The organism is Ralstonia sp. AU12-08, from assembly GCF_000442475.1.
In the GTDB taxonomy this organism is placed as follows: Bacteria; Pseudomonadota; Gammaproteobacteria; order Burkholderiales; family Burkholderiaceae; genus Ralstonia; species Ralstonia insidiosa.
Genome location: NZ_ASZV01000008.1, coordinates 1 through 115343 on the forward strand (window position 1 = coordinate 1; position 115343 = coordinate 115343).

Annotated in this window: 91 protein-coding genes (1 of these 91 running past the window's edge); 54 read left to right on the plus strand and 37 right to left on the minus strand. The window is 63.6% G+C overall.

The genetic code is table 11. The features are described from left to right. Positions 1–268: hypothetical protein (locus C404_RS60570; protein ID WP_235180615.1), on the plus strand; the 268-nt coding region annotated here is incomplete at its 5' end. On the opposite strand, the gene C404_RS0129640 is transcribed toward C404_RS60570, so the two are convergent. The 6 genes from C404_RS0129640 to tssJ all read right to left on the minus strand — a co-directional run bounded on the left by C404_RS0129640 (position 247) and on the right by tssJ (position 8814). Then, positions 247–1338: a PoNe immunity protein domain-containing protein gene (locus C404_RS0129640; RefSeq protein ID WP_021193532.1), complete on the minus strand. Its 1092-nt coding sequence runs from the start codon at positions 1336–1338 to the stop codon at positions 247–249. The two genes, C404_RS60570 and C404_RS0129640, sit on opposite strands and share 22 nt — an antisense overlap. A 15-nt stretch (positions 1339–1353) precedes the next feature. After that, a complete protein-coding gene (locus C404_RS35720; RefSeq protein WP_021193533.1) occupies positions 1354–3087 on the minus strand; it encodes a hypothetical protein in 1734 nt (577 codons plus the stop codon). Further along, positions 3084–5894, minus strand: coding sequence for a type VI secretion system Vgr family protein (locus C404_RS35725; RefSeq protein WP_021193534.1), 2811 nt, complete (start codon positions 5892–5894; stop codon positions 3084–3086). Before C404_RS35725 ends, C404_RS35720 begins: the two co-directional genes overlap by 4 nt. An 86-nt stretch (positions 5895–5980) precedes the next feature. After that, a complete protein-coding gene (gene icmH / locus C404_RS35730) occupies positions 5981–6772 on the minus strand; it encodes a type IVB secretion system protein IcmH/DotU (protein ID WP_021193535.1) in 792 nt (263 codons plus the stop codon). After that, entirely contained in the window at positions 6769–8115 is a 1347-nt protein-coding gene (gene tssK / locus C404_RS35735; protein WP_021193536.1) for a type VI secretion system baseplate subunit TssK, read from the minus strand. Before tssK ends, icmH begins: the two co-directional genes overlap by 4 nt. A gap of 27 nt (positions 8116–8142) precedes the next feature. Beyond that, a complete protein-coding gene (tssJ, locus tag C404_RS35740) occupies positions 8143–8814 on the minus strand; it encodes a type VI secretion system lipoprotein TssJ (protein WP_374754701.1) in 672 nt (223 codons plus the stop codon). Positions 8815–9163: 349 nt separating this feature from the next. On the opposite strand from tssJ, the gene C404_RS35745 reads away from it, so the two are divergent. The 15 genes from C404_RS35745 (at position 9164) to tssA (ending at position 29555) form a co-directional block, all read left to right on the plus strand. Next, positions 9164–9793, plus strand: coding sequence for a hypothetical protein (locus C404_RS35745; RefSeq protein WP_169341975.1), 630 nt, complete (start codon positions 9164–9166; stop codon positions 9791–9793). A 44-nt stretch (positions 9794–9837) separates the two neighbouring features. Beyond that, a complete protein-coding gene (gene tssB, locus C404_RS35750) occupies positions 9838–10350 on the plus strand; it encodes a type VI secretion system contractile sheath small subunit (RefSeq protein WP_021193540.1) in 513 nt (170 codons plus the stop codon). Further along, positions 10343–11827, plus strand: a complete 1485-nt coding sequence (gene tssC, locus C404_RS35755) for a type VI secretion system contractile sheath large subunit (protein ID WP_021193541.1) — start codon at positions 10343–10345, stop codon at positions 11825–11827. The genes tssB and tssC overlap by 8 nt, the downstream gene beginning before the upstream one ends. Before the next feature lie 111 nt (positions 11828–11938). Next, a complete protein-coding gene (locus tag C404_RS35760) occupies positions 11939–12442 on the plus strand; it encodes an Hcp family type VI secretion system effector (RefSeq protein WP_021193542.1) in 504 nt (167 codons plus the stop codon). An 81-nt stretch (positions 12443–12523) separates the two neighbouring features. Then, a complete protein-coding gene (tssE, locus tag C404_RS35765; protein ID WP_021193543.1) occupies positions 12524–12997 on the plus strand; it encodes a type VI secretion system baseplate subunit TssE in 474 nt (157 codons plus the stop codon). A gap of 64 nt (positions 12998–13061) precedes the next feature. Further along, positions 13062–14912, plus strand: coding sequence for a type VI secretion system baseplate subunit TssF (gene tssF, locus C404_RS35770; RefSeq protein WP_021193544.1), 1851 nt, complete (start codon positions 13062–13064; stop codon positions 14910–14912). Next, entirely contained in the window at positions 14876–15979 is a 1104-nt protein-coding gene (gene tssG / locus C404_RS35775) for a type VI secretion system baseplate subunit TssG (protein ID WP_021193545.1), read from the plus strand. Before tssF ends, tssG begins: the two co-directional genes overlap by 37 nt. Before the next feature lie 45 nt (positions 15980–16024). Further along, positions 16025–18736, plus strand: coding sequence for a type VI secretion system ATPase TssH (tssH, locus tag C404_RS35780; protein WP_021193546.1), 2712 nt, complete (start codon positions 16025–16027; stop codon positions 18734–18736). A gap of 11 nt (positions 18737–18747) precedes the next feature. Next, entirely contained in the window at positions 18748–21507 is a 2760-nt protein-coding gene (locus C404_RS35785) for a type VI secretion system Vgr family protein (protein WP_021193547.1), read from the plus strand. 17 nt (positions 21508–21524) lie between these two features. After that, a complete protein-coding gene (locus C404_RS35790; protein WP_037011150.1) occupies positions 21525–22640 on the plus strand; it encodes a DUF4123 domain-containing protein in 1116 nt (371 codons plus the stop codon). 12 nt (positions 22641–22652) lie between these two features. Then, positions 22653–25289, plus strand: coding sequence for a T6SS effector BTH_I2691 family protein (locus C404_RS35795; RefSeq protein WP_031328906.1), 2637 nt, complete (start codon positions 22653–22655; stop codon positions 25287–25289). Positions 25290–25300: 11 nt separating this feature from the next. Further along, positions 25301–26428, plus strand: a complete 1128-nt coding sequence (locus tag C404_RS35800) for a DUF6708 domain-containing protein (RefSeq protein WP_031328907.1) — start codon at positions 25301–25303, stop codon at positions 26426–26428. Positions 26429–26740: 312 nt separating this feature from the next. Continuing rightward, positions 26741–27868 (plus strand): hypothetical protein, encoded by a 1128-nt coding sequence (locus C404_RS58765; RefSeq protein WP_021193551.1) that lies wholly within the window; start codon positions 26741–26743, stop codon positions 27866–27868. A 171-nt stretch (positions 27869–28039) separates the two neighbouring features. After that, positions 28040–28447 carry a hypothetical protein gene (locus C404_RS35805; protein WP_021193552.1) on the plus strand — a complete coding sequence of 136 codons (408 nt, stop codon included), beginning with the start codon at positions 28040–28042 and terminating at the stop codon, positions 28445–28447. Positions 28448–28481: 34 nt separating this feature from the next. Next, positions 28482–29555 carry a type VI secretion system protein TssA gene (tssA, locus tag C404_RS35810; RefSeq protein WP_031328910.1) on the plus strand — a complete coding sequence of 358 codons (1074 nt, stop codon included), beginning with the start codon at positions 28482–28484 and terminating at the stop codon, positions 29553–29555. Positions 29556–29627: 72 nt separating this feature from the next. Here the strand turns inward: tssA and C404_RS35815 are convergent, their stop codons facing one another. Genes C404_RS35815 through C404_RS35850 form a run of 8 tightly spaced genes read right to left on the minus strand, consistent with a single transcriptional unit; the run spans position 29628 to position 40738 of the window. After that, positions 29628–31208 carry a TIGR04222 domain-containing membrane protein gene (locus C404_RS35815; protein ID WP_021193554.1) on the minus strand — a complete coding sequence of 527 codons (1581 nt, stop codon included), beginning with the start codon at positions 31206–31208 and terminating at the stop codon, positions 29628–29630. A 53-nt stretch (positions 31209–31261) separates the two neighbouring features. Continuing rightward, positions 31262–32257, minus strand: a complete 996-nt coding sequence (locus C404_RS35820; protein ID WP_049285886.1) for a hypothetical protein — start codon at positions 32255–32257, stop codon at positions 31262–31264. Beyond that, positions 32254–33090 (minus strand): OmpA family protein, encoded by an 837-nt coding sequence (locus tag C404_RS35825; protein WP_021193556.1) that lies wholly within the window; start codon positions 33088–33090, stop codon positions 32254–32256. Before C404_RS35825 ends, C404_RS35820 begins: the two co-directional genes overlap by 4 nt. A gap of 2 nt (positions 33091–33092) precedes the next feature. Continuing rightward, complete coding sequence (gene tagF, locus C404_RS35830) at positions 33093–34079, minus strand: type VI secretion system-associated protein TagF (protein ID WP_021193557.1); 987 nt, start codon at positions 34077–34079, stop codon at positions 33093–33095. Further along, positions 34076–38023, minus strand: coding sequence for a type VI secretion system membrane subunit TssM (gene tssM / locus C404_RS35835; RefSeq protein WP_021193558.1), 3948 nt, complete (start codon positions 38021–38023; stop codon positions 34076–34078). Before tssM ends, tagF begins: the two co-directional genes overlap by 4 nt. Positions 38024–38076: 53 nt before the next feature. Further along, positions 38077–39564 carry a hypothetical protein gene (locus C404_RS35840; RefSeq protein WP_021193559.1) on the minus strand — a complete coding sequence of 496 codons (1488 nt, stop codon included), beginning with the start codon at positions 39562–39564 and terminating at the stop codon, positions 38077–38079. Positions 39565–39571: 7 nt separating this feature from the next. Next, positions 39572–39841 (minus strand): PAAR domain-containing protein, encoded by a 270-nt coding sequence (locus tag C404_RS35845; protein WP_021193560.1) that lies wholly within the window; start codon positions 39839–39841, stop codon positions 39572–39574. Positions 39842–39877: 36 nt separating this feature from the next. Next, positions 39878–40738 carry a M15 family metallopeptidase gene (locus C404_RS35850; protein ID WP_021193561.1) on the minus strand — a complete coding sequence of 287 codons (861 nt, stop codon included), beginning with the start codon at positions 40736–40738 and terminating at the stop codon, positions 39878–39880. 289 nt (positions 40739–41027) lie between these two features. On the opposite strand from C404_RS35850, the gene C404_RS35855 reads away from it, so the two are divergent. The 8 genes from C404_RS35855 to C404_RS35885 all read left to right on the plus strand — a co-directional run bounded on the left by C404_RS35855 (position 41028) and on the right by C404_RS35885 (position 52608). Beyond that, entirely contained in the window at positions 41028–41771 is a 744-nt protein-coding gene (locus tag C404_RS35855) for a hypothetical protein (RefSeq protein WP_031328913.1), read from the plus strand. 171 nt (positions 41772–41942) lie between these two features. Next, a complete protein-coding gene (locus C404_RS35860) occupies positions 41943–45233 on the plus strand; it encodes a type VI secretion system Vgr family protein (RefSeq protein ID WP_021193563.1) in 3291 nt (1096 codons plus the stop codon). Positions 45234–45238: 5 nt separating this feature from the next. Beyond that, positions 45239–48253: a phospholipase gene (locus C404_RS35865; RefSeq protein WP_021193564.1), complete on the plus strand. Its 3015-nt coding sequence runs from the start codon at positions 45239–45241 to the stop codon at positions 48251–48253. A gap of 23 nt (positions 48254–48276) precedes the next feature. After that, a complete protein-coding gene (locus C404_RS60420; RefSeq protein WP_031328914.1) occupies positions 48277–49692 on the plus strand; it encodes a T6SS immunity protein Tli4 family protein in 1416 nt (471 codons plus the stop codon). A 101-nt stretch (positions 49693–49793) separates the two neighbouring features. Next, positions 49794–50063, plus strand: coding sequence for a hypothetical protein (locus tag C404_RS35870; RefSeq protein WP_152905881.1), 270 nt, complete (start codon positions 49794–49796; stop codon positions 50061–50063). A 203-nt stretch (positions 50064–50266) separates the two neighbouring features. Further along, positions 50267–50500, plus strand: coding sequence for a hypothetical protein (locus tag C404_RS35875; RefSeq protein ID WP_235180616.1), 234 nt, complete (start codon positions 50267–50269; stop codon positions 50498–50500). A 127-nt stretch (positions 50501–50627) separates the two neighbouring features. After that, the gene (locus C404_RS59105) at positions 50628–51299 is read left to right on the plus strand and encodes a DUF3304 domain-containing protein (RefSeq protein WP_080981207.1); all 672 of its coding nucleotides are present in this window, start codon (positions 50628–50630) and stop codon (positions 51297–51299) included. A 187-nt stretch (positions 51300–51486) separates the two neighbouring features. Continuing rightward, positions 51487–52608 carry a beta-ketoacyl-ACP synthase III gene (locus C404_RS35885; protein ID WP_021193570.1) on the plus strand — a complete coding sequence of 374 codons (1122 nt, stop codon included), beginning with the start codon at positions 51487–51489 and terminating at the stop codon, positions 52606–52608. An 18-nt stretch (positions 52609–52626) separates the two neighbouring features. On the opposite strand, the gene C404_RS35890 is transcribed toward C404_RS35885, so the two are convergent. From C404_RS35890 to C404_RS35900, 3 genes are all read right to left on the minus strand, one after another. Further along, positions 52627–53733, minus strand: a complete 1107-nt coding sequence (locus C404_RS35890; protein ID WP_021193571.1) for an alpha/beta hydrolase family protein — start codon at positions 53731–53733, stop codon at positions 52627–52629. Next, the gene (locus C404_RS35895; protein ID WP_021193572.1) at positions 53733–54572 is read right to left on the minus strand and encodes an AraC family transcriptional regulator; all 840 of its coding nucleotides are present in this window, start codon (positions 54570–54572) and stop codon (positions 53733–53735) included. Before C404_RS35895 ends, C404_RS35890 begins: the two co-directional genes overlap by 1 nt. A gap of 68 nt (positions 54573–54640) precedes the next feature. Continuing rightward, on the minus strand, positions 54641–55495 hold the full coding sequence (locus tag C404_RS35900) for a LysR family transcriptional regulator (protein WP_031328916.1): 855 nt from the start codon (positions 55493–55495) through the stop codon (positions 54641–54643). A 110-nt stretch (positions 55496–55605) separates the two neighbouring features. Between C404_RS35900 and C404_RS35905 the strand changes: the two genes are divergently transcribed. From C404_RS35905 to C404_RS60850, 3 genes are read left to right on the plus strand one after another with little or no spacing between them, the layout of a single operon-like run. Continuing rightward, complete coding sequence (locus C404_RS35905; protein WP_021193574.1) at positions 55606–55998, plus strand: tautomerase family protein; 393 nt, start codon at positions 55606–55608, stop codon at positions 55996–55998. A gap of 8 nt (positions 55999–56006) precedes the next feature. Then, on the plus strand, positions 56007–56573 hold the full coding sequence (locus tag C404_RS35910) for a DUF4865 family protein (protein ID WP_021193575.1): 567 nt from the start codon (positions 56007–56009) through the stop codon (positions 56571–56573). Beyond that, entirely contained in the window at positions 56570–56695 is a 126-nt protein-coding gene (locus tag C404_RS60850) for a hypothetical protein (protein WP_021193576.1), read from the plus strand. Before C404_RS35910 ends, C404_RS60850 begins: the two co-directional genes overlap by 4 nt. Here C404_RS60850 and C404_RS35915 read toward each other — a convergent pair. Together C404_RS35915 and C404_RS35920 are read right to left on the minus strand one after the other, a co-directional pair. Continuing rightward, complete coding sequence (locus C404_RS35915) at positions 56685–57647, minus strand: SRPBCC family protein (protein ID WP_021193577.1); 963 nt, start codon at positions 57645–57647, stop codon at positions 56685–56687. The two genes, C404_RS60850 and C404_RS35915, sit on opposite strands and share 11 nt — an antisense overlap. Continuing rightward, positions 57631–57987, minus strand: a complete 357-nt coding sequence (locus tag C404_RS35920; protein ID WP_021193578.1) for an ArsR/SmtB family transcription factor — start codon at positions 57985–57987, stop codon at positions 57631–57633. Before C404_RS35920 ends, C404_RS35915 begins: the two co-directional genes overlap by 17 nt. Positions 57988–58104: 117 nt before the next feature. Here C404_RS35920 and C404_RS35925 point away from each other — a divergent pair, with 117 nt between their 5' ends. From C404_RS35925 to C404_RS35985, 14 genes are all read left to right on the plus strand, one after another. Then, on the plus strand, positions 58105–58998 hold the full coding sequence (locus C404_RS35925; protein WP_021193579.1) for an alpha/beta hydrolase family protein: 894 nt from the start codon (positions 58105–58107) through the stop codon (positions 58996–58998). Further along, positions 58995–59429 carry a MarR family winged helix-turn-helix transcriptional regulator gene (locus tag C404_RS35930; RefSeq protein ID WP_021193580.1) on the plus strand — a complete coding sequence of 145 codons (435 nt, stop codon included), beginning with the start codon at positions 58995–58997 and terminating at the stop codon, positions 59427–59429. Before C404_RS35925 ends, C404_RS35930 begins: the two co-directional genes overlap by 4 nt. Continuing rightward, complete coding sequence (locus C404_RS35935) at positions 59426–60217, plus strand: enoyl-CoA hydratase (RefSeq protein ID WP_021193581.1); 792 nt, start codon at positions 59426–59428, stop codon at positions 60215–60217. The genes C404_RS35930 and C404_RS35935 overlap by 4 nt, the downstream gene beginning before the upstream one ends. Before the next feature lie 368 nt (positions 60218–60585). Next, positions 60586–61266, plus strand: a complete 681-nt coding sequence (locus tag C404_RS0129655) for a TonB C-terminal domain-containing protein (protein WP_152524412.1) — start codon at positions 60586–60588, stop codon at positions 61264–61266. Then, a complete protein-coding gene (locus tag C404_RS35940) occupies positions 61259–61771 on the plus strand; it encodes an RNA polymerase sigma factor (RefSeq protein WP_021193583.1) in 513 nt (170 codons plus the stop codon). The genes C404_RS0129655 and C404_RS35940 overlap by 8 nt, the downstream gene beginning before the upstream one ends. Before the next feature lie 173 nt (positions 61772–61944). Beyond that, on the plus strand, positions 61945–62928 hold the full coding sequence (locus C404_RS35945) for a FecR family protein (protein ID WP_064496333.1): 984 nt from the start codon (positions 61945–61947) through the stop codon (positions 62926–62928). Between the two features lie 131 nt (positions 62929–63059). After that, entirely contained in the window at positions 63060–75413 is a 12354-nt protein-coding gene (locus C404_RS35950) for a filamentous haemagglutinin family protein (protein WP_021193585.1), read from the plus strand. A 317-nt stretch (positions 75414–75730) separates the two neighbouring features. Further along, positions 75731–77377 (plus strand): ShlB/FhaC/HecB family hemolysin secretion/activation protein, encoded by a 1647-nt coding sequence (locus C404_RS35955; protein WP_031328922.1) that lies wholly within the window; start codon positions 75731–75733, stop codon positions 77375–77377. A 58-nt stretch (positions 77378–77435) separates the two neighbouring features. Beyond that, positions 77436–79286: a DUF2341 domain-containing protein gene (locus tag C404_RS35960; RefSeq protein WP_021193587.1), complete on the plus strand. Its 1851-nt coding sequence runs from the start codon at positions 77436–77438 to the stop codon at positions 79284–79286. 9 nt (positions 79287–79295) lie between these two features. Further along, positions 79296–79709, plus strand: a complete 414-nt coding sequence (locus C404_RS35965; protein ID WP_021193588.1) for an ExbD/TolR family protein — start codon at positions 79296–79298, stop codon at positions 79707–79709. Between the two features lie 13 nt (positions 79710–79722). Further along, positions 79723–80439 carry a TonB family protein gene (locus tag C404_RS35970; protein ID WP_021193589.1) on the plus strand — a complete coding sequence of 239 codons (717 nt, stop codon included), beginning with the start codon at positions 79723–79725 and terminating at the stop codon, positions 80437–80439. A 41-nt stretch (positions 80440–80480) separates the two neighbouring features. Further along, positions 80481–82256 (plus strand): putative porin, encoded by a 1776-nt coding sequence (locus tag C404_RS35975; RefSeq protein WP_198158882.1) that lies wholly within the window; start codon positions 80481–80483, stop codon positions 82254–82256. An 11-nt stretch (positions 82257–82267) separates the two neighbouring features. After that, complete coding sequence (locus C404_RS35980) at positions 82268–82993, plus strand: hypothetical protein (protein WP_021193591.1); 726 nt, start codon at positions 82268–82270, stop codon at positions 82991–82993. A 29-nt stretch (positions 82994–83022) separates the two neighbouring features. After that, complete coding sequence (locus C404_RS35985) at positions 83023–83508, plus strand: YbjN domain-containing protein (RefSeq protein WP_021193592.1); 486 nt, start codon at positions 83023–83025, stop codon at positions 83506–83508. A gap of 115 nt (positions 83509–83623) precedes the next feature. Here C404_RS35985 and C404_RS35990 read toward each other — a convergent pair whose 3' ends face one another. Together C404_RS35990 and C404_RS35995 are read right to left on the minus strand one after the other, a co-directional pair. Then, a complete protein-coding gene (locus C404_RS35990) occupies positions 83624–84871 on the minus strand; it encodes a substrate-binding domain-containing protein (protein WP_081659338.1) in 1248 nt (415 codons plus the stop codon). A 143-nt stretch (positions 84872–85014) separates the two neighbouring features. Continuing rightward, positions 85015–86235: a substrate-binding domain-containing protein gene (locus tag C404_RS35995; RefSeq protein WP_021193594.1), complete on the minus strand. Its 1221-nt coding sequence runs from the start codon at positions 86233–86235 to the stop codon at positions 85015–85017. Between the two features lie 164 nt (positions 86236–86399). Between C404_RS35995 and C404_RS59885 the strand changes: the two genes are divergently transcribed. The 3 genes from C404_RS59885 (at position 86400) to gspK (ending at position 88451) form a co-directional block, all read left to right on the plus strand. Then, the gene (locus C404_RS59885; protein WP_152524413.1) at positions 86400–86639 is read left to right on the plus strand and encodes a hypothetical protein; all 240 of its coding nucleotides are present in this window, start codon (positions 86400–86402) and stop codon (positions 86637–86639) included. Positions 86640–86730: 91 nt separating this feature from the next. Beyond that, positions 86731–87474 (plus strand): hypothetical protein, encoded by a 744-nt coding sequence (locus C404_RS36000; RefSeq protein ID WP_021193595.1) that lies wholly within the window; start codon positions 86731–86733, stop codon positions 87472–87474. Beyond that, on the plus strand, positions 87471–88451 hold the full coding sequence (gspK, locus tag C404_RS36005) for a type II secretion system minor pseudopilin GspK (RefSeq protein WP_021193596.1): 981 nt from the start codon (positions 87471–87473) through the stop codon (positions 88449–88451). The genes C404_RS36000 and gspK overlap by 4 nt, the downstream gene beginning before the upstream one ends. A 15-nt stretch (positions 88452–88466) precedes the next feature. Here the strand turns inward: gspK and C404_RS36010 are convergent, their stop codons facing one another. From C404_RS36010 to C404_RS36030, 5 genes are all read right to left on the minus strand, one after another. Beyond that, positions 88467–89096: a PulJ/GspJ family protein gene (locus C404_RS36010; RefSeq protein ID WP_021193597.1), complete on the minus strand. Its 630-nt coding sequence runs from the start codon at positions 89094–89096 to the stop codon at positions 88467–88469. Next, complete coding sequence (gene gspI, locus C404_RS36015) at positions 89096–89506, minus strand: type II secretion system minor pseudopilin GspI (RefSeq protein ID WP_031328932.1); 411 nt, start codon at positions 89504–89506, stop codon at positions 89096–89098. The genes C404_RS36010 and gspI overlap by 1 nt, the downstream gene beginning before the upstream one ends. Continuing rightward, positions 89493–89963, minus strand: a complete 471-nt coding sequence (gspH, locus tag C404_RS36020; RefSeq protein ID WP_021193599.1) for a type II secretion system minor pseudopilin GspH — start codon at positions 89961–89963, stop codon at positions 89493–89495. Before gspH ends, gspI begins: the two co-directional genes overlap by 14 nt. A gap of 2 nt (positions 89964–89965) precedes the next feature. Further along, positions 89966–91180, minus strand: a complete 1215-nt coding sequence (gspF, locus tag C404_RS36025) for a type II secretion system inner membrane protein GspF (protein WP_021193600.1) — start codon at positions 91178–91180, stop codon at positions 89966–89968. A 122-nt stretch (positions 91181–91302) separates the two neighbouring features. After that, positions 91303–92721, minus strand: coding sequence for an aminotransferase-like domain-containing protein (locus C404_RS36030; RefSeq protein WP_021193601.1), 1419 nt, complete (start codon positions 92719–92721; stop codon positions 91303–91305). A gap of 217 nt (positions 92722–92938) precedes the next feature. Between C404_RS36030 and C404_RS36035 the strand changes: the two genes are divergently transcribed. From C404_RS36035 to C404_RS36050, 4 genes are all read left to right on the plus strand, one after another. Beyond that, positions 92939–93463 (plus strand): rhodanese-like domain-containing protein, encoded by a 525-nt coding sequence (locus C404_RS36035; RefSeq protein WP_021193602.1) that lies wholly within the window; start codon positions 92939–92941, stop codon positions 93461–93463. A gap of 67 nt (positions 93464–93530) precedes the next feature. Continuing rightward, positions 93531–94517: a serine O-acetyltransferase EpsC gene (epsC, locus tag C404_RS36040; RefSeq protein ID WP_021193603.1), complete on the plus strand. Its 987-nt coding sequence runs from the start codon at positions 93531–93533 to the stop codon at positions 94515–94517. An 89-nt stretch (positions 94518–94606) separates the two neighbouring features. Next, the gene (locus C404_RS36045) at positions 94607–95551 is read left to right on the plus strand and encodes a family 2A encapsulin nanocompartment shell protein (RefSeq protein WP_021193604.1); all 945 of its coding nucleotides are present in this window, start codon (positions 94607–94609) and stop codon (positions 95549–95551) included. After that, on the plus strand, positions 95526–97361 hold the full coding sequence (locus C404_RS36050; protein ID WP_031328936.1) for a family 2A encapsulin nanocompartment cargo protein cysteine desulfurase: 1836 nt from the start codon (positions 95526–95528) through the stop codon (positions 97359–97361). The genes C404_RS36045 and C404_RS36050 overlap by 26 nt, the downstream gene beginning before the upstream one ends. A 66-nt stretch (positions 97362–97427) precedes the next feature. Here C404_RS36050 and C404_RS36055 read toward each other — a convergent pair whose 3' ends face one another. The 6 genes from C404_RS36055 to C404_RS36080 form a co-directional block, all read right to left on the minus strand. After that, on the minus strand, positions 97428–98225 hold the full coding sequence (locus C404_RS36055; RefSeq protein ID WP_021193606.1) for an ABC transporter ATP-binding protein: 798 nt from the start codon (positions 98223–98225) through the stop codon (positions 97428–97430). After that, positions 98222–99061, minus strand: a complete 840-nt coding sequence (locus C404_RS36060) for an ABC transporter permease (RefSeq protein WP_021193607.1) — start codon at positions 99059–99061, stop codon at positions 98222–98224. The genes C404_RS36055 and C404_RS36060 overlap by 4 nt, the downstream gene beginning before the upstream one ends. Positions 99062–99063: 2 nt before the next feature. After that, positions 99064–100101 (minus strand): aliphatic sulfonate ABC transporter substrate-binding protein, encoded by a 1038-nt coding sequence (locus tag C404_RS36065; protein ID WP_021193608.1) that lies wholly within the window; start codon positions 100099–100101, stop codon positions 99064–99066. 124 nt (positions 100102–100225) lie between these two features. Continuing rightward, positions 100226–100879 carry a methionine ABC transporter permease gene (locus C404_RS36070; protein ID WP_021193609.1) on the minus strand — a complete coding sequence of 218 codons (654 nt, stop codon included), beginning with the start codon at positions 100877–100879 and terminating at the stop codon, positions 100226–100228. Beyond that, a complete protein-coding gene (locus tag C404_RS36075) occupies positions 100860–101996 on the minus strand; it encodes a methionine ABC transporter ATP-binding protein (protein ID WP_021193610.1) in 1137 nt (378 codons plus the stop codon). The genes C404_RS36070 and C404_RS36075 overlap by 20 nt, the downstream gene beginning before the upstream one ends. A 20-nt stretch (positions 101997–102016) precedes the next feature. Beyond that, positions 102017–102826, minus strand: a complete 810-nt coding sequence (locus tag C404_RS36080) for a MetQ/NlpA family ABC transporter substrate-binding protein (protein WP_021193611.1) — start codon at positions 102824–102826, stop codon at positions 102017–102019. 211 nt (positions 102827–103037) lie between these two features. Here C404_RS36080 and C404_RS36085 point away from each other — a divergent pair, with 211 nt between their 5' ends. Continuing rightward, positions 103038–104549: a M20 family peptidase gene (locus C404_RS36085; protein WP_021193612.1), complete on the plus strand. Its 1512-nt coding sequence runs from the start codon at positions 103038–103040 to the stop codon at positions 104547–104549. 21 nt (positions 104550–104570) lie between these two features. Here the strand turns inward: C404_RS36085 and yddG are convergent, their stop codons facing one another. Then, the gene (gene yddG, locus C404_RS36090) at positions 104571–105521 is read right to left on the minus strand and encodes an aromatic amino acid DMT transporter YddG (protein ID WP_021193613.1); all 951 of its coding nucleotides are present in this window, start codon (positions 105519–105521) and stop codon (positions 104571–104573) included. Between the two features lie 343 nt (positions 105522–105864). Between yddG and C404_RS36095 the strand changes: the two genes are divergently transcribed. After that, positions 105865–106227 (plus strand): DUF2917 domain-containing protein, encoded by a 363-nt coding sequence (locus C404_RS36095; protein ID WP_021193614.1) that lies wholly within the window; start codon positions 105865–105867, stop codon positions 106225–106227. Positions 106228–106278: 51 nt separating this feature from the next. Here the strand turns inward: C404_RS36095 and C404_RS36100 are convergent, their stop codons facing one another. Together C404_RS36100 and C404_RS36105 are read right to left on the minus strand one after the other, a co-directional pair. After that, positions 106279–107673: a heavy metal sensor histidine kinase gene (locus C404_RS36100; protein WP_031328939.1), complete on the minus strand. Its 1395-nt coding sequence runs from the start codon at positions 107671–107673 to the stop codon at positions 106279–106281. Between the two features lie 11 nt (positions 107674–107684). Then, a complete protein-coding gene (locus C404_RS36105; protein ID WP_021193616.1) occupies positions 107685–108359 on the minus strand; it encodes a heavy metal response regulator transcription factor in 675 nt (224 codons plus the stop codon). Positions 108360–108567: 208 nt separating this feature from the next. Between C404_RS36105 and C404_RS36110 the strand changes: the two genes are divergently transcribed. From C404_RS36110 to C404_RS36125, 4 genes are all read left to right on the plus strand, one after another. Further along, entirely contained in the window at positions 108568–108915 is a 348-nt protein-coding gene (locus C404_RS36110) for a hypothetical protein (protein ID WP_021193617.1), read from the plus strand. Positions 108916–108989: 74 nt separating this feature from the next. Beyond that, the gene (locus tag C404_RS36115) at positions 108990–110204 is read left to right on the plus strand and encodes a TolC family protein (RefSeq protein WP_232317377.1); all 1215 of its coding nucleotides are present in this window, start codon (positions 108990–108992) and stop codon (positions 110202–110204) included. 24 nt (positions 110205–110228) lie between these two features. Beyond that, positions 110229–111419, plus strand: coding sequence for an efflux RND transporter periplasmic adaptor subunit (locus tag C404_RS36120; protein WP_021193619.1), 1191 nt, complete (start codon positions 110229–110231; stop codon positions 111417–111419). Positions 111420–111429: 10 nt separating this feature from the next. Beyond that, entirely contained in the window at positions 111430–114615 is a 3186-nt protein-coding gene (locus C404_RS36125; protein ID WP_021193620.1) for an efflux RND transporter permease subunit, read from the plus strand. Positions 114616–114624: 9 nt separating this feature from the next. On the opposite strand, the gene C404_RS36130 is transcribed toward C404_RS36125, so the two are convergent. Together C404_RS36130 and C404_RS36135 are read right to left on the minus strand one after the other, a co-directional pair. Continuing rightward, a complete protein-coding gene (locus C404_RS36130; RefSeq protein ID WP_021193621.1) occupies positions 114625–115059 on the minus strand; it encodes an HIT family protein in 435 nt (144 codons plus the stop codon). 84 nt (positions 115060–115143) lie between these two features. Continuing rightward, positions 115144–115343 carry the end of a TetR/AcrR family transcriptional regulator gene (locus tag C404_RS36135; RefSeq protein WP_031328942.1) on the minus strand. It continues 448 nt past the right edge of the window, so the window shows 200 of its 648 coding nt (coding positions 449–648); the start codon falls outside the window, past its right edge; its stop codon occupies positions 115144–115146.

Sequence of the window (115343 nt, forward strand, 5' to 3'; positions counted from 1 at the left end):
CGGGTGGGTCAGGATTCCGTGCAAATCAACACAGGTAGGACTGAACGTGCGGAATCGCAGCCTCATGGCTTTCCTGGAAGTAGGCTTCGATCAACGCCGCATAGGGTTTCTCAAACAGGACTTCTTCCATGTCCTCCTGAGGGTCGTTGACGTAATCGAGGATGAGCTGTTCGTATACCCTGCACAAATTTGCTTGGCGATGCTTTCAGCGTATCCATCGAGCTTCAGATTTTGGTCACAAGACGATCAGGTGTTTGATGCAGACTGATCGATGTCCCACTGCCAAATCGTGGAGCCATAGCTGCTGCCGTCGAACGCAGGCATGATTTCGCCAGACTTGAAGTGCCGGCGGCTGTTGGCCTTGGCTGGCGTTAGCCACCAGCCAGCCTGAGGGCAGGGTTGGCCGGCTTCGCAACGCAGGCGGCTGAGGGGATAGCCGTCTAGGCCGAGTGGTGTGTCGAAATCACTGGTGACGCGATTCTCTTCACGAAGCTTGCGGCCATACGCAACGAGGTCCTTTGGATAGACCATGTGATCGATGGAGCTGTCGTCAATGTCGAGCAAGTAACAGGTAGCGCCTGCCTCGAAAGCCCAGTAGCCGTAGTAGAACGCTTCGTCGTCTTGGATCTTCTTATGGGCGTCGTACCAGCGAGCACCATCTTGATAGCGATACCACTGCTTAAGGTAGTCTTGGAGGCGCGGAATGGCGGCCTCTGCGCTCTCCAAGAAGTAGGCTTCAAGCAGGGCTGAGTAGGGCTTCTCGAACTGCGCCACGTCCATGTCTTCCTGCGGATTCGTGACGTATTCGTAGATCAGTTGCTCATATAGCCCGTCTCTATAGCGGTTGCTCTCCATGGCCGCGATGATGCGCTTAATCGAGTGGCCATCTCGAATCAGCACGGCAATACTGAACAGTTGCAGCGCATTTTCATACTCGACTCTGTCACTGAAGTCGACAGCGCAGATGGTCAAGTCGGTGTCACCTTGATCTTTGAATTTCTCTCGCAAGAAGAGACGGTAAGGGACATTCAGCTCATTCCAGCGAACAAACTCATCGACGACGAGAGCGAACTGGCGAGCTAGCTTGTCTAGATCCTTGCCTGCCGTGTATTCCAGCATCCACAGGAAGAATCTCTCTTGAAAGACGGCACCTTGTGCATCCGCCAGATAGTACGGGTCAAGGTCACCACGCCGTACACTTCTGACGCAAACCTCGATACCTTTCTGCAGGCGAGCAAATACATTTCTGTACAGAGCTTCGTACAAAAATTTCTGGCGGCGCTTTGTAGGAAGGTCGTCCTTCTCAGGGAGGAAAGAGGGGGTGTTCTGATCTGCCATTGAGATGAGCTTGCGTTACTTGTTGTGTCCTGTTCTGCGCTTTGATCCGTTACCTGTCTTTGGCCGGTTGCTTACAAGGCGCCTCTCCAATGCTTGGTCATAGAAATTGGTGAGATCGTCGAGTTCGCTATAGGAGAACTGGTCAGAAACACCGTGTGTAGGCCGGTGCTTGTCGTGCAGGCTTAGATTGTAGTAGTCACCTCCTGTGGTCGCGATGGCGGTAACTTCGGCGCTAACTTCCACGTGCTCAAAAATGCCAGCAGCCACGTCTTTCTTTAGCGCGCCACCCGGCTTGGGTGCGTAGTCCTTGGGAGGGCTGGTGCTTGGTATCGCGAAGAATACATAAACAAAGCGATTCTTCACATTTCCATCGACCATCGTGGACGCCGCGCTTCTGCGAAGCCATCGCATTGACATCTGCAACCCTTTCTGTCGCTGACCCAACATGCACCACAGCGCGTACTGCCGCTCTGTCATATTTGGCGGGGGCGGAAGCTTGGACGGCTGCTCTCCATCGGCTCGTTCCGCCCAACTTCTAGGCGATTGACCGAACAATGCCCCCGCAGACTCGGATGCCTTAGCCTCAACAAAATGGAAGATGTCGTTGTCCAGCGACCAGATACCGTCTACGCCATTTTGACTCATGCGAATTAGGTGTTCCGGCACCAACTCAGTGGGCGAAGTGTGCTTGTTCTGCCCCGTTACCAGTCGCTTGGTGCCTTTCCACTCGGCTCCCTCATGCTTCTGCTCCACCTTCCCGTGAGGCCAAGCGTTCGGCGCGTGCAAGCTCATATGGTGGTAGTGAGCCATGTGCTCGCCGATGAGCCCCTTATACGGCGTGCCGATTACTTTCAATGCCGCACGTGTCACACGGCTGGCAGTAGTCTGCGGCCCACCGCCCGGCTCAACCTGCTGACGCTTGGTGTCCTGCTCATCCTTGTGCTTCGCCTGCTGCTTTTCAGCCGGCGGCGTCGTCCGACTGGCTGGCGTCGGCTCCTTGGCAGACGGGTGGGACGATCCAGTCGACTTGCTTGGATGACGCGGTTCGTGGCCTGCATGCGCGCCTGCACTTCTGCTGCCGGAAGTGGCCGACGCAGCGGCGACTGCCATTTGGGCAACGCGATAGCCGTCTTCGCCGATCAGGTCGGTGACGAATTCCTGCAGCGCTTGAATGCCTTGCTGAATACCCGTATGCAACGGTCCGCGGATCGATTGCAGACCGGGGCGCAAGTCGTGAGCGAGTCCCTGCACAGAGTCCGGTAGCCACCAGTGGGACTGCTCCAACTCCGCCAGCAATTGGTCGCAGCCAGTCAAAGCATTGTCCATCTGCTGGATCGCAATTTGCGCATTGCTCGCCCAGTCCAGCGTCCGGATAAAGGTAATGGCTTTGCCCTTGGCCTTCCCGAGCATGCCGCTGACGAAGGCTTCGCCGCGCAGGGCACCCTTCAGCACCTTGCGCCCTTTCCATAGGGGTTTGACGATCGTCTTGAAGAGGCTGCCCAGTTCAGGAATGCACCCGAAGGCTGCCAAGGCCAAGTCAACCCAATCGTCTTTGGTGCAGTGTGGCGCTCCCTTACGTGAGATGCGGTAGATCATCCCGGAGATGTCGCGCACGTTCAGTACTTGCTGGGCAACCGGGATCAGCGAAATCACGCCACCGACGATCATCGCGGCGTTGCTGGGATCTTCCTCAAAATCACCCAGTATCAGATCCTCGCAAAACTTGGTGATGTCATCGATCAGGCTCATTGCTGGACATCCTCTGCTGCGCGCGTATCCCCTGCGGCGATGCGCGCTTGTCGTTCCATCTCAATCTGTCGCTTGGCTTCGGGCTGGGCTTTTTTGTACTCGTCAGAAGTCTCTAGAGGCGGGGCTTTCCAGGGACGTTCGTCTTCGCCAAATTCGACGTAGTACGGCAGGTTGGGCGTGCTCTCTTCACGGGCAAAACCTTGTTTGTCGAGCTTGCCTTCGCGGACGGTGTTGTCGCTGAACACGATTCTGTAGGGCGCACCTTGAACGGGCTCGAGATCGTCGTACTGATAGTTCAAGTCGATGGCATGGGAAATTGTGGTGGTTCCGATCGGCAAAGCAGGCAACGCTGCTGCCTGCCCCCCCGGCCCCTCCAACGGATGCCCCGCCCCCTTCACTGACAACAACCCCGACGTCTCAAACGTCACCGCATTCCCCTCCAGCCGAATCATCGAATCCCCGCCATGCAGCACGATGTTCTGCTGCGCGAGGATCTCAACCGAATCCGCAGAGGAAGTCACGGTGACAGCCTTGTCCGCCAACACCGCCAACGCATCGGTATGCGCCTGAATCGACACCGGCCCACCCTCAGCAATCGCGCGAATGCCGTTGCGCTGCGCAAACAGGCTCACGCCCTTGGCGGCAGCCGCTGCGACGACGTTGCCGACAGCCACGTGCCAATCGGCCTGCGCCGTGCCATGCAAATGGCGCCCCGCATAAACCGTAGTGGTGGCCTGTGATGCCAGCGCAATGCTCGAAGGCGATTCCGCCACCAGCAGCGGCTGCCCGAACTTGTCGACCGGCTGCTGCGTGTCCTGGCCGTTGACGCTGCTTGCATAGTGCCCGTCCTGCGTCGGGTCGAGCGCCTTGTCGATCGGCTCAAACGCCTCATTGGCCGCCAGCGGCAGCGCTTGCTGGCTGGATGCAGCATCGAACAGGCGCTGCGCGGTCTTCTGCGCAGCGGTGAGTTGCCCGCGCGCCTCATGTGCGTCAAGCAGCGTGCCTGCCGCTTGCGCCCGCGCGGTGGTCGAGAGCAGCAGGCCTGCGCCCGCACGCACCACGGCCCACGCATCGGTCCGCAACTCGGCGCCGGTGCCGCGCCAGCTGCCGCGGTCTCCACCCGTGGCGCCGTGCGAGGTCACGTAGCCGAGGTTGAGCTGGCTGTTGGCGGTGGAGCTGGCCAGGCGCGTGCGCAACTGGCCCGGATGATCATCGACCACCCACTGGTTGTAGCCGTCGCCGCCCAAGCCTTGCGAGTGCCAACCGGACAACGCCTGCCCGAGCGGCGCATCGGCGGCGGGCCAGGGCAGGGCGTCCTGCGTGTTGTGCAGTTGCATGGCGATCATCGGCCGGTCGATGTCGCCGTCGATGAAGGTGAGCAGCACTTGCGTGCCGGCGCGCGGCAGGTGATTGCCGCCCCAGTTGGGGCCGGCGCTGGCGGTGGCCACGCGCACCCAGGCGGTGACTTGCGAGCGATCGCTGCTGCTGGGGTCGGAAAAGGCGTTGACTTCCGGCGCGCGCAGCCACGGGAAGCGCACGCGCACGCGGTGGTCGCGATCGGTAGTGAGCGGTGCGCCGTCATCGGCAATGACCACGGCGGCCTGGCCTTCAGGCGCCGTCGGGCGGCGGCGGTACGCGGGCACGATGGGCGCCTCGGCCGGTACGGCAATGAAACGATTGCGGTAGCTGCCCGATTCGATTGATGTGGTACCCAGCAGGCGCGCGATGTCGGTACCGAGGTTGTTGGCGGCCTCATGCTCGACCTGCAGCGTAACGAATTCGCTGTGCTTGCTGTCGAAGTGCTGCGTGAGCTTGAAGCGCTGGCCGGCGCCCAGTTGGCGCACGCTGCCCTGGCCCTGGTAGCGCAGGAAGGCGCCCTCATGGGCTTGCATGCGTAGGCGCGCAGCCTGGCTGGCGCCTTGCGTGTCGGTAAATTGATACGGGCCGGAGGCTTCAAAGCTCTCCAGCGTGGGCAGTTCGCCACCGGTGTCGTTGGCCGTGGCCTGGCCGGTGGTGGCGGCCAATGCCTTGTAGTCCCACGATGCCAGGGTCACGGCATTGGTGCCGACGCTGTGTGTGTTCGAGAAGCGCTCGATGGCGTCTTCGCTCTCCGTCGCGTCGACACGGTGGAAGCGGATGTCGGACTGCGCGCAGGCGGGCCGCTCGGCGTCGTTGTCGAAGATGACGACGGTGTGGCGCGATTGCGCGTTGTCCTGCTGTTTGTCCTCGCTCTGCTGATGCTCAATGCGGAACGACAGCCCCTCTTCAGCCAGCAGGCGCATCACGAACGCGTAGTCGGTCTCGCGGTACTGGCAGCAGATCGAGCGCTTGGCGCACGGCTGGCTGGCGGCAATCTTGTAGTGCGCGACCGGGTACTCGGCAAAGACCTCTTCGATGATCTCCAGCGCGGTCTTGTTCTGGTAGACAAAGCAATCACTACGGGTGCGCAGGCGGTCGAGCCACGGCACGATGCGCAATCGATAGCGCGCCAGTCCGCCGTCACCGCCCAGCGATGCGCAGTCTGCCACGTAGCCGTGCCATGCACGCCAGCGGCCATCGGCCTGCATCAGGCGCAGCGTGGCTTCTTGCGAAGCCAGCTTGACCGTATCCAGGTGGGCAGACGGGCTCAGGCAATCGACCTGCAGCACGAACGAGGCCGAGACCGCCTCGGTGGCGGTAAAGCGCTCCACGACGAGGTTGTCGGAAGCGAGTGCCGTCTCGATGGTGATCTGGCGGGTTTGCTGCCCGAGCAGTGCGCCCAGGGCAGCTTGCGGCATGTTGGCCGACAGGGTGGACAAAGGCTTCATCGGAGCAGCGTCGCGATGGATACGGATACGGGGTCAGCAGGCTGGCACGGGTGTCGGCCGCGCCAGGGCGGCAAGCAAGGCGGCAATCAGGGCAACGAAATCGTCAGGTGCGAGAAACGCGGCCCGAGCTTGATGACCTGCGAATAGGCTTCCAGTGTTTCGTTGGTCTTGGTGCGCAGCGTGTGCGACAGCCCGAGAAACGCCAGCAACGCCATCAGCGCAAACACCGCGCCGAAGATCCACAGCGGCGTTTCACGCTTGAGCGTGTGCGCGACCTTGTCGGGCAGCGGCCAGTGCGGTGCGAAGGCGGCGCGCTTGCCTTTGATGGCGGAAATCTCATCGCCCAGGCGTGCGGTCAGGTAGGCGAGCTTCTCCGGCCCTTCCAGGATGTACTTGCCGCGGAAGCCCAGCAGCAGGCACATGTGAAAGACTTCGAGCGCCTGCAGGCGCGGTGCACCGTGGGCACGCAGTTCTTCCAGCTTGACGAAGAAGGTCTCACCGGCAAGCTGCTCACCAAACAGCACGAGCTGCAGCGGGCGGCGCTCCCACGCCGTGCGGATCGAGAAGTTGGACGACAGGATGGTCTCGTCCACGGCTGCGCAGAAGGCGTACTTGGCGTCGAACACATCTTCCGCCGACACGTTCAGGCGCTTGGCGCCGCGGTCGAACTCATCCAGAAAGGTGCGCACACGCGCGAGAAAGTCTTCCGCGCTGGCGGGTTGCTGGCCATTGCGCAACTGAAACAGCATGAAGAAGCCGTCATAGAGCAAGTCCAGCAGCGTGCGCGCGTGCGAGTTGGCTTCACGGGCATCGGCCCCGGCATTGCCGGGTGCGGGTGCCGAACCGCCAAACAGCGAAGGGGTGGTGGTAGCGCTCATGAAGTCACCGCAATCAGTTCAAGTTTGAGTTCCCGGATGCCAGCCGGGGCGTAGATGGTGATGGTCTGGGCCTGGAGCATGCGGTCGTACAGCATGCCGCGCGCTTCAATGGTGAAGTAGCACGCGCCCGGGCGCACCGGAATGGCCGGCGGCACCTGCGGGGTATAGGTGATCGGCACGCCGGGCATGGAGGAGAGCACGAGCTTCTCCACGTCGTCCGGCGCGCCCAGCTTGAAGCGGGCAGGAATGGCTTCCACCAACTCCGCCACAGGCATGTCGGCCGAGACCGACAGGTAGAAGCTGGTCTTGTCGTCGATCTTGCCGGAGTCGATGCGGCCGAGATGGAACGACGGGCGTGTCTCTTCCAGCGCAATTGCAAAGTAACGCGTGGAGATGACGGTATCGAGCAGCTCGCGCACGATGGTGTCCAGCTTGGCGAACACGGGGCCGGGTTGATCGTGGTCGTAGGCGGGCAGGTCGGTCAGCGTGTAGCTCTTGGTGAACGTCATCAGCGCGCCGGCCAGGCGCAGCATCTCCTGGAACAGCCGCTCGGGGTGCAGATCCGGGTGGTGATACAGGTGCGAGAGCGCCGCAAAGGCCGCGTTGGCCGTATGAAGCAGCCAGAACGAAGCGATGTCGCCTGAGCGGAATTCGATGATGTTCTTGGTCGGCTCGCGGTGGAAGCCGTACAGCGCGTTGACCTTGGCCTGCAGCGCGTCAAGCAGCCGGCGCAGCCGCTGGTACAGCACGGCAGATGCATTGATCGACAGGCTCGGTGCCACGAAGCTCTCATCCAGCTCGAACCCGCCGGTGCCGGTGCGGCGTACGCGCACCACGGGCAGCGAGATGAACTGGTCGCGCGGCTCGGTCTCTGCCACCAGCTTGACCGATTTCTTCAGGAAGGTGATGGCGGCGGGCTCGGCCTCGGTATAGAGATCGGCCGTTTCTTCCTCTGCGCCGACAAAGCGCGAGACGGATGCGCCCTCGACCGGCTCGCGATAGTTGCCGCCGTTTTCCTGCAGCGGGTAGAGCGCGATATGGAATGTCAGCTCCGACACACCGGCCGGAACGGCATCCAGCACAAGCGGGGGTGGCAGTGCATCTGCCTGCGGCGCGAAGTAAAGCTCGCCATCCGGAAAGAACAGCGAAAGCTCCGTCACGCGCAGCACGCCGCTGGCGAGTGCATCGGTATCAAAGCGCGCGTGGCGCACGCCCCAGCTGTAGGGCTGGATGACCTGCGCCATCGCATGCAGGCGTGACTCGTGGTACGCGTCTTGGCGCTGGAAATGCTGCGGACGCAGGAACAGCCCTTCGCCCCAGAGAATCTTTGCGGAATAGCTCACGTTGGCCCTTCTAGTAACGGGGTCTGCTCAACTGCCGCAGATTGCGGGCGAAAGCAGGTTCAGATCGGATTGCGGTGTGCTGCCGGCCGGCGTGGTCGGCGTGCCCGCGGTCAAGGTCATGGCGCAGGCGTGCATGCCGATCACGATGCCGTTCTTCTCGTTCTTCTCGGTGTTGAAGGCGAACTTCCAACGCTGGGCTGCCGGGCTGCGGAACAGCGCCACCACGCCGAGTGTCGTGGCCTCGCGCGAGACCTTCTCTGTGAAGTCGTAGCGCTGGCCCGGGATCAGCGTCATTTCACGAACCTGCACGAGATCGGCGCCGAGGGTTTGCTTCTCACGTGCCGGATCGATGAAGGTGTCATACGGCGCCTGCAGGAAGCTGGTCGGATCCTTGAGCGAGTACAGGCGCACCACCAATGCCACGGGCCGCTTGTCATTGGCGGCATTCAGGTTGCTACCGGCGGTGAGCTTGAGCGGCACCTCACGCGGCGGCTTCTGCGCGTCCGGCAGGTTCGACGATTTCAGCCCCATGGCTTCCAGTGCGCCATTGGCGGCGCCGGCCAGCACGCTGGCGCCCGTGGAGCAGGCAGCGAGGGCCACCATGCTCCCCCCGGCCAGTATCAGCTTGAGCACCGTCGCGACGCGGCGCCTGGGGGTGCTGCCGCAGCCCGACAGCCTCCTTGCTGCATCGAATTTCATAGTCTTCATGCCTGATTTTTGTACTGTTTAATTCTATTGATTTGACCGGTTTTGCGCGGGTTCGGGCAAAAGAAATCTTGAAATGTTTCGGTTTATTAATAAAAGAAAATGTGAAATGTTTCGGTTTCTTAATAATCGAATCTGGCCATCAAGATGCGATGCAAAGCATTGAATTCAAAGGAAATGTTTCGGTTCCTTAATGATTCATTTGTGGTTGTCAACTTCAACGAGCGGAGTGTACTATTTCGCGCCAGTCGAGACCAACATTTAACTCGCCAATTCCGGTGAATATGATTGGGTATCGACGCACCGCTTTGAACTTTTGAAGAGTCTCGCCGTGGCCAAATCCATGTCTATTTCCCGCGTTCTCCGTTCCCTTATCGTGCTGGCTGGTGCCGCTGCCTTGATCACCGGCTGTGCCACAAGCAACCCAGGCCCCCAGACGGACGAGGCTTTCAAGCAGAGCATGTCGGAGGCGGAAACCGCCGCTAAGGGTGGCCAGCAAGACAAGGCCATCGACCTGTATCAGCAGATCGCCAAGGTCAACCCGACCCGTGACGAACCGTGGGTGCGCATCGCCCAGCTCCAGTTCGGCGCGGAAAAGTATCCGCAAGCCATCCTGGCAGCTGAAGAAGCGCTGCAGCGTGATGGCAGCGACCGCCAGGCCAAGAGCATCCTGGCGGTGAGCGGCCTGCGCGTGGCGCGTCGCTCGCTGCAAGAGCTGCGTGCTGACAGCGCGCTGGCAGGCGACGTCAAGACCGATGCGCAAGTGCTGGCCAAGATGCTGCGTGACACGCTGGGCGAGCAGGTTCTGTTCCCGGGTGAGCAAACCGCCAAGCAGCCGGTGCGCCGCCCGACTCGCGTCGTCAAGCGTGCAGCGCCCGCCGCAACCGAGGCCGCCAACCATGGTGGCACAGCCGCTCCGGCAGCCACGGGTGGCGCCAGCGGCAGTGCTGATCCGTTTGGCGCGCTGCGCTAAGCGCCGCACCGGTTCCCGCTTCCGCATTCCCCAGGAGGAACGTGATGGCCAAGAAAGAAAGTGTGCAGAAGCGTCTGCAGAAGGTGCGCCCGCCGCGCGTGCAACTGACATATGACGTCGAGATCGGCGACGCGATCGAGCAGAAAGAACTGCCGTTCGTCGTGGGCGTGGTGGCTGACCTGTCGGGTCAGTCGGAAGTGCCGCAACCCAAGCTGCGCGACCGCAAGTTCGTCAACATCGACCGCGACAACTTTGACGACGTAATGTCCGGTGTCGCACCGCGTGCGGCCTTCCAGGTGCCCAACACGCTGACGGAAGAGGGTGGCCGCTTTGGCGTCGACCTGACATTCCGCTCGATTGAAGACTTCAGCCCCGAGGCGGTGGTGCAGCAGGTTGAGCCGCTGCGCCAGTTGCTGGAGGCGCGTTCCAAGCTGGCCGACCTGCGCAACAAGATGGCCGGCAACGACAAGCTGGAAGACCTGCTGGCTGACGTGCTGAAGAACACCGAAAACGCGAAGAAGCTCGGCGCCAAGACAAACGGGGGCGAGGATGCTTGAGAACCAATCCGCTGCGCAGGGCGCCTCGGTTGCGGAGGAGGTCAGCCTGCTTGACAGCATCGTCGAGCAAAGCCGCGTTGCCAAATCGGATTCCGAGCGCGAGCGCGCCAAGGACATCATCGGTGAGCTGGCCAGCCAGGTGCTCAACGGCACCGTGGTGGTATCCGACAACCTGTCTGCCACGATCGATGCGCGTGTGGCCGAGTTGGACCGTTTGATCTCGCAGCAGCTGAGCGCGGTCATGCATGCGCCGGAATTCCAGAAGCTGGAATCCACCTGGCGCGGGTTGAACTATCTGGTCAAGGAAACGCAGACCGGCACGACGATCAAGATCAAGGCGCTCAACGCCACCAAGCGCGATCTCGTGAAGGACTTCAAGACGGCCATCGAGTTCGACCAGAGCGCGCTGTTCAAGAAGGTGTACGAAGAAGAGTTCGGCACGTTCGGTGGCGCACCGTTTGGCGCGATGATCGGCGACTTTGAAGTGACGCGTCAGCCTGAGGACATGTACTTCATCGAGCAGATGGCGCACGTGGCCGCCGCCGCGCACGCACCGTTCATCGCTTCGTCGTCGCCTGAGCTGCTGGGTCTTGAATCGTTTGCCGACCTGGGCAAGCCGCGCGACCTGGCCAAGGTGTTCGACACGGTGGAGTACGCCAAGTGGAAGTCCTTCCGCGAGTCGGAGGATTCGCGCTACGTTGGCCTGACCTTGCCGCGCTTCCTGGGCCGTCTGCCATACAACCCAAAGGACGGCACCACCGTTGAAGGTTTCAACTTTGTTGAAGACGTGGACGGCACCGACCACAGCAAGTACCTGTGGTGCAACGCTGCCTGGGCCTTTGGCGCTCGCCTGACGGCGGCGTTTGAAGACTTCGGCTGGTGCGCGGCCATCCGCGGTGTGGAAGGCGGCGGCCTGGTCGAAGACCTGCCGACGCACACCTTCAAGACCGACGATGGTGAAGTCGCGCTCAAGTGCCCGACTGAAATTGCCATCACTGACCGCCGCGAGAAGGAGTTGAGCGACCTCGGCTTCATTCCGCTGGTCCACTGCAAAAACTCCGACTACGCCGCGTTCTTTGCAGCGCAGTCAGTGCAGCGTCCGAAGAAGTACGACACGGATAGCGCCAACGCCAACGCCGTGCTGTCGGCGCAGCTGCAGTACATCTTCTCGGTATCGCGCGTGGCGCACTACCTGAAGGCGATGATGCGCGACAAGATCGGCAGCTTCGCGTCGGCCAAGAACGTCGAGACGTTCCTCAACCGCTGGATCTCGCAGTACGTGCTGCTGGACGACAACGCCACGCAAGAACAGAAGGCGCAATTCCCGCTGCGTGAGGCGTCGATCCAGGTGTCGGAAGTGCCGGGCAAGCCGGGCACGTACCGCTCGGTGGCGTTCCTGCGTCCGCACTTCCAGCTGGATGAACTCTCGATCTCGCTGCGATTGGTGGCCGATCTGCCCAAGCCGACCAACTCGTAATCATCATTCCTGACCGGACTCTCCCCGGGGGGGAATGTTCGGGCCTAACCACGCGTTGCGCTCGTTACACATTGCAGTACCAACAACCTATCTATTGAAGAGGGTCTCTGTATGAAGGATATCTACGTCAAGTTCGACAGCCCGGCAATCAAGGGGGAGTCGCAAGACAAGGATCACAAGGATTGGATCGAGATCAACAGCTGGTCGCAAGCCGTCGTGCAGCCGCGTTCGGCCACGGCTTCGACCGCCGGCGGCCACACCGCCGAGCGCTGCGAGCACCGCGACATGGTGTTCTCGAAGGATCTGGACGTGGTCAGCCCGCTGCTGTACCAACACGCTTCGGGCGGCACCACCTTTGGTGAAGTCACGATCGAATTCTTCCGCGCCGATGGCGAAGGCAATCGCGTGAAGTACCTCGAAGTGAAGCTGAAGAACGCCATCCTGAGCGAAGTCGATTCGCAAGTCGTGGCCCAAGGCATCCCGAGCGACACGTTCAGCCTGCGCTACGCCGCTGTGCAGTGGAAGTACACGCAGCAGAAGGGTGCAGGCGGCCAAGGCGGTAACTCGCAAGGCGCCTGGAGCCTCACGAAGAACGACAAGACGTACTCGGTCTAAACGTTTTAACGTTTGGCGTTCTGATTGCAAGCGCCGCAGCCGTACGCTGCGGCGTCTTGCATTGGCACTGGCTAGAGCGGTATGAAAGGCTTCGAACCCAGCCTGCTCGACAAGCTCTTTGACGACGAGCCCCACGCGCCCATGCCCACGGCATTGCGCCAGCTCTCGCTGGAAGAACTCAAGAGCACGGTCGCACGCGACATTGAATCCCTGCTCAACACGCGCATCGTGTTTGAGGAGGATGACTTGCATGGCTTGCCTGAGTGCAAGCGGTCGCTGCTCACCTATGGGCTCAACGATTTTGCCGGCCTGAGCCTCGCCAGCTTCTACGACCGCAATTACATCTGCCAGTCGCTGACCAAGGCGATCGAGCGCCATGAACCGCGCCTGCAGCATGTGAATGTGTCGCTGGAGATCAACGAGCGGGCGACCAACGCGCTGTGCTTCGGCATCAGTGCGGTGCTGCTGGTCGGGCCTGCGCGTGAGCCGGTGAGTTTCGACGCCACGCTGCAACCGTCCACGCTGCGCTACTCCGTTTCACGCGGACGCGGCTGAGATTGCCTTCGGGCCTGAGAGCACCGATTGACGGCCTTAGGACCTGTACCGGACCGCAAGGAAGATGGAAGAGCTGCTGCCCTACTACGAACGAGAACTGGCCTTCCTGCGCCGGTACTCGCGCGACTTCGCCGAGCGGTATCCAAAGGTCGCTGGCCGGCTCGCCATGTCGGGCGAGGGTTGCGACGACCCGCACGTCGAGCGGATGATCGAGTCGTTCGCCTTCCTGACCGCACGCGTCAGCAAGAAGCTCGACGACGACTACCCCGAATTTACTGAGGCGCTGCTGGAGGTTCTGTACCCCCACTACCTGCGCCCGTTTCCCTCGTGCTCGGTGGCGCATTTCGATGTGCGTGGCGTGGCCGCGCAGCTGAGTGCCCCGGTCACGATCCCGCGCGGCACCTTCCTGACCACGCGCATCGTGCGCAAGGTCGAGTGCCGCTTTCGCACGGCATATGACGTGACCTTCGCGCCCGTGCGGGTGGCTGCGGCCGCCTTCGAGCGTGCCGTTTCTGCGCCGGCCGCCGTGCAATTGCCCAAGGGCGCAACCGGCTCCATTGCCATCACGCTGGAGCACGTTGGCGAGCGCGGCGGCTTCGAGTCGCTGGCGCTGGATAAGCTGCGCGTCTACATGGATGGCGAACCGTCGTTCGTGGCGGCGCTGGGCGACGCGCTCTTCCTGCATACGGCTGCTGCGTATGTGGAGGGCGAGCGCCCCGGCGTGTGGAAGCGCCTGATGGGCGTGCCGCTGCTGGAAGTCGGCTTTTCCGAAGACGAATCCCTGATCGATTGCCCGGCGCGCTCGCACCCGGCTTATCGGCTGCTGACCGAGCACTTCAGCTTCTCGGAGAAGTTCAACTTCTTCGACATTGACCTGGCAGCACTGCGGCGCGGCCTGACGCCAGGTGTGCCGGTGCGCAAGCTGGTGTTGCACCTCGTGCTGAAAGACGTACGCAGCGATTCCCACGCCGCGCGCCTGCTTGAGAATCTGCAGGCGGAACACCTGCGTCTGCACTGCACGCCGGTGGTCAACCTGTTCCAGCAGAAGGCGGACCCGATCCGCATCGAACACACCGCCAGTGCATATCCGGTGGTGGCTGACAGCCGTCGCGCGCACGGCTTCGATATCTACTCGATCGACAAGGTGCAGCTGGTGCGCGAGACGACCGCGAACGAGCAGGTGACGGAATTCCGCCCTTTCTACTCGCTGCACCACGGCGAAGAGCCGGGCCGCGCCGGCCACTACTGGCTGGCCCGCCGCAACGAGATGGTCGCGCAGCGCAGCCCCGGCTTTGAGACTGAGATCTCGATCGTCGATACGCAGTTCGACCCGGCAAGCCCGCAGACCGATACGCTGAGCCTGTCGGTCACCTGCACCAATCGTGATCTGCCAGCCACGCTGGCGTTTGGTCAGCCCGATGGTGATCTGTCGATGGAGGGCAGCTCGATTGCCCGCAACATCATTTTCTTGCGCAAGCCGACGCCTTCCATGCGGTTTGGCGGTGGGCGTGCGGCGCAGTGGCGGTTGATCTCGCTGCTGGCGCTCAACCATCTTTCGCTCGTGCAGAACGGGTTGCCGACTTTGAAGGAGATGCTGCGTCTGCATGACTTGCCGCGCAGTGCGATCTCCGCCCGGCAGATCGAAGGCATCGTCGGGCTGGACTATCAGCCGGCAACACAGTGGCTGGCCGGCAAGCCGTTCGCCACCTTTGTGCGTGGTCTGGAAATTCGTCTCACGCTGGATGAAGACGCCTTTGTCGGCACGGGCCTGCACCGCTTCATTCGCGTGCTGGACCACTTCTTCGGCCTGTACGTCCACATGAACAGCTTTGTACAGCTGATTGCGGTGTCGCGCCGCAGCGGCAAGGAACTGGTCAAATGCGCACCCCGCAGCGGCGAATCGATCCTGGTGTGATCCGCGGGCTGCTCAAGCAGCCGCACCGGTACCAGTTCTTCCAGGCCGTGCGCCTGCTGGAGCAGCTCTTCGCGCGCCGTGGCAGCACCACGCCCGAGCAGGCGCTTGCAACACGGGTGAGCTTTCGCAATACGCTGTCGCTGTCGTTTCCGCCCAGCGAGTTGCAGGGGATCGAGGCCGAAAGCCTGACGCCCGACATGCTGGAAACCGACGAGGCCTTCATCGCCGCGCTGGAAGAGGGCGCGCTCGACAACCTCGCCATTACGCCCTCGTTCTTCGGCATGCTGGGCGGGCAGGGCGCCTTGCCGTTGCGCTATACCGAGATCGTTGCCGAGCGCGAATCGGTCTGGCGCGACCGTGCAGCCCGCGCGTTCTTTGACATCTTCTCGAACCGCGCGACGGCGTTGTTCTACCTCGCGTGGAAGAAGTACCGGCTGCCGTTCCAGTACGAAGTCGACAACAGCAAACACTACCTGCCGCTGCTGCTGTCATTGGCGGGCGCGGCGGACAAGACGCTGCGCAGCGATCTGACCGGCACACCCGGCGCCATCCACGACGAAGCGCTGGCTGGCTATGCCACCGCTGTGCGCCACCGCCCCGTGTCTGCCGCGTATCTGCAGCGCGTGCTGGCGGACTACTTCCAGGCGCCGGTGCGTGTGGAGCAATTCGTGGGCGGCTGGTATCACGTGCCTGCATCGCAGTACACGCGGCTTGGCAGCACGAGCAATGTGCTGGGCGCAACTGCCCTGGCCGGTGCCCGCGTCTGGCAGCGTGATCTGCGGGTGCGCTTGTGGGTTGGCCCGCTCAAGCGGGCGCAGTACCGCAACTTCCTGCCCGGCGCGCCGGGCGCACTGGCGCTGCGCAAGATGCTGACCATCCTGTGCGGCACCACGCTCGAATTTGAAATCAAGCTGATCCTGCGCCAGCAGGACGTGACCGGCTGCACGTTGGGCTCAGAAGACAGCGGCCCGAATGATGGCCGTCTGGGCTGGGACACCTTCCTCTGCTCGCGCCCCGCGCAGCAAGACCGCAGCGATGCACGCTACACACTCGCGCCGCTGCACTGACACCAATCACCGACACCTTTTTCGATCCTTCGGAGCCCTGCCGCCATGGCCATCCCACTCAAGACCCTGATCGCCAAGCTGAACGCGACCAGCCGGCAGGCTGCAGAGCGTGCCGCCTCGCTGTGCATGGCGCAAGGCAACTACGAGGTCGACCTAGAACACCTGTTCCTGGCACTGCTGGAAAACCGCCGCAGCGATTTCGCCGTGGCCGCGCGTGCCAGTGGCATTGATCTGGCAGCGCTGCAGCGTGACCTGGAAGCAGAGATTGGCCGCTTCCAGAAGGGCAACACGCGCACGCCGGCGTTCTCCCCGTATCTGCCGAAGCTGTTCGAGCATGGCTGGCTGATCGCCTCGTTGGATTCGCAAATCACGCGCATCCGCTCAGGCCACCTGCTGCTGGCCTTGCTGACGGAGCCGAGCCTGTCTGCCCTGGCTGAGCGTGGCTCGCGCTTGTTTGCCAAGTTCGAGGTCGATCGCCTCAAGCACGATTTCGAGCGCATGACCGCCGGTTCGGATGAGCAGGAACAGGCCGTTGATATTGCCGACGATGCAACCGCTCAGGCCGAAGATGGCGGCAAGCCCGCTGCAGCACTGTCGTCCACGCCGGCACTCGATCAATTCACGGTGGACCTGACGCAATCCGCCCGCGATGGCCGCATCGACCCGGTCATCGGCCGCGACGCCGAGATCCGCCAGGTAATCGACATCCTGATGCGCCGCCGCCAGAACAACCCGATCCTGACCGGCGAGGCCGGCGTGGGCAAGACCGCCGTGGTGGAAGGCTTGGCCCTGCGCGTGGCGGCCAACGACGTGCCGCCGCCGCTGCAGGGTGTGACGCTGCGCACGCTCGACATGGGTTTGCTGCAAGCGGGCGCCAGTGTGAAGGGCGAGTTCGAGAACCGCCTGAAGAACGTGATCGACGAGGTCAAGAAGAGCCCGAAGCCGATCATCCTGTTCATCGATGAGGCACACACCATCATCGGCGCGGGTGGCCAAGCTGGCCAGAACGATGCGGCCAACCTGCTCAAGCCGGCGCTGGCGCGCGGCGAGCTGCGCACCATTGCCGCTACCACGTGGAGCGAATACAAAAAGTACTTCGAGAAAGACGCTGCGCTGGCCCGCCGCTTCCAGGTCGTCAAGGTGGAAGAGCCGAGCGAGCCGCTGGCGGCTTCCATGCTGCGTGGTATGGCGCCGCTGATGGAGCGCCACTTTGGCGTGCGGGTGCTGGATGAAGCGATTACCGAGGCGGTGCGCTTGTCGCATCGCTATATCAGCGGGCGCCAACTGCCGGACAAGGCGGTCAGCGTGTTAGACACGGCTTGCGCCAAGGTTGCACTCGGCCAAAGCGCCACTCCCGGCGCCATTGAAGACGACCAGAAAACGCTTGAGCGCCTGCAGGGTGAGATCAACGCGCTGGAGCGCGAGCAGAGCGCCGGTGCAGAACACGATGCGCGCCTGGAAGCCCTGAACGCGCAGCGTGTGGAGTTGGAGCAGCGCGTCGCCCAGAACACCGAACGCCTCGCCAAGGAACGCGAACTCGTCGCCCGCATTCAGGCCCTGCGTGAAGCCCGCGAAAACGGCACGGAGCAGGCCAGTGAAGAAGATGCATTGCCGGTGGCGGCCAACAGCAATGTCGTGTCGATGCCCAAGCGCGCCCGCACCGCAGATGAGCCGGACGAACTGGCCACGCTGCTGGCCGAACTGCGTGCGCTGCAAGGTGAAACCCCGATGGTGCCGCTGCAGGTGGATGGCCACGTGGTGTCGGAAATCGTCTCCGCCTGGACGGGCATCCCGCTCGGCCGCATGGTCAAGGACGAGCTGCGTACGGTGCTGAACCTCAAGCCGCTGCTGGCTGCCCGCGTGATCGGCCAGAACCATGCGCTCGATGCCATTGCACAGCGCGTGCGCACCGCCACCGCCAACCTGGAAGACCCGAACAAGCCGCGCGGGGTGTTCCTCTTTGCCGGCCCGTCGGGCGTGGGCAAGACCGAAACCGCGCTGGCACTGGCCGACATCCTCTACGGTGGCGAGCGCAAGCTCATCACCATCAACATGAGCGAGTACCAGGAGGCACATAGCGTGTCGGGCCTCAAGGGCTCGCCGCCGGGCTACGTCGGCTACGGCGAGGGCGGTGTGCTGACCGAAGCCGTGCGCCGCAACCCCTACAGCGTCGTGCTGCTGGATGAAGTGGAGAAGGCCCACCCCGACGTGCTGGAGATGTTCTTCCAGGTATTCGACAAGGGCGAGATGGATGACGCCGAAGGCCGCCCGATCGACTTCCGCAACACCATCATCATCCTGACGTCCAACGTCGGGTCGTCGAACATCATGCAAGCGTGCCTGAACAAGGCGGCTGAAGAACTGCCTGACGCCGATGCGCTGGCCGAACAACTGCGCCCGACGCTCTACAAGGCGTTCAAGCCGGCATTCCTCGGCCGCATGAAGGTGGTGCCGTACTACCCGATTTCCGACGACGTACTGGCCGAGATCATCACGCTCAAGCTGGGCCGCATTCGCGATCGCGTGGCCGTCAACCACAAGGCCACGCTCCAGTGGGACAACGCGCTGGTGGAATCCGTGCTCGCACGCTGCACCGAGGTGGATGCCGGCGCCCGCGCGGTCGACCACATCCTCAACGGCACGCTGTTGCCGGAGATTGCCGAATCGGTGCTCACGCGCATGGCCGAGGGCGGCAGCGTTGAGAAGATCAAGGTTGGCGTCGGCAAGAGCGGCGAGTTCAAGTACCGCATTCAATAAGCGAGCACACCATGGTCTCTCCGACCGAGCTGGCAAACCTGCTGCGCGCGGCCTTCACCCAGGCCAACCGCCTGCTGCGGCTGGAAACGCCGCTGGGGCCGAACGCGCTGCTGCCCGAACAACTGGACGCCGCCGAGCATATGGATGCCGGTGGCTTCCGGCTGGAACTGACGGCACTGTCCGACAACGCCGACATCGATTCCACCAAGCTGCTCGGCCAGCCTGTGCGGCTCGATCTGCTCACGCAGCAAAGCCGCAGCACACTGCGCCCGTTCCACGGCCACGTCACGCGTTTCGAGCAGCTTGGCGCGAACGGCGGCCTGGTGCGCTACCGGCTGGTGATCGAGCCGTGGCTCGCCTTCCTGCGCTATCGCCGCGACAGCTTCCTGTTCCAGGACATGTCGATCATCGAGGTGATCGACAGCCTGTTTGGTGACTACCAGGGACAAGGGCGACTGGTGCCCGCATGGCGCTGGGCACTGCGCGACAGCGCGGTCTATACGCGCCGCAGCGTCATCACGCAATACGAAGAAAGCGACTTCGATTTCGTCACGCGCCTGCTGGCGGAAGAGGGGTTGTTCTACTTCTTCGAGCACGAAGCCAAGGACGGCGACGCGCTGGGTGTGCACCGCATGGTCATCGCCGATGCCAATGACGTGTTCACCGACAACGCACAATCCAGCATCCGCTTTGGTCGTGCGGACACCACCGCCACCGAAGACGTGATCGACCGCTGGCAGGGCACGCGCCGCTGGCAGACCAACGCCGTGTCGATTGCAAGCTGGGACTACCGCGCCAATGCCAAGCGCACGGCGCAGCTTGGGGGCCAGCAGCAGGGCAGCGATGGCCCGCAACTGACGCTGCAGGACACCGACTACCCAGGCCAATACTGGTTTGAAGACAACAACCAGGCGCAGCGCGTCGCTCGGCTGATGATGGAAGCGCTGGAACTGCGCGACAAGCAGTTCGATGGCGAAGGCAGCGTACGTACGCTGGCGACCGGCACGCGCTTCAAGCTGACCGACCACTTTGACCACGATGAGGGCGACCAGCGCTTTGCCGTGCTGGCCGTGACGCACCAGGCACGCAATAACTTCAACGACCGCTTCGGGCAGGTGCTGACCGAAACGCTCGGGGCATTGAAGGATGGCGATGTGCTTGGCGCTGGCAGCAACAAGGGCGCTGGCGAAGACGCCACGTTCTACCGCAACCATTTCACCGTGGTGCGCGACAGTGTGCCCGTGCGCCCCCAGCAGAGCGACGAGCAAGGCCGCGCACTGCACCCGCGTCCGACTGTCAACGGCAGCCAGACCGCACTCGTGATTGGCGCCGATGGGCCGGTGCATACGGACCGCGACCACCGCATCAAGGTGCAATTCCACTGGCAGCGCGGTGCGCGCTCGGCCAGCCGTCAGTCCCACCCCGCTGGCGATGACAACGCGCGCGCCAGCGCGGGTCTTGGCGCCTGGGTGCGCGTGGCCGCGCCGGTGGCCGGCCCCAACTGGGGTGGCGTGGCCCTACCGCGTGTTGGCCAGGAAGTGCTGGTGGAATTCCTGCAAGGCGACATCGACCGCCCCGTGGTGGTGGGCGCTGCCTACAACGGTACCGGCCAGACCGACGCACAGTACAACCAGAACCAGGCCGGTGCGGCCGGTGCTACCGGCAACGCGCCCGCCTGGTTTGCCGGCGACAGCAAGAGCCAAGGCGCCTACGCTCACAACGCGGTGCTCTCCGGCATCAAGACGCAGGCGCTTGCGGGCAGCCAGGCAGGCACGTCGGGCTACAACCAGCTTGTGTTCGATGACACGGCAGGCCAAGGCCGCACGCAGCTCAGCACCACGCAGGCCGCCACGGGCCTCGTGCTAGGCCACCACAAGGAACAGATCGACAGCGCGCGTCAGGCGGATCTTGGCCACGGTGCCGCGCTGGCCACCGACGACAGCGGCAGCGTGCGCGCCGGTGCCGGCCTCCTGCTGACCGCGCACAGCGCTGGCACCGATGCGGCATTGCAGGACAGTGAAGCCGCCGCCAGCCAGATCGAAGCGATGAGCGACCTGGCCGAATCCCTGGCTGAAGCCGCGCAGAAGCAGAAGGCCGGCCTGGCCGATGAGCCGGCCGCCAAGGAACTGCCCGCGCTCAAGCAACTGCGTCACACCACCGAAGTCCTTCGCCACACCGAGAGCGCCGGCGAAGGTGCCGAGGCTGTTGCCTACAGCGAGCCGCATCTGCAGATCTCCGCACCCAAGGGCATCGTTACCACCACGCCCGCCGATACCGTGATCGTTGCCGGTACGCAGGTGATGCTCGCCGCCAAGCAGGATGCGAATGTGGCGGTGGGGGGCAACTTGTCTGTTGCTGTGGCCGATGGGCTGAGCCTGTACGCGCATGGCAAGTCGCTCGGGCAGGCGGAGGATGCCACACCGGGTATCGCCATGCATGCCGCCAGCGGCAAGGTGGGGTTGAGCAGCCTCAAGGGTGAAAGCCACCTCGTGGCCGAGAAGGCTGTGACTGTGGCTTCCACGCAGGGCAACGTGACGGCGGAGGCCAAGCAGTATGTGCTGGTCAATGCGGGCGGTGCGCAGATCAAAGTGACCAACGGCACGATTGAGCTGCATGCGCCGGGGATGGTGACGTTCAAGGGGGCGGGGCATCAGTTTGTGGGGCCGGGTGGGGCGGGGGTGCATAACAGCTTGGCGCAAGGCAAGCTGAAAGGGTGCAGTGTCCAAGAGGACGGTGCCGCCACCAGTGGTGCAGGGTCGGTGTCGCGTTGAATGACCAGAGCAATGACATGACGAATCGCATGTTGGCCGGCTTTGCAGATGTGACGTTGAGCGCTGTACCTGCCGAAGGGGCTGTACCGCCCCCCGATTATCTGGCGCGGTGCCGGGAACTGGCCGCTGGCTATCACATGCTTCAGCAACAGTCGCCGCAGGAACGTCCATTGCGCGCGTACTTGTTGTTTGATGCGTGGGAGGGCAATCCCCTTGCAGCTGAATTGTCCGAGCAGTGGCCCGAGGCCGTCAGTGGGCGTGAGGCCGTTCCCGATGATTTCTACGCGGGCCGAGAGGACGAGGCGCCTTGCCTTGTGCCGGTCCCGGATGACTTGTTGCTGGATGCCGATTCCGACAGTCTGGTGCAGGCACGTGCTCAGGAGGCTCTGGCACGCTGGCTGGAAGATACAAGCAAGCAAGCCAGTCAGCGACTGGCGCGTCAGTACCTCTGCGCGGTCTTGTTCAGCCCGGAGTCAGCTATACGGGTTGCCCAGCATCTTGCCCTGCTGGGGTTTCAGTACGTGCCGGGTAGTCACACTGCGCGACTGTTCCGCTATCAGGATCCACGTGTGATGCAACGCGTGTGGCCGACTCTGTCGGCGGAGCAGCAGAACACGTGGCTGGGGAAAACGCAGGCGTGGTGGTCGTTGACGCAGCCATGGGGGCCGATCGCAGATTTGTCCGCAACAGAAGATAGTGTTACTCCAGCACCAGTGTGGTTCAAAGCGCAGAGATGTGCCGCGTCGGCTGTGCCAGCCACGGCGCCTCCGCTCAACCGGTTGATGAACGCCACCCAATGGCAAGCGGCGCATTCATCGCCCGTTGGGAACCGCGTGTGGGCAAGGTTTGCACAGCGCGGGATCGCTGCTCAAACGCAGCCCGATGCAGCGAGCATGACCCGTTTGTTGGATAAAGGACAGGAACTGGGGTTGGTGGATTCCAACCTGCAGGATTTCATCTGGTGCAGTTGGCGACCGGTGCTGCAAAACGTACAGAACGGCGCCGTTGGTGGACCGATTGATTGGGACGCCCCACAGTGGCGCGATGTGCTGGCACGTGTCCTGCAAGCGTTGCGTGATGACCCCGATGTGGGGTTTGCCAGCCTGTTTGAAGACCGAGAGCAATTCGCATGAGGACGCATTTCCATGGCAGCTGAAAAAGTCTGTGCAACACCTTGCAGTGACTGCGATCGCAAGGGACTGCCCATCTTGTTCACGCGATATGCAGTTGCATACAGTGCTCAGAAAGCAAACATGGCGCTGCTGAAACAACTGAGCCCCACTGGACAACTACAAGCCAAACCTGGCGGTGTTGCGATAGGCGCAGCGCTCTATAACGTACGCATGTTGCGCGCAGGCTATTTGTACGTTCACGTTGATCGAGGTCCTCTCATCTGCACCGAGGACGAATGGAAGGGCTACGTTGTCCACCCGCAAGGGTATTTGAAAGAGTTCGATGTGTTTGTGCCCGGAAAGACGGCACCGAAAATCGCTTGCGCACGTGACTCTCGACAAGCGAACAACAGCATGGTCTGGATCAGAGATGCGAAACGCGTCAAGAAGCTCTGGTATCTGTTCAACCCAGATCCGATCGACTATGAGCATTTCAAGAACGTGATTTCTGCCGATCCCGCCAAGTACATGAAATCGTTCGATGTGGCGGGCTGGGCAAGTGGCAACACGAGTCAACCGAATACGATACAGCCAGGGCTGCTCAACGGGCAGGTTGCCGAGTTTGCAGCGTTGGCGAACGCCAAGTTGAGAGATGCGTTCGATCCTTTGCTTTACGGTCTGATGGGGAGTACCCCACAGGAACGTGGATGGGGAGATTACCAAGAGGAAGTTTCCACTCCGCTGATGACTCCGGATGGCTATGCCTCAGGTTTCGATGAAACCTCTACAGTCACGCGAATCGGTCCGACCTATGAGAAGGCCCATGGAATCCGTCTGAAGCAAATGGCCGCGTTTCTGCAGCAGAACCAAGGAGCGGTAGTCGCGTGTGAAGATGCTATGGGCATCACTCAAGAGTTGGGGCATCTTCAGGGGGAGGCGCAGACGGTCTATACAGCGTGGCAGGCGGAGAGCTCCCCGGGATTCGATAAAAGCGTCAGTAACGAATGGGTGTACCAAACTGCCATCGGTGCGCAAGGATTGCGCGACCTTGTAAAAAAAGGGGCAATAAAAAGGGCGAGCGAGCACATTGATACTTGGAACAAGATGCGACGCCCTGCCCCGATCGCTTATCGAGATGCCGCGACGCGCGCCAGAGAGGAAGCCCGTCGAGACGCCGCGATTGCCCGCAATCAGCAGGCTGAGCGAGACCGAGCAGCTGCAGCCGGCGATGCAGAGTTCAAAGAACTGTTTGATTCGGTATCTGCCGCAACGATTGTTGAAAAACAAGGTGAGAAGTACGAAGCCACGCAAAATCTGCAGGAGATGTTGGGGCGCGATCAGGTTGCGTGGCTTGATTCGGCTTCGCTTAAGCGCGCGATAGCGCTATACAGCGCAAAAGATGCCCAGGTCAACCAGTCAGGAGGCGGTGCAGATTTGAGTTTGGAGTTGGCGCACTGCATGAGCGGTACGGAGGCCAACAAGGCGGGCAAAGCATGGCTTGCGAAAGTAGATTTATGGGACGACAACGTGCTAGGTAAAACGCTGTCTTTCAACAATGCGCCTTATCGCCAGCAGATGAAGGCGCAGACGCAGGAATCACCTTCCGCGCAAGTTCTTCCAAATGCAGAGCCAACCACAAGTCTTGCTGACGCGATCACGGACAAGCTGAAGCCATTTGCTGCACGGGCTTCTTTGGGTGACAAGGCACTGGGCTTCATGGAAACGTTTCCACGTATCAGCGAGAGCGCTAAATTCCGCAAGCTCGCCTGGCCATTGCATATTGCGTCGCTCATGAGTGTGAAAATGATGGAGACCGTTAAAGGTCTTCCTGTCCCACAAGTGGAGGCTAAGCTGACGAGATTCATTGTGTCGTTTGGTGTAACCACCCTCGGCCGGACAGCGGCTCAGTACGCAGGAACCCTAGCGCAAGCGAACCGCGACCGTGTTCGTAACGTAGAACGAGGTCTTTCCCGGGGCGCAAGCAAGGCCGATGTGTTTAAAGCTGCGCCGAACGCACGCGCCGCCGCGCTTGCGGGTTTGTTGGATGTGAGTTTCGCGATCATCAAGGGTTCCCAGTTCCAGACGAAAATGGACGCCCGAACCGCGATAGAGTTGGTTGGTAATATATTGCAAGGTATCGGAAGCTTATCGGATTGGAAGGCTAAAGCGTATGAAGAGACTATCTTCAATGGAATAAAAGCCCACAACCTCTTCTCAGCTCCTGGAATGAAAGAAACATTCGAGGGATTGCAAGCTTTTCAGCTCAAAGCGTTGCGAATGACGGCGTTCAAATTTCTGGGGCCAGCAGCGTTAATCTCTGCAGGGCTGGACGTGTTTGATGCTTGGACTTCCGGGAAGAGAGGGAGTTACACTCTGATGGCAGCCCAGATTACAAGTGTGGCTGGCACCGTTTTTACAGTCATTGGTACTGGCGTTGCCGTTTTTTCAATTGGGAATAGCGCGCTGATAGCCATGGCTGCAGTTTTGGGGTTGATTGGGGCAGTTCTTACCGCCGCAGCCGTTATCGCAGTCCTAATCCTCAAGGAGGATGATTGGATTACTTGGCTGCGCGACAACCCATTGAGCTTGAGTCGGAAAGGAAAAAAACCAATACACGGTAATATGGGCGACACGCTTCAGAAATTGGCGAATGCGCAGTCTGGAATTTAGGTGGACAAAAAATGTTTGTACGTGAGAACGCTTACGCGCGAAAAAGAAATCGCTCTTCTGAGGAAGGTCGCAAGTACCTCAATGTTGAAGGGCAGCGCCAATGGCGTGTTGACGAGCCTAGCGATGCGGAGGGCGTAAGTCTCCCAGGGCGATGTGTTTTCGCACAAAATGATGCGTACTTGGAAATTTGCAACCCAGGGTGGGACCTGCAATGGCGGGCAGGCATTGGGAATTTCTTTGTCGTGATTCCCGCGTTGTTAATGATATGGTGGTGGTTTGGTTTCGCTATTTATCCACTAATATCAGATGGAGTCATTTTCTTTTTTGTGAAAACCTCTTTGGGGGAGGGGGATAAGGTCCTCTTGTGGATGGGGTGGCTTCTGTTCTTTCCATTGGCCATTGGTTGTGGATTCTTGCTGTACCTGTGGTTCTTTGTCGGTGGAATGCGCACAGCATTCTTCACGCTGGCGCGTGGCCGCATTCGGTTTAACCGATCGAAGAGAAAAATATACGTATTGCGACCGAAATATTGCGGTGGCAACGTTGTTATTGATTGGGAAAAAGTCGTCGCATTGCTGAAGCCTGAGGGTGTTCGGCGGGGGGATAAGGAAACGGTCCAGGCGATTGCGCTATATCACCCGTCGTCTGATCAGGCTGGGGGTGATTCCAATGAGGATGCGATCTTTGTTGGCCCAACGCTGTTGTTCAGGGATCTGCAAGCGGCCGGCATGTGGGAATACATTCGCCGCTACATGGAGGAAGGGCCCACAGTCGATCAGATTCCATCGAACGCCCCCTCAAATTACATGCACGTCCCTCGCTATCTGCCGCAGGAATACACGACTTATTGCGGCAAACCCAGTTGGCGTCTGTACGTTTTGGAGCAAAAGCCCGGCTTCATGGAGGCTACGTGTCACATGATGAGCCAAGTGACATGCGTCTGGCCGCGATTCCCTAAAGAGTGGGAGAGTGACTCCGGCCTTGGTGAGCCGGAAGACCGTCCTGTGCAAACTGGTGCTGTCATGACTGCAATGGTGTACCGCGCGCAGGGCCGATTGTCCCCTGAAGACAATATCGAGTTCTTGCGGCACTGGGGAACGAAGGACGCTCTGAGTGAGGCCTTGTCCGAGGCTGCGTAGATCTCGTCACGCGTGAGGGCACGGCGACATCCGCTAGCACTTTGGTCGGTATTGGTGGCAAACAAGTCGCAGTGAAGGACTCATCTTCGACTCTGATGGCAGAAGCACACTCCAAACTGCAGCCTCAGAGTCCGTATCGTATTGGTATGAGGATTTGCCTCCGCCTACTGCGACGCTCAACGCAGGTAATAGGCGCAATCAGCCAGATCTGGGTCCCGATGTTCGCTCCCAGGGACGCGGGATAACGCGCTTGCATTGTCACCCTCATCAAGAGTCGTGAACTGAGAGTGCACGGAACGTCAGGGCCCAACGATGTTCACATTTGAAGCTGCATTTCATCGTTACCGGCGCAAGCATGGTATCGCCAGGGCACTGGCGGACTATGCCGATTTGCAAGACGCTCCCATGCAACGCGCGCTTGACGCCACCTCGTCTGGGCCGGCCATCTTGTGGCCCCCCAAGCCCACGGTCTTCGACTTCAACGAGCACTTTCTGGAGCTGAGCAATCTGCGCGACGACGGGCCGCCGCGCTGGATAGCCTTGATGCTCTTGGTGGTGGTTATCCCGCTCTGCCTGCTGTTGAGCGTGGGGGCATTGTGGTTCTTGCGGGAGATCGTGTTCGTTGGCGATCCGCAGATACCGTTTCCACCGAACTCCTTCAAGGAGCTTGGGCTACTTTTGATGCTGTTGGCCCTCGCCGTGCTCGGTGTGCCTATGACATTCATGTTGTGGCGCGAATGCCAGGGCAAGGTACTCACAGCACGCTGCGCGCGTTACCGCTTCAACCGAACCACAGGCAAGGTCTACGTGTTGCGGCCCGCGCGATGGGGCGGCAACGCAGTGCTCGACTGGTCGCGTGCCCAAGCGCATGTGCATTGGGCACCGCCTCCTGAATCGGCGCAAAGCCAGGGCGATGCGGCCTGGGACAACGACACAGCCCAGCAATTACGCAGAGAGGTGGATTGGTCGCGACGCGCCGGAACGGAGGTGGATGGCGGCCTTGTTATCTCCGGGCTACTGGGGCTGATCAGCAGTTTTAGTCTGCCCACGTATGACCTGTCTGATGAAGCGCGCAAAAAGCGGCGCACCGCAAGTGACAACGGCTGTCTGCTGCTGTACTGGCCACCGCTGGACGCGGCGGATCCGCAGCGATGTGGAGAGGATCTGATCTGGGTTGGGCCGCGGAGCAGTGGCGAGCGTCTTTGGCGCTATATACAGACGTTCATGCAAAAAGGCATGGATGCCGTGCCAGCCCCAGAGATGCCGAATGATTGGATGCACAAAGGCCGCAACCCAGCGCAAGTGTTCAACTGGCTGGCGGAGTGCCTGTGCTATTGGCCCGTCTTTCCTGCGGCGTGGAAGAGCGACGTCGGCCAGGCCAGGCGAGAAAATGGCATCGGGCCAGAGCAACCCCTGAGCTGGCCCGCCAAGTTGCCCTAGGTCATAGAGAACATTGGTTCTCGCAGAGGTGTCGACGTGGGCGGAGTTGGGCGTGTCGCCACATGAAGATTTGGAAACAATCCCCCCAAATCCACCTGCCCTGAGTAGCATCACCACCGTCGAATCCCATCGCAGCCAAGCGAGGATTGCCCTATTTTCAAACGCACCAACATGGCCCCACTGCTTCGCGCTGCCGCTGCTCCGATCTTCGCCGCGCTGATCGCCAGCCCGGCATTGGCAGGTGACGACGCGCCGCTTCAGGTTTCATACCGGCAAGTCCTCACCGAGTACTTCAAGGACGCGCCCAGCGCTGCCAGGAAGTACGACGGCCATCGCCTTGAGTTCAAGGGGCAGGTGTACCCGCTGTCCGACGACAGTTTGAACACGCTGGCCGTCACTGAAGACCTCAAGGTCGGCGCGCCGTTTCAAGATGACCAGCGCGACGCGTTGAAAGCTGTGTTTCCGGACAACAAACTTTCGGCGTACAAGCCCAGCAAGGACATCACGCTGGATTGCCTGAACCGGCAGTTCGTCGGCCTGACGCTTGCCCTGACCGATTGCCGCGTCACCAAGCCCTGACCGTTCACCCGCATTTGCCTCTTCGCTTCTGACCATGGCTTCTCTTCCGTTTGAACAACTGCTCGCCCCGCTGCCAGGCGCTCAACCTTGCGGCGAAGACATGCTCTTCTCTGCCGAGTTCGACAGCATCCAGGAGGCGCGCCGCTTTGACGATCCGTCGCTCGACCAGGGCGAGTGGGTGACCGAGATCAAGGAGGCCGACTGGCGCGCCGTGATCACCGAGGGCACGTCGCTGCTGCAGAACCGCACGAAGGATTTGCGCCTGCTCGCGTGGCTGACCGAGGCCCTGTCGAAAGAGCGCGGCTTCTCTGGCCTGCGCGAGGGCTATGAGCTGATCTCGGGCCTGTGTGAACAGTATTGGGAACACATCTATCCGCTGCCCGAGGCGGACGACCCTGAAGCCCGCACGGGCAGCATGGCGTGGTTGGCCGCACGCTCAAGCCAACTGATCCGCGAAGTGCCGTTGGTGGATGCCTCCAAGGGTGGCTACAACCTTGTCGATTGGGAAGTGGCAACCGGCCTGGTTGAGGCGATCCGCCGCGATCCGGATCAGGCCGATGAGCTGTCTCGCGGCAAGGTCACGCAGGAGCAGTTTGAGGCCGCCAAGCGGGCTACGTCACCGGCGTTCTACAAGACGCTGCATGACGATGTGGTGGGTTGCGGGGCAGCGTTGCTGCGGCTGCAATCCGTGCTCGATGGGCGTGCTGGGGACCATGCCCCGAGCTTCCGCGCTGCGCGTGAGACGTTGCAGACGGTGCGTGCGCTGGTCGAGCGCTTCGGTGGCAAGCCCGAGCCCAAGCCGGCCCCGGTGGAAGCCAAGGCAACCCAGCAAGCTGCCGGGCAGGCAGCAACGGAAGCGGTGGTCGCAACGGTAGCGTGGCCGATCCGCTCGCGCGCACAAGCACTGGATCAATTGCGTGAAGTGGCGGAGTTCTTCCGCCAGACGGAGCCGCACAGCCCGGTGGCCTATCTGGCCGCACGTGCCGCCAAGTGGGGCGACATGCCGCTGCACGCCTGGCTTCGTACGGTGGTCAAGGATGATGCGACGTTGTCGCAGATTGAAGAGCTGCTGGGTTTGGGCGATCCGTCGCCGGACAACGTGAGCTGATCGTTGGTATCGCCCCAGCCTAGCGTGGAGCTTGGCGAGGGGTCTGAGGCGGTGGCGCGTCGATCGAGGGGCCTATGAGCTGCTCGAACAACCGCCGCACCCACTCGATCCGCAACTGCTAGAGCTGCAGCTACTCGAGCTACCACTGCTTGAGCTGCAATTGCTCGACGTGTCGCTCCCCGAGCCTCCGGAGCCGACCGGCAGTCCCGGCCCGCCCATCATCGATCGGTATCCGGCCCAGGCTGTGCCGGTCAGCACGCTGGTACCACCCAGCGCCGTCATCCAGAGCAGGTCGGCCTTTGACCAACTAGCATCGGACGCCTGCTGGCCGCGCCGGCGATAAATGTCGAGCGCAGCGTCCGCTGTCGCAGTCGGTCCGGCGCTACCGACGCCGACCAGTCGTGCGGTCAACCACCAGTACGCGAATCCGAACGACGCCATTTCGATCAGCAGCCACATCACCGGACGATCCCGGGTCAGGCCGACAAAGACTTTCGCCACACCGAGCCCGAGTACAAGCAGCAGAATCGCCCACGCTGCCAGCGTCGTTGCGCGCATGGAGCCGGACGTCCACATCCATCCCTGACCTTGCAGCCGCGCGGTCATGTCGGAGGCTTCACTGATGAGCTGGTCCCGAAAGCTCGGCCATGGCGAGCGGTGCTGTTTCTGCTGGGTCAGCCACCTCCACGCGCTCATGTGGCGCTCGGGCGCTTGCTCCGCGTTTGCGACCACGTAGGTCTTGCCGTCGCGACCTCTCTTCGATGGATAGGCAATGCGGATCGCACCCGCGTCGAGTAGCGCCAGCGTTGCGACCTGTGCCATTCGTGAAGCGTTGCCTGCAATGAGTGCGGCCTCGTCCGGCGCAAGTGCGTGCGGTACGCCGACAAGCGCTACTCCCCGCGGGCGACGCGAGTACGTGAACCGGTGCAGGCCCCGGATCGACAGACACGCGATCACGCACACGCCCAGATAGAACACGAGAAAAAGCGGCCCCGGATAGTTCAGCACGCCGATATCCGGCGCCGCATGCGTGGTGATGGCGATCAGGGCGACACCGATCGCGAGCCACACGAGCGGCGGGATCCGGCGAACGATCGACACGTTTGGCGGCGCGGCCATGTTGAATGGACGCCAGGCGCGGCCATCCTGCTCCAGCGCGTTGTCCTCCTGCACGTGCTCGGGCGGTGTTGGCCAAACATCGGGAGGCGGTTCAACGCCGAACGTACTCCGGTAGCTGTCGAGCGTTTGCTGATAGTGGCGCGCGTAGGTGTCCTCTTCGTCCGGCGCGCCGATGCCCGGCGCGTGGTGGAGCGGAGCGCGCAGTACGTTTGCGCAGAACACCGTCCAATAGTCTTTTGAATACTGCAGGTGCAGATGCCATGCGGCATCGATCGCCTCTGATGGCGTGACCGGGTGCCCGGCATGCACTGCCAGATAGGCGAAGCGCTTGTACTCTTCGATGACGGTCAGCGTGAACAGCGTCGACCACCCTTCGGCTTCTGCCAGGCGGCGGCTAAACGGCATCGGCGCATCAGGCGCATCGAGCGAATACTGGCTCAGCCGAAGCAGGCAGGCATCGCGCTCCGCATTGGTCAGGGTCGCCTGGGGCGCGGATGCGGGATCGGGGGAGGTGGAGAGAGGGGCCGATGTCATCGGTGGCTGATCAATCGCAGTGGGTGCGCCTTGGTCGGCTCTTGGGCGCCAGACTAATCCTGCTCCTGCCGCTCCAGTGCGAGGAAAACCTCGCGTTCGCAGCGGCCGAAGTCAAAGCTTCGCAAGCGCAGGTGGCGGTTGCCGTATTCCCCGGCAGCCATCATTTCCGGGATGGAGCGAAGGGGGCCCGCTATCAGGCGCATCAGCGTCTGGGAGATCACCAGGAGCACCATCGGCGCCAGACTGAAGAGCCCCATCATGATCCCCGTGATGGAGATGGCCTCTGCGAAACCGAACTCACCTCCTGCCAAAATCAGCATGATCACGACCATCAGGATGCCGAAATAGCCGAGAAAGCCGATCGCCTCGCTAAAGCCCGGCCTCCTGTTTGACAGTACCGCCTCCAGCGGCTCGGGCAAGTTGCGTGGGCGCTTCGCGACATAGACGGTCTGCGGCTCGCGACGACCTGATAAACGCAGGCCCCACGCCGAGAACACATCGTTGTCCCACCAGCCGGCAGCAAGCACGCGCATGCCATTAAGGCCCGCAAAATAGGGCGCATTGGACGAAACCGAACGGCCCGTGACTTGGTATTCACAGAAGTGGATGACCCGATCGTCCGTCAGCGTGATGACGACAGGCGTCACGCGGTAGTAGGTCTCTCGCGAGATATCGTCGTCGGTGTAGTCATGCGCATTCCGTGCATCGGAAGCGACGGTCCATCCCATCGCCTCATAGGCATTGAATGCCGCGTTATCCACCTGTACGGAGCGAATGATGCCGCTGACGATCGCGACAGGCGCACCCTGCCGTCGACTGGCAAGCCAGTGCTCAAGCTGCTGCCAAGCCCATACCAGATGACACCAAAGCCACCAGATGCGCTCCTTCAACGGAGAAAATTGCGTGATGCGCTCGGGTAGCCTCGCGGCGGGGTCGTAGTATTCAAGCCGGATCTGGGGGGCGGCACGCCTTTCGCCAGCCGGCTGTCGTGGGGCGGCAGGCGACGGTTCACGCAACCGTGCCCGCCGGCGCGCATCCTGCTGCGTCACTGACTCGCCCGAAACTCAATCCGCCGATTGCGCGACCGCCCTTCATCCGTGTTGTTCGCCGCCACGGGTTGATCCGGCCCCACACCAATCGCCGTCAACGTGCCTTGCTCGGCACCCTTGGCAATCAGGTAGTTCTTCACCGTCTCTGCACGCGTCTGGCTCAGGTTGAGGTTCATCGCGCGGCTGCCCGAGTTGTCGGTGTGGCCGACGATCTCGATCTTGCGGCCGTTCAGGCGTGGCAGCACGGTGTACATCTCATCCAGAATCGCACGGCCCTTGGGCGTGAGCGTGGCGCTGCCGGTTTCAAACTCGATGATGCGGTTGGCCAGGGTCTTATCCAGCAGGCCCTGTTCGGACACCGCTGCCACGCGCAGGCCGTTCTTGATGGTGTAGCTCTGGCCCAGCGTAGTGGCCATGTCGCTGGTGATCTGCTGGCGCTGCGCTTCGTTGCCGACATCACCATGCAGTGAGACCTGCGTGCCGTCGATGTTGAGTTGGCCGCGGTTGACCTGCTTGATGGCCGGCGACAGGATCTTCTGCACGTTGGCCGACCAGTTGGGTGGCGACACCACGTTGCCCACCTCGATCTGGTCCAGCACGTTGGCGCTGCCGTACAGCTCGCGCAGCTTGGCCAGCACGGTGGCCTTGGTGGCCTCGTCAGGCACCGTGCCACCGGCGACGACCTGACCCGGGGTCGGCGTGGCCGCCGTGACCGTTGCGGCAGCCGGCGGCTGGTCGCCCGGGGCAGCGAAGGTGAGGCCAGGCAGCGCGGCGAGGCACACCATCAGGATCGTTGCTGGCCGGAAGCCGCGCTTGATTGCATCCAGACCCATGTTCATTCTCCGATGAAGACTTCGCGGAAGGTGTCGACCGCCACGCGCAGCGAGAGCTGCGGTTGATCCAGGTAACTCACGAATTTGGCCAAGCCGTACTCTCCGCTCACGTGCTGGTCGACCCATTCCGGATCGTCGATGTTGATGTTCTGCTCGGCATACGCCAGCGGCGACATCACGCTGTGCAGCGTGCGCGACGATGCACCGTTGAAGCCGATGACCAGGCGCTCGGCGCCGTTGATCTCGCCCAGGAACAGCGAGAGTTCGAAGTCCGCACGCTGCAGGAAGCGCGACACCAGCTCCAGCCAGAAGCTGGCCACCAGACTGCGGTACAGCGGATCAGCCGGCAGGGGCAGGGTGAGGCCCTTTTCCAGGCGCGATGAGCCATTCGACATGACCGGCTGCAGCAGCGTGCCGAGTGCGAGCAGCGTGCGGCGCAGGCGGATGTTGTGGCCCTCGGCGCGCAGCATCTGCTCAAGCCCTGAGACGGTCTGGAAGTCGATGAAATCCGAAAAGCTGGCGTCGTAGGCCTGCGTGCCGTTGTCGGTTTCCACGCTGTGCTGCCCTTCGGCCAGCAGGCGCAGCCCCTCGGTGGCATCCGAGGCCTGGCCGAGCGAGATCATCTGCTGGCCGGCCCGCGTCCACAGGCGCGCCAGTGCGATCGGGCTGCGCGCGATGAAGCTGATGGGGCGGTCCACCTCCATCGCCGCCGCCGTTAGAAACGGAAAGCGGCGCGAAGACAGGTCGCTACTGGCCATCAGCGTGCCGGCAATCGCCAACCGGCTCTGCGAGCCCAGGAAGGCGAATTGCACGGGCTTCCACGTGTCGTAGGTGGTCTTCCAGTCCGGCGCTTCGGCCAGCAGCTCCATGCCTTGCGCCAGCCAGCGGTCGAGCGTGTCGAGCAACTGGACGTTGTTGGCGCTTTTGACAAAGTCGCCGCGCGATGGAAGCTTGCCGAAGTACGAAAGCTGCAACTGCGTCAGGCTCATTGTGCCGTCCCCCCTTGCTCTTCCGTCACGGCGGACCGGGTTGCGGCCTGCGTCTGAGCAGGGGCCGGTGTGCGGCCCGCCGGTGGCGAGCCAGCCGGGGCGGGTGGGGTGGAGGTGTTGAGCGGTGCGTTCATGTCGGCAATCGACGTCGGCAGGCGCAGGCCGCGCAGGCCCTGGCCTTGCGGCGAGTCGGAAGCCGTTGTGCCGCCGGTCTGCGGGCTGCTGATGATGCGCAGGCTGATGGCAACCGTCAGGCCGTCCTTCGTCCACGACAGATCGAACGCGCCATCCGGGCGACGCTTGCGCTGCGCGGTGGCAATCAGGCGCTCCAGGCCAAAGCGGCCCGGCTCGTTGAGCAGTTCCACCGTGCGGCCATCAAACGTGGTGGCCGTGACCTTCGCCCCAGGCGTGCCTTGCGGATTCGGCCACACGAAGTTGGCCCACTGCGGCGGCGTGTTGCGATAGCGCAGTTGCTGGCCGTCGATCTCGATCGTGTATTCGGTGGCGCCTTGCGATGGCACCGGCAGGATCTGGAACACCGTCTGCGGGGCGGCAGCGGCTGCACCACCGGCACCACCACCTGCTGCACCGCCCGTGAGCGGCGCGATCCAGCGTGTAAAGCCGGTCGTGAACTCGGGCACGAACGACAGGCCCAGATCCCCCCAGGTGCGGGCGGCAAGCATGTCGCCACGGCGCACCGACAGCGGGCCGATGGTCGTGCTGGCGAACTTGGCAATCGAGCCATCCGGGCCGAACACCTGGCCGATTTCGGCTGCGCTGGCTTCGATCTTGGCGTTGGCCGAGAACGGGTACTTATCCGCCAGCGTGGTGGCAAACGTCTGGTAAACCTGCGCGTTCCACACCTTGTTGATTTCTGCCGTGGCCGGGCGGATCACCACCGCATACGACTGCAGCAGCGGACGCACCAGCAGCGGGCGCAGCGTTGCGCGTTCGCTGTCGGTCATGCCGGTCAGCATCTGTTCGTCAACGTACTTGAGTGTGTCGGCCAGTTCGGAGCCGCTGCCGTCCAGCGTCTGCTGCATGAGCTGGCGTGCACCCGGGCCCGGATCACCCTGGTTCTTGATGAGGTTGAAGCGGGTGCGCACCTTGGACAGCGAATCCATGTAACCGCGCAGCAGCGACTTGTCGTCACGCACCATCACCACGCGGGCCAGGCCAGAGAATTCCTTGCCCACAGGCCCCATCGGGATCGCGCCGGCATCGGCGATGTTGCCCGTGTCGACATTGATGTTCACCTGCGATGGCGTCTGACGCGCAAAGAGCTGTTTGAACCAGCCCAGCACGCCGGTCTTGGCTTGCTTCAGCCCCGCATTGAGCATCGACGGGTTGTCCCACGAAGTCTGGTCGTAGGCGGTGTCGAGCACCTTGCGGATCGGCGAGTTGGTCGGGTCGCCCAGCAGGTTCATGCCGGTGACAGCCTGGTCGAAGCCGGTGAAGTCCTGGATGGCCACCCCCTGCATGAAGCGCTGCCACTCGCGGGCGTACTCGGTCTTGTACATCGTGACCAGCGCCTTCTGGATCTGCTCGGGGCTGCCTTCCAGCGTCAGGTCGTCGCGCGCGGCGACGTTGAGCACCCAGTCCTTGGTCTGCAGTTCCTTGTTGGCGGCTTCGCGGATGGCGGGCTGCACATAACCGAGCCAGGCTTCCTTGGTGAAGGTGCCGGGCACGGCGTAGCTGCCGGCCACCACACCCGCGCCGGTCTCACCGACGATGCGGGCGACCGTCATCGGGGCGTAGCGCGTGGAGGCGCGGGCCTTGATCTCGGCATAGGCGCGTTCGCGGGCCGGCATGCCGCGCACCACGCGGCGCAGGTTTTCACGCGTCTGGTCGACCAGCGAGAGGTTGCCCTCCAGCATCGGCCAGTTGTCGTCATTGACGTGCGCCAGGAAGAACGACAGGTTGCGCTCTGCCGAGCGGATCATCTGCTCGCGAGGCATGTTGCCCCGGTTGTCTTCCAGCCAGCCGCGCCAGAAGCGCGTGATCTGATCGGTCAGGTGCGCGACTTCCACATGGCGCTTGTCCGACAGCATCAGGTAGGTCTTGAGCGCGTTGTAGCCGTCTTCCACGTTGGTGGGCGAGGCATCGGTGTAGCGCTTGGCACCGGTCGAAGCGGTGGCTTGGTTTGGCGCGGCCGGCGCGTTGGCCGCAGCACCCGAGGCACCACCCACGGTGGCGGTTGCCGTGGTCACAGACGTGGTCATCACCGCACCGGTTTCAGGCGGACGCACCATCGGCGCGAGTTGATCCGGGTGCGCGTTGACTTCGGCCAGGAAGGTTTCGATGGCGCCGCCCACCGGCTTGAGCATGACCTGGCGCAGGCCGTTGTAGTACTCATCCAGCAGCTTGTGCTGCAGCGTGTCGCCTTGGTACAGGCCCAGCGACAGCGCGAGCGGGTGGTCGTTGCGATAGCGGTCGAGCTGCTCGATGCGGTCTTGCAGCATGTCGAGCGCTTCCAGGCGGGCCTGCAGGTCGACGCGGTTCTGCTGCATCTTCACGATCTTGTCGAGATCGGCCTGCACGTTGGCCGTGAGCGTGCGGTTGCCCATGTACGACCACGTCCAGCCGCCCAGCATCAGGCCCAGCGCCAGCACCAGCCCGAAGAAGGTGGCGATGCGCAGGCGCGTCTTGGCGGGGCTCGCAAACTGGCGCACCGTCTGGCGGTCCGCAAAGATCACCTTGGAGAACAGGTCGCGCAGGAAGAAGCCGTTCTTGGAGAACACCTCGCGGCTGCGCGCAGCGCCATCGGTCGACAGGCCAAACCGGCGCGCGATGCGTTCGGCCGACGCGCTGTTGGTCGCACCTTCCTGCAGTGCGCTGGTGAAGTAGAAGCCGCGGAACACCGGCTTGTACTGGAACGGGTTCTCATCAAACAGCGTGACAAGGAACGAGCGCAGCGTCGGCTTGATCGACGCGAACTCCAGCGGGAAGCTCAGCAGCCCCGGCGAGAGCTTGTTCTTCTGATGCAGCGCGATCTGCGCCACGCTGATCTCCTTCAGGCCGTCGCACAGCTCATCAAAGCGCTGGTCGAACATGGCCGCCACATCGGGCTTGGCATCCGGCTCGAAGGGCAGGGAAGAGCCCCACACGCGGTCGCGCTCCTGCTTCTCGCTGTCGCCAAAGAATTCGGTAAAGCCGGTAATCAGGTCGGCCTTGGTGAACATCACGTACACCGGGGCGAACACCTCCAGGCGCTCCGTCAGCTCCTGCACGCGCTGGCGCAGGTTCTTGGCCAGGTTGATGGCGAACTCGGGGCGGTTTTGCGTGAGTTCCGACACGCTCACCGTCACCACAATCCCGTTGATGGGGGCCTTCGGGCGATAGCGCTTGAGCAGGTCCAGAAAGCCGAGCCATTCGCGGCGGTCTTCTTCATGCACCGAGTAGCGGCCGGCGGTATCGAGCAGGATGCCTTCGGTGGTGAAGAACCAGTCGCAGTTACGCGTACCGCCGATGCCCTGAATGACTGCGCCGCCCTTGTCGGCAAACGGAAACTGCAAGCCCGAATTCAGCACCGCCGTGCTTTTGCCCGCCGCCGGGTTGCCGATCACGATGTACCACGGCAGCTCATACAGCGCGGCGTCTCCCGACAGTTGGCCGAGCTTGGAGCGCTTGATGGTTTTGACGGCTTCAGCCAGGCGCACGCGCAGGGCTTCAACTTCCTCGCGCTTGTCGGGGGTGGCGGCCTTGTCGGCCGTGGCCGCCTGCTCCAGCACGCCTTCCAGCTTCTTGCTGGCCTGACGCGCGCGCCAGCGCTTCCAGATGTAGGCCACCAGCCACAGCGCCAGCAGCACACCCAGCGCGATGCCGGCCCAGACCAGGCCAATCTCGAAGGTCTGCGCGATCAGCAGCAGAAAGATGGTGAGCACGATCACGCCGAGAACCGACAGCGTGCGTGAGTTGGTCAGGAAGTTTAGGAAGCGTTGCATGTTGCCTTCGGCTCGCGAGCGGACAAAGTCGGATTCGGGATCGGAATTCAGGGTCAGGTCAGGCGCGGCACCACCGCAATGGCGCCGCGCTGCTGGATGTCGTTGGCGGTGATGGCCAGCACGGGCTTGCCGCTTTGCTGGCTCAACTGGTGCGCCACCACGACAGGCAGCAGGGCACCCGCCGCGCCGACGTAACCGCACGGTGTGCCCAGGGGCAGCAGATCGGCGGCCACGTCCAGCGTGGGAAAGCGTTCAGAGACGATGCGTGCGACCTCCACGGTGCGCACGGGGTGCATGCCGGTGTCAGTGACGACGCTGGCGACGAGCGGTTCCGCATCGGCGTCGGCCGGCTTTGCATCGGCAGGCGGCGTCTTGCTGTTGGCTTCGACAGGCGCGGCTGCGGCAGCGAGGGTCTCCAGCACGTGACGTACCGCGCCGCCAAGGGCTTCCAGTTGTGGCTGGCCGCGATTGGGCGTCGGCGCCTCCAGGCGGGCCACGCTGGCGCGGGTGATCGTGATGGCGGCCGGTTGCGCGTCGTCACCCGTGCCGTCAACAGACGGGGCAGCCTGGACCGCAGCGAGTGCTGGTGCGCAGAGCAACACGCCAGCGGCGGCTTCGCCCGGTACGCGGCCATGCTGGCGGTTGGCCTCGAACAACTGCTCCTGTTGCGTCAGTTGTTCCACTGCGCTGGGGCCGACCAGCGAGTCGGCCACCACCAGCATGCGCAGCACGCGTTCGTCGCTTGTGCGGTTGACGGCCTGCGTGGCGCGATCAAGCAGTAGCAAGGCATCGGCATCGCCCTTGGCGGTGATCGGCTCAAGGGTGAGGTGATTCGTCGGCCAGATCACGCTGATGCGCTGGCGCAGCCAGGCATCTGCGATGGCCTGTTGTTGCGGTGTCCATTCGCGCGGCAGCAGGGCGGTGATGACGAGCCGCGTGGCATCTGGGCCGGCGGGTTCGGGGTGTTGCGCGACGGCATGGGCCGCAAGTTCTTCGGCAACCTGCCCGGCAAGCGTCAACGCGCGCAGCTGTTCGTCCAGCCAGTCCACGTCTGGGTGGCGCTCCGTCAGCTCGGTGCGCAGGTCTTCGGTGTTGAGGCCATCCACGGGTGCTGCAAAGATCGGTTGGCCAAAGCCTTGTACGTCCGTCAGGCCCGGCTGGATGCTGGCCTGCACCGCGTCCACCAGCGATGCCGCATCGCTGCCGCCCGGCGCGCGCAACGCGCTGGCCAGCAGTACGGCACGCCAGTGGCGCGTTGCATCTTGCGGGTCGGCCGGTGTGCCATCGCTCTTGGCGGCAGCAGCGGGTGCTGCGGCCGAGAGTTCACGCCCGGCCGCCACGTTGGTGCGGATGCCGTCCAGCGCGCGCTTGATGACCCAATAGCCAATCACCATGCCCAGCGGCAGCAGGAACAGGTAGGTGACGATGTCGGCGGTGCTCGGCATGCGGTTGGTGGACTGCCACCACACGATGACGGCAATCCACACCACCACGAACGCTGCCAGCAGCGTCAACCCGGACCGGAAGAGTCGTGCGGCCATGTCGTTCTCAGATGCTGCCCGTGTTGCCTTGGCTCGACAGGAGCGTGGCGCCGCAGGCGGTCTTGTCGCCGTGGCGCGCGGCCTGCTTGCCGTCGATGATGACGTTCGGGTCTCCGGTCACGATGACAGTGGTGCCGCCATGCCCCTGCTTGGGGCAGGTGACCTTGTCGCCCACGCAGGCGATGCCCTTGCCGCCCGTGGACGTGTTGCCCGACGCGCTGATCACCACACCGCCGTGGTCCGTCTTGTCACCCAGCAGGATGAAGGGACGTGTCATTGCATGCTCCCCTGATGTGTTCGATTCATCGATTCGTCACTGGCCTGGCGCGTCGGGACGCTTGCCGAGTACGCCCTTGCGCCGCAGCTCCACATGGCCCAGGTCCATCATCTTCCAGCGGCCGCCCCACACGAGGCCAACCGATTCCGCCGTTTGCCCATACAACTCATAGCCACGCATCGCCCACGGATCTTTCTCACTGATCACCAGCTTGCCGTCGCGGAAGAACGCGCTATCTGCCGCCAGACCGTACTGGTGGTAGCTCTGATACGCCCCAGCCTGTGTGACATTGCTGCCCATCGCCGCGAGCTTGGCTTGCCGATCGGGGCTGCGGAAGCCTTCGAGCAGCGCCATCTCGTAACCGTGTTCGTCGCGCATGATCTTGTAGACGAGCAGCAGACGCTGGCGGAAATCGGCGTCGAGCAGGTTCCAGTCACGGCTCGCATCGCGGATGGCCGGGCGGATCAGCTCGACCTCGCGCGTGGTGAACACCTCGGGCGGCAACGGCGGCGGCGGGATCAGCCGTTCACCATTGAGCAGCGCAGAGATGTGCGGGTCCGGCTCACGTACCTGGTCATCGTCAAACTCGAACGACTGCTGCTCGCGCAGCGCCAGCGCCACAATGGGCGGCACCGACAGCACACCCACAGCCCCCAGCAGCAACAGTTTCCGGCGCGCCACAAACCGCTTGAACGCAGACGCATTCGACGCCGCGCTGTCTACCGACCCGCGCAACGAGCCCGCCGAGCGCGCACCAACCACGGCCGCACCGGTGCTTAGGCGCTGCCACTGCGCGCGCACGACCGCAGCGCAGCGCTGCCGAACCGACGGCAACAACAGCACCGCAGCCACCACCACCATGGCGACGAAGTAGAGAGCGAGAACAACGAAAACCATACCGACCTGCGGAGCGTAGGCGTTTACATCAATTCAGCCTGATTTATATCTGTATTCAGGGATGGAAAATATTATGAAACGATAAAAATTCAGCCGATTTTAGGTTCTGCTTTATTAACAAACGATAAAGAAAGCGTGTGTCTTTCCTAAGCATTTGTCTTTCAGCTAGGCCAGACTTAGAATCAGCAGCCACAACCGGAATCGGCATGTTTTGTTGTACCTGATGCTCGGACGTTGTTTTTGAAGCGCATACGCTCGCCGCGCATTCTATTTCAATTCTGGACCCGTGATGAGTAATAACGGCGATTTGAAAAAAGAAGGGCCCCCAACGCTCTTCAATTCCCAGCCTGAAACTGATGAGGCTGGCCATACACGCATCCTCGCGAGCCTGGAAGGCAGGGTCGGGGCGGGTGGCAAGCCGCCCAAGCGTTCGGGGCGTCGCTATGGCATCGCTGCGGTCATCGCGGTGCTGGTGGCGGGCGTCGGCGCCTGGGTGGTGCTGAACCCGCCGGGCGATCAGAGTGCACCGCAAGTGGCCGAACACGCGACGCCTGCCACCCCTGCAGCCGCACAGCAGGCCGCAGCCGAGCCCACGCAGGCCACGGCGGCCGCGCCCGCAGCAGCGGCTGCCAGCGAGAGTGCCGCAGCCTCCGCGGCCACCATCGTCAACGTGACCCCCAATGACGAGCACACGCTCGACAAGCTGGGCAAGGATGAGCAAACCGCCAAGGCAACTGCCGATGCTCCTGCAAAGGATGCCCATACCTCGACCACGGCGCAGCAAGCCGTGACGGCCAAATCGGGTGATACGCCGCAAGCCAAGGCGGAAACCGCCAAGCTGGTTGCAAAATCCACCAATACACCGGTCAAGGTGGCACAAGTTACAAAGGCAAAACCGCAAGCCACGACAAAAGCCAAGAACCGTAAAGGCGGATTGGCGGCGGATGATCCGGATGCCGATTTGCTGGCGGCATTGCTTGCACCGCAAAACGCCAATCAACCGGCCAATCAACCCAATTACAAGGGGAAATAGCCGCTCGGTGGATGTCCGGAAGGGCAATCGTCAGGCGATGTTTGTGTTGCCGGGCGTTAATCAGGCGGCTGGCGCAATGCGAGACAATGCGCCGCCCACACAATGCATGCGCGCCGGCTTCACGTCATCGTTCTTACGTGATGCGCCCGTCGTTGCAGTATCGGACAGCGAATGGACGTAACGACCCTTCTCCAGAACCTCTTTGCGCCGGCGCATCGTCTGTATGCCCTGGAAGGCGAAGGCCCGCTGGCAGACCTGGCGGTGGAAGCGTGGCTCGGCCGCGAGGCGCTCTCCGATTTGTTCGAGTGGCGCGTGGTGGCGGTCAGCGCCAACGCGCGCATTGCGCTCAAATCGCTGCTCGGCCAACGCGTGACGTTGGTCACGACCTTGGCCAATGGCACGCAAGCCAAGCGCACCGGGCTCATTCGCCTGGCTGAGAAGCTCGGTGCGGATGGCAGCCTCACGCGCTATCGCCTGACCGTCGTGCCCTGGTTCTGGCTGGCGACGCAGCAGCGCCACAGCCAGGTGTTCCAGAACCGGCCGCTGGCGGACATCTTTGAGCAGGTGCTGAACCCGTACGCACCGTATGCATCGTGGCGCTATGCCGCCGGCGCCGAGGCGCGCATGAACGACTTCGGCACGCGCAGCCACATCGCGCAGTTTCGCGAGACCGACTACCACTTCGTCACACGTCTGCTGGCAGAGGCCGGGCTCGGCTTTACCACGGCGGAAGACGAGCATGCGCATGGCGGTCATACGCTTGTGATCTTTGCCGACAGCACCCAGTTGGCGGAAGACACGGAATCGGCTGCTGATGGCGGCATTCGTTACCACCGCGCGCACAGCCAGGAAGAAAGCGATGCTATCCAGCAACTCGCCTGCCACAGCCGCACGACCGTAGGCGGCGTGGCCGTGGCGGCGTGGGACCCGGAGGGCAAGAGTAGCGTGCGTGGTCATGCGCCGGCACGCGCTGGTGCCGTATCGGGCAGCCCCGACGCGTATCTGTCGATCAGCCCATCGCTGGCGCCCGATGCCGCCAACGCACAGCGCGTTGCCGAACAAGTCATGGAAAGCCTGGAGGCGCGCGCGCTGCTGTTCTCCGGCCGTGGCACGGTGCGCACGCTGCGCAGCGGCACGCGCTTGCAGTTGCGCGACTGCCCGCATCTGCCGCAAGACGGCAATGCCGATGCCAACGCACCGTATCCGCTGCTGATGGATCTGGTGGAGCACTGCGGCATCAACAACCTGACGGCCGACACGCACCTCGCGCTGGGCCAGCGGTTGGGTGGGTTGGACGCTTCACTGCTGTTTGATACGCCACCTGATGCGCCGGAATCCGGCCCGGGTGTCTTCGGTTTCCAAGAGGCGGACGCGCCCGTCGAACGTTTGACGCCCACCGGCGATCTGTTGGCCGCAGCGCGCAAGCATGGCTATGTCGGCCTGTTCCGCGCCAGCGATGCCCGCCGCCCCTGGCGCCCGGCCGTGACCGAACCCGACACCGGCCGTTTGTACTCGCCGCCCACGGCACAAGGCGTGCACAGCGCCATCGTGGTCGGCCCCGATGGCCAGACGCAAGCCGGTGGCGATGGCGAACATCACACCACCCCCGCCGGTGAAATCCGCGTCCGCTTCCCCTGGCAACAAGGCGAGCGCGCTGATGACCGCAGCACCCGCTGGGTGCGTGTGGCACAGCGCCAGGCAGGCGCGGGCATGGGCTGGCAGTGGCTGCCGCGCATCGGTCAGGAAGTGCTCGTCAAGTTCAGCGAAGACGACATCGACCAGCCGGTCGTGATTGGTGCGCTGTACAACGGGCAAGGCGAAGCCGGCATCGCGCCCACGCCGGGCGGGCAGGGTGCCTCTGGCCAGAGCGACGGCGCCGCGCTCTACAAGCAAGGCAGCGACAGCACCACCAGTGCGCAGGGCAACGTTGCCGGTGGTCACAGCCCCGCGTGGCATGGCATGGGCACGGAAGCCGAAGGCCATCGCAACGCCGCCGCACACACGGGTTTCAAGAGCGCCGAGCACGGCGGCAGCGGCTACAACCAGCTCGTGTTTGACGACAGCGACGGCCAGCTGCGCACACAGCTTGGCACCACGCAGCAGTACAGCCAGCTCAACCTCGGCCACCTCGTTCATCAACAAGACAACCGGCGCGGCAGCTTCCGCGGCCAGGGCTTTGAGTTGCGTACCGATGGGCACGCCGCCGTGCGCGGTCAGGCGGGCCTACTGCTTACCACGTACCGCGATGCCAGCAACGGCAAAGCCCTGCCCACGGGTGACAACGCAGCAGGCATCGCGTTGATCAAGCAAGCCAAGTCACTGACCGCATCATTGGGGCAGGGCGCTGTCACGCACCAGACCACCGCACTTGCCACCGCCAAGGACGACGACGCCCCACTCGGCAAGCAGGCAAAGGCTGCTGCCGGCATGGTCGACGGCAAGGCGCTGGATGCCGCCAAGCAAGACGCCAGCGCCGGCAACACCGCCACGCAAGGCAAGGTGCCGCACCAAGGTGAGGCCATCGCGCACCTTGCCGGCCGTGCTGGCGTGGTGATGGTGGCGGGCCAAGACTTGCAGTTCTCCAACGGCGAAAGCATCGCCCTTGGCAGCGGCCAGGACACAAACCTCGCCATCGGCAAACAGGCGCGCCTGCACGCGGGTCACGCCATCGGTGTAGCAGCGGGTTTGTCCAAGGCAGGGGACAACAACATCGGGCTGCAGATCACCGCGGGGCAGGACAACATCGACGTGCAGGCCCAGCACGACGTGCTCAAGCTGATGGCCAAGCAAGACCTGAAGCTGGTGTCGGCCAACATGAACGTGGATTTTGCGGCGGCCAAGCGGATTCGCATTGCCACGGCGGGCGGGGCGTCGATCACGATCGAGGGCGGGAACATTACGGTGGAGTGTGTCGGGCCGATTACGTATAAGGCGGCGCAGCGGCAGTTTCAGGGGCCGGTGAATGCGGACTATCCGTTGCCGACGTTTCCTGTGTCAGCGATCCCGTACAAGCCGATGGAATTCAGTATGAAGCTTGCCAATACTCCGGGGCTTGGTGGGCATGCCATTGCTCACGCGCCTTGGAAAATCGCAACAGGAGATGCTCCGGAAGGACTTGGATTGGTAGCCGAGGAGCATTTAGTCGCGCAAGGCATGACAGATCAGGATGGCCATCTGAATCTGACAGGTGAGCAACACGAGGCCCTCGCGCGTGCCTACAGCAGCAACCCGAGCAGCACGTGGCTCGTGTATCCGGGGCAAACCGTCCGCATCAATGTGGCGCAGCAGCAAGACGACTGGACAGATCAGGATTCTGCCCGCCACGCACTGAACGCCGCCGACTTCAGCGCAGATTTGCCCACAGCGATCACCAGTGACCAAACTCAGAGTCATCTGAGCTACGCACGGCAAGCGCTCGGTGCCAGCACCGCTAAGCAGATCTACGAAAAACTCACCAAATAAGTCAGATGGGCGCACCTGAAAAGCAGATCCACCAGATTGTTGGTAAGGACGGAAAACCCGCAAAGACGGCCGTCTCCGCGCCTGGGTGTTTCCTCCATGGCAAGGAATTTTTTTCAAAGGCCCGCAAAGGTAACGCTGTGCGGTACTACGCGACCGGCGCCGAGTACTTTGCGGAAGTCGCTAGTGCGATCGAGGGTGCGAAGTCCTGTGTCTTTATCGTTGGATGGCAGGTGAATTTCGACGTCACCCTGACTGGTAAGAAAACCCTCTGGACATGCCTGCGCAACGCTGTACGGGGTGGCGCCAGTGTCTATGTGATGCCCTGGATGTCGCCTAAAGTAGGCGTGGATACTGGTGATTTCGAAACCGCGTTAGCCGTTATCCAATTGAACGCGGGTCTGCCGGCACCTCGCGCATTTGTCCTACCTGCGGTTTCGCAATGCGATCAGGTAGGTGCACTCGGTATTGCTTTCTCTCACCACCAGAAGCAGGTGGTGATCGACAACAAGGTGGCATTCGTCGGCGGTATCGACTTGGCTTACGGCCGCCGCGACGATGGCCGGTTTCTGCTGAAGTCCGATGGCAGAAAAGGCAGCGAGTTGTACAACAGTTGCGTGCCGCCGATCCATTCGTTGTCGCACACCGAACAAGTGGATTACTTGACCCGTGCCGAACTTGTTGCGGCTTGCTTCGACAACAAGCTGGGCAACGTCGCACAGTTTCTGCTTTCCGCGCCAATCAAAGAAATTGCCATGGCGATGGACGCCTGGAGCACGGCCAAAGGCAAGGTCCAGGATACCAAGCAAGAGATATCAGACTGGTGGGACACGGTCGATCTGGTGCCGGAGTTCATACACCAGGCGCAGAAGAAGGTTGAGGATGTAAAGGAGGCGGTTCGGGAGGGGGCAATCGATGCCGGGCAGGATGCCGCGACGGGTTTGGCGCAATGGAGTTTCCACAAACTGGACCGTGCCACGCAAACCAAGCTTAAAGGCTTGTGGGATTTTGGTAGCGCGCAGGCGCAGGACGCGGCGACAGCTCTAGTTGCGTGGCTGAATGGTGCCTCCCTGGCAAACTTGCCCCCTAAGCTGCTTGAAACCACGGCACAGAGCATTCAAGCGTTTGTGATTCGCGTGGTGCTTGCGTTGCAGGCCCAGGGCGATCAGCGCAAGACGTGCTACGAAAATCTGGAGAAGCTCGGAAAATTGCTGCCGACCGGGGGCAAGAGCGTCGACCCCGACAAGCAGCCGCGCATGCCTTGGCACGACGTGCACAGCCGGGTGGAAGGTCCATCTGTCTACGATCTGAGCCGGAACTTCGTGCGTCGCTGGAATGGCGTGGCAAAGCAATACGAGCTAAGCGATGGAAAAACCGTCGAGGTGTTGCTTAAGAAAATGGGCACCAATGCTCCGCTGAAGGTGCGGCGGATTGCTGCCGAGCACCGCCCTGTCGAATCTACCGACATGCCCGGCAATTGTTGGGTGCAGTTGCTGCGCAGCGCTCCGTTGAAGATGCGTAAAGCGGAAGCGGCTGGTGAAGGAGAGCAAGAAACGCCCACGGTTCGAGAAAGCGGCTGCCTGAGCGCGATGCTCAAGGCGATCCGCGAGTCCGTGCACTTCCTCTACATCGAGGGGCAGTTTTTCCAGTCCGAGTATGGTGAGGATGTGGTCGGCGACGCTGATGTGCCGGGTGCGAAATCCGGCCCAATGCGGGCCATGATGGATCTGACCGGCTCGCCCGGATATCAAAAATATGCCAAGCAGCTCGGCATCGACGGCGTGCCCCCCGCCAAGTGGTTCAGCCGCGTGCGATGGAGTCAGGTGGATGTCGTCCAGCGTGATCTCAAAGGCGGCGGGAAGGACTTCATCAACGATTTGAAGAAGGTGTTGGCGAGCCAGGCTGCCATTGCGGGCACTGGGGCACTGGGGCCTGCACAGAAGACGCTGCTGAACCCGATCAGCAAGGCGTTGGGTGATCGTATTGCGAGAGCGATTCGGGATGATCTGCCGTTTCACGTGTACATGGTGTTGCCAGTTCACCCGGAAGGCACGCTGGATACGCTCAACATCATGTCCCAACTGCATTTGACGATGCAGTCGTTGGTGTTTGGCAGCAATAGCTTGGTCAACCGGGTTCGACGGGCGTTGCTGGCGAAGCAGTATATGAAGGAGAAGAAAATATCTTGGAATCAGGCCGAGGCGATTGCCGAAGAGGTCAAGCCTAGTGAACTCGGTCGCAATATTGCCAACGACCGGTGGGGCCAGTATCTGACGCTATTGAACCTTCGAAATTGGGACACGCTTGGCGGTCGCCCGGTGACAGAGCAAATCTATATACACAGCAAGTTACTGATTGCCGATGACCGTACCGTCGTGCTGGGCAGCGCGAATATCAACGACCGCAGCCAGATGGGCGATCGAGACTCGGAGTTGGCTGTCATCATGCATGACGACGCACCACTCTCTGCGCCGCTAGATGGTAAGCATGTGCAGAAGGTTGGCGCTTCAGCGCACAATTTGCGTAAAGCCTTGTGGCGCAAACACTTTGGACTGATGGGGGGCGCGGCACCTGCAAGCGAGATGTCCGCTATGTTAGATAAACCCGCCGACCCCAATACTTGGCAGGCTGTTCAAGAACTTGCGCAGAAGAATGCTCTCGCTTATCAGAAAGCATTTCCACATCTGCCAGCGCTTAATAAGCCGACGCCCATTTGGCCGACATGGGTCAATGATGAGCACAAACTCGGCGGCTACATGCCCTTCAACGAACGGTTCTGGCAGGATACTGGATCAAGAACTGAGTCGTTTACGTGGGATGCCAAGAAATTGCTACCAGAGCACGCTCCGGCTGGTGTACGTGGATTCGTCGTGGCATTGCCTATCATGTGGACCCAAGGTGAGGACAATACCTCTGGCATTAACCTCACCACATTGGCGGACATCGGCACCGAGGGTGGCCTAGAGCCCGTGCAGCAGACAGCGGCCCTAACACCCAATCAGTCCGACCAAATCAGCACGTGACAGGCGCATAGGGAAACGCATTCATGCAGTCTCGATTCTCTTTATTCAACGTACGGCGACTGGCCGCCTGTGCGGCAGCGATTTGCCTAGTTGCGTGCGGCCGAGGTGGCCATGCGCAAGAACCTGAACCGAAAGAAGTGGAGGTCACGGACCGCCTCGGCGAACGGGTGCGGATACCGAATCCGAGCAGAGAAGACCGGTTGGAAGCGACGGGCCCGGGATATGCCACACCGCCTGATGGCCGCTCTGAATGCCTTGGGCGGCTGATGTTCGATGTGCCACGCAGTCCCAATTTTGAATGGGCAATTGCATCGACCTCGTCAAAGCAGGGAGCCTACGAGCAGCTATATCAATCCTTTGATAACGGCACAGGAGGGGGGCGAATCGAAATTGAAACGCCGGAGTTACTTACGGTGTTTGCAGTATATGGACCTGTTACGCCGGCGCTACGAGAAGAATTTCTCAATGATCGCAAGCGCATGAACGAGGCAACTCTACGCGGTAAGCTGGACTCCTTGCGGATTCAAAAGGAAAGAATTGAGACGCGCAAAAAGACTCCGGAGCTTGCTGATCCTAGCATTCAAGAAATGCTTATCGATCGATTGAAGCAGACTGAGCAGGACGTTGCCGATCTCAAGGCGGATCGATACCAAAAAGCCATTGATCTCGGACGACCAAATAGCGCCGCTTTCCGCTCGGATAACCACAAGTCTGCTTCCACTTACATGCGTGGGGCAATCGTACTCGGCAAGCATCTCATCGCTTTTGAATCGATGCTGCGTGGGCTCCAGAACAATGAAGACCCAACGGAAGCCAAGTGGGCCGTCGCTGAAAACGCACTACGCAAGCTAATCGGCCAACTGCAGGCACGAGACCTGTACGAAATTCCCAACGAGCGTGGCTTTTGCCTGCCTTATGCCTTCCTGCGTGACGATGGCACGTACGGCAACGAAATCTCGTCGTCGTTCCGACTGTCCGATAGCCCTGCGGTGCTTTACAAGCTGAGTTTTTCGGCAGTGCCAGCAGGCAAAGGCTCGGCGACGACACTGATTAATGCGACAGGCCGTTCAATGGCGGGTTTGATTGGAGCATCGCCTGAAGGCATGAAGGTGACGCAGCGCTTGGGACCCCGCCCGGTCAAGATTGGCGCACTGACTTCAGAGCAAGGCGGCGTTGTCGTCGAAGCACAGCGACCAGGAAAGCCGCCCCGCGAGGGTTATCACGCCTATGCCGGTAATGCCGGTTGGTCGGGCTCGCAGATTCTGCCAACCATTGAGGTCGTCATGCAATCGGCCAGCCGAGAGGCCTATCCGAAGCTGAATGCGGACGCACCGCCATATGCTGAGTCACGCCCCCGGTTTGATGCGTTGCTCAAAAGCATCCGGCTGAGGCCGACGACGCCACCGATGCCTGAGTTGGAGCAGGTGGTCAAGCGGTAGACGTGTACGGTTTTCAGCTCATCAGGTTTGAATTGATACGGTTCAAGATGTCGATGTGGGAGCCTCAGGAGAGGGTTGTCAGTGGTGCCCGCGAAATGCGAATGCGCGACTTCATCCGAGGCATCGCAATCTTCCCCATTGCCGGTTTGGCCTGCTGGGGGATTTTCTGGCTTGGACGCGATAGCCGCGGTTGGGCTAGTCATGGCTGGGCTGTAGGGTTGCTGCTTCCTCTGCTTGCCGGAGCTGTCATCGCAATTGCCGGCACCATCTGGACGCTAGTCGCAGGGCTGATGCACAAGACATTCAAGATCAGTGCGATCGGACTGGTGCTTGGGCTCTTGCTCGTGAGGGTTGTGGTCGGGTTTGCATAGGCTGATAGCTGTGTTTCCGCGCAAGCGCCAGTCGCGGCCGGTTGGCAAAGCGAGTGCGGAGCTCTCACCTCGGCCCTCTATCGCAGTTCGTACGTTGCCCTGGGTTCGACGGTGCACGCTGGGCTATTCGGTCTTTATTTCAATCAACCTCTCTCAGAAAGATGCAATACAAAATCGCTGCAGCCCTTCTCGCCGCCGTCTGGGTGAACGCCAGCATCGGCGCTCAGCTCACCACGACGTCGCAGGCCTCTGCCAACCCCGTTCAAGTCAGCACAAAGACCAAAGCTCAGGCGAAGAAGCACGTAAAGAAGCGCTCTAAGATCGTGCGCTCCCGCAAGAACAACGCGGCACCGGCTCGCGATTCCGATGCGGACGTGCTCGCGCAGGTGCTGGCCTCGGACAACAAGAGTCCGCTGTGGGCAAAGCCGCAGCAGTAAGCGCGTGGCTTGAAATCATCGCTTTGCACGGTTCGGCGGTCTCTTGATGGTCGCTGGAAATCAGGAAGGCTCCGGAGCCTTGAGAAGTCTGCGTGGCGGCGTCCGACGTTCGGAGCGGCGTTTGCCAATGAAGATCTGGAAAGCCATCGGTTCGATAGCGGTAGCAACGGTTTTGCCGTACGCGTTGACAGCTTGCACCACGAAGCCAGACCCGATGGATGGCAAGGCGACGGCCAGCATCACTTCGTACAACCATACGCCCGACTATATCCACCAGTTCTACGTTGACGGGACGTGGGGAGGGAACTCGTTTGCCTATGGGGGAGGTGGGAGTTTCGTCTGTTGCTTGGCATACCCCAAGACTTGGCGCCTTGGCCTAACCGCTAAAGTGAAATGGACGACCTCCAGTTCTGATCCGAACGCAGAGGGTGATGCTGCGAAGGAGCATTGGCACGAGGCCATGGTGCCAATCGAGCAATATGCGGCAACCGGTACGTTGCACGTGCATTTCTTACCCGGCGGTCAGGTTCGACTCATTGTTTCGAACTGGGCTGCAGGGCATCCCAACTATCCGGGGCCGGCGTATCCCGTCAGGCCGGCCGATTTTCACTTTGCACCAAGCCGACGTGCAGCGCGCGAGGCTGAGGAACGCGCTCGAGCGCAGGCAGAAGGGCGGGCCCAGATCGAAGCAGAGATGCGCGCCATGCGAGGGGAGGCACCCGCTCAGAAAGAACCACCGCCGATTTTTCCTAGGGACGGGATTTTGCCGCCTCCACCCGCTCTTCCGAAGGGGGAGTGAGTACATTGCTCCCTGGCGAGCGCTTCCTTCCGGTAAATACCGCGCGGGGTTTGACGCACAGTCATCCCACGCGTGTTTCCGCAGTCACGCGAATGCGGACTAGATGTAAACGACAACGCGCCAGCAGGGCATTCCCCGGCGTCAATGTGCTATCGTCCCCGCCACACAAATTTCACAAACACCGGGTATGCACGACGTTGTTATCAGCGGCACGGGCCTGTGGGTCGCGCCGGAGGTCATCACCAACGAGGAGCTGGTCGCCTCCTATAACGCCTACGCGCAGCGCTTCAATGCGGAACACGCAGCAGCCATTGCTGCGGGCGAGTTGGCGCCGTTGTCGGAATCATCGGCAGAATTCATCGAAAAGGCTTCAGGCATTCGCCAGCGCTACGTGATCGACAAGGCTGGTGTGCTGGACCCGGCGCGCATGCGTCCGCATCTGACGCAGCGCCCGGATGATGTGCTGTCCTTGCAGGCCGAGATCGGTGTGGCGGCCGCGCGCGATGCCCTGGCTGCGGCCGGCCGCGACGCTGCGGACGTCGATATGCTGCTGTGCGCAACGTCCAACTTCCAGCGCCCGTATCCGGCACTGGGCGTTGAAATCCAGAACGGCATCGGCGCGGGCGGTTATGCGTTCGACATGAACGTTGCGTGCTCGTCGGCCACCTTTGGGCTGGAGCAGGCCATCAACGCGGTGCGCAGCGGCACCGCGCGTGCCGCGCTGGTGGTGAGCCCCGAGATCACCTCCGGCCACCTGGATTGGAAAGACCGCGACTGCCACTTCATCTTCGGTGACGTGTGTACGGCCGTGCTGGTCGAGCGCGCAGAAGACACGCGCTCGGCCGACGCCTGGCGCGTGCTCGGCACCAAGTGCGCAACCAGCTTCTCGAACAACATCCGCAACAACGCCGGCTACCTCTCGCGCAGCGAAGACCGCAACCCGGACGACCGCGACCAGCTCTTCCGCCAGGAAGGCCGCAAGGTGTTCAAGGAAGTCTGCCCGATGGCCGCCGAGCACATTGCCGGCCATCTGCAGCAACTGGGTCACACGCCGGCAGACGTGCGCCGCTTCTGGCTACACCAGGCCAATCTGGCGATGAACCAGTTGATCGGCAAGCGCTTGCTGGGCCATGAGGCCTCGGCCGATGAGGCGCCGGTCATTCTGGATGAATTCGCCAACACGGCCTCGGCGGGTTCGATCATTGCGTTCCACCGTCACCGCGCCGACATGAAGGCGGGTGACCTGGGGCTGATCTGCTCGTTTGGTGCGGGCTATTCGATCGGCAGCGTAGCGCTTCAGAAACGCTAAGCCGCCGGCGGGCGATGCTCAGGTTTTGGCCGGCAGCGTCGCCCGGAAGAACTCCAGCGCACGGCGCACAGCCTCGGCGTGGACGGCGTCACGATCGACGCCTGCCTTGTCCTGGCACAGCAGTGGCAGGTGCGGTACTGCCCCCGGGTGGCACGTATCGATGAAGGTGTAGTGCGACGCGCCTGGAACCAGCAGCACATCGGCGTTCGGCACCAGGCCGGCGATGCGGCGCACGTTGCTCTCCACGGGAACCGTCACATCGGCATCACCCGCCATCAGCGAGACGGGCAGTGCAATACTGCGCAGGGAATCTGTATCCAACGCCATGCCCAGGGCTGGTGCGATGGCAAAGACGGCCTGGATGCGCACGTCGCGGTAGGAGGCGCCTGAGCGGGCAAGGGAGGCTTCCGTTGCTGCCGTTTTCGGCGCATTGGGTCCGGGGCTCGGCTGCAAGCGATCCATTTCTGGCGGCCGGCAGATCGCATCGCCTTGTGGCCCACCGCAGAACGCTTCGAACGCCGCCACATTGGTACGTGCGCCTGCTAGCTCCAACACCGTATAACCCCCCAGCGAGAAACCCACTGCGCCAATGCGTGTGCGATCGACATGCGCGCCCAAGACCGGGTCGGCGAGGATGCTGTCGAGCGCCTCGCTCACATCCGTTGCGCGTTCCCACCACAGCATGAAGCCGTCGCGCGTGAGTGGCTCCAGCGCGTTGTTCCCCGGATGGTTCACACCCGCGACGATATAGCCGTTGGCGGCCAATGCGGCGGCCAACCAGTCGAGGCTGTCGGCTGTGCCCCCGGTGCCGTGCGACAGCATCAGCAGCGGGTAGGTGGAGTGGGCGGGCGCCAGCGCCGCTTCGCCGGCCGATGGATGGCCGCGAAATGTTGGCCGACCGGGCTCGCCGATGTTGCGCGGCGTTTCAGGCACCGACGCATCGACCGGATACCAGACGTTGGTGACAAGCGCTTCCGTGCGTGCGCCACGCCAATGCCGCTCGACTTGCGGATGGAACACGCGGGAGGTTTCGCCCACGTGGTAGGGCGCGGCGGGCTCGGCCGCGCAGGCGGCGCCCATGACAACGGCCGCCAGCGCGGCGGCAACGCAATGACGCAACATCATTACTCCTTGCGGATGGGGATCATCAGGTCGGTCACGCACGCACTCGGCACAGGGTGGCGGGCGGGACTGCGGTACAGCTCCAGCGTCGGCCGGTCATCCGGCTCGAAGCCGTAGCTGGGCAGGCAGCGGCCATACAACGCTTGCATCGTCGGGGCGATCAAGGCGTAGGGGCCGATGAGGCGGTGTGAGGCATACAGGCCGCCTTCGATGCGCATCGGCTGCAGGCCGCCCGTGATGGCGCGTGGCGTATCAAGAATGACGCCAGCAAAGTACGCAAACGAGCCGGGCGTTTCCGGATCGCCATAGCAGATGCCGATGCGATCGGGTGCGTCTAGCGACGTGCTCTCGATGCCCAGCGCCTCCCATAGCGCGATGAACGTCTGACGGATGGTCGCGATCGGGCCTTCGTGCCGCAGGCACAGCGCGTTCAGGGGCGGCTGCTCGACCAGTTCGAGCGGCGGCAGGCCAGCGGCTTCCGTAGTCGGCACGATCAGTTCCTGTTGCCGGGTTTGAAAGGCGCGCGGGCTGACCCCCGTGAACTCGCGAAACGCACGGGAAAATGCCTGCGGGCTGCCATAGCCGACGTTGATGGCGACGTCGGTGACGGAATCTTCCGCTCCGGTCAGGCGCTGGGCCGCCTGCGCCAGCCGCACGCGCTGCACGGTCTCGAACACCCCTTCACCGGTGAGCGCGCGGTAGATGCGGTGGAAATGAAACGGCGACAGGTGTGCGACCTCCGCCAGGCTCTGCACGGTGTGCGGGGCAGCGGGGTCGGCCAGGATCGCCTCGATCACGCGGGCGATGCGGCGGTGGTAGTCGCGAATGGTGCGGGGTTTCATGCGACAAAGCATAGTCGCCCGGTGGACTGCGCGCGGTGCAGCGATTGCGCAAATGTGCGCCTGCAGCGTTATCGCCCGGCCGTTGCGCGCAGGGTGGTGGAGAAGGTGCGCAGCGCCTTTTTCGCCACCGGATCGGCCACCCGAGAATGCAGCACCACGCTGCGCGGTGGCAGCGGCGGCAGGCCGAGCGATTCACCCACGTCGATGGTGCCGGGCGGTGCCACGCGCCGGCTGAGTGCGGCCACGGCCAGCCCGGCCGCGACGGCTGCGCCGATGGTGCCCACGCCGCCGCCGACAAACACTTCCTGCCACGCAATGCCCGCCGCATCCAGCACGTTGACGGCCATCTCGCGCACGCGGCAGGGCTCGGACTGGGTGGCAAGGTAGAGCGGTTCTCCGCTGCGGTGTTCGAAGTCGGGGGCGGCCATCCAGCCGAAGGGCTCTTCCATGAGGACTTCGCCATCGGTGCGGCGGCTGTCATGGCGCAGGATCACGGCCGCATCCAGTGCCCCGTCTTCAAACGCATCGAGGATCTCCCGCGAGCTGTCGATGCGGATTTCCAGCGTCAGGGCAGGTTCGGCCCGGCTCATCTGGCGCAGCAGGCGCGGCAGCTCCGCCCCGACGATGTGGTGGCTCATGCCGACCGACAGCCGGCGCCGCTCCACCCCGAACGAGCACATCGCACCCTCATGCGCGGCCACCAGATCGCGTGCCGGCCCGAGAAAGGCGCTGCCGTCCTGCGACAGCCGCACCAGGCGCGGCGTGCGCTCCAGCAGGCGGCGGCCCAGCGTGTCTTCCAGCCGCTTGATCTTCAGGCTCACGGCGGATTGAGTGGAATCCATTGCCTCGGCGGCACGCGTGAAGCTCTTCAGGTCGGCGGTCAGTACGAAGGCTTGTACGGCCTCCAGATCGAGCATCCTCATGGTTCAGTCATTTTGAAATCGAATGATTGAAATATCTTAGGATGTCTTTTTTAAATGGACAACCCGAGGCATGCTGTGAGCACGGTTCATCACCCAACACGGAGTCCACCATGCCCCTCGTTCAAGTGTCATTGCGGCGCGGCAAGCCCGTTGCCTATCACCAAGCCATTTTCGACAGCGTCTATCGCGCCATGCGCGAGACCTTCAACGTGCTGGAGGACGATCGCTTCATGGCGATCACCGAGCACGACGCCAGCACCTTCAGCGTCAGCCCCACGTACTTTGGTATTGCGCGCAGCGACGATGCGATCCTGCTCCAGCTCACCGTCAGCAACACACGCTCGCGCGAGCAAAAGCAGGCGCTCTATCGCCGCATCGTGGAGTTGCTGCAGGAGAGCCCCGGCCTGCGGCCCGAAGACGTGTTCATCAACCTGGTGGAAGTGCTGCCCGAGAACTGGTCGTTCGGCCACGGCATTGCGCAGTACGTGGCAGACAAAAGCTGAGGTGTCGCATGTTGCTCGCTCACTATGCTCACCATCTGCCCGCCGACTACGACATGGCGCGGCTGCACGTGCGCGCCAGTCAGCGTGGTCCGCTATGGGATGACGCACCGGCCCTGTTCTTCAAAGCGTTTCTGCTGCGGGAGAAGGGGCGGTTTGGCGCGACTGCCAATGAGTATTCGTCGCTCTATCTTTGGCAGCATGACGCCGCCTTCCGTGACTTTCTCGTCAACGGCCGTTACCACGTCGTGACCGAAAGCTTTGGCCGCGCGGCCATCCGCACACATGTGGCATTGGATGCGCGCAAAGGACCATCGAATACAGCGCGCTTCGCATATCTCGAAGAGAAGGACATCGCACCCGATGGAGATCTGACCGATGTCTTCCGGCACGCCATTGAACGCAACCGCGAAGCTGCCGCACTGGCAGGGACGGCGGCGGCCGTTATCGGCGTGGACACGGTGGCGTGGCGGTTGATAGGGGTACGCCTGTCGGAGGCGCCGCCTGCCGACAATGAAACCGCCACGTGCCACCAACTGCTGCATCTCGCGCAGCCGCTGCTGGAGACGTTGCCATGACCACGCGCCAGATTCTGTTTGCCTATGCGGGCGGCGTGTTGTGGGGCATGGGGCTCATCGTTGGCGCGGCGGTCACGTTGGCGACCGTCGCGCGCGACGTGCTGCGTATGCTCAGTCCTTGAGCGAATTGCCCAGCATGTCCAGCAGGAACTGCGAGCCGCGTTCGCGCGAACCGGCATCGTCGTAGCCGTCAAGGAAGGCACCTTGCTCGGTCATGACGAGGCGTGTGCCATTGCCTGCTTCACGCAGTTCCAGTGTGGCCAACGAGGCCGAGATCTTGCGGTCGTCCAGGTGCATCACGTACGAGTACACAACGCGTTCGTTGGCAATGACGTCGTGGTACAGGGCCTCGAAGCTCGACACCACACCGCTGTCCCATCGCCCTTTGACGACTTCACGGCCGCCGGGGGTGGCATCCATCTCGCGCACCAGCAGTGTGTAGCCGTTGCCGCCGGCAAACCACTTGGCCTTGGCGGCAGGGTCCGTCAGTGCCTTGAACACGCGTGAGCGCGGCGCATCGTACGTGCGCTCAATGGTGAATGTGGCATGCACGACCGAGCGCTTGATGCCGTCGGCCAGCGGCACGCTTGCGGCTTCGCGCTCCAGCTTGTCGAGCGTTTGCTTCCAGCCTTCGGGCGCGCCCTTGATCATCATCTCGGCAATCGGGGCGAGCGGCGTGTGGGTCTGCGTGACTTCCATGCGCGTGGTTTTCGCACCCTCGCCCCCTTCTTCGGCAAAGGTGACGACGGTGTGCACGTTCATCAGCGGGCGGTTATCGCCGTCCACCACGTTCATGTCGATCACCAGGCGCGCGTTGGGCACGATCTCGACAAAGTGGCCGCGCGACCAGTGGTCTTGCCCTTCGGGCGAGCGCATGCACACGTCAAACTTGCCGCCCACGCGAAACTCGACCGTCGCGTCCGGCACTGTGTAGTGCGTCGGGCAGAACCAGCGCTTGATGTGTTCAGCGGTGCTCCACGCCGTGAAGACCCAGTCGCGCGAGACGGGGAAGGTGCGTGAGATCACGAGCGGGCGCAGGGTCGTAGCGGTGGGGCTGTCAATGGTCGTCGTCATGCGGGTCTCCTTGGGTTTTGAGGGTATCCAGGTAAGCGCCGAGGCGGTCAAAGTGTTGCTCCCACTCCAGGCGCCGTTGGTTGATCCACTGCTCGGCCAGGCTCAGGGCCTCGGGTTCGATCCGGCAGGTGCGCACGCGGCCCACCTTTTCCGATCGCACGAGACCGGAGTTCTCCAGCACGGACAGGTGTTGCATCACCGCCGGCAGCGAGATGTCGAGCGGCTGTGCCAGTTCGCTCACAGAAGCCGGGCCACGCACGAGCTGGACCAGCATCGCGCGCCGGTTGCCGTCTGCCAGCGCCTGGAAGGCGAGATCGAGAGAAGTGTCATGGTTAAGCATGTTGTTAACTATAGCGACTCCGAATAGTTAAGCAAGTACTTTATCTTTCGGTGGTTGACACGTCGATTTACTTCGCATACAAAGTAAAACACTTCGCATGCGAACTAAATCGATACGATGGACAGCACACCTCAAACCATTCCCGCCACAGACGGCTATCCCCTGGGCGCCACGTTTTGGGCGGCCGCCGGCACGCCGCAGGGCGTGGTCGTCATGCACCCGGCCACGGGGGTGCCGCAACGCATCTATCAGGCCTTTGCGCAGTTCCTGGCCGAACGCGGCTTCCACGCCATTACGTACGACTACCGCGGTATCGGCGCATCCCGGCCGAAGACCTTGCGCAGTTTTGCTGCCCGCATGCGCGACTGGATGCTGCTCGATGCGGAAGGCGTGACGCGCTGGGCGCGGGCGCGCTATCCGGAGCTGCCGCAACTGGCTGTGGGGCATTCAGTGGGTGGCCACGGCATCGGCATGTGCGGTGCGGGCTGGGGGTTGGCCGGTGCGGTGCTGGTGGCCTGCCATACCGGCAACTCGCGCTTCATTCGCCAGCGGGGAGAGCGCTGGCGCGTTGAGTTGATCCTGCGCAGCGTCGGCCCGGCACTAGGGCGGCTGATCGGCTACGTGCCCGGCAAGCGCATGGGCCTGGGTGAAGATCTGCCGGGCGGCGTTGCCATCGAGTGGGGCGCGTGGGCCGGCATGCAGCGCTACTTCTTCGACGACCCGACGCTCGGCGCCGTCGAGCGCTTCAACCGCGTAACGAACCCCGTGCTCGTCTACGGCTTTGACGACGATCCCTGGGCCACACCGCCCGCCATCAACGCGTTGACGCAGCATTTCACCGGCACCTGGGTCGAGCGTCGCCAGATTGCGCCGGCAGAGGCAGGTGGTGCCGTCGGGCACATGGGTTTCTTCCGCCCCAAATTTGTCGACACGCTCTGGCCGGGTCTGGCCGATTGGCTTGCCGCGCAGGCAGCGGCTGCACGCGTGCCTGAAGCTGCGGAGGCTGCATGACCGCACCTGATCGCCGCCTCGTCTATTTGATCAACGTCGGGCAACGTCGCCTGCAGCGCTGGATTCAGACGCGCACCGGGGAGGGCGTGACCGCTGCGCAATCCGGCCTGCTGTTCTTCCTGGAGAAGAAAGACGGCGCGCTGATGCGCGAGGCCGGTGCCGCGCTTGACCTCGGGCCGTCCGCTATGAGCGGCCTGGTGGATCGCACAGCCGATGCCGGCCTGATCGAGCGCCGCGCCGATGCCAAGGACGGCCGCGCCTGGCAACTCTGGCTGACACCCGCCGGCCGCGCCGCGCTGGCTGAAACACGCACCGGCCTGACCGAACTGAACGCACGCCTGACCGAAGGTTTTACCGACGCCGAGATCGACGTCGTCGCACGCTGGCTGACCAGCCTGCAAACCAAGTTCCCCACAGGAGACGAGCAATGAGTGAACCTATCCAGAACCACATTCAGAACCACATTGCCGATGGCGTGCTGACGCTCACGCTGGCACGCGCCGACAAGAAGAACGCAATTACCGATGCCATGTACGGCGCGCTGGCCGATGCGCTGGACGCCGCCGAACACGACAACACCGTGCGCGTGGTGCTGCTGCGCGCCGAGGGCGACATGTTCTCGGCCGGTAACGACATCGGCGAGTTTGCCTCGGTGGCCATGACCGGCGGCAAGAGCGATGGCGAGCGCAACGTCATCCGCTTCCTGCATGCGTTGGCACGCGCTACGCGCCCGCTGGTGGCGGCGGTGCAGGGGCGTGCGGTTGGCATCGGCACGACCATGCTGCTGCATTGCGACTTCGTGCTGCTGGCCGACAACGCACAACTCTCCACGCCGTTCGTCAATCTGGCGCTGGTGCCGGAAGCCGCATCGAGCCTGCTGATGCCCGCGCGCCTGGGCCATGTGCGCGCGTTCGAGATGTTTGCGTTGGGTGATGCGGTGAGCGCGCAGTCTGCGCTCGCATGGGGGTTGGCGAACCGGGTGGTGCCGCTCGACAAGCTCGGCGACGAGGCACAGGCGATTGCCCAACGCCTCGCGCGTCAGCCGCTGGGTGCACTGACCGAAACCAAACGCCTGATGCGCGATGCTGAACTGCTCAAGCAGCAGATGGATGTGGAGAGCGCCTCGTTTGCCAGGCGTTTGCAGTCTCCCGAGGCGCATGAAGCCTTCCGGGCGTTCGTCGATCGACGGCCGCCCAATTTCAACGCCGTGGCGCACTGAGCGCGGCGGTGTCTCCTTCGGCGGCCCTGGTCTGGCCGCTTTTTTTCTTTCCGAATGGCTCGATCGACCACGCCACGGCAGTGGTCTCCCCACGCACCCTCAGCCCGCATGGGGGCGATTCAAACGCCTGAGCGTGCACTTGCTCTGCACCCCCTCCAACGGGTGCTGTAACAGAACAGTCACGTTGCATTACTACCCTACGCGCTTACTTCACACTTGCGCGTTGTGAAACACGTCCGCACACCGGGCGATGTAGCACGCGTCTCTCACACTGACCGGGTATGGCTGGAAACGTCGCATCGGGTGGTGCGCGGCGGATACTGCCTTGGTGCATCGCGATGATCGGCGTCTGCGTTTTCCATCCTGCCGTGTCTGCCGGCCCTGTCGAGCCGGAGCCGGCCGTCATTGCCGGCGCGCCGCCTCTGGATGTCGAGCGCTGGTTCGATATCGAGCCGCAGCCGCTGCAGCGTGCGCTGGAGCACTACGGTGCCGTCACCGGCATGTCCTTGCTGTATGACAGCGCGTTGACGGCGGGTCGTGCTGCGCCTGCCGTGCGTGGTGCCATGACGCCGCACATGGCGCTGTTGCGCTTGCTGGAGGGCAGTGGCCTGGCCCCGCGCTACACCGGTGCCGACACGCTGGTGCTGCTGCCCGTGCGTTCGCAAACCAGTGCAGAGGCAAACGATACCGATACCGCCAACCAGCCGGCACAACGCCGGTACTACGGCCTGATCCAGCACCGGATACGCGATGCGTTCTGTGCGAACCCGATCCTCGCGCAAGGCCGGCACCGCATTGCATTGCGCCTGTGGGTGGATGCGCGGGGCAGCATAGGCCCGGTGCATCTGCTCGATTCCACAGGCGATGCGGTGCTCGATCGGCTGGTGGTGAGCGCGCTGCAGGGCGTGTCGGTGGGCGAGGCGGTGCCGGCATCCGTGGCGCAGCCATTCACCTTTGTCGTGATGCCGCGCGCCTCGGGGCAGAGCTGGGGCTGTGTTGCACCGGCTGCGTCCGTCTCCGTCATCTCAGCCGGAGTGCGCCATGGCTGACGGCAGCCGCGCCGTGCTGCGCGATTTTCTGGTGGAGCGCTACAGCCACCTGAAATACCTGCTCGCTCGCCGGCTGGGCAACCCGGATCTGGCCGGCGACGCACTGCAGGACATCTGGCTGCGCCTGGAAGGCAACGGCAACACCGATGCCATCGAGCCGGTGCAGAACCCCGGTGCGTATCTCTACCGCATGGCCTTTAACGCGGCGATTGACCAGCAGCGTGCCGAAGACCGCCGCCTGAGCGTGGGCGAGGTTGAGACCATGCTCGAACTGGTCAGCCCCACACCCGGCCCGGCTGAAGTGGCCGAAGCCAACTCCGAGCTCGACGCGCTGATCCGCGCGATGGAGCAGATGCCCCAGCGCCGCCGCGACATCCTGCTGGCCGTGCGCCTGGAGGGCACGCCGCAGCGGGAGGTGGCCGAGCGCTTTGGCATCTCGCTGCGGCTGGTGGAGCTGGAGCTGCAACGCGCCCAGGAACACTGCGCCGCCAAGCTTGGCCGCTAACCATGCGCCTTGGTGCGGCAGACTCTGCCAAGGCAATGGACGTACAAAAGAAATCTTCCGAAAAGCTTGCGGGTTTGTGTGGCGGGATTCGTCATACCGATAAGACCGTCGGAGTGGCGGCAGAGGCAAGCCGTGGCGTAGAGAGAACGGCGGTATGACAGATGGTTGAACGCATGAAGGCAGCACCCGAACCCCATAAGACGACATTGAAGATTCCGCACACGCTGCGCCGCGATGCGCACGCGTGGGTGCGTCGTCTGACCTCGGGCGAGGCCACCGTGGCCGACGCGCAGGCACTCAAGCGCTGGTGCGATACGAGCGATGCGCACGCCGCCGCCTTTGCCGAGGCACGCCAGTTGTGGAAGGACTTTGGCCCGGCGGGTGAGGCTGTACGGCGTCGCCAGGCCGCCAAGGCGCGCTGCGCGCCCACGTTGGGCCGTCGCGCCTTTCTGGGTGGCGTTTTTGCGACGGCGGCCGGCGCTGCCGTGGCTGTGGTTGCGCCGGCTGGCCTGTGGGGTGCGTTCCCCTCATTGGCCGCAGACCTGCGCACCAAGACCGGCGAGCAGCGCCAAGTGGCACTCGGCGCTGATGTGACGATCGACATGAACACGCACACCAGTGTGGCGCTGCGTCGTGATGCGGGCGCGCTGCATGGTGTTGATCTGCTCGATGGCGAGATCGCCGTCAACAGCACGCGCGGCGCGGCACAGCCGTTTGTTGTGGCGGCGGGCCCCGGCCGCGCGATTGCCACGCAGGCCAGCTTTGAGGTGCGCAACCTCGATGCGCGCGTATGCGTGACCTGCCTGTCGGGCGACGTGCGTGTGGAAGTGGGCGGCCGCAGCCTGACGCTGGCAGCCAACCAGCAGGTCACCTACGACAAATACATGCTGGGCACCGTTGCGCAAACCGATGTGGCCACCGCATCGGCGTGGCGCAACGGTGTGCTGGTGTTCCGCCAGACGCCGCTATCGGATGTGGTGAGCGAGATCAACCGCTACCGCCCTGGTCATGTGCTGGTGGTGGACGACAAGCTCGCGCGCAGCCGCCTGAACGGGCGCTTCCGTATCGACCGGCTCGACACGGTATTCGCGCAGATACGTGAAGTGCTGGGTGCCAGCGTGACGGAGCTGCCGGGCGGCATCGTGTTGCTGGGGTGACGTGCGCGAGCATCGTGCATTGCCATATTTCTGTCATTGCGGGTTCGGGCTGTGACCTTCGTCATAGCAGGAGAGGCCGTGCGGATGTGCAGCGACGCGGCCGCCGTCCGATCGTCCGTTTGCCTCCTGACATGCAGCCGAGCCAGCCCGCCAAGTCCTCTTCCGTTCCGTTTCTGTCGCATCGCCGGCGCGCTCATGACAAGCGGCCGGTGCGCACGTGGCGTATCAAGCCGCTGGTGCAGGCGGCGGCACTCACGCTGTTGGCGGCGAGTGCGCACGCGCAAACGCGCGCCTTCAGCGGCGCCTGGTTTGCCGAGCGCGGCGCGGCGCAGAACACTGCAGCCGCCACCGGCCGGTTGCCCAACGGCACGCCGGTCGCGCTGATCAACGACCCGCAGCAGCAATCGCAGCAGGCACGTCAGCAACTGCAGCAGTCGCTGGCCAACCTCAACGGCGTGGCGGCAGCCATTGCGGCACAGCAGGCCGCGCAGAATGCAGCGCGGCAAGCCGCACTCAGCGGTTCATCAGATGTGCCCGATGGCCTGGCCGATGGCGGCCTGAAGGTCGACACGAATTCGCTCACGCGCGGTTGGGTCAACGCCAACGCGCCGGTGCAGTCCAACAAGGACGGCCGCGTGAATGTGGCCATCCAACAGACCGCCGACAAGGCCGTGCTGAACTGGGAGACCTACAACGTTGGCCGTAACACGACGGTGGAGTATCAGCAGCAGTCCAACTGGTCGGTGCTCAACCGCGTGAACGATCCGAACGGGCGGCCCAGCCAGATCCGCGGCCAGATCAAGGCGGACGGCACGGTGCTCATCGTCAACCGCAATGGCGTGATCTTTACGGGCAGCAGCCAGGTCGACACGCGCAACCTGGTGGCCGCCGCTGCCAACGTCACCGACGACCAGTTTCGCAAGGGACTGTACGGTGACAACGCCACGCCCACGTTCACCAACGCAGGCGGCAAGATCAAGGTGGAAGCGGGCGCTCAGATCAGCACGCGTGCGCCGCAGTCCGTCACGCAGGGCGGTGGCTACGTCTTGCTGGTCGGCACCGAGGTGGAGAACGCCGGCACCATCACCACGCCCAAGGGCCAGACGCAACTGGCCGCAGGGGACAACTTCATCATCCGCAAGGGCGTGGGCACGGATGGTAACTCCACATCCACCACGCGCGGCAACGAGATCGCGCCGCAGTTCGTGGCCAACAGTACGGCTGGCTATGTGGTCAACAATGGCTTGATCGCCGCCAACCAGGGCGATATCACGCTGGCCGGTCGCGATGTGGCGCAGAACGGTGTGGCTATTTCCACCACCACCGTCAACACGCGCGGCACGATCCACCTGCTGAACTCCGCTACCGACACCAAGGGGCGTGTGACAGTGGGCCCCGGTGCAACCACTGCCATCCTGATCGAACAGGACGCGGCCACGGCGCTCGATAGCCAGCGCAATGCGCTGCTGCAGGAGTCCGCCACGCAAGACAAGCTGCGTGCAGACACGGCGCAAGGTGTGTTCGACAATCTCTCGCGCCTGTCAGACCGGCGTGACCTGTCGCGCATCGAGATCGTCTCGGGCGGCGATGTGCTCTTCGCAGACAGCTCGCTGTCGCTGGCCACCGGTGGGCAGATTCAGGTGAGCGCCGCACGCCGTGCGCTGGTGACCGATCGCGCCAGGTTAGACGTGGGCGGTGCGGTGGGCGTGCAAGTGTCGATGGAATCGAACAACGTTCAGGTGAACGTGCAAGGTAACGAGCAGCGCGATGCACCGGGCAACCGCGACAGCGGCGTGCTGAACAACGCCAACGTATGGATTGACCGTCGTCGTCTCATCTACGTGCCAGCCAAGCCGGGCGTGTATGACAAAGACCGCTACTACACCGCCGGCGGTCTGCTGGAAGTGGGTGGCTATCTCGACAACACCGGCCACAGTATTGGCGAGTGGGCTGCGCAGGGCGGCACCATCATGCTGGGCGGCAAGGAGGTCGTCACGCAGCGCGGCTCGTCAATCAACCTGTCGGGCGGCTCGCTTGATGTGCAGACGGGCTTCTTGCGCCAGACGTTCTTCAAGGGGCGTGACGGGCAACTCTACGATGCTTCGTCAGCACCGATGGACGTGCTCTATACCGGCGTCTACCAAGGTTTTGAAGCTGCGCACCCGCGTTGGGGCAACAAGACCACCGAGTACTTCTACAGCCCGCTGATTGCGCCGCGCCAGAAGCTGGAGAACGGCTACACAGCCGGACGTGACGCGGGGCAACTGATTCTCTCCACGCCCACGGCGGTGGTCGATGGCGACATCGTGAGCGCGGTCTATAACGGCCCGCGCCAGACCCAGGCGCGATCGACGAGTGCCACCGATGGCTACATGCAGGCACAGACCGCGGTGGCCATTCCGGCTACGCTGCGCATTGGCCGCTACGATGGCTACGGGCTTGCTGGCGCGTACGACACGCAGGTGCGCATTGGCGACGTGGCCGCGATTGACCCGATCACGCTCAAGGATGCGCTGTCAGCCGATCGCATCAACACGATCCAACTCGATGCGCAACGCCTGAACGACATGGGGCTGGGGGGGCTTTCCATAGCGTCGCAGGGCAATGCGACCATCGATAAGCGTCTTGCACTGGCGGATGGTGGCACGGTGTCGGTGGCGGCATCGTCCATCGATGTGAATGCCGATGTGGTTGCGCACGGCGGCAACGTGAGCCTGAGCAACGTGCTGCGTGTGGGTAATCCGACCGCGCAACCAACACCGCTGGCCAAGGACGGCAAGTCGCGTATTGCGCTGGCACAGGGCGCAACGGTGGACGTGAGCGGTCTGTGGGTCAACGGCGCGCTTGATCCAGCAACCGTGGCCGGCATGGCATGGCTTAACGGTGGCAGCGTCAGCATGGAGGGTGTGCAGGGCATTGCGCTGACGAGCGGCAGCACCATTGACGTGTCGTCGGGCGCAGGCATTCTTGCCAATGGCAGCGTGCGCGGCGGCAAGGGGGGCAACGTGACGCTCACGGCCAACACGCCGCCCAACGCGCCAGATGTCGCCGACGGCAGTTCGCTGCAACTGGGCAGCACGATCAAGGGCTACAGCGTCAACGGTGGCGGCACGCTTACGGTGGCCGCCGACAAGGTACTGATCTCCAACGGCAGTGGTGCGCAGGCGGGGCAACTGTTGCTCACGCCGGACTTCTTCCGTCAGGGCTTCTCGGCGTATGACGTCAATGGGTATCGCGGCCTGACCGTTGCGCCAGGTACGGCGTTGAATGTGGAGATGCCGGTCTACTTCGTGCCCGATGCGGCGCGCAGGGTCGGCACCGGCGTCCGCCCAGCCGATGTGCTTACGCTCTGGACACCGCCGGTTTACCAACAGGATGCAGTCAACGCCAAGCTGATCCAGCGCGGTGGGGCGAGTCTGACACTGCAATCAAATCGCCTTCTGAACCAGTTGGTCGGTTCGCAATTGCAGGTGGGGCAGGGTGCACGCATCGTGGTGGACCCGGGGCAGACGGTGACGCTGCAGACGCCAGGGCAGATCACGATTGATGGGGCGATTACCGCGCCGGGCGGCACGATCAAGGTGCTGCAGATGAACCAGGCCGATACCGGCATGGCGGACTACTTTGACCCCACGCGCTCCATCTGGATTGGTGATCGAGCCGTCTTGGATGTGGCCGCGCGTGCTGTGACCGCCGTTGACCAGTTCGGTCGCCGCTACGGCGTAGCTGGCAATGGCGGCACGATCGCCATTGGCCCGAATGGCCCGCGCGCCAATGATGGCATTGAGCCTGCGGCCAACGCGTTCATCATCATCCGCCCTGGCGCCGTCCTGGACGCATCAGGGGCCGGCGCGGTCGTGGATGTTCTGCAAGGGGCCGGCCAGACGTTGCCGACTGGGTTGGTCACACGACAGGTGGCCTTAGCGGGAGATGGCGGAACCATCGCGCTGGCGTCCTACAACGGTATCCATGCCGACGGCACGATGCGCGCTGCTGCAGGTGGCGCGGGCGCGGCGGGTGGAACCCTGTCGGTCACGCTGGAGACACCCCGCTACAGCACTACGCCTGATAGCAGGCCATCGCCTGACATGGTCGTGCCACGCGAATTGCTGATCGGCGCTGTGTATCGGCCTGCGCTGCCGGTTGACTTCCAGCCCGGCAAGGCGGATCCGGCGCTGGCGTTCGGCAAGACGCGAATTGGCGTCGACCGTATCGGCGCGGGCGGGTTTGATGCGCTGTCGGTCTATGCCGATATGGTTACGTTTGACGGCCCGGTCAATCTGTCGCTGGGCCGCAGCCTGCAGATTCGCAGCAATGCCTTGTCCAGTGCTGATGCAGGTTCCGCTGTACACCTGAGCGCACCGTACGTTCGCTTTGATCAAACCACTGTCAATGCGCTTGGCGGTACGTTGTATCCGATCGTTGGCGGTGGTACCACCGCTGTGACAGAGCGGCTCAAGTTGCAGAATCTCTCGCCGCTTGCCACCAAGGCAGCGCTGACGGTGGATGCAAACCTGATCGATCTGGTCTTCGCCTATGGCGCAGGGGCTTACGGCAGCTTCGATCAACCCATTCCGAATCCGCCGGGGCAGATCGCACGTGCGGGCTTCGGCGCCATGACGTTGAACAGCACCGGTGACATCCGCGTGCAGTCCGGTGGTGGTGGCTCGCGCCAGCTCACGCTCAATGCTGCGCAGGTCTACCCGGTTAGTTCGAACAACGCCCGGTTGGCCGCAACCGAGCGCATCACGCTTGGACGCAGCAGCACAGAGATTCCCAACGTGCCCGACAGCGTCTTCGGGACGCTGTCCGTATTTGCGCCCTCCATTGATCAAGGGGGGATCTTGCGTGCACCGCTGGGCAACTTGTTGCTGGGTACCACGAGCGTGAGTGATCTACCCACGCCGACTAGCCGGGTTCGCCTGCTGCCTGGCAGCCTGACCTCGGTCAGCGGCGCGGGTCTGACCTTGCCGTACGGTGGCACTTCCGATGGGGTGACCTATACCGCCAATGGTGCTCCGGTCTCGGGCGCTGGTTCGATCGACACCTTCTATTCCGGTGTACTGCGTATCAACGGCAACTCGGTGGATGTCGCACCCGGTGCAGTGCTCGATCTTTCAGGTGGCGGTGTCATTGCCGGGGCGGGCTTTATCAGCGGGCGCGGTGGCTCGGTAGATGTGCTAAAGACGCCGTTCATCAACGCCAACCCAGCATTCACGTACAGCGCCCAGAACAACGCTGTCTATGCCATCGTGCCGGGGTATCGCAATGCCTATGCTCCGTTCGATGCCGGCGCGGACATCGCTTCTGCGGGGCGGCAGATCACGATTGGTACCGGCGTCCCGGAGCTGGCTCCGGGCGTCTACACGTTGCTGCCGGCAGCGTATGCCTTGTTGCCGGGCGCTTACCGTGTCGAGCTGGGTCGCACCGGAACCTTGCTACCAACCGTATCGCAGGTGGGCGCCGGAACCTACCTGACAAGCGGTACGCTGGGGACAGCCAACACTGGCGTGCAGGCTGCGCTGCCGACACAGATCATGCTCACCCCGGGCAACGTTGTGCGCAGGCATTCCCAGTACAACGAAACAGGCTATGCCGATTTTGTGCGTGCCGATGCCAACCGCTTCGGCAACCTGCGTCCGCTATTGCCTGCCGACGGCCGGACGTTGCAGCTTCTGTATGGTGCCCCGGCTGATGGTGCGCCAGCGCTGAAATTTGCCGGATCGGCGCGCTTTGACGGTGCCCCGGGCGGCTATGGCGGCTCGTTGATGATAGACGGCTCGCCAATCGGGGGTAGTCCAAACATTGAGGTCACGCCATCCGGCGCCACGCCCACCGCAGGGTTCGTCTCGCTGGATGCCAACGCGTTGAATGCAATTGGCGCACCCCGGATGTCGATCGGGGGAGGGACACAGTTGTTCGATGGCTCGCAGCGCATGCTAGGCGGTAAGGCTGCCTCGGTGACGCTGCGATCGGGGGCTGAACTCAAGGCCCGTGAAGTGCTGCTGATCGCGCAGGCCGGCGGTGTCATTGTTGAGGATGGCGCGCGTATCAGCACGCTAGGACAAGGTGCGGACACACCTTATCCGTCCACCGACGGCTATACGTTTACGACGAAATCAAATCTGTTGGCGGTCTCCAATGGCCAACTCAACGTGACCCAGACAGCGGTGGCGGGGGCATCGAAGGGTATCTCGATTGGTCAGGCCGAGTTGTATGGCGAAGGCTCGTTGCTGTTCTCCACGCAGGGCGCTGGTCAGCTGAAGCTGAGCGACAGCGCACGCTACGGCGCGAAGTCCCTCACGCTGTCGATGTCCAGCATCAACATCGGTGAGCAGACGACACTTGATTCGGCCGCAAGCGTATTGCCCAACGGCTTGCGCTTGAACCAGGCGTTGCTCAGTCGTCTGCTGGCGGGCAATGCGGGTATTGGTGTGCCCAAGCTGGAAAACCTGCTGCTGACGGCATCGCAGTCGGTCAATTTCTACGGCACAGTCGCGCTCAATACGATCGACCCGATGACGGGCAGGTCGTCGCTGGCGTCGTTTGTGCTGAACACGCCGGCAATCTATGGGCAGGGCAACTCCGGCGATGTAGCGACTATCACCACCGACAAGCTGATCTGGAACGGCCTGAGCGATGGCGTTTTACGCTCCGGCAACAATAAGGCCCCATCGAGCCTGCGGCCAGGTGGGGTCATCGCCGGCGGCGCCGGTACGGGTAGCGGCACTTTTAACATTGTTGCGCGCGATGTGGTGTTCGGCTACGGCCCGTTCACGCAACCCGACACGCAGTTGACGCTGGATCGCCTGGCACTCGGCTTCTCCAACTTCAACGTGCAGGCCAGCCAGCGCATCACGTCCAACAATCGCAACACGCTGTCGGTTTACCAAACGCAAGGTGCATATCAACCCACCACGGGGTATCAGTACAGCGGCGGCAACCTTAACCTCGTCACGCCGTTGCTGACGGGTGACTCCGGTTCCATCAACCGGTTCACTGCGGGTGGTGCCTTGACGGTGTCGGCACCGGCTGGTGCCAGCCCTGCCACGGTACCTGGGGATGCGCTAGGTGCAGAGATCGGCTTGAAGGGCGGCTCGGTCAACATTGCCAGTGCCATCGTGCTGCCGAGCGGCAGGCTGACCGTGTCGGGCGATACCGGTGTCGCACTGGGCGATGCGGCGCGTATCGACATGGCAGGCCGTGCTGTGCAGATGGTTGACGTGACCAAGTACAGCAGTGGCGGTGACGTGTTGATCGACAGTGCACACGGCAACGTGAGCCAGGCGGCAGCGTCGCTGATCGACGTGTCTGCGCAAAACAACCGGGCAGGCAGCGTATCCGTCACGGCACTGGATGCCGCGGCAGGCCGGGTCGATCTTGCCGGCACCATCCGCGGCGGCACCAGCGGGCGCTACGACGCTGGCGGCACCGACGTGCTGTGGCAGCCCGGCAGCGTGGATGTGCGCGCGCAGACGCTGAATGATTTCGCGGGCCTGAACCAACGCCTGACGAGTGGCGGTGTGACAGGGGCGCGCAGCTTCCAGATCAAACAGGGCGATCTGGTGGTCGGCAACGAACTGAAGGCCAATACGATCAATGTGTCGGTTGATGGCGGCAGCCTGATCGTCAACGGCCGCGTCGATGCCAGCGGCGAGCAACCGGGCACGATCCGCCTGGCGGCACGCAACGGCTTGACGCTGGGTGCCGGGGCTGTGCTGGATGCGCATGGCACACGTCTGCGCGTGGACAGCTACGGACTGCCGATCGACGCGCCCAACCGTGGCATCGTCGACCTGCGCGCGACCGACGGGCGTTTGACGCTGACCCCCGGTGCGGTGATTGACGTGCGTGCCGCAGATAACGTTGCGCGCGGCACGGTCAGCCTGAGCGCGCCACGTATCGGCGCGGATACGCAGGGCGATATCGCAATCGACGCAGCAGGCCCGCTGGATATTCGTGGTGCACGAAGCGTGGCGGTGTATGGTTTCCGCCGCTATGACAACGCGCCGCTGGATGCGTCGCCGTCCGTGGACGGCAAGCCCAGCCAAGTCATCACGCAAGACTGGCTGGACGGTATTCATGCCGACAGCCAGCGCTACATCAACGCCGCTTGGACGAATGGCGACCTGCAGGCGCGCCTTGCCGGGTTGCGTGCAGCGGGTAGTGCTTACCACCTGCGGCCGGGCGTCGAGATTGTCAGTGCTACGGCGGATGGCAACCTGACCGTGAAGGGTGACCTGGATTTCTCGGGCTATCGCTACGGGCCCAACGCTGATGCCAACCTGCGCGGTTCGGGTGAGCCGGGTGCGGTGGTGGTGCGCGCAGGTGGCAAGCTGCAGGTGTTCGGCAGCGTGACTGACGGGTTTGCACCGCCGCCTACGACGCCTGACGAGCGTGGTTGGGCACTGACAATGGGTTTGAACCCATATAGCAATGACATTGTCGTGCCACGCACTGGCATCTCCTTGGCCGACGGCACGACTTTCCCCGCCGGGGCAGTGTTGAACTACGACGTGCCGCTCAAACAACTGGTGTTGCCGGCTAACTATGTTTTGCCGGTGCGCGTGACCTTGCGCGCCAACGTGACCTTGCCGGCCGGTACCGTACTGCAGGCCGCAGTGCGCGATTCAACTGGCAAGGTGCTCTACGCGGCGGGAACTGCGCTGCGCCAGGATGCCGTGCTGCGCTCGGGCATGATGCTTGACCCGGGCAGCATCGTTGGTTCGACACTGTCCGTCATGCGATTGACTTGGCCCAAGGGTGTGCCGCTGGCGGTGGCGTCCGGCAAGCCAACGCTGGATGGGGCGTTGGCGTTGAAGGTTGGCGCCGTCATTCCTGGAGCAACAGACGTCAAGCTGCCGGGCGGGGTGCAATTCGTCAATCTGCGCGATGTCGTGGGTGGTTCGCAGGGCAAGAACTGGGCTGTTGCATCGATGCTGCCCGGCGGGAGCGATTCGTGGTCCATGCGCTTGGTGAGCGGAGCAGATACACAGGCAGCCGACAGCCGCGCCACGCGCCCGGATGCCAAGCAGAATGGCGACCTTGTGCTGGGCGATGCGCATGTTTCTGGTGACCTGCGCCAAACCAATGGTGGGTGGTACTGGCTAGCTGGCAATCCTCAGCAGAAAAGGCCCTTCGAACCGGTCGACCCGAGCGACGTGAGCTACTACTGCTCGATCCCTGGGAACTGTATCAACCTGCCAGCCGGCGATGTGCTGGTGCCGCGCTTTCCGCTTTTTAGCGTGCTGAGGACGGGTACCGGGGATCTGGACCTCGTCAGCGGCGGCAGCATCGACATGCGCTCGGCATATGGCATCTACACGGCAGGTACGCAGTCCGCTGCCATGCGAAGCAGTGATGGACGCAACCTCTACAACCAGCCGCGTGGTGTCGAGCTGTCTAACAGCGGTACCACTGTGCTGGGGCCGGCCGGCACGGCTTTCGAACCCTTTGTCAACGGGGATCCTGCTACGAGCCTGTATCAGGCCTGGTATCCGGAGCGCGGCGGCAACGTGCTGCTGTCCGCCCAAGGGGCGATCCTCGGTCGTACGCAGGGCGGCACCAACGATGGCTCGGTCCGCTCCAACAACAACCCAGGCGACTGGCTGTGGCGCCAGGGCGGTGCGGAATCGGGGCTGCCGACTGCCTGGTGGGTGAATTTCGGTACCTATGTTTACCCGATTAATGGCACTGGTGCACCGTCACCGACCAGTGCCAGCGCGTTGACCCCCTTCGTTACGGGTTTCACCGGCATTGGTACGCTCGGCGGGGGCAACCTTCAGGTGACGGCCGGAAGTGATGCCGGCATGCTGTCTAACCCGAACGCCGGTGCGATGCCAGCCAGCCAGGCATTGAACCTCGGCATCGCAAGTACTGGGCGCCTTGGCGCGGATGGCAAGCTGGTGCTGACCGGTGGCGGCGATCTGCTGCTCCGCGTTGGTGGGGCGATCAACCCGATCGAGCGGACATCTGCCGTGGGCAGCGTGAGCCAGGATAGCAACGGTGTGCTGACCAACCTGCGCGGCAATATTCGGGTCGATGCAGGATCGATTGGACGTCTTGATCTGACCTACGGAAAAACAACGACCAGCGACCCGCGCGGTGTCGATAGATTCGCTGCCAACGATGCAACGCCATTCGGTGGGGTGGTGGTGGTACCGGGCGATGCCAATGTCGATCTGTCCACGCGCCGCGATTTGGTGCTGAGCGGTGCGGCCGATGCGGGCCGCCTGGTGCAGCCGGTCGCCACGCCCTATCTGCCGACAGTGGGCGGCGTGCTTGCCCCTCAACCCGGCGGTGGTTACAGCTGGTTCTCGCTGTGGACCGACCGGACCGCGCTCAATCTGTTCTCGGCAGGCGGAAATCTTGCGCCGACCACACAAACCGCTGCACCGGCCACCACTGCGACGGATGTGGGTGGGGCAACGGACTGCCGCTTTGTCTATCCGGGTACGCTGCGTGCCGTTTCGGCGCGAGGCGGCATCTACTACGGTGCTGGCCAGGATCTGTCGACTTCGCTGGTGCTGGCGCCGTCGCCGAGCGGTCAACTGGAAATCCTCGCCAATGGGTCGTTGTATGCAAACGGCTACGCGATCAGTCAGTCTGGCGCTGCGCAATCCGCGCTGGCCACGCCATTCCACCCGGGCTTCCGAGGCTACGCGATTGGAACGCCGGGCCCGCTGGTGAACAACACCAGCCCGGAGAGCTCGTTGCCGCGAGGCGTTGACGGCACGCCTCTGTTCACGTTTGGCGCGGATACTGCATCAGGCGTGCTGCATGCTAAGGACACTCAGCCGGCGCGGTTCTATGCCGTCAATGGTGACATCGTTGGCCTGCGCACGGGCGAGATTCTGGACTTCACGCGCGGTGGGACAGATTCGTCTCCGAAATCGCAGTCGACGTGGTATGTCGCGGCAAAGCCGGTGTGGATCGTTGCGGGTCGAGATATTGTTGGCGCGGGCACGCCACCGGGAACTTCGACGAATAGCGGCTGGGGACCGACCTCCACCGGCAACCTCCTCCTCAACAACAACCCTAACGACATCTCCGTTGTCTCCGCTGGCCGCGACATCCTGTTCGGCAACTTCCGCGTGGCCGGCCCTGGCACGTTGGAGGTCACCGCAGGCCGCAACCTGTATCAGGCGGACAAGGGGTTGCTGGAGAGCATCGGCCGTATTGGCACCGCGATCTCTGTCAGTCCGGACGATCGCGGCAGCGGCGCAGGCATCAGCGTAATGGCAGGCGCGGGTGCAGCAGGCGCGGATTTCACGACGTTTGCACGTCGCTACCTCGATGCAGGAAATCTGGCCAACCCGAGCGCACCGCTGGCCGACCAGACGGGTAAGGTCGCCAAGACGTACGAGAAGGAGTTGCTCAACTGGCTGCAGGCCCGCTTTGACTACAAGGGCACGCAAGACGGTGCACTTGCGTTCTACCTGGGCTTGCCGGCAGAGCAGCAGCGTGTGTTTGCGCGCTCGGTGTACTTCAACGAGCTGCAGGCGGGCGGGCGTGAGTACAACGACCCCACCAGCCGCCGCGTTGGCAGCTATCTGCGCGGGCGCCAGGCGATCGCATCGCTGTTCCCAGACAAGGATGCGCAGGGCCGGCCGATCCAGCGCGACGGCACCATCACGATGTTCGGCCCGTCGGGCATTCGCACGGACTTCGGTGGCGGCATTCAAACGCTCACGCCAGGCGGCAAGCTGATCGTGGGTGTTGAGGGGCAGGTGCCACCGGCCACGTCGGGTCTGTTGACGCAAGGCTCGGGCGAAATCCAGATCTATTCGAAGGACAGCGTGTTGCTGGGCCTGTCGCGCATCATGACCACGTTTGGCGGTGGCATTCTGGTGTGGTCGGCTGAGGGCGATATCAACGCGGGTCGTGGTTCCAAGACCTCGTTGCTCTACACGCCGCCGCTGCGCGTGTATGACAACGCCGGCAACGTCACGCTGTCGCCGCAGGTGCCGAGTTCGGGCGCGGGCATTGCCACGCTCAACCCGATCCCAGAAGTGCCGCGCGGTAACGTTGACTTGATCGCGCCGCTGGGCACGGTAGACCCGGGCGAAGCAGGCATCCGCGTGTCTGGTGACATCAACGTGGCTGCGCTGCGCGTGGTGAACGCGGCCAATATCCAGACACAAGGCGAATCGCGCGGTATTCCAACGGTAGCGTTGGTCAACGTGAGCGCGCTCAGCTCCGCCAGCGCGGCGGCCAACTCGGCCACGCAGGCGGCGCAAGACGTGATGCGCCAACAACAGGCGGCGACGCGCAATGGGCTGCCCTCCATCATCACCGTGCAGGTGCTGGGTTACGGTGGAGCAGGTGGTGGTGAGGGTGGTGACGGCGCACAGAAGGCTCCGCCGGCGGAGCGGCAAAACCGCAGCAGTTACGACCCCGGTAGCGCCTTCCAGATGATCGGCAATGGTGATCTGACCGAGCGCCAGAAGATGCGGCTCACCGCTGCCGAGCGCAAGAACCTGTGATGCCGTAAGCGGGCAGCAAGCGTTCTTCACCACACCGTCATCGCGTAGTCATACAGCGGGCGACGTCTCTCTACTCTGCGGCGCATCCAAACACGTGGATGTGCCGCAGAGCCCCTTTCCATATGGCTTGATGGCGTGTGTTCGATCACGTCATGCCGTGTCGCGCCTCGCTTCATGAAGCTTGCGTGACATCACAAAATGTTTGCGGATTTGCATTTCAGCAAACGTCATTCCTGTGAAGACCGACGGCTGGCCAACGACACAGTCGCACAACGCACAACACACGAATGAATGCCGAATCGGCACCGAGCCAACGCATGTCCCAATTCAAACAACGCCGCAAACAACGCAGGTCTGCGGGGAGTGTCCGGCTGGCGATGCTCTCGCTGCTGATGCCGGGCGTGGTCCTGGCGCAAGAGCCAACGGCGCCCGTTGCCGCACCGGTTGCAGCGCCGTCTTCCGAGGCTGCATCGCAACGCAAGGTCAACATCAATGAGTACGTCGTGCGCGGCAACACCACGCTCGACATCCGCACCATTGAGAAGACCGTCACACCGTTTCTTGGTCCGGATCGCACGCTCAAGGACATTGAAGACGCGCGCGCCGCACTGCTGGCGGTGTATCAGGCCAAGGGCTATCAGTCTGTCTATGTGGATCTGCCAGAACAGCAGGTGACGGGCGGCGTGGTGATCCTGCAGGTGAACGAAACACGTGTGGGCCGCGTGCGCGTGACGGGCGCCGAGTACACCTCGCAGCGTTTGGTGCGTGAAGGCGTGCCTGCACTGCAGGAAGGCAAGGTGCCGGATTTCACGCAGGCGCAGACGGAGTTGTCGACGCTCAACCGGGCCGATCGCCAGGTGATTCCGGTGGTGCGTCCGGGGTCGGTGCCCGGCACGATGGATGTCGACCTGAAGGTGGACGACAAGTCGCCAGTGCACGCCAGCATCGGCCTGAACAATGACCGCAGTGCCGAGACGCGCCCGCTGCGTATGACGGCCTCGGTCAGTCACGACAACCTGTGGCAGCTCGGGCACCGTGCGTCGCTGTCGTTCTTTGGGGCGCCGCAGGATTTCAGCCAGGCGCGCGTGTGGTCGGGTGCTTACACCGCACCGATTCCCGATACGAACTGGAGCCTGGAGTTCTCGGGCTACAAGTCCGACAGCAACGTTGCCACGACGGGCGGCACCAGCGTGCTGGGCAAGGGCCACGCCGTGGGCGTGAAAGCCAACTACGTACTGCCGACGGCGGGTGCGTGGTGGCAACAGATCGGCGTGGGAATCGATTTCAAAGACAACGCCGAGAGCCTGCGCTTTGGCAACACAAGCGACCACGTGCCGCTCAAGTACGCGCCCATCTCGCTGTACTACACGGGCTATCGCCAGAGCGAGCATGACACGCTCAGCCTGAACCTGAGCGCCACTGCCGGTACGCGCAGCCTGTTCGGCTACGGCAGCGATGAGCGTGCATACGACTACAAGCGCGTGAACTCGCGTTCGAGCTTCCTCGCTTTCAAGGCTGACGCCACCGAAACGCACACCTTCCAGGGCGGTTCACAAGCCGTGGTGCGTGTGGCAGGGCAACTGTCGGATTCGCCATTGGTTTCCAGCGAGCAGTTTGCTGCCGGCGGCATGAGTAGCGTGCGTGGTTACCTGTCTGCGGAAGCGACGGGTGACTACGGTGCACTGGCTTCGTTCGAGTGGCGGACTGCGCCGTACACGAAGTTCGCGCCCGTACTGGACGAAGTGCGCTTCTACCTTTTTACGGATGCCGCCTACCTGCGCTTGCGGCAGGCGCAGGAGGAGCAGGCGAGCAGCTTCTCGCTCCTCTCGCTTGGCTTTGGCACCAGTTTCAAGTTGACCGACTACGTGCGTGGCCGCCTGGAGTTCGGCTATCCGCTGCGCGACGGCCCCAGCACGCGTGCGCACACGCCGCGTGTGAACTTCAGCGTGAATGCCAGCTATTGAACGCGCTATCGCGCCACGTCTAACCGCTTACCTGCTTTGTCTTCGGAGAGTTTCTGCCATGCGACGCATTCTGTTTCTGCTCACGTTGCTGAGCGCCTTCCTGCCCGGCACCGCGCTGGCGTGGTGGCAGCCTGATTGGGCCTATCGCAAACCGATCACCGTGGATGCGGGCCCGCAAGGCGGTGCACTCAAGAGCGATGCCGGCCGCACGCCCGTGCTGGTGCGCCTGCACACCGGCAACTTTAGCTTTGACGGCACGAGCGAGAACGGCGCCGACCTGCGCTTTGTTGCCGCCGACGACAAGACCGTGCTGAACCACCAGATCGAGCAGTTCGACCCGCTGCTGGGCATCGCGCTGGTGTGGGTGGACGTGCCGACAGTAACGACCGGCGCGCCGCAACGCATCTGGATGTACTACGGCAACCGCAAGGCGCCGGCATCGGGCAACGGCCAACTGACTTTCGACCCGGACTACACCGCGGTCTATCACTTTGGTGAGACGGGTGCGCCGCCGCGTGACACGACGGCCTACGGCAACCATGCACAAACGCCCGTCACCACGCTGGATGGTGCGGTGATCGGCAAGGGTGCGCAGTTCAACGGCACGCCGCTGATGTTGCCGGCGTCCCCATCGTTGACCACGCAGGCCAATGGCACGTTCACGGTATCGGCGTGGGTGCGGCCTGAGAAGCTGGCGGCAGGGCAAGTCATCTACGCACGCCGCGATGGTGCCAACGAATTTGTGCTCGGCGTGGACAACGGTGTGCCGTTTGTGCAGGTGAACGGCCAACGTAGTGCGCCTGGCCAACCGGTGCGTGACGGCCAGTGGTCGCATGTGGCGGCTACCGCGGATGAGCAAGGCGTGCATCTGTATGTCAACGGCACGGTTGCGGCCACCCTGGCGGCACATCTGCCCGCGCTCAACAATGCGGCTGCCGTGGGCGGCGATGCACCGGGTGGCGCGGGGTTGAATCCGTTCAACGGTGCCATTGATGAACTGCGCCTGTCCAAGACGGCTCGCCCGGCGGGCTTGGTTCAAGCCGATGCCATTGCACAAGGTGCCGAATCGCGCTTGGTGTCGATGGGCCCGGATGAGCAGCAAGCCGGCAAGAGCCACTTCGGCTTCATCCTCGCAGCCATGCCAGTCGACGCGTGGGTGGTGGTGTGCGTGCTGGGCCTGATGATGGCCGGATCGTGGGCCATCATGATCACCAAGAGCCGCTACTACAGCACGGTGTCGCGCGCCAACGCACGCTTTATGGTGGTGTTCCGCGAGACGGCGGGCACGTCGCTCGATTCGCTGGTGCGCGGTGGCAAGGTGGGCGCTGATGTCCGACAGGATTCGTCGCTGTGGCGCTTGTATGAGATCGCCATCCGCGAAATGCAGTTGCGGCACGAGCGCGGCTTCGACATCAACGCCGTTTCTGCTGCCACCATCGCCGCCATTCGCGCCGCCATGGAAGGCGTGATGGTGCGCGAGAACGAGCGCATGGCGCGCCGCATGAACTGGCTGTCCACCACCATTGAGGGTGCCCCGTACGTCGGCCTGTTTGGCACGGTGATCGGCATCATGCTGGTGTTCGTGGTGGCGGCCATGGCTGGCGCAGTGGACATCAACTCGGTGGCGCCGGGCATGGCAGCTGCTCTGCTGTGTACCGCGGCTGGCCTGGGCGTGGCCATTCCCGCGCTGTTTGGCTACAACTGGCTCGCCTCGCGTTCCGACGCCATTGCAGCGGACATGGCCGTGTTCGTGGATGAGTTCGCCACGCGCTTGGCGGAAGAGCACGGCGATGGTCGCGCCACCGTTGTACTGGGCGATACCGCGCCACGTGCTGCACACGCAGACCACCGCGCCGACACGTCGGGCGGCGGCTTCGTGGCCAGTCCGGCCGCGCCGCACCGCGAGTAAGGGGCCGCCATGGCAAACGTGTCCCGCTTTGGGCCCAAGAAGCGCGCCAGCGGTATCAACATCACGCCGTTCGTGGATGTGCTGCTGGTGGTGCTGGTGATCTTCATCCTGACCAGCAACGCGAGCATTCCCGGTATCAAGGTCAACCTGCCGAAGGCCAGCGCGTCGGTAGCCCTGGAAAAGCCAAAAACCAAAGCCATCACCATCGACAACAACGGGCAGGTGTTCCTGGATGCGTATCCGGTGACGCTGCCCGAGCTGGAAGACCGCCTGCGCACCGAGAAGGCCATCACGCCAGATTTTCCGGTGATCGTGCGTGGCGATTCGTCCGTGCAGTACGCCAAGGTGGTGGAGGTGCTCGACCTGCTGCGCAAGATCGAGCTCAACCAGATCGGTCTGGTAACCGGCAAGCCGGCGGCATAAGGGCGGCGCAACCATGCAGCTCGACCTGAACCCGTCCGCGCCTACTGCCGATCCGCAACCTGCTTTCTGGCGGCGTTGGGGCGGCCATGTGATCGGCGCCGTAGCGGTGCTGATCGTCGTGGCGGTGGTGTGGTATCTGCTCGCGGGCACGGCCAGCACCAAGCGTGAGGCTCCGTCCACGCCGATGCTCGTGCTGCAGCCGCCACCACCTCCGCCGCCTCCGCCACAGCCCGAAAAGCAACCTGAGCCTGACAAGGTGAAGCCCGAAGTGGTGGAGCCCAAGCCCGACCCCACCCCTGAAACACCCAAGCCTGCAGACGACACGCCCAACCCGGCGAAGGACCTGTCCGACCCCGTCACGATGAATGCCGACGGGCAGGCCGGTACCGACGCCTTTGGCATTGGCGCTGGCAAGGGCGGGGGCATGAGCGGTACGGGTGCCGGCGGCGGCAATGCCACGTACGGCCGCTATTTCGGCTACGTGCTGCAGCAGGCCCTGTCGCGCGATGACCGTGTACGCCGCCTGGCCTTCCTGATGCAGGTGAACGTGTGGCTGGACCCGAACGGCCGCGTCACCCGCGTTGAGTTGGTGCACGGCAGCGGCAATGCCGACACCGACCAGGCCGTGCTCGCCTCCTTGCGCGCGATTGAGCGTGTGGATGAGCTGCCACCGGCTTCCCTGCAGTTTCCGCAGCGGGTGACGCTGCAAGGCAAACGGCCCGCCGGCTGACAACGACACGCCGGCGCGCCAGGGCGGGCCGGCATTCCAGCATGCAACGCACTTCTTCCAACCACATGGCACTCAACCCCGTTACCCACCCATTCCGTGCCGCTGCACTGGCATCGGCTGCCGGCCTGTTGATCGCGTCGGGCAGCGTGCACGCGCAAGCTGCCACGGGCGACACCACGATGGTCAAGCTCATCCGAGGCCTGATCCAGAGCGGTGCACTCAAGAAAGACGTTGGCGAAGCACTGCTCGCGCAGGCCCGTGCCGAAGCGCAGGCTACGCAGCAACTGCAGCGCCAGGTGGCCGCGCAGGCGGCTCAACCTACGCAAACGGCAGGCGTGAAAGCCGAGCCCGGCGATGTGCGCGTGCCCTATGTACCGCAGACCGTGCGCGATCAGATTCGCGACGAGGTCAAGAGCGAGGTGCTGGCCCAGGCCAAGACCGAGCGCTGGGCGGCACCCGATGCCATCCCCGCCTGGACGCAGGGCATTCGCGTGGAAGGCGACGTGCGCGTGCGTAACGAATCGCGCTTCCTGTCCAACCAGAACAGCAACATCGAAATCGACTGGGCAGCCATCAACGCCGGCTCCGGTTTCGACGTCAACAGCAACACGAACACCAAGCTGCCGCCGCTGCTCAACACTTCACAGAACCGCCGTAACCAATGGCGTGTGCGGGCGCGGCTGGGCGTCTTTGCCGACATCTCGGAGAGCACGCAGGCAGGCATCCGCCTGGCTTCGGGCAGCGACAACAACCCCGTGTCGACCACGCAGCTGCTGGGCACCGCGCAGGGCAAGAAGAACGTGTGGCTGGATCAGGCATGGATCTCGCACAAGCCCGCTGACTGGGTGACGATCACGGGCGGCCGCTTTGCCAATCCGTTCTGGTCGACCGACCTGCTGTTCTCGCAAGACCTGAACTTTGACGGCATTGCTGCCAACTTCAGCAAGACGCTGCGCGGCGACACCATCACGCTATTCGGTACTGCCGGCGTGATTCCGCTGGAGTACTCGGCAGACGGTTTCCCGAGCCGCAGCCAGGACAAGAGCTCAAGCCAGAACAAGTGGCTGTTCGCTGTTCAGGCGGGTGCGGAGTGGAAGGTGGACTCGCGCAACACGGTGCGTGGTGCGGTGGGCTACTACAACTTCAACAACGTCACGGGGCAGGTGTCGCAACCGTGCGCGTTGTACTCGGGGTTGGACAACTGCAGTACGGACTGGTCACGCCCGGCCTTCATGCAGAAGGGCAACACGTTGATGCTGTTGCGCAATATCGCGCTCAACCCGCTGGACCCGGCCAACACGCCGCAGCCGCAGTACGTGGGCCTGGCATCCGAGTTCCGCCTGCTGGACCTGAACGCGCGTTGGGACACCAAGATCATGGGCAACTATGGCCTGCGCTTCGACGCCAACTACATCCGCAACCTGGCCTACGACGCCGACAAGATATGGCAGCACGCCGGGCCGGGCGGCATCGTCAACAATTTCGGCGGCACCGGCGGCACGAACCGCTCGGACTTCCGCAGCGGCGGCAATGCGTACATGCTGCAGGCCACCTTCGGCAAGCCGGCCCCAAGCGCGCGTGGCGATTGGAACGTCATCGCCGGCTACAAGCGCATCGAAGCGGATTCCATGCCCGATGGCTACAACGATCCGACCTTCCACGGCGGCGGCACCAATGGCCGCGGTTACTACTTTGGCGGCTCGTACGCGGTGGACAAGAACGCCTGGTTCACCGGCCGCTGGATCTCCACGCGTGAAGTCACCGGCCCGCGCCTGTCGATCGACACGCTGCAACTCGACTTCAACGCCAAGTTCTAAAGGGAGGCGACGTGGACGAGAACCGAATTGCCTCGCGGTGGCTGTTGATGCTGCTGGCAGCGGCATCGCTGGTGCCGTGCGCTGCGCTGGCGCAACAGCCCAGCATGGAAGAACGCTTGCGCACGCAGTTGCGTGCCACCACAACGCAGCTTCAGCAAGCGCAGGCGCAGCTCGCGCAACTGCAGGCCAGTGGGGGTGCCAACGCGCCCACGTCTGATACCGCCAAGAAAGAACTTGCCGACCTACGCGCCCAGCTTGATGCAGAACGGGCTCGCACTCGCCAACTGAGCGAGGGCAGCGCCGCCGCCCATCGCGAAGCGCAAACCGTGGCGGAAAAGGTCAACACGCAGATCACGCAACTGCGGGCCGCGTATGACGAACTGCTGCGCCGTGCCCGCGCCAGCGAAGCCGAACGTCAGAAGCTGACCACTGCATCCACCACGCAGCAGAACGCCTTGCAGCAATGCGAGGCCAAGAACGCCAAGCTCTACGCCGTCGGCCAGGAAGTGCTCACCGCCTACGAGTCGATGGATGTGAGCACCGTCATCGCCGCGCGCCAGCCATTCGCCACCAAGTCGCGCGTCAAGTACGAGCAAATCGCGCAGGAGTATGGCGACAAGCTGTACGAAGGTCGTTTTGACCCGCGTGCTGTTACCGCGCCAACGCCTGCCTCTGCGCCCGAAGCCTCTGCGCCCGAAGCCTCTGCGCCACACGCGGAAGCGCCCAAGGCGCCCTGAGTTTTCTCCTCACCGATTCACTCACGCACATGACGCCCATGTCCATGCTGACCACGCTTTCCCCCACCAATGTGTCTGACGCCATCAAGGCGGCCGGCGGCGCTGTAACTGCCATCGAGCAAGGTGGCATCTCCCATCTGACCAGCGCCAGCCATGGCATCAGCTTCCAGATTCTGTGGGGCAACGCCATCGAGCCAGATCACTATGCAGACTTCACGCTGAGCTGCCCGCTGCGTGTGCAGGGTGGCACGCTGCCCGACGGGCTGATTGCTGATTGGCACCGTTCGCGCCGTTTTGCGCGTCTCGCACAGCACGGTGATTTTGTTGTGCTGGAGATGGACGTGATCGCCGCTGCCGGCATCTCCAGCGAGCACTTGGCCATGCAGATCCGCTTGTGGATGCAGATGATGGGCGAGTTCTTCGTCTACCTGCGCAACTACCGCGATGAGCCGGAAGCACGGGCTGTTGCATCGGATGTAAACGCAGCTCAGTCCACGGAAGCCGTCGCGCAGTAATGCAATCCATCGTTCTGCTTTGATGCTGCAGCGTTTGCACGACCATGAAAAAAGCCCGGCAATGCCGGGCTTAAACCTCGCGACAGCGGCGAACCGCTGCCAATGTCGCACTCGATTAACGACCAGCCTTGCCTGCGCAAGCCGTGGTGTTGCCGATGTTGACGTTCTTGCCGTTGACGTTGTTGATCAGATTGTCGCGGATGGCGCTGACCAGCGTGGTCGGCAGCGGAGCGAAACCGTTGTTGCGGATCCGCGGACGGTTGTTGTTCGTGCCCGAGTACGTCGTATGGCGATCAAGAAATGCCAGGATTTTGCCTTGCACCGTGGCGTCTTTGTAGCACTGGACTTGATCCAGGTAGGTCAGGCCCGAAATTGGGTAGCCCGCAGGCGGAGTGGCAACCGTCAGTGCCCAGCTTTCGGGCCTGGACAGGTCGCCGCCAACTGCAGGCAGGTCGCTCAGTGCCTGCATGGTGTTGAGGTAGTCCGGTTGGTAGTCGAGGCCGTCGTTCGCATTGGTCAGAGACGCGGCAGTCAGATTCTGCGTGGCCACAGCCGAGCTCGGAGCGAACGTTGTGTTGATGTAGTTCGGGCTCAGATAACCGATTGTGTTGCCGGTAGCCACAGCGTCACGCATGCCAGTGCTCAGGATGCGTCCTACGAAGTTGGCAGGCATCACGCCCCCCGGGAAGCTATCGGAGAGCTTCGTGCTGATCACGAAGGTGACATTGGAGTTATAGCCTATCACGCACACAGCGTTGAGGTGGCGAGTGAGGATTTCTGATGTTCCGCTGCTGTCGGAATGGTAGACCACCTTGATCATGCCCGAGACCGAGCTGTCGAGAGCACTCCAGTCGGTGATCTGGCCGGAGAAGATGCCACACAGTTGGTCATCATTCAGCGTGAGCGTGCTCAGGCCAGCCTTCTTGAAGGGAATGCCAACAGCGGTACCGAACGAGGGAATCTGTACCAGGTTGCCCTCGGTAGGGCGGCGGTTCGCGTTGTAGGTGTTAATTTCCGAGGCGCTCAGAACCGAGTCACTACCCGCATAGTGCACAACCGTGTCGGTGCGGGGGGGCACATACGCGCTATTGAAGGAGTCGCTTTCACCTCGAATCCACCAGTTCGGATTGTTGGTCAGCAATGAAGTTTTACCTATTCCACTACCCGTTGTGCCGTAGATATGGTTGGGGCCGAACGCGCCAATTTCAGCGGCATATAGCGGCGCCCCTAGCGACGAGCCGCCGCCTACAACAACCGGGGATTGCGGTGTTGGGTAAGGCTGAGTTCCAGCAAGCGCCGTAGCGGCAATGCCAACTGTAGATAGAACGATCAGCGTGAAAACTGAGTGTAATGCGTGGCGCATTGGGTGTCTCCAGGTATGCGGACGAGGGTGATATGACTCACAAATCAGTCAGCGGGTGCAGGCAACGTTGTTTGCAAAAAAACCCGGCAATGCCGGGCTCAAACCTCGCGACAGCGGCGAACCGCTGCCAATGTCGCACTCGATTAACGACCAGCCTTGCCTGCGCAAGCCGTGGTGTTGCCGATGTTGACGTTCTTGCCGTTGACGTTGTTGATCAGGTTGTCGCGGATGGCGCTGACCAGCGTGGTCGGCAGCGGAGCGAAACCGTTGTTGCGGATCCGCGGACGGTTGTCGTTCGTACCCGAGTACGTCGTGTGACGATCCAGGAAACCCAGGATCTTGCTTTGCACCGTGGCGTCCTTGTAGCACTGGACTTGGTCCAGGTACGTCAAGCCCGAGATCGGGTAGCCAGCGGCCGGGGTAGCGACCGTCAGCGCCCAGCTTTCGGGCTTGGACAAGTCGGAGCCCACTGCCGGCAGCGAAAGCAGTGCCTGCGTGGTGTTGGAGGAGGTCGGTTGATAGTCCAGACCGTCGGTTGCGTTGGTCAGCGAAGCGGCGGCCAGGTTTTGCGTGGCAACACCCGAGCTCGGGGCGAGCGTGGTGTTGATGTAGTCGGGGCTCAGGTAACCGATTGCGTTACCGGTTGCCACGCCATCACGTACACCTGCGCTCAGGTTGCCACCCACGAAGTTGCTCGGGAAACCGCCCGGGAAGCTGTCGGAGAACTTCGTGCTCACCACGAAAGCGACGTTCGAGTTGCCGCCGCTCGTGCAAACGGCGTTCAGGTGGCGCGTGAAGATTTCCGACGTGCCGCTGCTGTCCGAACGGTAGACGACCTTGATCGTGCCGGAAACCGAGCTGTCGATGGCGCTCCAGTCAGTGATCTGGCCCGAGAAGATGCCGCACAGTTGGTCGTCGTTCAGCGTAACCGCGCTCAGACCATCCTTCTTGAACGGGATGCCGACCGGCGTGCCGACCGACGGGATCTGCACCAGGTTGCCTTCCGTGGGACGGCGGTTCGTGTTGTAGGTGTTGATTTCCGTGCTGCTCAGCACCGAGTCGCTACCGGCGAAGTGCACAGTCGTGTCGGAACGCGGCGTTTGGTAGGCGTTGTTGAAGGCGGCCGGAGCGTTGGTCAGCAATGCGGTCTTGCCGGCGCCGCTGCCCGTCACGGCATAGATGTGGTTCGGGCCAAATGCAGCGATTTCCGAGCCGTACAGGAACTCAGGCAGCGAAGCGCCACCGCCAACGACCACCGGCGATGCCGGGCTCGGGTTCGGTTGCGTACCGGCGAAGGCCACCGTGGCGGTGCCAAGGGCCAGCGCGGCGCAGGCGGCTTGAATCATGACTTGCTTCAGCTTCATGGAGTGCTCCAGAGGAATAGGGATCAGCAAATACAAGTTGTGTTGTTTTGCCGATGTGCACGCATGAATGCATTCACATCGGCATGCAGAGTATTGATGCCGGGTGTGAATCAGGCGGGATAAGCAGATGAAAAAGCGATGGCGCTAGCTCATGCACTTGCGTCATGAGTTTCTGCGATTTGAAAGCCGTGAAATATAAGTCGTATGCGGTTTTACGGGGCGCCGTTCGTCAATTAGAGGCAGGCTCTGCGTTTGGGTTTCACGGTGACAAGCGCAAGGCATTGCACCATGCACGAATGCGGAATGCAATCAAAACAATTGAGTTGTTTTATTGCATTCTGATTGAAATTCAATTGAACACAAACCATGGCGTATTCAGCCAGGGGCGTGTATTGCCTTTTTGATCTCGCTCCAAAGTAGAGCAAGGCACAACGCAAGACGTAAGGCATCACAAGGGGGGGGCGTTGCAGATCCATCCAACCATGAGGTCAATTCATGAACTTGGCTTTGCATCCGACCGAAGAACGCATGTTGACGGTAGCGATGTACCTGGAAGAATTTGGTCACTTGGCAAAGACCGAACATGTGCCGCGCGCACGCTGCCCGATCTGCCATGGGGCGTTGTACGTGATTGGGTCGAACAGCGACAGGCTCAAGCCGCGCTTCAGCCATATCAGCGGCGAGCGGTTGTGCTGCCCGCTCGTGCGCAATGGCGAGGCGCCGACCGACATCACGGTCGAACAGCAAGCGGATGCCGCACTCGCGCAACGCAACCGCGAGCGCTTTCTCGCGCAATGGCAGTGGCACTTTGCGTTCATGAGGCGGCCACACCATGCGCCTACGCTTTCCATGGCGCGTTTCATTGCCTTGCTCGACTACGCTTCGGCACGCAACCTGTGGGCGTACAAAGAACTCAAGCCGGCGAGCGTGCCGTACATCCTGCTGTCGTATGCGGGCTTCATCCTGGCGGGGCGGCAACGCGGCGGGCGCTGGCTGCATTTCTGGTTCGACTCGTCCGTGCGCGATGTGCACGACCTGCATACGCAGCGTGGGTCACCGCCGCGTTTCTTTCGCGCGCACTACACACATCCACGCGCGACGCTGCTGCCCTCGCAACAGCATCTGTTCCATATGGAGGAGGTGAGCTTGTCGCAGACGTATCTTGAAGAGGCACAGCCCAGCGTGAATGCAGAGGATGTGGGTGCGTTCTGGACCTATCTGCGCCGGGCGGAGGCATGAAGCGCAGCCGCATACGTTGTGAGCGGGGCGCGGCCGTCGTCACCGCCCTGCTGGTGGTGGCGATGGCGGTGACGCTGGTGGCGACGATGTTCGCCGGCCAGAAGGCCGCCGTCCGCACGGTAGAGGTGCAACGCTTGCGCGCCGACACGGTGTGGATGCAGCGGGCCTCTGTGGAGTGGGCGCGCATGCTGTTGCGTGAGAACGCGCGCACCGCACCTGCCGATCATCTCGGCCAGCGCTGGGCCGCACCCGTCAACGATCTGCCGGTAGCCAGCGTGCTGGGCAAGGCGGGCGCGCAGGCGTTCGGTGCCGCGGGGGACATGGGCGTCGACGGCTACATTGAAGATGCGCAGGCGCGCTTCAATCTCAACACGCTGGTGACGGCTGCCGAAGGCGGCAAGCCGCCGGGCATCCGGCCGGAAGGTGTGCGCGTGTATCAGCAGTTGCTGGCGAAAGCCGACCTCGATCCGTCGTTGGCGGCACTGACGGCCACGGCCATTCTGCGCAGTCTTGACCCGAAGGCATCTTCCGCATTCGCGCTCGCGCAGCCGGAAGACCTGGTGCGCATTCCCGGCTATACGGCCGACGGCGTGCGCAAGCTCGCGCCCTATGTGGTGGTGCTGCCCGAGCCTACGTCTGTCAACCTGAACACGGCGGGGCCGGAGGTGCTGGCGGCAACGATTCGTGGTCTGTCGCCGGGGCAGGCGGCTGCGCTGGTGTCGAGCCGTGACAGGGCATGGTTTCGCGATATGGGGGATCTGACCAACCGCCTGAAGGCCATTGCGCCAGGCTCGGCCGAGCAGGGCGACATCCTGCTGGAAACGCGCAGTCGCTACTTCATTGCGCACAGTCGGTTGCGCAATGGGCGGGCCACACGTTCACTCGATGCGCTGATCCTGCGAGAGGGCATCGGCGAGCGTTACCGCACCTCTGTGCTGTGGGTGCGCGAGCCGGTCATGCCGGGCATTGATGGTTGAAGCGGGAGCCGTACGCTACAGATCCGCCAGAACGACCTTGGTATAGGGCGCGTCATTGACCATCACGGTCACTTCCAGGCCTGTCACGGCGTTGGGGGTTATCCGCCACAGCATGCCGGGGACAGCCACGGCGGATGCGGGGCGCGAGGCATCTGCCGACAACGCCCGCCACCCCTGTGTTGTCCACCCACGTACTTGCAGCGCCGATGTATGTTCCAACAGCGTCAGTCGCTCCGGCAATGTGGCATTCAGCGCTTCACGTGCGGAGCCGCGCTCGTTGAGTGGCACCGAAGCCTCGCGGATGAGCGAGCCACCGTCCACGCGATAGCGCACCACCTGCCAGCGGATCGGCTGACGCGTGTCGCGCAGCATGCGCACGATGCGCAGGTCGCCATCGCCAAACACAACAGATGGTTGACCGAGATCGTCGTCGCGCACGGCCTCGCCAAAGTCGGTATCGAGCTGCTCGAACAGACGGTCGATGGCGCGTGTCTCTTCCAGGCTGTCCGTCAACCGATGCTGGCCACGGATGATGCCGTCCAGCGAGCGCCACGAGATCAGTGCAATGATCGCTAGGATGGTGATGGCGATCACCATTTCGATGAGAGTGAAGCCGGCGGACGAACGGGCGCGCTGCATCAGCATCAGAAGGCCTGGTTGGACATGTCGGCAAGCACGGTGGCCACCTGCGCCAGGCGCACGCGCGTCTCCAACCCTTCGCCTTCGCGATAGACGGAGACGACGACCAGATGGAATACCGGGTTCTCCAGCACGATGACCGTGTCTTCGCATGTGAGCGCAATGCGCCCCTGACTGCACGGTGTGCGATGCAGCCCCGGCGGCGGTACAGCATTGGCCAGGCGCATGCGCGCAAGGTGGTTGGCGGCGCTCCATTGCGCCAGCGTGCGCTCGCGCATGCCAGCGCTGGAATCGGCCAGCAAGCCGGTCGCTCGCAGGCAGGCACCGAGCGCCACGGCCACGATCACCAGCGCCACCAGCACTTCCAGCAACGTGAAGCCGGCAGCGCGCCGCCGCCCGGGTCTATTGCACAACATAGCGGCTCGGGCCCGTGGTGACGATAGCGACCTGAGCCGCGTCGACCGCCATGCGCAGGGTGATGGGCGGCTCGATGGCCTCGCGGCCGAACAGCACGCGCACGCTGCCGGATTGCGCGGGGCGGCCCACCTGCATGAGCGACAGTGCAGACAACGGCCGGCGCCATTGGCCCGCGCGCAGCAGGTCGTCCCGCAACGGTTGCCACGTATCGCGCTCGCGGATGAGGAAGCGATAGCCCTCGGGCGTCGCCTCCCACATGATGGGCTGGGAGCGCAGGCGCGCCTCGTCGTGCGCCGCCTGCAGCAGAAAGATCAGGCGCTGCGCCTGGTGTTCCAGCACCGTGCGTTGGCTCGGTTGTGCATTGACGACCACCGCCCCCATCACGATGCCGATAATGACCACCACCACCAGCATCTCCAGCAGCGTGAAGCCGCGTGCGTGCATGCCGGTGCGCATGCTCAGCGCACCATCTGGTTGATGTCGAGAATCGGCATCAGCACGGCCAGAACGATCAGCAGCACCATCACGCCCATGCTCAAGATGAGCGCCGGCTCCAGCAGACCGGTGATGAACAGCGTGCGGCGCTCCAGTTCGCGTGTTTCGCCCTCGGCTGCGCGGTCCAGCATGGGGGCGAGGTTGCCGGTGGACTCTCCCGAGCGGATCAGGTGGACCAGCACGGGCGGGAACCGGTTCGCATGTGCCAGCGCCCGCGAGAGCGATGTGCCTTCGCGCACGCGGCTGATGGCGTCTTCCACGTTCTGGCGCAGCACCACGTTGTTGAGCGTCTCACCGGCGGCTTGTAGCGCCCGCAGGATCGGCACGCCCGCGCTGATGAGAATTGCCAGCGTGCTGGCAAAGCGCGCCGTGTTGTAGCCGCGCACGAGCCGGCCGACCAGCGGTGCACCGAGCAGCCAGCCGTGCCACGCTTGTCGGGGGCCCGGGCGCCGCAGCAGGCGTTTGACACCCACGCCGATGCCCACCGCAACCATGGCAGCCAGCCAGCCCCAGTCGCGAGCGAAGTCACTGCAGGCCAGCATGACGATGGTCAGTGTCGGCAACTTCTGCTTGGTTGTCGTGAACACCCCCACCACCTGCGGTACCACGTAGGTCAGCAGGAACACGACGATGCCGAATGCCACCACGGTAACGACGGCCGGGTAGGTGAAGGCCAGCTTGATCTTCTGGGTGAGCGCGTTGCGGCCTTCGATGTAATCGGCCAGGCGCGAGAGCACCACGTGCAACTTGCCGGTGTGCTCCCCCGCGGAAACCAGGGCGCGATAGATGTCAGGAAAGTCACGCGGATGGCGGGCCAGTGCACCGGACAGCGATTGCCCGCCCACCACCTCCGAGCGCAGCGTGCTGATGAGGTCGCGTACGTAATCGCGTTCGGCTTCAGCCGCCAGGGCGGACAGTGCTTCGTCCAGCGGCAGCCCGGCCGTCAACAAGCTGGCCAGCTGGCGCGTGAACAGCGCCTGCTCCGTAGTGCCGAGGCGATGGCCGAGCAGCCCGTTGAGACTGGTATCGGCGGTGCGCTCGGCCACGGCCGATACGTCGATCGGCGTCATGCCACGCGAGCGCAGCAGGGTGCGCGCGCCGCGGCTGCCATCGGCGTCGATGACGCCACGGCGCAGTTGTCCGGCCGGCGTGACGGCCTCGTAGCGGAAGGTCGGCATGAGCGAGAACGGGCGAGAACTGCGGGTTCATCAGCAAAGCCGGACCGACTCTAGACAACAAAGATGGCGCTGCGGTGTGCGAAAGTTTGCACAAGCGTGTCAGTGCGACATGCGCGGCAGACTCAGGCCCGCTTGCGCGCCGGGCGCCGGCCCATCTCTTGCAGGAAGGCCCGCGCACGTGCCTCGTTGGTATAGGCCGTGTTGATCCGCACCCAGGGCGAGACCTCAAGGTTCGGCCGGAAGTAACTACCGGGCGCCAGCGTCACGCTATGCTGTTCCGCCGCAGTCACAAGGTCTCGCGAATCCTCCACGTGCGGCACGCGCGCCCACAGGAAGTTGCCGCCGGGCGGGTGGTGAAACACCTCCCAGCCCGCGTCGGTCAGCACATCGAGCGAGGCGATGATCGAATCGCCGATGCGCTGGCGCAGCCGCTCGACGTATTTGCGATAGGCGCCGCGTTCCAGCAATGTGGCGACAACGGCCTCTGCAAAGCGCGAGCCGCCCACGCTGGTGAGCATCTTCACGTCGGTCAAATCCTGCACAAGATCGCGCCGCGCAATCAGGTAACCCACGCGCAGCGATGCCGACACTGTTTTGGAGAACCCGCCAACGTAGATCACGTGTTCGAGCTGGTCCAGCGTAGCCAGCCGCGCGGTCGGGTCGCCCTGGATGTCGGCAAAGATGTCGTCTTCCACAAATACGAAGCCGTGGCGCCGCGCCAGCTCCAGCAGGCGGAACGCCACCGGCGGTGACAGCACCGAGCCCGTCGGGTTGTGCAGCACGCTGTTGATGAAGAACAGCTTGGGGCGGTGCTCGCGCAGCATCGCCTCGGTCACTTCCACGTCGGGGCCATCAGCGGTACGTGGAATGCCGACCAGCTTGACGCCATGCAGGCGCAGCAGGCCAAACACGTTGTAGTAGCCCGGGTCTTCTACAAACACGGTGTCACCGGGTTTGAGCAGATGGCGGATGACGAGGTCGATGGCCTGGCTGGCCCCCACCGTCATCATCACGTTGGGCAGCTCGGCCTGGATGCCCAGTTGGCGGGCGCGCATCATGATCTGCTGGCGCAGCGCGGTGTTGCCCAGCGGCGTGGCGTAGTCGATGACGGCTTCCACGTCGGTGCGCGAGACCTGGCGGATGGCCTGCGTGAGGCCGTCCAGGTCGCGCCAGTCCGCCGGTACAAAACCGCCGCCCAGCTTAAGTGACGCATCGGGGTAGTTGAACTGCTCGAGGATGTGATCGGATTCGATCTCCGCCCGGCGCGGGTCAGACCAGCCGCGTCCTGCCCGCCCGGTCAGGCCGCTTTCGGCCACGTAGAAGCCCGAGCCGTGGCGCGAATCCAGCAGCCCCAGTGACACCAGCCGGTCATACGCCTCGATCACCGGGAAGCGGCTGATGCTGTACTCGGCCGCCAACTGGCGGATCGACGGCAGCTTGGCGCCTGGCCGCACATCGTTGTCTCGAATCCAGGTCTGCACGCCGGCCACGATCTGGTCAGCAATGGGCACGCGGGTGGTGGCGTCGATCAGGAGCTTCATGGGCGATAGCCCTCCGTAGCGGATGATGCAGAACAGTCACATACAACTGTTCGTGAGTGTTTGCATTGTAGCGACCCGCTGTGCAAGGGGAAGGCGCGCTGACCTCTGCCTTATGCGATAAACGTTGATCGAAGGGCGGTTTTATTCGTTTTATCAAATATCACCCACGGCTAGAGTGGGCTTGTCCATCATTCATTGTTGCCAAGCCGGAGGTCCGATGTCTTCCAACCCTGCTCAAGCTGCCGCTGTTGCGCGTGATCCGGCCGTTCAGGCCGTGCTCGACAGTGTATTGGCGACGCCTTCTGACGCCCTGCTGGAGCGCGCACGCGCCCACGCTGCCGCACAAGGGTTGCGCTATGCGGGCGGTCTCTCACCGGCCGAGGCCTGGGCGCTGGCCAGCCGCGGCGAGGCTATCCTCGTAGACGTGCGCACCGCAGAGGAGCGCAAGTTCGTGGGCCGTGTGCCCAACACCGCGCATGTTGCCTGGCAGACGGGCCCCGCCATGCTCAAGAACCCGCGCTTCCTGCGCGAGTTGGAGAAGGCCGCGCCCAAGGGCGCCGTGTTGCTGTTGCTCTGCCGAAGCGGCAAGCGCTCTGCGGCGGCAGCCGAAGCCGCCGCAGCGGCAGGCTTCGCCAACGTGTTCAACGTGCTCGAAGGCTTCGAGGGCGATCTCGATGAACAGCAGCAGCGCGGCGAGGCCGGTGGCTGGCGCCGCTGGGGTCTGCCCTGGCAGCAGGACTGAAGTCCTGCACTGGCGCGCAGCACCCAACCACAAGACCAATCACTGAACACTGAACAGGGGAGCGACGATGAGCGACAGCATCATCGCGGGGCGGCCTGCGCCCGTGCAAAGCGCCGGCTGGCAACTGGACCGCATTGTTAGCGAACTGCACACGGCGCGTGCCGACTGGCGTGCGCGCAACGGCCGTACGGAAGCCACGGGTCGAGAGCTGCCCTCGCGCGAGGCCGTGCGGCTGATCCTGGACGCGCTGCGCGGGGCGTTGTTCCCCATGCGGCTCGGGCCGACGGACCTGCGCGAAGAGAGTGAAGACTTCTACGTCGGTCATACGCTTGATGCGGCGCTCAATGCGCTGGTCGCGCAGGTCCGGCTTGAGCTGCGCCACGCCGCACGCCAGGCTGGCGCACACGATGCTGACATCCATACCGATACCGACGCCGTACAGCTGGTGCGCGACTTCGCGGCGGCGCTGCCGGCGTTGCGCCGGTTGCTCGACACCGACGTGCTGGCCGCCTACCACGGCGATCCGGCCGCCCGCAGCGTCGACGAGGTGCTGCTGTGCTACCCGGGCATCCTCGCCGTCATTCACCACCGCATTGCGCATCACCTGTACCGCGCGGGACTGCCACTGCTCGCGCGCATGGTGGCCGAGACCGCGCATGCCGACACCGGCATCGACATCCACCCCGGCGCGCAAATCGGCAGCGGCTTTTTCATTGATCACGGCACCGGCGTGGTGATTGGTGAGACAGCCGTGATCGGCCAGCGCGTGCGCATCTACCAGGCGGTGACGCTGGGCGCCAAGCGCTTTTCTGCAGACGCCGAAGGCCATCTGGAGAAGGGCGCGCCGCGCCATCCGGTGGTGGAAGACGATGTCGTCATCTACGCCGGGGCGACCATCCTTGGGCGTATCACCATCGGGCGCGGCTCGTCCATTGGCGGCAACGTGTGGCTCACGCGCAGCGTGCCACCCGGCAGCAGCATCACGCAGGCAAACGTGCAGAACGACGCGCAAACCGATGCGCTCCAAGCGCGCGGCGAGGTTGCCACGCGCTGAATCGTCACGCGCCCATTCCCGTTTTTTCCACCGTGCTCCACCTGTAGGGCGGAGCGCATTTTTCCTCAAATGAAGTTGGGAGTCATTGCATGGCAGAAGCAGATACCCAGGACGTGCGCACCGCGCTAGGCGACAGCGCCGCACGCCAGTTGGCGAACGCGACCAAGACCGTTCCGCAGTTGTCCACCATCAGCCCGCGCTGGCTGGTGCACCTGCTGCAATGGCAGCCGGTGGAGGCGGGCATCTTCCGCCTGAATCGCGTGAAGAATCCGCGCGATGTGCGTGTCGCCTGCTCGCAGCGCGACGAGGCGGAGGCGGAGTTGCCGCAAACCTTCGTCGATTACGAAGACCAGCCGCGCGAGTACTTCCTCAACGCGGTGACGACGGTGCTGGACGTGCACACCCGCGTGTCCGACCTGTACAGCAGCCCGCACGACCAGATTCAGCAGCAGCTGCGCCTGACCATCGAGACCATCAAGGAGCGTCAGGAAAGCGAGCTGATCAACAATCCCGACTACGGCCTGCTGGCCAACGTGGATGAAACGCAGCGCATCTCCACGCTCACTGGCGCGCCCACGCCGGACGATCTGGACGAGCTGATCACCAAGGTGTGGAAAGAGCCGGCGTTCTTCCTCGCGCATCCGCTGGCGATTGCCGCGTTTGGCCGCGAGTGCACGCGCCGTGGCGTGCCGCCGCCCACCGTCAGCCTGTTCGGCTCGCAATTCATCACCTGGCGCGGCCTGCCGCTCATTCCGTCGGACAAGGTGCCCATTGATGAGAACGGCCGCACCAAGATCCTGCTGCTGCGCGTGGGCGACAAGCGCCAGGGCGTGGTCGGCCTGTATCAGCCGGGTGTGGCGGGCGAGCAGAGCCCGGGTCTGTCGGTGCGCTTCATGGGCATCAACCGGAACGCCATCGCGTCGTATCTGATTTCGCTGTATTGCTCGCTGGCCGTGCTGACCGAAGACGCGCTGGCGGTGCTCGAAGACGTGGAGATCGGCAAGTACCATGACTACCCCGACACCTACAAGTAACCCGCCCGGCGTAAGTGGCCTGGCGCTGCCGACCGGTTTGCCTGACCCGGCCACGCTGGCGCAGTTGGCCAACGCGTTCTTCACGGCGCTGCCGGGCAGCGAGCCGGAGCCTGCGATCGATCTGGCGCCGGCAGGTGCATCGCCGCAACTGAGTGCGTTGCCCGTTGCCGACGTGGCACCGATCGAGCCCCAGGTGCCTGTGCTTGGTGTGCCCACGCAGTACGCTGCAGCGCTGCCGCAGGCGGCATCCGGTCATGGCCAGCCTGCACCGGCGCATCCCGTCTCGGTCCCGAGTTCGCCGTACTACTTCCTGGGTGAGGCGAGCGGCTACCAGTCCGCCGTGCCGCATGCGGGGGTGGCGGCGTCAGAGGCGGGTGTGCCGGATGATCGTGTCTCGGCGCAGCCGTTCCACCTGCCGGGTACCGATGCGCTGGCACGGTTGATCGATGGTGCGGCGGGCACGCCACCCGCGGGGCCGGACGCGTTGCGGCAGCCGGGCGGCGCGGCGCAGGCGGGGCAGTTCTACTTCCTTGCGCCGCCCACTGTGCCTACGTTGGAAGCGTCACGTGACACCAGCCACCAGCCGCATCGCGCCAGCACGTTCGACGTGCAAGCGGTTCGGCGGGATTTTCCGATCCTGGCCGAGCGCGTGAATGGCCGGCCGCTGATCTGGCTGGACAACGCCGCCACCACGCACAAGCCGCAAGCGGTGATCGATCGGCTGGCGTATTTCTACGCGCACGAGAACTCCAACATCCACCGCGCGGCGCATGAGCTGGCTGCACGAGCGACCGATGCCTACGAGGGGGCACGCGACAAGGTCGCGCGTTTCCTGGGTGCGAAGTCGTCAAGCGAGATCATCTTCGTGCGCGGCGCCACCGAGGCGATCAACCTCGTTGCGCAGACGTTCGGCCGCCAGCACATCGGCGCAGGGGACGAGATCATCGTCTCGCACCTGGAGCACCACGCCAACATCGTGCCGTGGCAGCAGCTTGCTGCGCAGGTGGGCGCGCGCATCCGCGTGATTCCGGTGGACGACAGCGGCCAGATCCTGCTGGACGAATACCGCAAGCTGCTGAGCAACCGGACGAAGCTGGTGTCTGTCACGCAGGTATCGAATGCGCTGGGGACGGTGACGCCGGTGCAGGAGATCATCGCGCTGGCACATGCAGCAGGTGCGCGCGTGCTGGTGGATGGCGCGCAGGCGGTCTCGCACTTGCGCGTGAACGTGCAGGCGCTGGATGCGGACTTCTACGTGTTCTCCGGCCACAAGATCTTCGGGCCGACGGGCATTGGCGTGGTGTATGGCAAGCAGGATCTGCTCGACACGCTGCCGCCGTGGCAGGGCGGCGGCAACATGATTGCCGACGTCACGTTCGAGAAGACGCTGTACCAGCCAGCGCCCGCGCGCTTCGAGGCCGGCACCGGCAACATTGCGGATGCGGTGGGGCTGGGCGCTGCGCTCGATTACGTCGATCGCATTGGCCTGGAGAACATCGCCCGCTATGAGCACGACCTGCTGGTGTATGCCACGCATGGGCTGTCGCGCATTCCCGGTTTGCGGCTGATCGGCACGGCCGCCAACAAGGCGAGTGTGTTGTCGTTCACGCTGGCGGGGTATCGCACGGAAGAGGTGGGTGCGGCGCTCAACCGCGAGGGCATTGCCGTGCGCTCCGGCCACCATTGCGCGCAGCCGATCCTGCGGCGCTTTGGGGTGGAAGCCACGGTGCGGCCGTCGCTGGCGTTCTACAACACCTGCGAGGAGGTGGACGAACTGGTGCGTGTGGTGAGCGCGCTGGCGCGGCGCTGACATCAAGAACGGAAGGTCTGCCGCCGATCCGATGCTTCGTGTGTCGGATCGGCGGTTTTCTTTTAATCAGACGACGGTGCCAAGGTGGGTGAAGATTTCCGCACGCAATGCCGTCAGCCGTTCATGCTGGCGCGGGCGGATGACGGCTGGCCCCGCAACAATGCGGGGTATGTCGACTGGCAGATCCGCCACGATGCGCCCCGGCTCGGGTGCCAGGACGAGGATGCGGTCGGCAAGGTGCAGTGCCTCGTCCACGTCATGCGTGACGATCAACAGCGTGGTGCCGTGTCGTGCCGCAAGCTGCAGCAGCAGATCCTGCAGGCGCATGCGGGTGAAGGGGTCGAGCGCGCTGAAGGGCTCGTCGAGCAGCAACAGGGGTGGCTCGGTAAACAGCCCACGGGCAATCGCGGCGCGTTGCGCCATACCGCCGGACAGCGCCTTGGGTAGTAGCGCTGCCGCATCGGTCAGGCCGACTTCAGCCAGCAGGGCGCGAACGCGCGGGTCAGCCAGCGCGGCATCCCGGCGCAAGCCGGCCGAAAAGCCGACGTTCTCGGCTACCGTCAGCCACGGCAGCAGGCGCGGTTCCTGGAACACGAAGCCGGTACGACCGGCGTGGTCGACAGGGGCGTGCTGGTGCGCCGTGACCTGGCCGACGTGGCCACACTCCAGACCTGCCACGATCCGCAACAGCGTGCTCTTGCCACAGCCGCTGGGGCCCAGCACCACAACCACCTCACCGGCAGACACGTCAAAGCGGATCGGCCCCAGCACGGTTTGCGTGCCGAACCGGAGTGCATCTACGCGAACATCGACCAGCGGTTGATCGGTGTGGCGCAGGAGGGAGGGATGCGTCGGAGCATTCATGGCAGTGCACTGTCGCGCCAGGCCAGGCTGCGAGACTCCAGCGCGCGCAGCACGCTGTCACTCAGCTTGCCCAGCACGGCCAGGATCAGGATGGCGACGATGACGATGTCCGCACGGCCGGTTTCGCGGCCATCGCTGAGCAGGTAGCCGAGGCCGCGCGTGGCGGCAATCAATTCCGCCGCCACCAGAAACATCCACGCCACGCTCAGCCCGGTACGCAGCCCGGTGAACAGATGCGGCAGCATGGCCGGCACCAGAATGCGCCGAATGATTGCCCCGTGCCGCAGTCCCGCCATCACGCCCACTTCCACCAGCTTGCGATCGACATTGCGGATGCCTGCCTGCGCGGCCACATACACCGGAAAGAACGCGCCGATGGCGATCAGCACCACCTTGGGCGCCTCGTCGATACCGAGCCACAACAGCAGCAGCGGCACCCAGGCCAGCGAAGGAATGGCGCGCAGCGCCTGGAACGTCGGGTCGAGCAGGGCGGCGGTCCACCGGTTGAGCGCAACGGCTGTGCCCAAGACGATGCCAAGCACCGCCCCCATGGCGAACCCCGCGAGAACGCGCACTATGCTCACGACAATGTGGGCGGGCAGTGCATCGCCGGTGACCAACTCACGCAGGGTGGCTGCCAGCTCCGATGGCGGCGGCAGCAGGTTGGCGGCAATCCAGCCCGCCCGCACGGCCCCTTCCCAGCACAGCAGCGCGACGATCGGTAGCACCAGCCCAACGAATCGGTTACCCGGATGCAACGCCAGACGGATGCGTGCGGGCGCATCGTCGGTGACAGGCGGAGCGGGGGTGCTCAGCGTGGCGGGCTCGGCAGACATGATCAGCGGACGACGGCGCGCGCATAGCGCGGCTCGATGAGCGTGCGGACGACCTGGGCAACGTCCGTTCCCGGCTTGACGAGGCTTTCCTCGGTCAGGATGGGGGCCGCGGCCGTCAGCGCCTGAATGTGCTGCTGCCCAGGCACCGGCTGGCTGAAGTCGTTGCGCAGCAATTGCACCTTGATCACGGCCAGCGGCAGTTTGGCTTCTTCCGATACGATGCGCGCGGTCTCATCCGGGTGGGCCAGGATCCACAGGCGCGCCCGCTCGTAGGCGGCCAGCACGCGCTCCACTGCCTGTGGATACTTGGCGGCAAATGCCTCGTTGACGTTCAGCAGGCCGTACGTGTTGTAGTTCACGTTGCGATAGAGCAGCCGCGCACTGGATTCCAGTTCGCTGGCGGCCATGAGCGGGTCCAGCCCGGCCCATGCATCAACACGGCCTTGCTCCAGCGCGGCGCGGCCGTCGGCATGTTGCAGGCTGACGTGTTCGATGTCGGTCTTGCGCAGGCCGGCGTCGTGCAGGCTGCGCAACAGGAACAGGTAAGGGTCGGTGCCTTTGGTGGCGGCGATCTTCTTGCCTCTCAGATCCCGCACCGAGCGGATGGGTGAATCCTTGGGCACCACCAGCGCGGTCCATTCCGGGCGGCTGTAGATGTAGACGCCCTTGATCGGGTTGCCGTTGGCGCGGCTGAGCACGGCGGCCAGGCCGGCCGTGGAGCCGAAATCAATACTGCCGCTGTTGAGAAACTCCAGCGCGCGGTTGCTGCCCTGGCTCAGTACCCAGCGCACGTTCACCTTGTCGGCCTTGAGCGCCTCCTCCAGCCAGCCAAAGCGTTTGAGCACCAGGCTGGGCGGTGAGTAGTAGGCGTAGTCCAGCCGGATCTCTTGCGGCAGCGCGTTCTGCGCCTGGGCATGGGGTGCGAGCACAAGTGTGCCCAGGGTGACAATCGTGGCGATGGCGGCGCTCGCCAGTCGGCGCAACAGCGTAAGGAACGTTGCAGGAGAAAGCAGGCGCAGGCGCGCGTGGGTCGGCGTCATGGTGGTGCGGTGTGATGGATGAAAGGGCCCTCCGACCCCTTCGCCCATCTTAAGGACGCCACTGCAACTGCAACAACGAAGGATTGCGCAGATGCATAGTCGCGCGATGGTGCGCGCAGGCGGCTCAACGTGCCTTCAACCGCTGCACCGATCGATCTCCCACCCACTGCACCACGCTCACCAGCCCGATCAGCAGCACGATCACGACCGCCATCACCGTGGTGTCGAAACGCTGGTAGCCATAGCGGATGGCGATGTCGCCCAGGCCGCCTGCACCCACCGCGCCCGCCATGGCCGATGCGCCAATCAGCGAGACGATGGTGAGCGTAAAGCCGCCGATGATGCCGGGCAGGGCTTCGGGCAGCAGCACGTGCCAGACGATGTGGCGGCGCTCGCAGCCCATGGCCTGCGCGGCTTCCACCAGGCCGCGGTCGACTTCACGCAGGCTGATCTCGGCAATGCGCGCAAAGAACGGCGTGGCGCTGATCGACAGCGGCACCACCGCCGCCCACACGCCAATGGTGGCCCCCACCACCAGCCGCGTGAAGGGCAACAGCGCCACCAGCAGGATGATGAAGGGCGTGGCACGAAAGCCATTGATGAGCGCGCCCAGCACGCGGTGCACGCGGGGCGATTCCAGCGTGCTGCCGGGTGCCGTCAGCACCAGGATCAGCGCCAGCGGAATGCCGGCCAGCGCGGCGATCAGCGCAGATGCGGACACCATCGTCAGCGTGTCGAGCAGGCCCTGCCAGATGCGGTCAATCGTGAGCGGGGACATAGCCGAGGCTCCGGGTGGACTGAGACAGTTGCAAGGCCGCCAGCGCGTCTTGCGAGAGGACACCGCCCGCTGCGGCAATCAGCAAGCGCCCTTGCGTGCGGCCCTGGATACGGTCGAGATCGGCGCGCAGCAGGCGTGTCGGGTAGCGCAGCGCCTGGGCGATCTGCGCCAGCTCGGGCACGGCGGCCGTGCCGGTGTAGCCCAGCTCAATCAGTTGCTCAAAGGCGCCGCGCGTGGGCGGGGCGGGCTGCAGGCGTGCTGCCACGTCGTCGGGCAGGCCGCCGCGCAGCGGTTGCAGCAGGGCGCGCGTGGCGTCGTGCTGCGGGTCCCCAAAGACGCGCCACACAGAGCCCTGCTCTGCAACGCGACCGGCTTCGAGCACCAACACGTTGTCGCAGATGTCGCGGATCACCCCCATCTCGTGCGTGATGAGCACGATGGTCAGGCCCAGGCGGCGGTTGATGTCGCGCAGCAGCGCGAGGATGGCGTCAGTCGTTTCCGGGTCGAGCGCGGAGGTGGCTTCGTCGCACAGCAGGATCTCGGGCCGGTGCACCAGTGCGCGGGCAATGCCCACGCGCTGCTTCTGCCCGCCGGACAGGCGCCCCGGATACACGTGCTGCTTGCCCTCCAGCCCAACCAGGGCCAGCAGCGCATCCACGCGTTGCGCAATCTCCGCCGCTGGCACGCCGGCCACCTTCAACGGCAGCGCGACGTTTTCCCACACCGTCTTGGCGGAGAGCAGATTGAAGTGCTGAAAGATCATGCCGATGCGCCGGCGCAACCCCACCAGCGCTTGCGTGCTAAGCGTGCCGACGTCAACGCCGTCCACCAACACCTGCCCGCTGGTCGGCTTCTCCAACCCGTTGATGGTGCGCAGCAGGCTGGACTTGCCCGCGCCGCTGCGCCCGATGATGCCGAAGATGCCACCGGCCGGAATGTCGAGGTCGATGCCTTGCAGCGCGTGCACATCGCCCGCCGCCGCGCGGTACGTCTTGCCGACGTTGCGGAAGGTGATGGTGCCGGCGGTGGGCGTGGCAACAACGGCGTCGGCTGGCCTGGCATGGGGCGCGGGCGCGTCGGACCAGGCGTGGACGGGGTTCGAGACAAGTGTGGTCATGGCGTTACCGGGTCATCGTTTCAGCGCTTGAGCCAGGGCAGGGTGTAGAGCTTGTTGTCGTTGGCATACGACGTGTGGATCTGCTGCTGCACGGCCGGCGACTCCTGATACAGCTTGATGAAGCGCGCGATGCGCGGATCGCCCGCGTTGTCGCGCCGCGACACGAAGCGGATGGCGAAGTACTCGTCGTCGATGCCCGAGTACAGCAGGCCAGCGCCGGCAATGTCCCCCTTGCCCGCATTGACGAAGTGCGCCGGATAGCCCTGCGCGAGGTCCACGTCGTCCAGTGCGCGCACGAGTTGCGGGCCTTCGATTTCGACAAACTTGAGCTTCTTCGGGTTGGCCACCACGTCATTGAGGGTGCCGCGTGCACCCACGCCATCGCGCAGCTTGATCAGCCCCGCCTTTTGCAGCAGCAACAGGCCGCGGCCCTGGTTGACGGGGTCATTGGCCACCGCCACGCGCGCGCCGTCCTTCAGATCGGACAGGCGCTTGATCTTGCTGGAATACAAACCAATGTTGCCCAGCACGCCAATGCCGACGCTCTTGAACGCATAGCCGCGCTCTTTGATGGCGTTGTCCAGGAAGGCCTGGTGCTGGAAGTAGTTGAGATCCAGATCACCCGAGGCGAGCGCAACATTGGGTGTGGTCCAGTCGGTCAGTTCGACCACCTTGACGTCCAGCCCCTGCTTGCGGGCTTCGGCGGCGGCCACCTCTACGGAATCGGCCAGCGCGCCGGGCGTGACGCCAATGCGCAACGGTGCCGCATGCGCGGCAGCAGTCAATGTGAGGGTGGCGAGGGCGAGGAAGAGTCGATGTGTGAGCTTCATGGGTGTGCATACCGCAAAGGGAACATGGGGTGATTCCAGCATGGCGGGTGGCCCTATTCCCACGAATATTTGCGTAGATGGTTACTCGGTCAGGGCATGGTGACGTGTTGAGGTGTGCTGGCGGCGGCACGCGAGTACAGCGATACTGACGCCTTACGCCCGGTGCACGCATGCTGGGCGAAGGCAGTTCACCCTCAAGGAGCGGAGACCAATGAGAGCGTCGTACAAGCGTCGTGGTGCAGTGATCGGGCGGCTGTTGCGGCTCGTGATCGCAGTGGTGGTTGTGGTGGCGGCCTATGTGGCCTTCAACACCTGGCGGCATGGCTCGCGCCAGCTCGATGTGCCGGCCGTTACGCCGGTGGCCGTGGACGGCCCGGCCGCAGCGGCGCACCTGGCGGAGGCCGTGCGCGCACGCACCGTCTCCAGCGCCACCGACGCGCAGTTGAACGCCGACCAGTTCCGCCAGCTGCACGCCATGCTGGAGGCGCGCTACCCCAAGGCGCACGCCGTGCTGCAACGCGAGCAGGTGGGGGACTTTGCGCTGCTCTACACCTGGAAGGGCACCGACCCGTCATTGCAACCCATCATGCTGATGGCGCACCAGGACGTCGTGCCCATCGCCTCCGGCACGGAAGGCGACTGGAAAGAACCGCCCTTCGACGGCGTGGTGAAGGACGGCATGGTCTGGGGCCGGGGCGCGTGGGACGACAAGGGCAACCTGATCTCGCAGATGGAGGCCATCGAACTGCTGGCCGCCAGCGGCTTCAAGCCGCGCCGCACCATCCACCTGGCCTTTGGTGCCGACGAAGAAGTGGGCGGCGATCGAGGTGCCAAGCAGATCGCTGCCTTGCTCAAGTCGCGCGGCGAACGCCTTGATTTCGTGATCGACGAAGGGTTGCTGATTACTGAGGGCGTGCTGCCGGGGCTGACCAAGCCGGCCGCGCTGATCGGCGTGGCTGAGAAGGGCTTCCTGTCGATGCAACTCAAGGTATCGGCCACCCCGGGGCATTCGTCGATGCCACCGCCGCATGGCCAGAGCGCCATCGCCATGATGAGCGCCGCGCTCAAGCGCCTGGACGACGATCAACTGCCCGCCGGCATCCGTGGTGTGGCGCAGGAGATGTTCCAGACGCTGGCGCCCGAGATGCAGGGTTTCAGCCGTGTCGCGCTGTCGAACCTGTGGCTGTTCGGCCCGCTGGTGCAGAAGCAGCTCGAGGCATCTGCCAGTTCCAATGCCATGCTGCGCACCACCACGGCGCTGACCGTCATTCAGGCCGGCAACAAGGACAACGTGCTGCCCGGCCGTGCCGAGGCCATCGTCAACTTCCGCCTGCTGCCGGGCGATACCGTGGCGTCAATCACTGAGCACGTGGAGAACGCCGCCAAGGCCGCGGCACCCAACGGCAAGTTCGAGCTGAGCAACCTGCCGGGCGTGAGCGAAGCCTCGCCGGTGTCGCCCACGCAATCGGCGTCGTACCAGTTGATCAACAAGACGGTGCGAGAGTTGTTTCCCGGCACGGTGGTAGCGCCGGGGTTGATGATTGGCGCGACGGATTCGCGCCACATGATTGGCATTGCGGACCACGTGTACCGCTTCTCGCCGGTGCGCGCCAAGCCGGAAGACCTGCCGCGCTTTCACGGCACCAACGAGCGGATTACCGAGGCCAACCTGGTTGAGCTGATCCGCTTCTACCACCGGCTGGTGCAACAGGCAGCGAGCTGAGGCGCGGGCACCGCCTGGCGCTCACTGTCCGTGGGCGCTCGGCTGCTCGTGTGAAGTCGTTGGCTTGGGCGCGGACGATGCCTTTGCGCGTTGTCCGCGCGTTGCGAGCCAGCACAGGATCGACCCTGCCACCACCATCGACGCGCCTTTCCAGAACGCGAACGACAGCGGGGCATGCAGCAGCGCAGCCGCCAGCGCGGCGGAAAACACTGGGATGAAGTACGACGCGCCGGCCAGAACCGTGACGTTGCCGTGCAGGATGCCGACGTTCCAGGCCGCATAGCCGAACCCCATCGCGCAGGCCGCCAGCGCCAGGTAGATGGCCGCCGGTGCGCTGAAGTGCATCGTGCCGCCACCCGTTGTGAAGAACTTGATCCACAGGGCGAGCGCCGTCAGCATGAAGAACAGCGTGACGCCGTTCTTGCCCCCAGCAATGCGGCTGGTGACCGTGCAATACGCTGCCCAGATCACCGCCCCTGCGAAGGCCAGTCCGTAGCTGAGCGGGTTGTCCTTCACGTTTGCGGCCATGCCGGCGAGATCCAGCCCCTGGTCCCCACCCAGCACGAAACAGATCCCCAGGATGGAGACCAGTGCGCCCGGCACGATCAGGGCATTCGCGCGCTGCTTGTTAAATGCGATGGCCGACAGCATCGTGAAGGTCGGCCAGAGGTAGTTGACCATCCCCACCTCGATGGCCTGCCGGCCGCTGTTGGCATAGCCGATCGACAAAGACAGGCACAGCTCGTAGGAAACGAACAGCAGGCTGCCCCACACCAGATAACGCCGGGGAAACGTCTTCAGATTCCCAAGGCCCACGGTGAACAACAGCAGCACCGAGGCAACGGAATAGATCATGGCGGCGCCGCCCACCGCCCCCAGGTTCTGGCTGACGCCGCGGATCAAGCCGACGATCGAGCTCCACAGCAACACCGCAATGAGTCCGATGAGTGTTGCTCTACTTTTGCTTTTCATAACGCTTGCCTGCACGGATTCGTCGATCTGAAGTCAATACTGTCCATACCTACCACACCCGGTTCCAACCTGACCAGCAGGACGCGATCCTGGCCGGAGAGGTAGGGCATGAAAGGGGGGCTGACGGGCAAAGGGACGGAGGGGCGCCAGTTTAGCAATCGAATGTTTCCCGCTGGATTGGGCGCGGCAAACTGTTCGCGAAAGATGCTGAACAGTTCAGCCAAACTGTTCGCAACTGTTCATGTCAATGCCTTGACACGCCGCGCAAGATGGAATTGTGCCGACCAGCAGTGCCCAATACCAAATACATCCACCACGAACCCCGGCACAAGGAGTCTCCATCATGCGCGAAATCAGGATTTTCGAACTGGACCGGCCGGGCGTGCCGGTGAGCTGGCGGTCGGCACGGACCCAAACCATCGCCGCACAAGCCGGGCTGTTGTGGGTCACGCAAGAACATCAGATGCAGGACATCTGGCTCAAGCCCGGTCAATCGATCGACGTGCCGGCAGGCGTGCGCTTCTGGCTCTCGGGCGACCCGGCAGACGGCATGGCAGCGCGCTTTGCCGTCACGGAAGACATCAACGCACCGCGCCGTCTGCTGCGCTTCATCGGCCAACTGGTGGCCGCGGCGTATCGGCAGGTGCTGCGTGACGACGGACGTGATGCAACACGTACGCCGTCGGCGCTGCGCATTGGGACTTGAACGGCGGGGACTTGAACTGCGGGGACTTGACCGACGGGCACCAAAGCGTCGTTAAGCCGGAAACACCAGCCGGAACTCGGTCCGTCCACCCGGCGGGCTGCTGGCCTGCACCGTACCCCCGTGCAGGTCCATGATGGTCTTCACGATGGCCAGTCCCAACCCCGTGGACTGGCTGGATTGCGTGCGCGATGGGTCTTCCCTGTAGAAGCGCTCGAATAGGAGTGGCAGGCTCGCGGCCGGGATGGTTGGCCCCGGGTTGCGCACAGCGATGCTGATCGCTTGGGGCAGGCGTCCCACCACCACATCGATACGTTCACCCGTCGGCGTGTAGCGCAGCGCATTGTCCAGCAGGTTGTTGATCGCGCGGCGCAGCAGCGTCGCGTCTGCGTGCACCTGCGCATCGCCCGTGACGTGGATGGCGATCTCGCGATCGGCGGCCACGGCTTCAAAGTAGTCCACCAGCACCTGAATTTCATGTCGTGCGTCCAACGGCGCTACGGACAACGCCACGCGTGCATGATCGGCACGCGCCAGGAAGAGCATGTCTTCAATCATGTGCGACAGGCGTGCGTATTCCTCCAGGTTGGATTCGAGCACGCTGCGGTATTCCTCCACCGTGCGCGGGTGGGCGAGCGTGACTTCAGTCTGGCCGACGAGGTTGGCCAGCGGCGTGCGGAAGTCATGCGCCAGGTCTGCCGAGAATTGCGAGAGCCGCGCAAAGCCGTCCTGCAGGCGCGTGAGCATGGCGTTGAGCGAGGCCAGCAGTTCAGCCAACTCGCGCGGCGCCCCCTCAAGCGCAAGACGTGTGTCGAGCTGGCTGGGGACCACCGCCGCAGCCTGTCGCCCAATGCGCTTCAGCCCCCGCAACGTGCTGCGCACCAGCAGCAGGCTCAGCAGCGCCACGGCAGCCACACCGCCCACCACCGCAAAGACGATGTGCCGCTGATAGTTGGCCAGTAGCGCAGCGCGGCTGTCGCCGTCCTGTGCGACCAGCACGATGACCTTGGTGCCGGTCTGCCCAAGCCAAGCCTCCGCGGCCACTGCTCGCGACGCAATGCCAGACATCGACGTCCAGGTGTGCACGGCCGATTCAGCGGGTGGCGTTTCGGCCGGAATGGCAGGTGGCATCGTCACCGATTCGCCTTCCGGATTGACCTCGATCAGCGTGCGCCCCTCGGGCGTGGCCATGCGCAGGATCAGCCCGTCATGGCCGGAGACCACGTCGGTATAGCGGTGTGCATTGCGCGCCAGGTCGTCTGCGCTGGTCGCCTCGCTGGTCAGGTGGCGCAGCTGCGTGATCTTGCCGAGCAGCATGGTGTCGTCGGTGGCGCGCAACTGGGCGTTCAGCGCGTAGTACAGATACGCACCGGCCGCGGTGAGCGTGACGGCCGCCACCACAACGAAGGCCAGCACCAGCCGGCCGGCGAGCGATGCAGGCCAGCGCATGAGCGAACCCATCAACGACCCACCGCGTCCAGCACGTAGCCCATGCCGCGCAACGTGTGGATCAGCTTGTGCTCGAAAGGGTCGTCCACCTTGGCGCGCAGGCGCCGGATCGACACGTCGACTACGTTGGTGTTGCTGTCGAAGTTCACGTCCCACACCTGCGAGGCGATCAGCGAGCGCGACAGCACCTCGCCCGAGCGGCGCGCCAGCAGATGCAGCAGCGCGTATTCCTTGGCGGTCAGGTCGATGCGCTGTCCAGCACGCGTGACGCGGCGCTTGATGGTGTCGATGCTCAGGTCGGCAATTTCCAGGACTTCGTTCTCGCGCAGCGGGCCGCGCCGCAGGATGGTGCGCACGCGCGCCACCAGTTCGGCAAAGGCGAAGGGTTTGACGAGGTAATCGTCGGCGCCCAGTTCCAGGCCCTTGAGGCGGTCATTCAGATCATCACGCGCGGTCAGGAACAGCACCGGCGTGCTCTTTTGGCGGCGCAGTTGCTGGATGACCTGCCAGCCGTCCATGCCGGGCAGCATGACATCGAGCACGATCAGGTCGTAGTCGTGTTCCATGGCCTGGAAGAGGCCATCCGGACCGGTGCGGGCGAGGTCGGCCACAAAGCCGGATTCCGTCAGGCCCTTCAGGAGGTAGTCGCCCGCTTTGGGCTCGTCTTCAACGATGAGCAGTCGCATGATGAAAGTTGCGGGTGCGCGCGGTAGGGCGCTCCCGTCTTGGCTGCCGATGCCGCCACGATATGCCAAAACCCCAGCCGCGGGGCCGAAGATGACAAGTTTGTCATGTTCAGGTCATGCCCGCGTGGCGACCCCCTCCCTAGACTGGCCCCACTGACACCGCCCCCCTTCCTGTCTTGCTGGTGTCGGACTATCCAAGGAGATCATCATGGCGATTCGATTCCAACGTGTACTGCCCCTGGCTGCTTCTGCCGCGCTGGCAGCGTTGCTGGCGTCCGGCCCTGCCGTGGCCGCGCAAGACCACCACGACGCCTGCTGTCTGCCGCAGATGGGACAGGTCAAGTCGATGGCCTTGCCGCTGGCCAAGGCTGGCCCGCGTGACCCCTACACCGACGGCGCCAAAACCGGCGCACGCGATCCGTACACCGACGGTGCTGCCGCACAAGCCGTGCTCGAAGCCCGCGTCGGCCCGCGCGACCCTTACACCGATGGCGGCCTGACCGACACGCGTGGCCCGCGCGAGCGCAATCCGTACACCGACGGCGCCCTCGTGTGATGCGTTGCAAGCCCTGGCTCTATCGGCCCGTTGGAGCGGCCCTTGCGTGTCTTCTGGCCGCTCCTTTGGCTGCCGTGGCGGCAACTGACCCTGTCACCCCGGCAGCCCTTTCTGCAACGGCCTCCGGCGATGTGGTTGCAGGCCAGACCGAACGCGTGACGCTGCAGCAGGCGGTGGAGCGCGCCATGCAGACGCATCCCGCGCTGGCGGCGGCGGGCTACGAGATCGCCGCCAGTGAAGGTGCGTTGGATCAGGCGAGCCGCCTGCGCAACCCCGAGGCCGCGTTCATCACCGAAGACGTGCGCCGCAACCGCGCCACCATGACGGCGCAACTCAATATCCCGCTGGAGCTTGGCGGCAAGCGCGCAGCCCGCACGCGTGCAGCCGAGCTGGGGCGTGACGCCGTCTCGCAAGATGCGGCAGTCCTGCGCGCCGAGTTGCGCGCCGACGTGACACGTGCGTTTTTTGACTTGCTGATTGCGCAGGAGCGTCTGACGCTGGCGCAGGCCTCCGATACGCTGGCTGCGCAGGCGGAGTCGGCTGCCGCGCGGCGCGTGCAAGCGGGCAAGGTGTCACCCGTAGAGCAGACCAAGGCGGGCGTGGCGCGTGCCAGCGCTGCCATTGAGTTGCGCGATGCGGGTGCAGAACTGCTGGTTGCGCAGCGCGCGTTGTCTGCATTCTGGGGCGGGGCTGCTGCTGCGCCGCAAGCCGATGGCAGCGCCGAAACCTTACCCGTCGTGCCGCCGGATGCGCGTCAGCCCACGAGCGCATTGGACAACGCGCCCCGCGTCATCCGCGCCCGGCTGGAGATCAATCGCCGCCAAGCGCTTGCCAACGTCGAGCGCAGCAAGCGCGTGCCGGATGTGACGGTCAACGTGGGGGTCAAGCGCGACAGCAGTGCGAACAACAACATGGCGGTGCTGGGCATTGCGGTGCCGCTGCCGTTGTTTGACCGCAACCAGGGCAACCTGCTTGAGGCACAGCGCCTGGCTGACAAGGCCTTTGAAGACTACCGCGCGCTGCAGCTCGAACAGAACGCCACTCTGGCCCAGGACGTTGCCCGGCTCGATGCGGCGCGCGCCGCGGTGCAGTCGCTGCGTCAGGACGTGCTGCCTGGCGCGCGGCGTGCCTATGACGCCGCGCGCATTGGCTTTGATGCCGGCAAGTTCAACTTTCTCGATGTGCTGGATGCCCAGCGCACGCTGTTTCAGGCGCGTGCGCAGTACTTGGCCGCGTTGTCGCGCGCACACCAGGCGGCAGCCGGCATCGATCGCATTCTCGGCCGGTGATCCGGCACCTCTCACTTTGCTGACATGACACTTCCACCGCAACAACGGCGCGCCATCGCGCTCATCGTCGTGCTGGGCACGTTGGCCGCCGCCGGGCTGTGGTTCGGCATGGGCGCACGCCAGGCCGCCACCACCGAAGCAGAAGCTGCACCCGCGCCCGCCGCTGCAGAGCGGGCCGAGGCGCCGCACGCCGAGACGCTCGTTATGACAGCCGAAGCCATTTCCAACGCCAAGATTGGCGTGGAGACGGCGGGTGCGACGGAGCTGCGCACGGAAGTCGTCCTGCCCGGCGAGATCAAGCTCAACGAAGATCGCACCGCACACGTGGTGCCGCGCGTGGCGGGCGTGGCAGAGAAGGTGGCGGTGGAACTGGGCCAGCCTGTCAAGCAGGGCCAACTGCTTGCCGTGCTGTCGAGCCCCACGCTGTCAGACCAGCGCAGCGAACTGCAGGCCGCGCAACAGCGCCTGGCACTGGCGCAGGAAACCCACGCGCGCGAGAAGCGCCTGTGGGAGCAGGGCATTGCCGCCGAACAGGATTATCAGCAGGCCCGCACGTCGTTGCAGGAAGCCCGCATTGCGGCGAACAACGCACGCCAGAAGTTGACGGCCATCGGCGCGGCACCATCAGGGTCGACGCTCAACCGCTTCGAGCTGCGCGCACCGTTTGACGGTGTGGTGGTTGCCAAGCATTTGTCGCAAGGCGAGGCTGTGCAGGCCGAGACGGCAGTCTTTACCGTGGCTGACCTGCGCACGGTGTGGGCAGATTTCTCGATCACCGCCAAGGATCTGGAAGCCGTGACCACCAACGCCGCCGCCACCGTCCATGCCACTGCCACCGGCACCGCCGTGCAGGGCAAGGTGTCGTACGTGGGCGCATTGCTGGGCGAACAGACGCGCACGGCACCTGCGCGTGTGACGTTGGACAACCCCAAGCTGGCCTGGCGCCCAGGCATGTTCGTCAACGTGTCGGTGGAGTCGGGCCGCACGCAGGTGCCCGTGGCCGTGCGCGCCGACGCCGTGCAAACGGTGGATGACAAACCTTCGGTGTTTGTCCCCGTTCCTGCGGGGTTCGAAGTGCGCCCGGTCAAGATCGGCCGTACCGACGGCACATGGACGGAGATCGTCGAAGGCCTGCCCGCAGGCACGCGCTATGCCGCGGCCAACAGCTACGTGCTGAAGGCGGAAGCCGGCAAGTCCGCCGATCACGGCCACTGAGGGGCGCACCATGTTCGAACGCCTTCTGCGTACCGTCATTGCCCAGCGCTGGCTGGTGCTGCTGGCTGTGCTGGCCGCTGCCGCATTCGGCGCGTATAGCTACACGCGCCTGTCCATCGATGCGGTGCCCGACATCACCAATGTGCAGGTGCAGATCAACACACCGGCACCGGGCTATTCTCCGTTGGAGACCGAGCAGCGCGTCACCTATCCGCTGGAGACGGCCATGGCCGGGCTGCCAAAGCTGGAGCAGATGCGCTCGCTGTCGCGCTACGGCCTATCGCAAGTCACCGTCATCTTCAAGGAAGGCACCGACATCTACTTCGCGCGCCAGCTGGTGAGCGAACGCCTGCAGGCTGCCAAGGAACAACTGCCAGCCGGCATGGCGCCGAGCATGGGCCCGGTCTCTACCGGCTTGGGCGAAATCTATCTCTGGACCGTCGAGGCCGATGCCAATGCGCGCAAGCCTGACGGCACCGCCTACACGCCGGCCGACCTGCGCGAGCTGCAGGACTGGGTGATCCGCCCGCAGATCCGCAACGTGCCCAGCGTGACGGAGGTGAACACCATCGGCGGGTTTGCCAAGGAGTTTCTGGTGGCAACCAGCCCCGAGCGCCTGGCCTCGTACAAGCTCACGCTGGCCGACGTGGTGGCTGCGCTGGATCGCAACAACGCCAACGTCGGCGCGGGCTATATCGAGCGCAAGGGGGAGCAGTACCTCGTGCGTGCGCCGGGCCAACTCCGCGACGCGGCCGACATCGGCAACGTCGTGCTGGCGAGTCCCAACGGCACACCCGTGCGCCTGCGTGACGTGGCCACCATCGAGAGCGGCAGCGAATTGCGCACCGGCGCAGCCACCAGCAACGGGCGCGAAGTCGTGCTCGGCACCGCATTCTTGCTGATGGGCGAAAACAGCCGCACGGTGTCGCAGGCGGTGGACAAGCGCATGCAGGAGATCCGCAAGACGCTGCCGGCGGGTATCCGTGTCGAATCGGTTTACGACCGCACGGTGCTCGTCGACAAGGCCATCGCCACCGTCAAGAAGAACCTGCTGGAAGGCGCCATCCTGGTCATGGCCGTCCTGTTCCTGTTCCTTGGCAACTTGCGTGCGGCGGTGCTCTCTGCGTTGGTGATTCCGCTGTCGATGCTGATGACCTTCAGCGGCATGGTGTCGGCGAAGGTCAGCGCCAACCTGATGAGTCTGGGCGCGCTGGACTTCGGCATCATCGTCGACGGTGCGGTGGTGATCGTCGAAAACTGCGTGCGGCGCCTGGCACATGCACAGGAGCAACGCGGCCGACCACTCACACCTGCCGAACGCTTTGAAGAGGTATTCGAGGCGGCCCGCGAGGCGCGTCGCCCGCTTCTGTATGGTCAGCTCATCATCATGGTGGTGTACCTGCCGATCTTTGCGCTGTCGGGTGTGGAAGGAAAGATGTTCCACCCGATGGCGATGACGGTGGTGCTGGCACTGGCGGCAGCCATGATTCTTTCCATCACGTTTGTGCCGGCAGCGGTGGCGCTGTTCATTGGCGAGCGCGTGGCAGAGAAGGAGAACCGCCTGATGGGCTGGGCGCGCCGCGTGTACGCCCCGCTGCTTGAGCGCGTGCTGGCTGCACCTGCTGTGGTGCTGACCTTTGCGGCCGTCGCAGTGACGGTCTCGTTGGTCGCTGCCACGCGCCTAGGCGCAGAGTTCGTGCCCAACCTGAACGAAGGCGATTTCTCCATCCAGGCGATGCGTGTACCGGGTACGGGTCTGGCGCAATCGCTGGAGATGCAGATGCAGATCGAGCGCACGCTCAAGGCGAAATTCCCAGAGATCGAACGCGTCTTTGCCCGCACCGGCACGGCCGAGGTGGCAACGGATGTGATGCCGCCCAGCATCTCCGATGGCTACATCATGCTCAAGCCGGAGAAGGACTGGCCCGCTGGTCCCGACGGCAAACGCCAGGATCGGCGTACGCGCGACCAACTGCTCGCCGACATCCGCACCACGGTGGAGGCACTGCCCGGCAACGCGTACGAGTTCTCGCAGCCGATCCAGTTGCGCTTCAATGAATTGATCTCGGGCGTGCGCAGCGACGTAGCCGTCAAGCTGTTCGGCGACGACATGAACGTGCTCGAAGCGCAGGCCAAGATCGTGGCGGCGCAACTCGGCAAGCTGGCTGGCGCCACCGAAGTGAAGATCGAACAGACGGGTGGCTTGCCCTTCCTCAACGTCGACATCGACCGCGACAAGGCCGCACGCTACGGGCTGTCCATCGGCGTGATTCAGGACACGGTGTCGGCGGCCATTGGTGGCAAGGATGCGGGCACGGTGTTTCAGGGCGATCGCCGTTTCGGCATCGTGGTGCGTCTACCGGAAACCTTGCGCAGTGACCCCGCCGCGCTCGGCCGTCTGCCGCTCGCGCTGCCGAACGGCCAGGGTTACGTGCCGCTTTCCGATGTGGCGACGCTCAAGGAGGTCACCGGCCCCAACCAGGTCAGCCGCGAAGATGGCAAGCGCCGCATCGTCATCAGCGCCAATGTGCGTGGGCGTGATATCGCCTCGTTCGTGGAGGAAGCGCAGACCGTGCTTGATGCGCAGGTGCGCTTGCCGACCGGCTACTGGATGGCATGGGGTGGCCAGTTCGAGCAGTTGCAGTCGGCTACCGAGCGCCTGCAGATCGTGGTGCCGTTGGCACTGGCGATGGTGCTCACGCTGCTGTTCATGATGTTCGGCAACCTGAAGGATGGCTTGCTGGTGTTCTCCGGCATTCCGTTTGCGCTGTCAGGCGGCATCCTGGCGCTGGCGTTGCGCGGCATCCCGCTATCGATCTCCGCGGCGGTGGGCTTTATCGCGCTGTCGGGCGTGGCGGTGTTGAACGGGCTGGTGATGCTGAGTTTCATCCGCAGCTTGCGCGAAGGCGGGCAGTCCGTCGATGAGGCCGTGCGGGAAGGGGCGCTGACGCGTTTGCGCCCGGTGCTGATGACGGCACTGGTGGCATCGCTCGGCTTCGTGCCGATGGCGCTGGCGACCGGCACCGGTGCGGAGGTGCAGCGTCCGCTGGCAACCGTGGTGATCGGTGGGATCTTGTCGTCGACGGCGCTGACCCTGCTGGTGCTGCCAGTGTTATACCGGCTGGCGTATCGACGTGATGACGGGCGGGAGGGTGCGGCGCAGGCGGATGCGGCACTGCCATCCGCCGCGCCGTAGCAGGAGAACTTACTCGGCTTGCAGTGCTGCGATGATCTTTTCGGCGTGGGCCTTCAGCTTGTCGCTGTCGGCCTGCACGCGTGCGTGCGGCTGCAGCGGCGTATCGCTGTAGCGCGGCAGCACGTGGAAGTGCACATGCGGCACGGTCTGGCCTGCAGCGCTGCCGTTGAGCTGAAAGATGGCAATGCCCGGCGGCGTGAAGGCCGCGCGCACGGCACGGGCCAGCTTGCGCGTGGTGCGGATGGCGGCCGAGGCGGCCTCATCCGACAGGTCGAACAACTCCGCTGCGCTTTCCTTGGGCAGCACCAGAACGTGGCCGTCGGCCTGCGGCATGATGTCCATGAAGGCGATGGTGTGGTCGTCCTCATACACCTTGATGCAGGGCAGTTCGCCGCGCAGGATCTTGGCGAAGATGTTCTGGTCGTTGTACGTCGCGTCAGGCATGGATGTCTCCGGCAAAACAAGAAAGGGCAGCGCGCAGTATATCTGCCACAGGCGGGGGCTCGTATGGCGTGAACTTGGCGTAGATCAAGCGACACCGTCGTCCGCCGGCAGCGGCGCGCCGGCCAGCAGCGTGTCTTCAAAGAAGCGGCGGCGCGCGTCCTTGTCGGGCTTGCTGCCCTGGTGCCACAGCGTGGCTTCGGAGAGCTGGTAGGCGTACAGCATGAAGGCGCGTGCCTTGGCGTCCTTGCGCGCAAAGCCGATCGCCTGGAAGTGCTGGACGTAGT

What these genes read in the sequence shown, in the direction of transcription:
- epsC (WP_021193603.1), top strand. Translation starts at nt 93,531, where the DNA reads ATGAGCGACAGCATCATCGCGGGGCGGCCTGCGCCCGTGCAAAGCGCC.
- C404_RS36130 (WP_021193621.1), bottom strand. Translation starts at nt 115,059, where the DNA reads ATGCCTGACGCGACGTACAACGACCAGAACATCTTCGCCAAGATCCTG.
- C404_RS35840 (WP_021193559.1), bottom strand. Translation starts at nt 39,564, where the DNA reads ATGGCCGCACGACTCTTCCGGTCCGGGTTGACGCTGCTGGCAGCGTTC.
- C404_RS35895 (WP_021193572.1), bottom strand. Translation starts at nt 54,572, where the DNA reads ATGAAACCCCGCACCATTCGCGACTACCACCGCCGCATCGCCCGCGTG.
- C404_RS35865 (WP_021193564.1), top strand. Translation starts at nt 45,239, where the DNA reads ATGGGCGCACCTGAAAAGCAGATCCACCAGATTGTTGGTAAGGACGGA.
- tssC (WP_021193541.1), top strand. Translation starts at nt 10,343, where the DNA reads ATGCTTGAGAACCAATCCGCTGCGCAGGGCGCCTCGGTTGCGGAGGAG.
- tssF (WP_021193544.1), top strand. Translation starts at nt 13,062, where the DNA reads ATGGAAGAGCTGCTGCCCTACTACGAACGAGAACTGGCCTTCCTGCGC.
- C404_RS60420 (WP_031328914.1), top strand. Translation starts at nt 48,277, where the DNA reads ATGCAGTCTCGATTCTCTTTATTCAACGTACGGCGACTGGCCGCCTGT.
- tssG (WP_021193545.1), top strand. Translation starts at nt 14,876, where the DNA reads ATGCGCACCCCGCAGCGGCGAATCGATCCTGGTGTGATCCGCGGGCTG.
- C404_RS35925 (WP_021193579.1), top strand. Translation starts at nt 58,105, where the DNA reads ATGGACAGCACACCTCAAACCATTCCCGCCACAGACGGCTATCCCCTG.
- C404_RS35855 (WP_031328913.1), top strand. Translation starts at nt 41,028, where the DNA reads ATGAGTAATAACGGCGATTTGAAAAAAGAAGGGCCCCCAACGCTCTTC.
- C404_RS35930 (WP_021193580.1), top strand. Translation starts at nt 58,995, where the DNA reads ATGACCGCACCTGATCGCCGCCTCGTCTATTTGATCAACGTCGGGCAA.
- tssA (WP_031328910.1), top strand. Translation starts at nt 28,482, where the DNA reads ATGGCTTCTCTTCCGTTTGAACAACTGCTCGCCCCGCTGCCAGGCGCT.
- C404_RS36030 (WP_021193601.1), bottom strand. Translation starts at nt 92,721, where the DNA reads ATGAAGCTCCTGATCGACGCCACCACCCGCGTGCCCATTGCTGACCAG.
- C404_RS35940 (WP_021193583.1), top strand. Translation starts at nt 61,259, where the DNA reads ATGGCTGACGGCAGCCGCGCCGTGCTGCGCGATTTTCTGGTGGAGCGC.
- tssJ (WP_374754701.1), bottom strand. Translation starts at nt 8,814, where the DNA reads ATGAAATTCGATGCAGCAAGGAGGCTGTCGGGCTGCGGCAGCACCCCC.
- C404_RS35795 (WP_031328906.1), top strand. Translation starts at nt 22,653, where the DNA reads ATGGCAGCTGAAAAAGTCTGTGCAACACCTTGCAGTGACTGCGATCGC.
- C404_RS36000 (WP_021193595.1), top strand. Translation starts at nt 86,731, where the DNA reads ATGAACTTGGCTTTGCATCCGACCGAAGAACGCATGTTGACGGTAGCG.
- C404_RS35975 (WP_198158882.1), top strand. Translation starts at nt 80,481, where the DNA reads ATGCAACGCACTTCTTCCAACCACATGGCACTCAACCCCGTTACCCAC.
- C404_RS36125 (WP_021193620.1), top strand. Translation starts at nt 111,430, where the DNA reads ATGTTCGAACGCCTTCTGCGTACCGTCATTGCCCAGCGCTGGCTGGTG.
- C404_RS58765 (WP_021193551.1), top strand. Translation starts at nt 26,741, where the DNA reads ATGTTCACATTTGAAGCTGCATTTCATCGTTACCGGCGCAAGCATGGT.
- C404_RS35785 (WP_021193547.1), top strand. Translation starts at nt 18,748, where the DNA reads ATGGTCTCTCCGACCGAGCTGGCAAACCTGCTGCGCGCGGCCTTCACC.
- tssH (WP_021193546.1), top strand. Translation starts at nt 16,025, where the DNA reads ATGGCCATCCCACTCAAGACCCTGATCGCCAAGCTGAACGCGACCAGC.
- tssE (WP_021193543.1), top strand. Translation starts at nt 12,524, where the DNA reads ATGAAAGGCTTCGAACCCAGCCTGCTCGACAAGCTCTTTGACGACGAG.
- C404_RS35760 (WP_021193542.1), top strand. Translation starts at nt 11,939, where the DNA reads ATGAAGGATATCTACGTCAAGTTCGACAGCCCGGCAATCAAGGGGGAG.
- C404_RS36065 (WP_021193608.1), bottom strand. Translation starts at nt 100,101, where the DNA reads ATGACGCCGACCCACGCGCGCCTGCGCCTGCTTTCTCCTGCAACGTTC.
- tssB (WP_021193540.1), top strand. Translation starts at nt 9,838, where the DNA reads ATGGCCAAGAAAGAAAGTGTGCAGAAGCGTCTGCAGAAGGTGCGCCCG.
- C404_RS35745 (WP_169341975.1), top strand. Translation starts at nt 9,164, where the DNA reads ATGTCTATTTCCCGCGTTCTCCGTTCCCTTATCGTGCTGGCTGGTGCC.
- C404_RS35720 (WP_021193533.1), bottom strand. Translation starts at nt 3,087, where the DNA reads ATGAGCCTGATCGATGACATCACCAAGTTTTGCGAGGATCTGATACTG.
- C404_RS36010 (WP_021193597.1), bottom strand. Translation starts at nt 89,096, where the DNA reads ATGCTGATGCAGCGCGCCCGTTCGTCCGCCGGCTTCACTCTCATCGAA.
- gspI (WP_031328932.1), bottom strand. Translation starts at nt 89,506, where the DNA reads ATGTTGTGCAATAGACCCGGGCGGCGGCGCGCTGCCGGCTTCACGTTG.
- C404_RS35935 (WP_021193581.1), top strand. Translation starts at nt 59,426, where the DNA reads ATGAGTGAACCTATCCAGAACCACATTCAGAACCACATTGCCGATGGC.
- C404_RS35850 (WP_021193561.1), bottom strand. Translation starts at nt 40,738, where the DNA reads ATGGTTTTCGTTGTTCTCGCTCTCTACTTCGTCGCCATGGTGGTGGTG.
- C404_RS35805 (WP_021193552.1), top strand. Translation starts at nt 28,040, where the DNA reads ATGGCCCCACTGCTTCGCGCTGCCGCTGCTCCGATCTTCGCCGCGCTG.
- C404_RS35900 (WP_031328916.1), bottom strand. Translation starts at nt 55,495, where the DNA reads ATGAGGATGCTCGATCTGGAGGCCGTACAAGCCTTCGTACTGACCGCC.
- tagF (WP_021193557.1), bottom strand. Translation starts at nt 34,079, where the DNA reads ATGAGCCTGACGCAGTTGCAGCTTTCGTACTTCGGCAAGCTTCCATCG.
- yddG (WP_021193613.1), bottom strand. Translation starts at nt 105,521, where the DNA reads ATGAAAAGCAAAAGTAGAGCAACACTCATCGGACTCATTGCGGTGTTG.
- C404_RS36070 (WP_021193609.1), bottom strand. Translation starts at nt 100,879, where the DNA reads ATGTCCCCGCTCACGATTGACCGCATCTGGCAGGGCCTGCTCGACACG.
- C404_RS35885 (WP_021193570.1), top strand. Translation starts at nt 51,487, where the DNA reads ATGCACGACGTTGTTATCAGCGGCACGGGCCTGTGGGTCGCGCCGGAG.
- C404_RS36045 (WP_021193604.1), top strand. Translation starts at nt 94,607, where the DNA reads ATGGCAGAAGCAGATACCCAGGACGTGCGCACCGCGCTAGGCGACAGC.
- C404_RS35985 (WP_021193592.1), top strand. Translation starts at nt 83,023, where the DNA reads ATGACGCCCATGTCCATGCTGACCACGCTTTCCCCCACCAATGTGTCT.
- C404_RS35790 (WP_037011150.1), top strand. Translation starts at nt 21,525, where the DNA reads ATGACGAATCGCATGTTGGCCGGCTTTGCAGATGTGACGTTGAGCGCT.
- C404_RS35860 (WP_021193563.1), top strand. Translation starts at nt 41,943, where the DNA reads ATGGACGTAACGACCCTTCTCCAGAACCTCTTTGCGCCGGCGCATCGT.
- C404_RS36055 (WP_021193606.1), bottom strand. Translation starts at nt 98,225, where the DNA reads ATGAATGCTCCGACGCATCCCTCCCTCCTGCGCCACACCGATCAACCG.
- C404_RS35965 (WP_021193588.1), top strand. Translation starts at nt 79,296, where the DNA reads ATGGCAAACGTGTCCCGCTTTGGGCCCAAGAAGCGCGCCAGCGGTATC.
- gspH (WP_021193599.1), bottom strand. Translation starts at nt 89,963, where the DNA reads ATGCGCACCGGCATGCACGCACGCGGCTTCACGCTGCTGGAGATGCTG.
- C404_RS36060 (WP_021193607.1), bottom strand. Translation starts at nt 99,061, where the DNA reads ATGTCTGCCGAGCCCGCCACGCTGAGCACCCCCGCTCCGCCTGTCACC.
- C404_RS35915 (WP_021193577.1), bottom strand. Translation starts at nt 57,647, where the DNA reads ATGACGACGACCATTGACAGCCCCACCGCTACGACCCTGCGCCCGCTC.
- C404_RS35960 (WP_021193587.1), top strand. Translation starts at nt 77,436, where the DNA reads ATGCGACGCATTCTGTTTCTGCTCACGTTGCTGAGCGCCTTCCTGCCC.
- C404_RS35890 (WP_021193571.1), bottom strand. Translation starts at nt 53,733, where the DNA reads ATGATGTTGCGTCATTGCGTTGCCGCCGCGCTGGCGGCCGTTGTCATG.
- C404_RS35870 (WP_152905881.1), top strand. Translation starts at nt 49,794, where the DNA reads ATGCGCGACTTCATCCGAGGCATCGCAATCTTCCCCATTGCCGGTTTG.
- C404_RS35800 (WP_031328907.1), top strand. Translation starts at nt 25,301, where the DNA reads ATGTTTGTACGTGAGAACGCTTACGCGCGAAAAAGAAATCGCTCTTCT.
- C404_RS36075 (WP_021193610.1), bottom strand. Translation starts at nt 101,996, where the DNA reads ATGACCACACTTGTCTCGAACCCCGTCCACGCCTGGTCCGACGCGCCC.
- C404_RS59105 (WP_080981207.1), top strand. Translation starts at nt 50,628, where the DNA reads ATGAAGATCTGGAAAGCCATCGGTTCGATAGCGGTAGCAACGGTTTTG.
- C404_RS36120 (WP_021193619.1), top strand. Translation starts at nt 110,229, where the DNA reads ATGACACTTCCACCGCAACAACGGCGCGCCATCGCGCTCATCGTCGTG.
- C404_RS36080 (WP_021193611.1), bottom strand. Translation starts at nt 102,826, where the DNA reads ATGAAGCTCACACATCGACTCTTCCTCGCCCTCGCCACCCTCACATTG.
- C404_RS36105 (WP_021193616.1), bottom strand. Translation starts at nt 108,359, where the DNA reads ATGCGACTGCTCATCGTTGAAGACGAGCCCAAAGCGGGCGACTACCTC.
- C404_RS35955 (WP_031328922.1), top strand. Translation starts at nt 75,731, where the DNA reads ATGTCCCAATTCAAACAACGCCGCAAACAACGCAGGTCTGCGGGGAGT.
- C404_RS35815 (WP_021193554.1), bottom strand. Translation starts at nt 31,208, where the DNA reads ATGACATCGGCCCCTCTCTCCACCTCCCCCGATCCCGCATCCGCGCCC.
- C404_RS36110 (WP_021193617.1), top strand. Translation starts at nt 108,568, where the DNA reads ATGGCGATTCGATTCCAACGTGTACTGCCCCTGGCTGCTTCTGCCGCG.
- C404_RS35905 (WP_021193574.1), top strand. Translation starts at nt 55,606, where the DNA reads ATGCCCCTCGTTCAAGTGTCATTGCGGCGCGGCAAGCCCGTTGCCTAT.
- C404_RS35825 (WP_021193556.1), bottom strand. Translation starts at nt 33,090, where the DNA reads ATGGGTCTGGATGCAATCAAGCGCGGCTTCCGGCCAGCAACGATCCTG.
- C404_RS36100 (WP_031328939.1), bottom strand. Translation starts at nt 107,673, where the DNA reads ATGCGCTGGCCTGCATCGCTCGCCGGCCGGCTGGTGCTGGCCTTCGTT.
- C404_RS35945 (WP_064496333.1), top strand. Translation starts at nt 61,945, where the DNA reads ATGAAGGCAGCACCCGAACCCCATAAGACGACATTGAAGATTCCGCAC.
- C404_RS59885 (WP_152524413.1), top strand. Translation starts at nt 86,400, where the DNA reads ATGAGTTTCTGCGATTTGAAAGCCGTGAAATATAAGTCGTATGCGGTT.
- C404_RS35970 (WP_021193589.1), top strand. Translation starts at nt 79,723, where the DNA reads ATGCAGCTCGACCTGAACCCGTCCGCGCCTACTGCCGATCCGCAACCT.
- C404_RS35920 (WP_021193578.1), bottom strand. Translation starts at nt 57,987, where the DNA reads ATGCTTAACCATGACACTTCTCTCGATCTCGCCTTCCAGGCGCTGGCA.
- C404_RS60850 (WP_021193576.1), top strand. Translation starts at nt 56,570, where the DNA reads ATGACCACGCGCCAGATTCTGTTTGCCTATGCGGGCGGCGTGTTGTGG.
- gspK (WP_021193596.1), top strand. Translation starts at nt 87,471, where the DNA reads ATGAAGCGCAGCCGCATACGTTGTGAGCGGGGCGCGGCCGTCGTCACC.
- C404_RS35845 (WP_021193560.1), bottom strand. Translation starts at nt 39,841, where the DNA reads ATGACACGTCCCTTCATCCTGCTGGGTGACAAGACGGACCACGGCGGT.
- C404_RS36050 (WP_031328936.1), top strand. Translation starts at nt 95,526, where the DNA reads ATGACTACCCCGACACCTACAAGTAACCCGCCCGGCGTAAGTGGCCTG.
- C404_RS35995 (WP_021193594.1), bottom strand. Translation starts at nt 86,235, where the DNA reads ATGAAGCTGAAGCAAGTCATGATTCAAGCCGCCTGCGCCGCGCTGGCC.
- C404_RS35910 (WP_021193575.1), top strand. Translation starts at nt 56,007, where the DNA reads ATGTTGCTCGCTCACTATGCTCACCATCTGCCCGCCGACTACGACATG.
- C404_RS0129640 (WP_021193532.1), bottom strand. Translation starts at nt 1,338, where the DNA reads ATGGCAGATCAGAACACCCCCTCTTTCCTCCCTGAGAAGGACGACCTT.
- tssM (WP_021193558.1), bottom strand. Translation starts at nt 38,023, where the DNA reads ATGCAACGCTTCCTAAACTTCCTGACCAACTCACGCACGCTGTCGGTT.
- C404_RS35725 (WP_021193534.1), bottom strand. Translation starts at nt 5,894, where the DNA reads ATGAAGCCTTTGTCCACCCTGTCGGCCAACATGCCGCAAGCTGCCCTG.
- C404_RS36085 (WP_021193612.1), top strand. Translation starts at nt 103,038, where the DNA reads ATGAGAGCGTCGTACAAGCGTCGTGGTGCAGTGATCGGGCGGCTGTTG.
- C404_RS35990 (WP_081659338.1), bottom strand. Translation starts at nt 84,871, where the DNA reads ATGCGCCACGCATTACACTCAGTTTTCACGCTGATCGTTCTATCTACA.
- C404_RS35950 (WP_021193585.1), top strand. Translation starts at nt 63,060, where the DNA reads ATGCAGCCGAGCCAGCCCGCCAAGTCCTCTTCCGTTCCGTTTCTGTCG.
- icmH (WP_021193535.1), bottom strand. Translation starts at nt 6,772, where the DNA reads ATGAGCGCTACCACCACCCCTTCGCTGTTTGGCGGTTCGGCACCCGCA.
- gspF (WP_021193600.1), bottom strand. Translation starts at nt 91,180, where the DNA reads ATGCCGACCTTCCGCTACGAGGCCGTCACGCCGGCCGGACAACTGCGC.
- C404_RS36035 (WP_021193602.1), top strand. Translation starts at nt 92,939, where the DNA reads ATGTCTTCCAACCCTGCTCAAGCTGCCGCTGTTGCGCGTGATCCGGCC.
- C404_RS36095 (WP_021193614.1), top strand. Translation starts at nt 105,865, where the DNA reads ATGCGCGAAATCAGGATTTTCGAACTGGACCGGCCGGGCGTGCCGGTG.